General features: G+C 65.7%; 102 protein-coding genes, 1 tRNA gene, 3 pseudogenes and 2 riboswitches (1 of these 108 running past the window's edge). Of the genes and pseudogenes, 51 read left to right on the top strand and 55 right to left on the bottom strand.

Features of this window, described 5'->3' with window-relative positions; translation table 11 throughout:
* Positions 1 to 94 precede the first annotated feature (94 nt).
* From NNX34_RS11520 to NNX34_RS11570, 11 genes are all read right to left on the bottom strand, one after another.
* Positions 95 to 385 (bottom strand): WXG100 family type VII secretion target, encoded by a 291-nt coding sequence (locus NNX34_RS11520; RefSeq protein ID WP_227922954.1) that lies wholly within the window; start codon positions 383 to 385, stop codon positions 95 to 97.
* A gap of 181 nt (positions 386 to 566) precedes the next feature.
* Positions 567 to 2,033 carry a cell wall metabolism sensor histidine kinase WalK gene (locus NNX34_RS11525; RefSeq protein WP_255766671.1) on the bottom strand — a complete coding sequence of 489 codons (1,467 nt, stop codon included), beginning with the start codon at positions 2,031 to 2,033 and terminating at the stop codon, positions 567 to 569.
* A 4-nt stretch (positions 2,034 to 2,037) separates the two neighbouring features.
* Positions 2,038 to 2,751, bottom strand: a complete 714-nt coding sequence (locus NNX34_RS11530) for a response regulator transcription factor (RefSeq protein ID WP_227913521.1) — start codon at positions 2,749 to 2,751, stop codon at positions 2,038 to 2,040.
* Between the two features lie 78 nt (positions 2,752 to 2,829).
* The gene (locus NNX34_RS11535) at positions 2,830 to 3,681 is read right to left on the bottom strand and encodes a hypothetical protein (RefSeq protein WP_255766672.1); all 852 of its coding nucleotides are present in this window, start codon (positions 3,679 to 3,681) and stop codon (positions 2,830 to 2,832) included.
* The gene (locus tag NNX34_RS11540) at positions 3,678 to 4,133 is read right to left on the bottom strand and encodes a hypothetical protein (protein WP_255766675.1); all 456 of its coding nucleotides are present in this window, start codon (positions 4,131 to 4,133) and stop codon (positions 3,678 to 3,680) included. Before NNX34_RS11540 ends, NNX34_RS11535 begins: the two co-directional genes overlap by 4 nt.
* 4 nt (positions 4,134 to 4,137) lie before the next feature.
* Positions 4,138 to 4,560, bottom strand: a complete 423-nt coding sequence (locus NNX34_RS11545; protein ID WP_255766676.1) for a hypothetical protein — start codon at positions 4,558 to 4,560, stop codon at positions 4,138 to 4,140.
* Positions 4,554 to 5,702, bottom strand: coding sequence for a hypothetical protein (locus tag NNX34_RS11550; RefSeq protein WP_255766677.1), 1,149 nt, complete (start codon positions 5,700 to 5,702; stop codon positions 4,554 to 4,556). Before NNX34_RS11550 ends, NNX34_RS11545 begins: the two co-directional genes overlap by 7 nt.
* Positions 5,699 to 6,046 (bottom strand): DUF6507 family protein, encoded by a 348-nt coding sequence (locus NNX34_RS11555; RefSeq protein WP_255766678.1) that lies wholly within the window; start codon positions 6,044 to 6,046, stop codon positions 5,699 to 5,701. The genes NNX34_RS11550 and NNX34_RS11555 overlap by 4 nt, the downstream gene beginning before the upstream one ends.
* 267 nt (positions 6,047 to 6,313) lie before the next feature.
* Positions 6,314 to 7,960: a DNA repair helicase XPB gene (locus NNX34_RS11560; RefSeq protein ID WP_255766679.1), complete on the bottom strand. Its 1,647-nt coding sequence runs from the start codon at positions 7,958 to 7,960 to the stop codon at positions 6,314 to 6,316.
* Complete coding sequence (locus NNX34_RS11565; protein ID WP_255766681.1) at positions 7,953 to 10,385, bottom strand: helicase-associated domain-containing protein; 2,433 nt, start codon at positions 10,383 to 10,385, stop codon at positions 7,953 to 7,955. Before NNX34_RS11565 ends, NNX34_RS11560 begins: the two co-directional genes overlap by 8 nt.
* 39 nt (positions 10,386 to 10,424) lie before the next feature.
* Entirely contained in the window at positions 10,425 to 10,736 is a 312-nt protein-coding gene (locus NNX34_RS11570) for a hypothetical protein (RefSeq protein ID WP_255766682.1), read from the bottom strand.
* 211 nt (positions 10,737 to 10,947) lie between these two features.
* Here NNX34_RS11570 and NNX34_RS11575 point away from each other — a divergent pair, with 211 nt between their 5' ends.
* From NNX34_RS11575 to NNX34_RS11585, 3 genes are read left to right on the top strand one after another with little or no spacing between them, the layout of a single operon-like run.
* Complete coding sequence (locus tag NNX34_RS11575; RefSeq protein ID WP_227922981.1) at positions 10,948 to 11,331, top strand: cold-shock protein; 384 nt, start codon at positions 10,948 to 10,950, stop codon at positions 11,329 to 11,331.
* A gap of 21 nt (positions 11,332 to 11,352) precedes the next feature.
* Complete coding sequence (locus NNX34_RS11580) at positions 11,353 to 11,934, top strand: DUF3027 domain-containing protein (RefSeq protein WP_255767238.1); 582 nt, start codon at positions 11,353 to 11,355, stop codon at positions 11,932 to 11,934.
* A 54-nt stretch (positions 11,935 to 11,988) separates the two neighbouring features.
* Positions 11,989 to 13,269, top strand: coding sequence for an MFS transporter (locus NNX34_RS11585; RefSeq protein ID WP_255766683.1), 1,281 nt, complete (start codon positions 11,989 to 11,991; stop codon positions 13,267 to 13,269).
* Between the two features lie 45 nt (positions 13,270 to 13,314).
* Here the strand turns inward: NNX34_RS11585 and serC are convergent, their stop codons facing one another.
* Complete coding sequence (gene serC, locus NNX34_RS11590; protein ID WP_255766684.1) at positions 13,315 to 14,442, bottom strand: phosphoserine transaminase; 1,128 nt, start codon at positions 14,440 to 14,442, stop codon at positions 13,315 to 13,317.
* 216 nt (positions 14,443 to 14,658) lie between these two features.
* Here serC and NNX34_RS11595 point away from each other — a divergent pair, with 216 nt between their 5' ends.
* From NNX34_RS11595 to fdhD, 9 genes are all read left to right on the top strand, one after another.
* On the top strand, positions 14,659 to 15,357 hold the full coding sequence (locus NNX34_RS11595; protein WP_255766685.1) for a metal-dependent transcriptional regulator: 699 nt from the start codon (positions 14,659 to 14,661) through the stop codon (positions 15,355 to 15,357).
* Between the two features lie 90 nt (positions 15,358 to 15,447).
* Positions 15,448 to 15,644: riboswitch (cyclic di-AMP (ydaO/yuaA leader) on the top strand.
* Positions 15,645 to 15,755: 111 nt separating this feature from the next.
* A complete protein-coding gene (locus NNX34_RS11600) occupies positions 15,756 to 16,412 on the top strand; it encodes a M23 family metallopeptidase (RefSeq protein ID WP_255766686.1) in 657 nt (218 codons plus the stop codon).
* Between the two features lie 148 nt (positions 16,413 to 16,560).
* Positions 16,561 to 16,719, top strand: a riboswitch (cyclic di-AMP (ydaO/yuaA leader).
* 3 nt (positions 16,720 to 16,722) lie between these two features.
* Positions 16,723 to 17,523: an NlpC/P60 family protein gene (locus NNX34_RS16160; protein WP_255766687.1), complete on the top strand. Its 801-nt coding sequence runs from the start codon at positions 16,723 to 16,725 to the stop codon at positions 17,521 to 17,523.
* Between the two features lie 27 nt (positions 17,524 to 17,550).
* Positions 17,551 to 18,342, top strand: coding sequence for an NlpC/P60 family protein (locus NNX34_RS11610; protein WP_255766688.1), 792 nt, complete (start codon positions 17,551 to 17,553; stop codon positions 18,340 to 18,342).
* Between the two features lie 243 nt (positions 18,343 to 18,585).
* Positions 18,586 to 19,086, top strand: coding sequence for an HNH endonuclease (locus tag NNX34_RS11615; protein WP_255766689.1), 501 nt, complete (start codon positions 18,586 to 18,588; stop codon positions 19,084 to 19,086).
* Positions 19,086 to 19,763 (top strand): molybdenum cofactor guanylyltransferase, encoded by a 678-nt coding sequence (locus tag NNX34_RS11620; RefSeq protein ID WP_255766691.1) that lies wholly within the window; start codon positions 19,086 to 19,088, stop codon positions 19,761 to 19,763. The genes NNX34_RS11615 and NNX34_RS11620 overlap by 1 nt, the downstream gene beginning before the upstream one ends.
* A 36-nt stretch (positions 19,764 to 19,799) precedes the next feature.
* Complete coding sequence (locus tag NNX34_RS11625) at positions 19,800 to 20,084, top strand: DUF6457 domain-containing protein (protein ID WP_255766692.1); 285 nt, start codon at positions 19,800 to 19,802, stop codon at positions 20,082 to 20,084.
* Entirely contained in the window at positions 20,081 to 21,376 is a 1,296-nt protein-coding gene (locus tag NNX34_RS11630; RefSeq protein WP_255766693.1) for a molybdopterin molybdotransferase MoeA, read from the top strand. Before NNX34_RS11625 ends, NNX34_RS11630 begins: the two co-directional genes overlap by 4 nt.
* A 90-nt stretch (positions 21,377 to 21,466) precedes the next feature.
* A complete protein-coding gene (gene fdhD, locus NNX34_RS11635) occupies positions 21,467 to 22,312 on the top strand; it encodes a formate dehydrogenase accessory sulfurtransferase FdhD (protein ID WP_255766695.1) in 846 nt (281 codons plus the stop codon).
* Between the two features lie 17 nt (positions 22,313 to 22,329).
* Here fdhD and NNX34_RS11640 read toward each other — a convergent pair whose 3' ends face one another.
* Positions 22,330 to 24,042, bottom strand: a complete 1,713-nt coding sequence (locus NNX34_RS11640; protein WP_255766696.1) for an ATP-binding protein — start codon at positions 24,040 to 24,042, stop codon at positions 22,330 to 22,332.
* 195 nt (positions 24,043 to 24,237) lie between these two features.
* Here NNX34_RS11640 and NNX34_RS11645 point away from each other — a divergent pair, with 195 nt between their 5' ends.
* Entirely contained in the window at positions 24,238 to 26,133 is a 1,896-nt protein-coding gene (locus tag NNX34_RS11645) for an ABC transporter ATP-binding protein (RefSeq protein ID WP_255766697.1), read from the top strand.
* 3 nt (positions 26,134 to 26,136) lie between these two features.
* Here the strand turns inward: NNX34_RS11645 and NNX34_RS11650 are convergent, their stop codons facing one another.
* Positions 26,137 to 26,940, bottom strand: coding sequence for a DeoR/GlpR family DNA-binding transcription regulator (locus NNX34_RS11650; protein WP_255766698.1), 804 nt, complete (start codon positions 26,938 to 26,940; stop codon positions 26,137 to 26,139).
* Positions 26,941 to 26,945: 5 nt separating this feature from the next.
* On the bottom strand, positions 26,946 to 27,116 hold the full coding sequence (locus NNX34_RS11655; protein WP_255766699.1) for a hypothetical protein: 171 nt from the start codon (positions 27,114 to 27,116) through the stop codon (positions 26,946 to 26,948).
* 287 nt (positions 27,117 to 27,403) lie between these two features.
* On the opposite strand from NNX34_RS11655, the gene NNX34_RS11660 reads away from it, so the two are divergent.
* The 4 genes from NNX34_RS11660 to NNX34_RS11675 all read left to right on the top strand — a co-directional run bounded on the left by NNX34_RS11660 (position 27,404) and on the right by NNX34_RS11675 (position 31,055).
* Positions 27,404 to 28,642, top strand: a complete 1,239-nt coding sequence (locus NNX34_RS11660; protein ID WP_255766700.1) for an extracellular solute-binding protein — start codon at positions 27,404 to 27,406, stop codon at positions 28,640 to 28,642.
* A gap of 63 nt (positions 28,643 to 28,705) precedes the next feature.
* Positions 28,706 to 29,623, top strand: a complete 918-nt coding sequence (locus tag NNX34_RS11665) for a carbohydrate ABC transporter permease (protein WP_255766702.1) — start codon at positions 28,706 to 28,708, stop codon at positions 29,621 to 29,623.
* A gap of 1 nt (position 29,624) precedes the next feature.
* Positions 29,625 to 30,530, top strand: a complete 906-nt coding sequence (locus NNX34_RS11670; RefSeq protein WP_255766703.1) for a carbohydrate ABC transporter permease — start codon at positions 29,625 to 29,627, stop codon at positions 30,528 to 30,530.
* Positions 30,531 to 30,677: 147 nt separating this feature from the next.
* Positions 30,678 to 31,055, top strand: coding sequence for a VOC family protein (locus NNX34_RS11675; RefSeq protein WP_255766704.1), 378 nt, complete (start codon positions 30,678 to 30,680; stop codon positions 31,053 to 31,055).
* Between the two features lie 147 nt (positions 31,056 to 31,202).
* On the opposite strand, the gene NNX34_RS11680 is transcribed toward NNX34_RS11675, so the two are convergent.
* Positions 31,203 to 31,276: transfer RNA gene (locus tag NNX34_RS11680), tRNA-Arg, on the bottom strand.
* A 33-nt stretch (positions 31,277 to 31,309) separates the two neighbouring features.
* Entirely contained in the window at positions 31,310 to 31,843 is a 534-nt protein-coding gene (locus tag NNX34_RS11685; RefSeq protein ID WP_255766705.1) for a MarR family transcriptional regulator, read from the bottom strand.
* 84 nt (positions 31,844 to 31,927) lie between these two features.
* On the opposite strand from NNX34_RS11685, the pseudogene NNX34_RS11690 reads away from it, so the two are divergent.
* Positions 31,928 to 33,889, top strand: a pseudogene (locus tag NNX34_RS11690) (MMPL family transporter); the annotation flags it as partial.
* Positions 33,890 to 33,910: 21 nt separating this feature from the next.
* On the opposite strand, the gene NNX34_RS11695 reads toward NNX34_RS11690, so the two are convergent.
* Positions 33,911 to 34,549: a hypothetical protein gene (locus NNX34_RS11695; RefSeq protein WP_255766706.1), complete on the bottom strand. Its 639-nt coding sequence runs from the start codon at positions 34,547 to 34,549 to the stop codon at positions 33,911 to 33,913.
* A 91-nt stretch (positions 34,550 to 34,640) separates the two neighbouring features.
* Between NNX34_RS11695 and NNX34_RS11700 the strand changes: the two genes are divergently transcribed.
* From NNX34_RS11700 to NNX34_RS11720, 5 genes are all read left to right on the top strand, one after another.
* Complete coding sequence (locus tag NNX34_RS11700) at positions 34,641 to 35,444, top strand: inositol monophosphatase family protein (RefSeq protein ID WP_255766707.1); 804 nt, start codon at positions 34,641 to 34,643, stop codon at positions 35,442 to 35,444.
* An 87-nt stretch (positions 35,445 to 35,531) separates the two neighbouring features.
* On the top strand, positions 35,532 to 37,982 hold the full coding sequence (gene pcrA, locus NNX34_RS11705; RefSeq protein WP_255766708.1) for a DNA helicase PcrA: 2,451 nt from the start codon (positions 35,532 to 35,534) through the stop codon (positions 37,980 to 37,982).
* A gap of 202 nt (positions 37,983 to 38,184) precedes the next feature.
* Positions 38,185 to 39,354 carry an ADP-forming succinate--CoA ligase subunit beta gene (gene sucC / locus NNX34_RS11710; RefSeq protein ID WP_255766709.1) on the top strand — a complete coding sequence of 390 codons (1,170 nt, stop codon included), beginning with the start codon at positions 38,185 to 38,187 and terminating at the stop codon, positions 39,352 to 39,354.
* 36 nt (positions 39,355 to 39,390) lie between these two features.
* Positions 39,391 to 40,293 (top strand): succinate--CoA ligase subunit alpha, encoded by a 903-nt coding sequence (gene sucD, locus NNX34_RS11715; RefSeq protein ID WP_227923050.1) that lies wholly within the window; start codon positions 39,391 to 39,393, stop codon positions 40,291 to 40,293.
* 79 nt (positions 40,294 to 40,372) lie between these two features.
* On the top strand, positions 40,373 to 41,782 hold the full coding sequence (locus NNX34_RS11720) for a sugar porter family MFS transporter (protein WP_255766710.1): 1,410 nt from the start codon (positions 40,373 to 40,375) through the stop codon (positions 41,780 to 41,782).
* Positions 41,783 to 41,846: 64 nt separating this feature from the next.
* Here the strand turns inward: NNX34_RS11720 and NNX34_RS11725 are convergent, their stop codons facing one another.
* From NNX34_RS11725 to NNX34_RS11750, 7 genes and pseudogenes are all read right to left on the bottom strand, one after another.
* Entirely contained in the window at positions 41,847 to 43,409 is a 1,563-nt protein-coding gene (locus tag NNX34_RS11725; RefSeq protein ID WP_255766711.1) for a S9 family peptidase, read from the bottom strand.
* A 266-nt stretch (positions 43,410 to 43,675) separates the two neighbouring features.
* Positions 43,676 to 45,583 (bottom strand): BCCT family transporter, encoded by a 1,908-nt coding sequence (locus NNX34_RS11730; RefSeq protein ID WP_255766713.1) that lies wholly within the window; start codon positions 45,581 to 45,583, stop codon positions 43,676 to 43,678.
* Between the two features lie 344 nt (positions 45,584 to 45,927).
* Entirely contained in the window at positions 45,928 to 46,512 is a 585-nt protein-coding gene (locus NNX34_RS11735; RefSeq protein WP_255766714.1) for a hypothetical protein, read from the bottom strand.
* On the bottom strand, positions 46,509 to 48,374 hold the full coding sequence (locus NNX34_RS16165; protein ID WP_255766715.1) for an alpha/beta hydrolase: 1,866 nt from the start codon (positions 48,372 to 48,374) through the stop codon (positions 46,509 to 46,511). The genes NNX34_RS11735 and NNX34_RS16165 overlap by 4 nt, the downstream gene beginning before the upstream one ends.
* Complete coding sequence (locus NNX34_RS11745) at positions 48,371 to 49,129, bottom strand: hypothetical protein (protein ID WP_255766716.1); 759 nt, start codon at positions 49,127 to 49,129, stop codon at positions 48,371 to 48,373. Before NNX34_RS11745 ends, NNX34_RS16165 begins: the two co-directional genes overlap by 4 nt.
* Positions 49,130 to 49,480: 351 nt before the next feature.
* Positions 49,481 to 49,885: pseudogene (locus NNX34_RS16170) on the bottom strand (DUF6507 family protein); the annotation flags it as partial.
* A 51-nt stretch (positions 49,886 to 49,936) separates the two neighbouring features.
* Positions 49,937 to 51,067 carry a VIT1/CCC1 family protein gene (locus NNX34_RS11750; protein ID WP_255766717.1) on the bottom strand — a complete coding sequence of 377 codons (1,131 nt, stop codon included), beginning with the start codon at positions 51,065 to 51,067 and terminating at the stop codon, positions 49,937 to 49,939.
* 332 nt (positions 51,068 to 51,399) lie between these two features.
* On the opposite strand from NNX34_RS11750, the gene NNX34_RS11755 reads away from it, so the two are divergent.
* Entirely contained in the window at positions 51,400 to 53,217 is a 1,818-nt protein-coding gene (locus tag NNX34_RS11755; RefSeq protein ID WP_255766718.1) for a long-chain-fatty-acid--CoA ligase, read from the top strand.
* Positions 53,218 to 53,233: 16 nt separating this feature from the next.
* Positions 53,234 to 54,400 carry an AI-2E family transporter gene (locus NNX34_RS11760; protein WP_255766719.1) on the top strand — a complete coding sequence of 389 codons (1,167 nt, stop codon included), beginning with the start codon at positions 53,234 to 53,236 and terminating at the stop codon, positions 54,398 to 54,400.
* Between the two features lie 7 nt (positions 54,401 to 54,407).
* On the opposite strand, the gene NNX34_RS11765 is transcribed toward NNX34_RS11760, so the two are convergent.
* Positions 54,408 to 55,940: a sodium:solute symporter gene (locus NNX34_RS11765; RefSeq protein ID WP_255766720.1), complete on the bottom strand. Its 1,533-nt coding sequence runs from the start codon at positions 55,938 to 55,940 to the stop codon at positions 54,408 to 54,410.
* A gap of 150 nt (positions 55,941 to 56,090) precedes the next feature.
* Between NNX34_RS11765 and NNX34_RS11770 the strand changes: the two genes are divergently transcribed.
* Positions 56,091 to 56,666 (top strand): helix-turn-helix domain-containing protein, encoded by a 576-nt coding sequence (locus NNX34_RS11770; protein WP_255766721.1) that lies wholly within the window; start codon positions 56,091 to 56,093, stop codon positions 56,664 to 56,666.
* Here NNX34_RS11770 and NNX34_RS11775 read toward each other — a convergent pair.
* Positions 56,663 to 58,360 carry an FAD-dependent monooxygenase gene (locus NNX34_RS11775; RefSeq protein ID WP_255766722.1) on the bottom strand — a complete coding sequence of 566 codons (1,698 nt, stop codon included), beginning with the start codon at positions 58,358 to 58,360 and terminating at the stop codon, positions 56,663 to 56,665. The two genes, NNX34_RS11770 and NNX34_RS11775, sit on opposite strands and share 4 nt — an antisense overlap.
* Before the next feature lie 122 nt (positions 58,361 to 58,482).
* Between NNX34_RS11775 and speB the strand changes: the two genes are divergently transcribed.
* The 4 genes from speB to NNX34_RS11795 all read left to right on the top strand — a co-directional run bounded on the left by speB (position 58,483) and on the right by NNX34_RS11795 (position 63,466).
* Complete coding sequence (gene speB / locus NNX34_RS11780; RefSeq protein ID WP_255766723.1) at positions 58,483 to 59,451, top strand: agmatinase; 969 nt, start codon at positions 58,483 to 58,485, stop codon at positions 59,449 to 59,451.
* Positions 59,448 to 61,130 (top strand): thiamine pyrophosphate-binding protein, encoded by a 1,683-nt coding sequence (locus NNX34_RS11785; RefSeq protein ID WP_255766724.1) that lies wholly within the window; start codon positions 59,448 to 59,450, stop codon positions 61,128 to 61,130. Before speB ends, NNX34_RS11785 begins: the two co-directional genes overlap by 4 nt.
* 117 nt (positions 61,131 to 61,247) lie before the next feature.
* On the top strand, positions 61,248 to 61,760 hold the full coding sequence (locus NNX34_RS11790) for a MarR family winged helix-turn-helix transcriptional regulator (protein ID WP_255766725.1): 513 nt from the start codon (positions 61,248 to 61,250) through the stop codon (positions 61,758 to 61,760).
* 41 nt (positions 61,761 to 61,801) lie between these two features.
* Positions 61,802 to 63,466 carry an MDR family MFS transporter gene (locus NNX34_RS11795; protein ID WP_255767239.1) on the top strand — a complete coding sequence of 555 codons (1,665 nt, stop codon included), beginning with the start codon at positions 61,802 to 61,804 and terminating at the stop codon, positions 63,464 to 63,466.
* A 4-nt stretch (positions 63,467 to 63,470) separates the two neighbouring features.
* Here the strand turns inward: NNX34_RS11795 and NNX34_RS11800 are convergent, their stop codons facing one another.
* From NNX34_RS11800 to NNX34_RS11820, 5 genes are all read right to left on the bottom strand, one after another.
* On the bottom strand, positions 63,471 to 64,679 hold the full coding sequence (locus tag NNX34_RS11800; protein WP_255766726.1) for an NAD(P)/FAD-dependent oxidoreductase: 1,209 nt from the start codon (positions 64,677 to 64,679) through the stop codon (positions 63,471 to 63,473).
* Positions 64,654 to 65,385, bottom strand: coding sequence for a class I SAM-dependent methyltransferase (locus NNX34_RS11805; RefSeq protein WP_255766727.1), 732 nt, complete (start codon positions 65,383 to 65,385; stop codon positions 64,654 to 64,656). The genes NNX34_RS11800 and NNX34_RS11805 overlap by 26 nt, the downstream gene beginning before the upstream one ends.
* Complete coding sequence (locus NNX34_RS11810; protein ID WP_255766728.1) at positions 65,382 to 66,596, bottom strand: type III polyketide synthase; 1,215 nt, start codon at positions 66,594 to 66,596, stop codon at positions 65,382 to 65,384. Before NNX34_RS11810 ends, NNX34_RS11805 begins: the two co-directional genes overlap by 4 nt.
* Before the next feature lie 95 nt (positions 66,597 to 66,691).
* On the bottom strand, positions 66,692 to 67,471 hold the full coding sequence (locus tag NNX34_RS11815; protein ID WP_255766729.1) for a cytochrome c oxidase assembly protein: 780 nt from the start codon (positions 67,469 to 67,471) through the stop codon (positions 66,692 to 66,694).
* Complete coding sequence (locus NNX34_RS11820) at positions 67,464 to 67,952, bottom strand: DUF2243 domain-containing protein (protein ID WP_255766730.1); 489 nt, start codon at positions 67,950 to 67,952, stop codon at positions 67,464 to 67,466. Before NNX34_RS11820 ends, NNX34_RS11815 begins: the two co-directional genes overlap by 8 nt.
* Positions 67,953 to 68,030: 78 nt before the next feature.
* On the opposite strand from NNX34_RS11820, the gene NNX34_RS11825 reads away from it, so the two are divergent.
* Together NNX34_RS11825 and NNX34_RS11830 are read left to right on the top strand one after the other, a co-directional pair.
* Positions 68,031 to 68,324: a DUF503 domain-containing protein gene (locus tag NNX34_RS11825; protein WP_255766731.1), complete on the top strand. Its 294-nt coding sequence runs from the start codon at positions 68,031 to 68,033 to the stop codon at positions 68,322 to 68,324.
* A gap of 54 nt (positions 68,325 to 68,378) precedes the next feature.
* On the top strand, positions 68,379 to 70,889 hold the full coding sequence (locus tag NNX34_RS11830; RefSeq protein WP_255766732.1) for a Tex family protein: 2,511 nt from the start codon (positions 68,379 to 68,381) through the stop codon (positions 70,887 to 70,889).
* Positions 70,890 to 70,918: 29 nt separating this feature from the next.
* On the opposite strand, the gene NNX34_RS11835 is transcribed toward NNX34_RS11830, so the two are convergent.
* The 3 genes and pseudogenes from NNX34_RS11835 to NNX34_RS11845 form a co-directional block, all read right to left on the bottom strand.
* Entirely contained in the window at positions 70,919 to 71,137 is a 219-nt protein-coding gene (locus tag NNX34_RS11835) for a hypothetical protein (protein WP_255766733.1), read from the bottom strand.
* Positions 71,138 to 71,150: 13 nt separating this feature from the next.
* A complete protein-coding gene (locus NNX34_RS11840) occupies positions 71,151 to 71,843 on the bottom strand; it encodes an HAD family hydrolase (protein WP_255766734.1) in 693 nt (230 codons plus the stop codon).
* A 145-nt stretch (positions 71,844 to 71,988) separates the two neighbouring features.
* Positions 71,989 to 72,402: pseudogene (locus tag NNX34_RS11845) on the bottom strand (very short patch repair endonuclease); the annotation flags it as partial.
* A gap of 127 nt (positions 72,403 to 72,529) precedes the next feature.
* On the opposite strand from NNX34_RS11845, the gene NNX34_RS11850 reads away from it, so the two are divergent.
* Positions 72,530 to 72,766: a DUF1508 domain-containing protein gene (locus NNX34_RS11850; protein ID WP_255766735.1), complete on the top strand. Its 237-nt coding sequence runs from the start codon at positions 72,530 to 72,532 to the stop codon at positions 72,764 to 72,766.
* Between the two features lie 122 nt (positions 72,767 to 72,888).
* Here the strand turns inward: NNX34_RS11850 and NNX34_RS11855 are convergent, their stop codons facing one another.
* Entirely contained in the window at positions 72,889 to 73,032 is a 144-nt protein-coding gene (locus NNX34_RS11855) for a hypothetical protein (RefSeq protein WP_255766736.1), read from the bottom strand.
* A 187-nt stretch (positions 73,033 to 73,219) separates the two neighbouring features.
* On the opposite strand from NNX34_RS11855, the gene NNX34_RS11860 reads away from it, so the two are divergent.
* Entirely contained in the window at positions 73,220 to 74,890 is a 1,671-nt protein-coding gene (locus tag NNX34_RS11860; RefSeq protein WP_255766737.1) for an FAD-binding dehydrogenase, read from the top strand.
* Between the two features lie 83 nt (positions 74,891 to 74,973).
* Here the strand turns inward: NNX34_RS11860 and NNX34_RS11865 are convergent, their stop codons facing one another.
* Positions 74,974 to 75,507: a hypothetical protein gene (locus NNX34_RS11865; protein ID WP_255766738.1), complete on the bottom strand. Its 534-nt coding sequence runs from the start codon at positions 75,505 to 75,507 to the stop codon at positions 74,974 to 74,976.
* Between the two features lie 270 nt (positions 75,508 to 75,777).
* Between NNX34_RS11865 and NNX34_RS11870 the strand changes: the two genes are divergently transcribed.
* On the top strand, positions 75,778 to 76,401 hold the full coding sequence (locus NNX34_RS11870) for an FMN reductase (RefSeq protein ID WP_255766739.1): 624 nt from the start codon (positions 75,778 to 75,780) through the stop codon (positions 76,399 to 76,401).
* A 16-nt stretch (positions 76,402 to 76,417) separates the two neighbouring features.
* Here NNX34_RS11870 and NNX34_RS11875 read toward each other — a convergent pair whose 3' ends face one another.
* The 3 genes from NNX34_RS11875 to NNX34_RS11885 all read right to left on the bottom strand — a co-directional run bounded on the left by NNX34_RS11875 (position 76,418) and on the right by NNX34_RS11885 (position 80,797).
* Positions 76,418 to 76,870, bottom strand: a complete 453-nt coding sequence (locus NNX34_RS11875) for a MarR family winged helix-turn-helix transcriptional regulator (protein WP_255766740.1) — start codon at positions 76,868 to 76,870, stop codon at positions 76,418 to 76,420.
* Between the two features lie 110 nt (positions 76,871 to 76,980).
* Positions 76,981 to 77,241 carry a hypothetical protein gene (locus NNX34_RS11880; protein ID WP_227923117.1) on the bottom strand — a complete coding sequence of 87 codons (261 nt, stop codon included), beginning with the start codon at positions 77,239 to 77,241 and terminating at the stop codon, positions 76,981 to 76,983.
* Positions 77,242 to 77,458: 217 nt separating this feature from the next.
* Positions 77,459 to 80,797, bottom strand: coding sequence for a DEAD/DEAH box helicase (locus NNX34_RS11885; RefSeq protein WP_255766741.1), 3,339 nt, complete (start codon positions 80,795 to 80,797; stop codon positions 77,459 to 77,461).
* Positions 80,798 to 81,060: 263 nt separating this feature from the next.
* On the opposite strand from NNX34_RS11885, the gene NNX34_RS11890 reads away from it, so the two are divergent.
* Positions 81,061 to 81,633, top strand: a complete 573-nt coding sequence (locus NNX34_RS11890; protein WP_255766742.1) for a GNAT family N-acetyltransferase — start codon at positions 81,061 to 81,063, stop codon at positions 81,631 to 81,633.
* Here the strand turns inward: NNX34_RS11890 and NNX34_RS11895 are convergent.
* Positions 81,630 to 82,445, bottom strand: coding sequence for an alpha/beta fold hydrolase (locus NNX34_RS11895; protein WP_255766743.1), 816 nt, complete (start codon positions 82,443 to 82,445; stop codon positions 81,630 to 81,632). The genes NNX34_RS11890 and NNX34_RS11895 overlap by 4 nt on opposite strands.
* A gap of 84 nt (positions 82,446 to 82,529) precedes the next feature.
* Entirely contained in the window at positions 82,530 to 83,567 is a 1,038-nt protein-coding gene (ppk2, locus tag NNX34_RS11900) for a polyphosphate kinase 2 (protein WP_255766744.1), read from the bottom strand.
* Positions 83,568 to 83,718: 151 nt separating this feature from the next.
* Here ppk2 and NNX34_RS11905 point away from each other — a divergent pair, with 151 nt between their 5' ends.
* Positions 83,719 to 84,735 (top strand): DUF1524 domain-containing protein, encoded by a 1,017-nt coding sequence (locus tag NNX34_RS11905; RefSeq protein ID WP_255766745.1) that lies wholly within the window; start codon positions 83,719 to 83,721, stop codon positions 84,733 to 84,735.
* Here NNX34_RS11905 and gluQRS read toward each other — a convergent pair.
* A complete protein-coding gene (gene gluQRS / locus NNX34_RS11910) occupies positions 84,732 to 85,631 on the bottom strand; it encodes a tRNA glutamyl-Q(34) synthetase GluQRS (protein WP_255766746.1) in 900 nt (299 codons plus the stop codon). The two genes, NNX34_RS11905 and gluQRS, sit on opposite strands and share 4 nt — an antisense overlap.
* Positions 85,632 to 85,789: 158 nt before the next feature.
* Between gluQRS and NNX34_RS11915 the strand changes: the two genes are divergently transcribed.
* Complete coding sequence (locus tag NNX34_RS11915) at positions 85,790 to 86,041, top strand: hypothetical protein (RefSeq protein ID WP_255766747.1); 252 nt, start codon at positions 85,790 to 85,792, stop codon at positions 86,039 to 86,041.
* Positions 86,042 to 86,118: 77 nt separating this feature from the next.
* The gene (locus tag NNX34_RS11920) at positions 86,119 to 86,427 is read left to right on the top strand and encodes a hypothetical protein (protein WP_255766748.1); all 309 of its coding nucleotides are present in this window, start codon (positions 86,119 to 86,121) and stop codon (positions 86,425 to 86,427) included.
* Positions 86,428 to 86,440: 13 nt separating this feature from the next.
* On the opposite strand, the gene NNX34_RS11925 is transcribed toward NNX34_RS11920, so the two are convergent.
* Positions 86,441 to 87,814, bottom strand: a complete 1,374-nt coding sequence (locus NNX34_RS11925; protein ID WP_255767240.1) for an amino acid permease — start codon at positions 87,812 to 87,814, stop codon at positions 86,441 to 86,443.
* 497 nt (positions 87,815 to 88,311) lie between these two features.
* Here NNX34_RS11925 and NNX34_RS11930 point away from each other — a divergent pair, with 497 nt between their 5' ends.
* Entirely contained in the window at positions 88,312 to 89,181 is an 870-nt protein-coding gene (locus NNX34_RS11930; RefSeq protein ID WP_255766749.1) for a DUF4352 domain-containing protein, read from the top strand.
* Between the two features lie 87 nt (positions 89,182 to 89,268).
* Here NNX34_RS11930 and NNX34_RS11935 read toward each other — a convergent pair whose 3' ends face one another.
* The 5 genes from NNX34_RS11935 to NNX34_RS11955 all read right to left on the bottom strand — a co-directional run bounded on the left by NNX34_RS11935 (position 89,269) and on the right by NNX34_RS11955 (position 92,919).
* On the bottom strand, positions 89,269 to 89,709 hold the full coding sequence (locus NNX34_RS11935) for a VOC family protein (protein WP_255766750.1): 441 nt from the start codon (positions 89,707 to 89,709) through the stop codon (positions 89,269 to 89,271).
* A gap of 9 nt (positions 89,710 to 89,718) precedes the next feature.
* A complete protein-coding gene (locus NNX34_RS11940) occupies positions 89,719 to 90,210 on the bottom strand; it encodes an SRPBCC family protein (RefSeq protein WP_255766751.1) in 492 nt (163 codons plus the stop codon).
* Positions 90,210 to 90,716 carry an SRPBCC family protein gene (locus NNX34_RS11945; RefSeq protein WP_255766752.1) on the bottom strand — a complete coding sequence of 169 codons (507 nt, stop codon included), beginning with the start codon at positions 90,714 to 90,716 and terminating at the stop codon, positions 90,210 to 90,212. The genes NNX34_RS11940 and NNX34_RS11945 overlap by 1 nt, the downstream gene beginning before the upstream one ends.
* Before the next feature lie 14 nt (positions 90,717 to 90,730).
* Positions 90,731 to 91,081, bottom strand: a complete 351-nt coding sequence (locus NNX34_RS11950; RefSeq protein WP_255767241.1) for a helix-turn-helix transcriptional regulator — start codon at positions 91,079 to 91,081, stop codon at positions 90,731 to 90,733.
* Positions 91,082 to 91,524: 443 nt separating this feature from the next.
* Positions 91,525 to 92,919: an FAD-binding oxidoreductase gene (locus NNX34_RS11955; RefSeq protein WP_255766753.1), complete on the bottom strand. Its 1,395-nt coding sequence runs from the start codon at positions 92,917 to 92,919 to the stop codon at positions 91,525 to 91,527.
* Between the two features lie 381 nt (positions 92,920 to 93,300).
* Here NNX34_RS11955 and NNX34_RS11960 point away from each other — a divergent pair, with 381 nt between their 5' ends.
* Entirely contained in the window at positions 93,301 to 96,069 is a 2,769-nt protein-coding gene (locus tag NNX34_RS11960) for a glycoside hydrolase family 3 protein (protein ID WP_255766754.1), read from the top strand.
* Positions 96,070 to 96,166: 97 nt separating this feature from the next.
* On the opposite strand, the gene NNX34_RS11965 is transcribed toward NNX34_RS11960, so the two are convergent.
* Positions 96,167 to 97,207, bottom strand: coding sequence for a thermonuclease family protein (locus tag NNX34_RS11965; RefSeq protein WP_255766755.1), 1,041 nt, complete (start codon positions 97,205 to 97,207; stop codon positions 96,167 to 96,169).
* A gap of 271 nt (positions 97,208 to 97,478) precedes the next feature.
* Between NNX34_RS11965 and NNX34_RS11970 the strand changes: the two genes are divergently transcribed.
* Together NNX34_RS11970 and NNX34_RS11975 are read left to right on the top strand one after the other, a co-directional pair.
* Entirely contained in the window at positions 97,479 to 97,868 is a 390-nt protein-coding gene (locus tag NNX34_RS11970; RefSeq protein WP_255766756.1) for a hypothetical protein, read from the top strand.
* A 128-nt stretch (positions 97,869 to 97,996) separates the two neighbouring features.
* On the top strand, positions 97,997 to 98,419 hold the full coding sequence (locus tag NNX34_RS11975; RefSeq protein WP_255766757.1) for a VOC family protein: 423 nt from the start codon (positions 97,997 to 97,999) through the stop codon (positions 98,417 to 98,419).
* Between the two features lie 76 nt (positions 98,420 to 98,495).
* On the opposite strand, the gene NNX34_RS11980 is transcribed toward NNX34_RS11975, so the two are convergent.
* The gene (locus NNX34_RS11980) at positions 98,496 to 99,032 is read right to left on the bottom strand and encodes a glyoxalase/bleomycin resistance/extradiol dioxygenase family protein (RefSeq protein ID WP_255766758.1); all 537 of its coding nucleotides are present in this window, start codon (positions 99,030 to 99,032) and stop codon (positions 98,496 to 98,498) included.
* A gap of 103 nt (positions 99,033 to 99,135) precedes the next feature.
* Between NNX34_RS11980 and NNX34_RS11985 the strand changes: the two genes are divergently transcribed.
* From NNX34_RS11985 to mmsB, 4 genes are all read left to right on the top strand, one after another.
* Positions 99,136 to 99,942 (top strand): helix-turn-helix domain-containing protein, encoded by an 807-nt coding sequence (locus NNX34_RS11985; RefSeq protein ID WP_255766759.1) that lies wholly within the window; start codon positions 99,136 to 99,138, stop codon positions 99,940 to 99,942.
* Positions 99,943 to 100,365: 423 nt separating this feature from the next.
* A complete protein-coding gene (gene chvE, locus NNX34_RS11990; RefSeq protein ID WP_255766760.1) occupies positions 100,366 to 101,481 on the top strand; it encodes a multiple monosaccharide ABC transporter substrate-binding protein in 1,116 nt (371 codons plus the stop codon).
* A 102-nt stretch (positions 101,482 to 101,583) separates the two neighbouring features.
* Complete coding sequence (gene mmsA, locus NNX34_RS11995) at positions 101,584 to 103,131, top strand: multiple monosaccharide ABC transporter ATP-binding protein (RefSeq protein ID WP_255766761.1); 1,548 nt, start codon at positions 101,584 to 101,586, stop codon at positions 103,129 to 103,131.
* Complete coding sequence (mmsB, locus tag NNX34_RS12000; protein ID WP_370647042.1) at positions 103,128 to 104,330, top strand: multiple monosaccharide ABC transporter permease; 1,203 nt, start codon at positions 103,128 to 103,130, stop codon at positions 104,328 to 104,330. Before mmsA ends, mmsB begins: the two co-directional genes overlap by 4 nt.
* Positions 104,331 to 104,408: 78 nt before the next feature.
* On the opposite strand, the gene NNX34_RS12005 is transcribed toward mmsB, so the two are convergent.
* The 3 genes from NNX34_RS12005 to NNX34_RS12015 all read right to left on the bottom strand — a co-directional run bounded on the left by NNX34_RS12005 (position 104,409) and on the right by NNX34_RS12015 (position 107,777).
* Entirely contained in the window at positions 104,409 to 105,410 is a 1,002-nt protein-coding gene (locus NNX34_RS12005; protein ID WP_255766762.1) for a sugar phosphate isomerase/epimerase, read from the bottom strand.
* 53 nt (positions 105,411 to 105,463) lie between these two features.
* Positions 105,464 to 106,663, bottom strand: a complete 1,200-nt coding sequence (locus NNX34_RS12010; RefSeq protein ID WP_255766763.1) for a Gfo/Idh/MocA family protein — start codon at positions 106,661 to 106,663, stop codon at positions 105,464 to 105,466.
* A gap of 73 nt (positions 106,664 to 106,736) precedes the next feature.
* Positions 106,737 to 107,777 (bottom strand): substrate-binding domain-containing protein, encoded by a 1,041-nt coding sequence (locus NNX34_RS12015; protein WP_255766764.1) that lies wholly within the window; start codon positions 107,775 to 107,777, stop codon positions 106,737 to 106,739.
* A 230-nt stretch (positions 107,778 to 108,007) separates the two neighbouring features.
* On the opposite strand from NNX34_RS12015, the gene NNX34_RS12020 reads away from it, so the two are divergent.
* The 3 genes from NNX34_RS12020 (at position 108,008) to NNX34_RS12030 (ending at position 111,799) form a co-directional block, all read left to right on the top strand.
* Entirely contained in the window at positions 108,008 to 109,483 is a 1,476-nt protein-coding gene (locus tag NNX34_RS12020; RefSeq protein WP_255767243.1) for a sugar ABC transporter ATP-binding protein, read from the top strand.
* Complete coding sequence (locus NNX34_RS12025; RefSeq protein WP_370647269.1) at positions 109,480 to 110,535, top strand: ABC transporter permease; 1,056 nt, start codon at positions 109,480 to 109,482, stop codon at positions 110,533 to 110,535. The genes NNX34_RS12020 and NNX34_RS12025 overlap by 4 nt, the downstream gene beginning before the upstream one ends.
* Before the next feature lie 79 nt (positions 110,536 to 110,614).
* A complete protein-coding gene (locus tag NNX34_RS12030) occupies positions 110,615 to 111,799 on the top strand; it encodes an ROK family protein (RefSeq protein ID WP_255767245.1) in 1,185 nt (394 codons plus the stop codon).
* Here the strand turns inward: NNX34_RS12030 and NNX34_RS12035 are convergent.
* Positions 111,796 to 112,707: a LysR family transcriptional regulator gene (locus NNX34_RS12035; protein ID WP_255766765.1), complete on the bottom strand. Its 912-nt coding sequence runs from the start codon at positions 112,705 to 112,707 to the stop codon at positions 111,796 to 111,798. The two genes, NNX34_RS12030 and NNX34_RS12035, sit on opposite strands and share 4 nt — an antisense overlap.
* A gap of 149 nt (positions 112,708 to 112,856) precedes the next feature.
* Between NNX34_RS12035 and NNX34_RS12040 the strand changes: the two genes are divergently transcribed.
* A protein-coding gene (locus tag NNX34_RS12040) for an FAD-dependent oxidoreductase (protein WP_255766766.1) crosses the window boundary here: on the top strand, positions 112,857 to 113,993 show its 5' portion. 123 nt of this gene lie beyond the right edge of the window; only the first 1,137 of its 1,260 coding nucleotides appear in the window; it begins with the start codon at positions 112,857 to 112,859; the stop codon falls past the right edge of the window.

The raw sequence follows: 113,993 nt of genomic DNA on the forward strand, positions 1-113,993 counted from the left end.
TGCTCTTCCGATCGGACCGGGTGCCGCGCTTCTTGCATTTAAGGGCGTACCGCCCTGCCAAGCGCCGGTGCAGCCCCCGGCATCGGCGGCGCGGTCAGTGCATAAAGAGCGAAGTGTTCGCCGCCTCCGTCTCGGCGTACTGCGCCGATGCGAAGGCCAGCGCCTGGTTGATGCTGTCCAGCGATTCCTCCACCCGGGCCTGCGTAGCCCGCCAGTCGGTAACCAGCAGCTGGAAATTGGACGACGCCGATCCCCGCCAGATCTCACTCAGCGAGGCCAGCCCGGCCTGCATTCCGTTCACGTCTGCCCGCAGGCGTTCGATGGTTCCCTGCACTTCGGCACTCTTGGCAGCCAGCGCCTCGCTGTCCACGGCAAATAAAGGCATGATTTCCTCCTGGTAGCGGCTTGGATCGGATACCGGAAGGGTAGGTCGGCAGACGGCCGTCAAGGTGTGGACTACCAAGGGGTGTGGAGTTGCCGCGGCGGGTCTGCGTCGGGGAACCACGTTGTGGAGGGCAGCACGGTCCCTCCGGCCCCTCTGGAGCCCCGCGTACGCCCGGGGAGGGTCAGTTGTCGACAGCCTCGTCCGGACGCTCGGGGAACTGCTCCGGAGCGCGGTAGGGCAGGCGGATGGAGAGGGTGGCGCCTCCGCCTTCCGTTTCGGCCAGCCGCACCGTCCCGTCGTGCTGGGCCACCAGGGCCGCCACGATAGCCAGCCCGAGGCCGGTGCCGCCGGTCTCCCGGTAGCGGGAGGAATCGGCGCGGTAGAAGCGTTCGAACACCCGCGCGGCGTCGTCCTCGGAAATCCCGGGCCCGTGGTCCCGTACCTCCAGCACCGCATCCATCCGGTCATGGATAACGGGGGCAACTCCGACTGCCACTTCGATGGGGGAACCCGCCGGTGTGTAGCGCAGGGCGTTGGTCATGAGGTTCGCCACGACCTGCCGCAGCCGGGCCTCGTCTCCCATGGTGGGTGCGCTCTGCGGCGCGTGGCCGTCCAGCCCCACCACCCGAATGTTCCGATCGGGTGCGCTGGCCCGCGCGTCCAGTGCGGCGTCGTTGCCCAGGATCATCAGGTCCACCGGCTCGTATTCGAGCGGGCGCTGCTCGTCCACCCGGGCCAGGGTCAGGAGGTCCTCGACCAGTTGTCCCATACGCTTGGCTTCGCTCTCGATCCGGCCCATGGCGGCGGAGATCTCTTCGGGTTCCTGGAGGGCACCGTGACGGTACAGCTCCGAGAATCCGCGGATGGTCACCAGCGGGGTCCGGAGCTCGTGGGAGGCATCCTGGACGAAGCGGCGCATCTTGCGTTCAGACTGGGTGCGGGCGGCGAACGCCGTTTCGATATGGGCCAGCATGGCGTTGAGTGAGCGGGACAGGCGGCCGATTTCCGTGGCCGGGTTGCCCACCTCCACTCGGCGGGACAAGTCACCTGCGGCAATGGCGGCAGCGGTTTTTTCCACCTGGCTCAGCGGACGGAACTGCCGGGTGACTGCCCAGTAGGCGATCCCCGTGGCGCCGAGGGTTCCGAGCAGCCCGACCGAAAACACCAGCGACGCCGCCTCGTCCACGGTCGCGGCGACCGAGTCCAGCGGGATGGCAACGGCGACGGAACCGGGCAGGTTCTCGAAATCGTAGATGCGTACCCGCCAGCCCTTGGACGTCGGCTCGGTGCCGCGGACATCGAAGCCCTCGGTACCCATCGCCTCCACCTGATCGGAGGTGTAGTTACCGAGGTTCGGGATGTCCGTTGCCGACTCCGAGTGCGTGGCCGGACCATGGCTGCCGTCTTCGTTCAGGTACAGCCCGTAGTACCGGAACAGGGAGGCATCAGTACTCGGCTCGTTCACCAGCAGGTAGCGCGACACCTTGGACGCATTCGCGTCGATGTCTGCGTCCAGCCGGTCCACGAGTATCTGGCGCAGCAGGGTAATGGTGGCGAAGCCGGTGATAGTCACCGTAACCACCATGAGCACCGCCATGATGGCGAGCAGCTGCGACCGAAGTGAAGCGGATTTCCAGCGCCTTATCAAGGTCCTAGCGCTTCTCCGAGGACCGCAGCAGGTAGCCGACGCCGCGCTTGGTCTGGATCAGCGCCGGCGCGTCCGGGCTGCGGTCGATCTTGCGGCGCAGGTAGGAGATGTAGGACTCCACGATGGAGGCATCTCCGTTGAAGTCGTATTCCCAGACGTGGTCCAGGATCTGCGCCTTGGACAGGACACGGTTCGGGTTCAGCATCAGGTAGCGCAGCAGCTTAAACTCGGTGGGGGAGAGATCGATGGTGACGCCGCCGCGGCGTACCTCGTGGGCGTCGTCGTCGAGTTCCAGATCATCCACGCGGATGACGGCGTCGTCGTCCTCGAGCGGCTGGGTGCGGCGCAGTACGGCACGGATGCGTGCCACCACCTCGTCGAGGCTGAAGGGCTTGGTGACGTAGTCGTCGCCCCCCACAGTGAGGCCGGTGACCTTGTCCTCGGTGTCGTCACGGGCGGTCAGGAAGACCACGGGGAAGTGCTGTCCGGCGGCGCGCAGGCGGCGCGTGAGCGTGAAGCCGTCCATGTCCGGGAGCATCACGTCCAGGACCGCGAGGTCCGGATTGTGGGAGTCGACGGCGGCGAGGGCCTCACGGCCGTTGGCGGCGGCGACGACGTCGAACCCGGCAAAGCGCAGCGAGGTGGACAACAGCTCGCGGATGTTGGGTTCATCATCGACAACAAGGAGGCGTGCTTCGGGTGCAGACGATTTGTTCACCTGCCCAGTTTCTTACATTTAGCTGGACGTTGTCTGTAGGCGGGCAGGATGATTTCTGGAAATGTCCGGTGAAGCGCGCTACGCAAACCGAGGAGGACGCTGGAAACGAACGGACTCGACGAGGTCAACTAAATGGCGGTAGACATTGGCTGAGGGGATGGAAGCCAGGGTTGCCTGGTCCTCGTCGGCCACCACGCGATAGTGGCCGGCGCCGCCGGCATTCAGATACCCCACACCCTCGTCGGTGGCCGGGTCCATCACGAGATGCCAGAGGAACCACGGCTGGGACCAGGCATACGCCAAGGCTTCGTCCGCCCCCTCAGGCAGCGGGGCCCCGGAGTCCCGGTGCCTCTCGTTGAGGATCTCCACAGGAAAGGCAGCGGGAGAGACAGGCAGGTTCCATGCCGGCGAAATCCCCAGCCATGCCGCGAGAACAGGGAAGAGCTCATGGAGGCTCACGAACTTCAACTGCAGCTTTCCGGCGGTGTCCGCGGGTTTTTCGGACGGGCTTGCCAACACGCCCGCCGAGGGTCCGGCGAGCATGAGTGCGTTGGTTCCGTCCAACCAGACCTGCAGCTCGGTCGCTTGTCCCAGGGAGGAAGCCCTGAAGTGAAGGACCGCCGCTGGCTGGTCGAGCGGCCTCGTAATGACCTTGCCACCGGGGGTAAGCCGTCCGGCGCTGTCCAGAAGCCCCGCGTCGGCCAGGACCTTGATAGACGGTCCGTTGCCCGATCGCTCCAACCGTCCTATCCGGCCGTTCTGGGCGACCCGGTGCAGCATGGACGCCGCCGCCGGATCGAGCCATGGTCCGTCGGAGGCAAACGGTTGCTTCGCGCGAAGGCCGCTTAAACGCTCGAGAGGGACACCTGCCAGGCGGCTTGCAACCTCTTCGAGGGAAGGTTCGCGGGTGGGAACGTACATCTCGGTCACGCCGGCTCCTTAATCTGCGCAGACGAGCACATCAGCTCAAGGACGTCATCGTAGGCACCTAGCTCCGCGGACGCGCACGAGGTGGTAACCAGGACTCCGTGGCCGGCGGTCTGATGCACATCCACCCGGCAGTGCACGGCGAGTCCGCCGCTGGAATACGTGTACTCGATGATGCGGCCCTCTCCGCGGGCGGGAGGGAACCTGTCCACGGAAATAAAGTAGACGTCCTGCAGCATGGCGTGGGCGTAGGAGAGGACCAGCGTGCTCAGTTTCTCCATGCTGCCGGTGTACGGAAAGCTGTTGACGACAACGCTCGGACGGAAGGACCCTTCAGCAACCACGGGTGCGGCCAGGACCAGATCGGCGGAATCCGTTAGACCGCCGATTTCCCAGTCATGCGGCCTGCCGATGGAACAAAACCGGGATTCTTCACGCAATAGTGGTTCCAGCATTCCCTTACCTTCCGGCACGCTTACGCACCCACGTGGTGACCGGGTCGCCGCCGGTATGCAATATGTCTTCCTTCACGGCGCCGTTATCGATCCACCGGCGGTACCAAGCCGGAAGAAGGGGCCTGGGCAACCGGGTCACGGCGGCGATGCACAGGAGGACTGACAGTCCGGCCAGCGCCTGAAAGCCAATACCCAGGAAATCAGGCGCACGTAGGCTTCCCGCCACTCCTGCTGATGCTCCGAAAACCACGGCAAGCCCGGCATAAAGCATCAAGAAACCGAACTGCGGATGTTTCCCCATTTCATATGCCATCATGTGGCGGACCCACCGCCGCCACTTACCGCGGTAAGCAGCAATTCCGGATATGAGCATTGCTGCGCCAACCGTATATATACCGATCCAGACCAAGTATTCCTGCATTACCATAGTGAACCCCAGAACTCCTTGACTGCGCCATTCCATGAGTCCTCATGGCTTTTACCTTCGGTCTTGTCCTGGGCGTAACTGCCCGCAGCCTCACCGGCTGCTCCGCCGAAGAATCCGCCGACAAAGCCGCCGACGATGCCGCCGATCAGGGTTCCCGGGCCCGGGAAAATGGACCCGATGGCGGCTCCCGCTGCCGCACCAGCCCAAGCGCCGCCTGCTCCGCCCAAGGCAGATCCCGTGGTTTCGAAAGCCACGTTTTTGGCCGCACTCGCTACCCGCTCGCCCGTGTCATATTCGGGATGGTCTATCAGGTCCTGGTTCCACTCTTCGGTCACGTTGTCATAAATGGAGAGGCCGATGTCCAGTGCGCCCAGCGCATTACCCGCCCGTTTCGCCCACGGAGGCATATTGGCCAGTTCATCATTGGCCACCAGAACGGTGCGCTCGTATTCGTGCTGTTGTATGCGCAGTTCCACGGTGGTGGTTAGCGTGGCCCGAGTGGCCGGAACCACGGTGCCGTCTGCATAGGTAATAAACACCCGGCTGATGTCGAGGGTCTGGACGTGGACGGTGCTGGAAACAGTGACCCGGACCCTTTCCTGATGGATCCTGGTCAGAACATTGTCGGCCGCATCATTGGCTATGTCCCAAGCGGGGGTGTCCGTAAAGCCGGGAGAATCGGGGAGCTTGGCCGGGTCGGCCTGCCGGATGGCTGCGGCGCAGGCTTCCTCCGCTGCAGCGTACTCCTGCGCCAGGGCGGAGATGCCGGCGGCAACTTCAGCTTCCTTGTTCTTGCCGTAATCAGGATCGTCATCAGTTGATTCGGGATAGGAGGTGCCGGCCGCCGAAACGAGCTCCCTGTGCCGGGCCTGCATGCCGCGGACCGCCTCCGCGAAGGTGTTCAACGCAGATTCGATCAGGAGGGTCACAATCTGCGCTTCGTCAGTGAAGACGGTTACCGGCTTCATCGCTTCGTACACCAGCGCCTGTTCCGGGGCCTGATAATGCGGCTGAACGCCGTTCCAGATAGTAACAAGCTCGTTTCCGGACTGGGCGGCACGGGTACCGGAGGCCGCGATCAGCGCGGCATCGGAAATAATCAGGTCCGGGTCCGGAAGGACCGGCAGCGCATCCGCACTCATTTGTCCGCCTCCGGATCTACGCTGGGAGCAGCGATGGATGCCTGCTGATTGGCGGTCTCCGCCATAACCTGGTCGCCGTCGATGTACGCATGGATGGCATTTGCGGTTTCATCAAGAACTTTATCGGCGCGCTGAACTGCACTCGCTACCAGCGGGCCCAGGTAGCCCTCATAGACTTCCATCAATGCGCCGGTGATAAGTCCGCTGTTGACACTTTCCGCAGCGCCCGTCAGGGCATTCCGAAGAACGTTTCCTTCTGTGCCAAGTTCTCGGTGTTCTGTTCTGGCTTGAACTATCACGCCCCGGGTTCCCGCGACGTCGATATCCCACCCATTAAGTGACATCCCCCATTATCCTTCCCCCTGCAAAAAAGCTCCGCCAGCGACACCGGTTTACCGTATGTCCTTGGACAAGCGCATGTCCATGGGGAGAACTACCCATGGACATCAACGCAATTGCCAAAGCGCCCAATATGCGTTCCAGGCCTTTTGCCATAAGCAGTTTGCCAGATAGGCGGATATGCCGCTCGGAGGGAAAGCGGCATCGGTCTTTTGGCGATACGGCGTTATGGGCGCAGAGGGGAAGGTCCCTCGCCGAAGCCGTGCCCGGGGCTACACCGGCTTTTCGATGTCCGTGGCGTCCAGGATGGAATAGGCATAGCCCTGCTCCGCGAGGAACCGCTGCCGCTTGGCCGCGAAGTCCTGGTCCAGGGTGTCACGGGCAACAACGGTGTAGAAGTGGGCTGCCTTGCCGTCCGCCTTGGGTCGCAGCAGCCGGCCCAGCCGCTGGGCCTCTTCCTGCCGGGAGCCGAAGGAACCGGAGACCTGGATGGCCACGGAGGCCTCGGGCAGGTCGATGGAGAAATTGGCAACCTTGGACACCACGAGGGTGCTCAGTGCACCTTCCCGGAATTCGTTGAAGAGCCGCTGGCGTTCCTTCACCGGGGTGTCACCCTTGATCACCGGCGCTTCCAGGCGCTCGGAAAGTTCGTCCAGCTGGTCCAGGTACTGCCCGATCACCAGGGTCTGCTCGCCGGCATGGCGCTTCACCAGCTGTTCGACGACGCCGGTCTTGGTTTCCGACGTCGAGCACAGCCGGTACTTGTCCCCGTCTTCGGCCATGGCATAGGCCACCCGCTCATCCCGCGGCAGGTCCACCCGGACCTCGACGCACTCGGCGGGCGCAATGTAGCCCTGCGCCTCGATGTCCTTCCACGGGGCGTCGTAACGCTTGGGGCCGATCAGGGAGAAGACCTCGCCCTCGCGGCCGTCCTCGCGGACCAGGGTGGCGGTCAGGCCCAGCCGGCGCCGGGCCTGCAGGTCCGCGGTCATCCGGAAAATGGGGGCGGGCAGCAGATGCACCTCGTCGTAGATGATCAGGCCCCAGTCGTTGGCGTCCAGCAGTTCCAGGTGCGGATACAGCCCGCCCCGCTTGAGCGTCAGGACCTGGTAGGTGGCGATGGTGACCGGGCGGACTTCCTTCACCGCGCCGGAGTATTCGCCGATTTCATCCTCGGTCAGCGACGTGCGCTTCAGCAGCTCATCCTTCCACTGCCGGGCGGAGACGGTGTTGGTCACCAGGATGAGGGTGGTGGTGGAGCTGGTGGCCATGGCCGCCGCCCCGACCAGGGTTTTGCCCGCACCGCAGGGCAGCACCACCACGCCGGAACCGCCGGCCCAGAAGTTCTCGGTGGCGAGCTTCTGGTAGGGGCGCAGCGCCCAGCCGTCCTCATTGAGCAGGATCGGATGCGGCGTGCCGTCCACGTAACCGGCCAGGTCTTCGGCAGGCCAGCCCAGTTTCAGCAGCAGCTGCTTGAGCTGGCCGCGCATGGCGGACTGCACCACGACGGTTTCGCCGTCGATCCGCGGGCCGAGCAGCGGCTGGATCTTCTTGGCATGCATTACTTCTTCGAGCACCGGATAGTCGTTGGTGCGAAGCACCAGCCCGTGCTGGAGATCCTTCTCCAGCCGCAGCCGCCCGTACCGGGACATGGTTTCTTCAATGTCGATCAGCAGCGAGTGCGGTACGGGGAAGCGGGAGTACATAAGCAGCGTGTTGAGGACCTGTTCGGCGTCGAGTCCCGCGGCCCGCGCATTCCACAGTCCCAGCGGCGTCAGCCGGTAACTGTGGATGTGCTCGGGGGCACGCTCGAGTTCGGCGAAAGCCGCGATGGCGTGCCGGGCCTCGGTTGCCTGTTCATGATCGACCTCCAGAAGAATCGTCTTATCGCTCTGGACAATCAACGGTCCGTCAACCATGTGCCGGGCTACCCTCCACTATTTCCACGTCCATAATCCGGTGTACTGACACTGTGCGTTCGACGTCGCTGCGCGGGTCATAGACCCGGACCCTGCCGTCGCTCACTGACAGGGGAACGAAAATCTCCTGCCGCTGATTCCCCTGGGCATCCACCACGCCCATCCGCACCGAACTCTTGGTCCGGATGGCCTTGCGCAGGGTTTCCAGGCTGACCAGGGACTGGCTCTCGCCCGCGTGCGGGACGGGTCCTGCGCCGCGCAGTGCGGCCAGCTGCCGATCCAGGTCCTCATCCGTAAGTTCCCACGGATTCAGCCGGGCCCGGGAGGAGGACGGCGCCGGCACAGGGATCATCCGATGGGAGCCGACCGGCTTGCGTGCCGGGCCTTCCAGCGCCGGGGGATAGCCGAGTTCCCGAAGGGAAAAGGTGAGTTCCTTGGCCGGCACATTGGCTGCGACCACCGTCGGGGCCAACCGCACCAGGCCCAGCGAAGCGGTCCGCGGGTCCGCCAGCAGGGCGTTCAACCCGGCCTCGTCATCACTGCGCAGATAAGATCCCGCCGCACCCACCCGCAGCCGGCCGTACCGGGCTGCCGTGTCCTCCACCAAGTAGCGCAGCGGCTGGGGGACATCCGTTGCGGAATGCTGGTGCAGGAAGGCGAGGATGCCGTCGGCGTCGAGCCCTTCATCGAGTGCCCGCCGGATGGACTCGGCCGAGAACCGGTAGATCGTTGCCGGGCCCTGGCCTTCCGCCGTGGAAATCAGGGCCAGCTCCCGGGCGACGCCGGGCTCCAGGTACCCGGGCGCCACCGCCGTGAGGTCAGCCTGCAGCAGGAAGGAGTTCAATGGCGCAGGCAGGGCGTCACGCAGTACGGAGGTGGCACGGGCATAGTCGCTGCCGGCAACGGCCGACCCCAGCACGGTCAACGCCCCTGAACCGAGCAGCCCCAGCTGGGCTGCCTCCTTCAGGATGCCCGGAACCAGCCGGGCAAAACGCCGCTGCAGCCGCGGCTGGTGCCAGGTCAGGGCACTGATGAGGTCCTCGGTGTCGAAGGCACCGACAGTTTCGTTTTCGCCCGCGCCCTCGACGTCGGATAGCAGGGCAAGCATTTCCAGTGCCCGACGGCGGACGACGGGGGCGTCCGGGCGGGAAACTTCTGCGGCCAGCGCGTTCACTGCTCCGCCTGCCGGCAGGGGTGCGCCCACCAGGGACGGTGCGCGGTCCGCATCCAGCCAGGCTTCCACCAATCGGCGCCACTGATCCTCACGGTTCTGGGTAAGCCAGGTTCCCTCGGTGGTGCCCCAGCGTGAGGTTGCAGCATCCAGGGTGATCAGCCCGGCCAGGGCCGCCAGCTCAAGCAGCCAGGACGTAGCGGCACCGTCGAGCCGCAGCGATTCCGAGAGACGGCGCACTTCGCGCACGCCAACGCCTCCGGAGCGGAGCGTCCCGATCGGGTTCTCGGCCGCAAGCGCCAGCAGTTCCGTAACCAGCCGCAGGGTTTCCGCCACCGCTCCAAACGCGGCGTTGTCCCGCAGGTTGCGGGCGACGTTGCGGGGAACCGGCCGGGGCGCTTCCAACTGGAAGTCCGCGACGATTACATGGCCCCGGGAGGCCTGGCCCACCGGCCGCGGAAGTTCCACGTGAAGCGCGTCCAAGGGGACCAGGAGGCCACGGGCCACGAGCCACTCCACCGGGGTGGGGGAGGGGTTGTCCAGGACGGCCCGTCCCATGGCGGCTTTCTTGGGGATGGTGCCCACCGGTGAATACTTGAACCGGCGAAGCAGGTCTGCTGTCTGCGGCGGAGCGCCCTCCATGAGCGTCGCCCAGCCCGCAGGATCAGAGACCAGATGATGCAGGGAATGGGCGGCGGTGGCGGGGGTGTCTGCCTTCTCTATGGGCAGTCCGCTGCTGCGCAGCCCCTCGACGATGCCTACCAGGCGTTGCCCGAACTCCGGATGCTGGGCCGCCAAGGTGGAATACGGCCTTCCCAGCCCGGCTGGGTAGGCGCCCAGCGCCTCGCCGAGGACCGAGACGGGTAGATAGAACCGGCGGGAGGCATCAGCTTTCGGTGCTCCGGGGTGCGGCTTGGCCCGCCGCAGCAGGGCCAGGGAATGCAGGTGGCCCAGGATCGCATCGAGGGATTTGATGGTTGAGCCCGAGATTGTTGTTTTCAACCATGAAGCGGTGGTGCTGAGCTGGGAATCTTCGTTGGTGGTCAGGTCCACCGCTTCCAGGACCTGCAGCTGCGGTGCCGTCAGTTTTTCGAGGATCCGCTGGACGCTGACGCGTGTCGAAGCACGCGCTGCGAGAGCCTGGAAGTCCGGCACGGCGGGGAGCGCCAGGTCGGGCCGGGCCGCGAGCAATTCACGCAGTTGGTCATCACTGCGTGCTGCTAAATCTTCGGCCAAGGCTCGAATCGCGGACATCAAAACCACGTTACCTGAGTGGGGAGAAAAACGGACCGATCAGCCCCGGCGCCGCCGCCTGATTCCGTCGATCACCAGGCCCGCCATAAGCAGGAACGCGAGGGGGAGTGCGTAGAGGGATGCGGCAATGAGCCAAGGCGCCACTGCCTGGCTCCCGAGGTAGAGGATCAGCACCGCAGCGAGCGTACCCAGTCCGAACAGTCCCAGCGCGGCCGCAAGGACGGCAGTAAACCGGCGGAGCGGCGACTTGCGGGGAGGAACTCGGGGATCCGGTGATGTGTGGGGTGCCGGAAACTGCTTCTCTGCGCGTGCCGCGGGGACCCGGACCTTCTCCGGTGGGGTGTTGCTCATGGTAATTAACGCTAACAGCGGAAAACCGCGGGACAAAGGGGAGGCCTTGGTGCCCCATTCCCGTGTCGGGATATTCTAAAGGGAACAGACTTCCCCGTAGTATCACCAAAGGTACTCCGGTGCCGCTTCGGGCCTGGCGGGCCAACGCGGGTCACGACCATTCCTGCAGCAGGTGTCCTGCTGCGATTAAACTAAGAACGAGGTAACCGAAGTGCCCATCGGCAAGGTCAAATGGTTCGACACTGGTAAGGGTTTTGGGTTTCTGGCCACGGACGATGGGCAGGAAGTTTTCCTGCACGCTTCGGCCCTGCCGGCGGGAGTCAGCGAGGTCAAGCCCGGCACCCGCATGGAATTCGGTGTTGCGGACGGCCGCCGCGGACCGCAGGCCCTTTCCGCCCGCATTCTCGAGGCCCCGCCGTCGGTAGCCAGGGCAACCCGCAAGGATGCCGAAGACATGGCCGTGATCACCGAGGACCTGATCAAGCTGCTGGACGGTATTTCCAACGGACTGCGGCGCGGCCGCTACCCGGATAAGAAGCACGCATCCAAGGTAGCTGCCGTCCTGCGGGCCGTTGCCGATGATCTGGATATATAAGGTAAGTGCACTGAAGTGAATATGCGACCGGAAATTCCCTCTCCCGACCCGTCCCCTGAACCCGGCACCGACGCCGCTGCTGCTCCCGCGGTTCGCAAGCGCGCCCCGCGGCGGCCGGGAAAGCCCGACGCCGTGCTCGCGGCCGCCGTGGCCGAAGCCCGCGCCGGACTGCTGGAAGTGGTGTCTGAAGGCGAAGTAGGCAACTATCTGGGTGCAGCCGCCGACGCCGAACGGGTGGTGACCCACCGGTTCTCTTCCCTGCGTCCCGGCTACCGCGGGTGGTACTGGTACTCCACGGTTGCCCGTATGCCCCGGAGCAAGAAGGTAACGGTGTCCGAAGTGGGCCTGCTTCCCTCGGACGACGCGCTGCTGGCTCCCGAGTGGGTGCCCTGGTCCGACCGGCTCCGTCCGGAAGACATTGCTGCCGAACAGGAACAGCAGGCCCAGGAACAGCGCGCGCAGGAACAGGCTGATCAGGAACAGGCTGACCAGGAACAGGCCGAACTTGCCGGCCCGGACGACGACGGGCAGCAGGACGAGGCTGATCAGGAACAAGCCGGCGAACAGCACGCCGAAGCGACAGGTGCTCAGGAGGACGAATAATCCCGTGGCGGTTGCGGCAACAGGGTTCACTATCCCCAAGGGGGCGCTGGACTGATGTTCCGTTCCCTTCGCATTTTCAACTACCGCATCTGGTTTATCGGTGCCCTGGTGTCGAACATCGGCACCTGGATGCAGCGTACGGCGCAGGACTGGCTTGTCTATGACATCCTGACCGACCAGGACGCGGCGGCCATGGGAATCGTTATGGCGCTGCAGCTGGGACCGCAGCTGCTCCTGGCCCCTTGGTCAGGCCTGATCGCCGACACGTACAACCGGCGCAAGGTCCTCCTGCTCACGCAGGTCAGCATGGGCGGCCTGGGTCTGGCGCTGGGGCTCCTGGTGCTCTCCGGACATGCCGAGCTGTGGCACGTCTACGCGTTCGCGCTGGCGCTGGGCGTAGTGTCCGCCGTCGACGGGCCGGCACGCCAGGCCTTTGTCTCGGAGGTGGTTTCCGAGCGGGACCTGCCCAACGCCGTCGCCCTTAACAGTGCCTCCTTTAACGGGGCACGGATGATTGGCCCCGCCGTCGCCGGTCTCCTGACCGTGGCCGTGGGTCCGGGCCTGGTCTTCGTCCTCAACGCCGTGACGTTCGGTGCAATGGTGATTGCGCTGCTGAAAATGCGTGCCGGCGAGCTGCGCGTGTTGCCCAAGGCGCCGCCGGGGAAGGGCCGCATCCGGGCCGGACTTGCGTACGTGCGGCACCGGCCGGACCTGATCATGGTGATGCTCGCGATCTTCATCGTGGGGACCTTCGGCATGAATTTCGCTATTTACATAGCAGCCATGGCACGCACCGAGTTCGGCCGGGACGCCGGTATTTTCGGTGTCCTGAATTCGGTGATGGCCATTGGATCCGTCGCCGGCGCCCTGCTGTCCGCGCGGCGGGACCGGCCCCGCCTGCGCTTTGTCTTCGGTGCGGCCGGAGCCTTTGGCCTGGCCTGCATCCTGTCCGCCATGGCACCCAGCCTGATCCTGTTCGCCGTCTCGCTGATCCCCGTGGGCCTGTTTGCCCTGACCCTGATGACCAGCGCCAACGCGTATGTCCAGACCACCACGGCCCAGATCATGCGCGGGCGGGTCATGGCCTTGTACTTCGCCATCTTTATGGGCGGCACGCCGTTGGGTGCCCCCGTGGTGGGTTGGGTCTCGAACTCCTTCGGTCCACGCTGGAGCCTGGGCGTTGCCGCAGCTTCCGGTCTGCTGGCCGCCGCGATCGGATTCGTCTGGGCCTGGCGCACCTACGGCATGCGGTTCCACTATGACCGGAGCCTGCCGCGCCGGCTGAGCATGACCACGGACACTCCGGAAAAGCAGCAGGACCCGGACAACGCCTAGCGTCCGGGTCCTGCCACGACCCCTGTTGCGGGGCGGCCTTGCGGGTCAGGAATTCGCGATCACAAAGTCGATGCACTCCAGCAGGGCGCTGACGTCGTCGGGCTCGATGGCCACGAAGGTGGCAATCCGCAGCTGGTTGCGGCCGAGCTTGCGGTAGGGCTCCACGTCCACCACGCCGTTGGCACGCAGGGTCTTGGCGATTGCCGCGGCGTCGATGCCGGCCTCGAAATCGATTGTGGCAATAACATTTGAACGGTCCTCGGCGCGGGTGACGAACGGAGTGGCCACCGAGGACTTCTCGGCCCACGAATAGATCCGCCCCGCCGACTCAGCGGTCCGGCCCGCGGCGAAGGCAAGTCCGCCGCTGGCGTTGAGCCATTCAATCTGCGCGTTAAGGGTCACCAGCGTGGACAACGACGGCGTGTTGTAGGTCTGGTTCAGCCTCGAGTTGTCGACGGCGGTCTGCAGGTTCAGGAAATCCGGGATCCAGCGGTCCCCGGCATTGATCCGGGCCGCCCGTTCCAGCGCAGCCGGAGAGAACATGCCCAGCCACAGTCCGCCGTCGGAAGCGAAGTTCTTCTGCGGTGCAAAGTAATAGACATCGGCCTGGGCCAGGTCCACATCCAGGCCGCCCGCGGCAGAGGTGGCATCGATCAGGACCAGGGAGCCGGGGTCGGCGCCTTCCACCCGCCGGACGGGGGCAGCCACACCGGTCGAGGTCTCATTCTGGGGCCAGGCATAAACGTCGACGCCGGCCTCCGCTGCAGGCTCGGGGCGCGTGCCGGGATCGGAGGTGATGATGCTGGATGCCGCGAGGAACGGAGCCTTGTTGGTGGCCGCCGCAAACTTTGAGCCGAATTCACCGAAGGAAAGGTGCTGGGCCTTCTCCTGGACCAGGCCGAAGGCCGCGATGTCCCAGAACGCGGTGGAACCGCCCACGCCCAGGACAACCTCGTAACCCTCGGGCGCCGAGAACAACTCCATGAGGCCTTCACGGACGCTGCCCACGAGGTTCCGTACCGGAGCCTGCCGGTGGGAGGTGCCGAGCAGGTTGGCTCCCGCTGCTGCGAGTGCGGACATCTGTTCCGGGCGTACCTTGGAAGGACCGGCACCAAATCGGCCGTCCTTCGGGAGGAGCCCAGCGGGAATTTTCAGTGCGGCGGTATCGCCCATGGTGTGACGCTCCAAGCGGGTTTCGACAGTGGCGGATATGCACTTCCATTCTGCCGTACAGGCTCGGGAGCCCGCGATGTATGACGCCCGCCACCAGGGACTGTGCCCGGTGCCGCGCAATTATCGGGCGGTCCGGCGGATAGGCTAACGTGTTGGCGTACACCCCCGGGCAGCGGTGCGCTGCCTTTCTTCCTCCCTTGCTAGGAGCGGCCCGTCATGACGGATCTCATTGACACCACTGAGATGTATCTCAGGACCATCCTGGAACTGGAAGAAGAGAACATCGTTGCCCTCCGTGCACGCATTGCCGAACGGCTGCGCCACTCCGGGCCCACGGTTTCCCAGACCATCGGGCGAATGGAACGTGACGGGCTCGTGGTGGTTGCCGGGACGCGTCGGCTGGAACTGACGGAACTGGGCCGGCGCCGGGCCACCGAGGTCATGCGCAAGCACCGCCTGGCCGAACGGCTCCTTGCGGACGTCATCGGACTTGACTGGGCCTACGTCCATGACGAAGCCTGCCGCTGGGAACACGTGATGAGCGAGCGTGTGGAACGGCGCCTGTATGAGCTGCTGGGCCGCCCCACGGAATCGCCCTACGGCAATCCCATTCCCGGCCTCGAGGGGATCGGCGGGGTGGCGGCGGAAGTGTTCATCGCCGGCGTCGTCGACCTGGTGTCCACCGTCGCGACGGCCGAGCCGGGGACCAAGCTTCGGCTGGTCCGGCTGGCGGAACCCATCCAGGTGGAACCAGAACTGCTGACCCAGCTGGACGAAGCGGGATTGCGGCCCGGAGCGCAGATAACGGCAGAAGTTGTCGGCGGTTATATCTCCGTTCGTGTTCCCGGCATCGAGGGTGCCTTGGAACTGCCTACGGAAGTGGCCTCCCACGTCTTTGTTTCTCCCGTTGGGTAACGGAATGGTCACTTTTGTGACATTTACCCTATAGTGAGTTCCGACGCTGAAACACCATCGTTATCCGGTCCGTCCGCCGAGCCCTGCCAGCGGACCGGAGCACTAAACTCGTCCAGGCAGGGGCGGAGGACCCACTTTCCGGCAGCATTGCTGCCTTGGGGTGAAGCCTTTCGGAAGCCGGCGGCATTTCCTGCATAGTTGCAGGTGAGGCCCGCCTTTTCCGGAAAGGCCGAGTTTCTCTACTCGAATCCGACAGCTAACTTCGCAGGCGATCCATGAGAGGGAAAAACTTGTCGAAGCATGCTGCTTCGGGCCGACGCCGCGCGTCAGCTCCTAATGCACCTGTGCGCCCGCGCAACGCCTCACCGTCAGGCCGCCGGCGCGCCGAAACAAAGTCCGTGTCCGTGGGCGGTGCCGCCCAGAAGGTGGCTATTACCGCTGCCACGTCGGGCCTGATCCTCACGGCTGCCATGCCCACGCATGCGGCAGCGGACGATCCGGTCCAGCTCGAGCCGGTGGCGGTCGACGCACCCGTCTCGGCCGACCCGAATGCCGACATCGGATTCGCCCGGGCCGGGCTGAGCAGCAAATACGACCCGGACGCCAAGCTGGCCTCCATTACGGTTGCCGCCGGCTCGCATGCGGTCCCTGCCGCGGCCAAGGGCACGCTGTCCACGCCGCTGGACGCCTCTTTGGTGCAGACCTCCGGGTTCGGCCACCGGGTCAGCCCCATTACCGGGGAGCACGGCGAGATGCATAACGGACAGGACTTCGCCGCCGCCTGCGGTACAGCGGTCAACGCTGCGGCATCCGGCACCGTGGTCTTCGCCGGCTGGCATCCCTACGGCGGTGGCAACCGCGTGGTGGTAGATCACGGCAACGGAGTCCAGACCACGTACAACCACCTTTCCAATATTGCCGTCACCGTGGGCACTGAAGTCGAGCGCGGATTCCTGGTCGGTGCGAGCGGCACAACCGGTTCCTCAACGGGTTGCCACCTGCATTTCGAGGTCATGGTTAACGGCGAAGTAGTGGACCCGCTGAATTGGTTGTAAGCACTTAAATCAATTGGTTGTAACCAGTTGAATATCGTTTCGTGATCGGAACGTGACATACCTCAAATGTTGCTGTACGCTCATCCTCGTGCCCGATTCGCCAAAGGTGGGGCACCTTCGAACAGATCGCCTAGCTCTGCCACTGTTTGAAGTCCGTTCGCAGAATCGCATGGCAGAGGCGGGGGAACCAATTTCGGGTTTCGAAAGAAACCCTTGGGGTTAAGTTGCAAAAGGCCATTGGCCGGGCAACCGGGTGACTCCCATCCGAATCCGACAGCTCACCTCGTAGGCAATTGGGAGAGGCAAACTTGTGTCATCAAACGCTCATGGCCGCCGTCGCGCTGCCACCGTACAGACCAACCCGATCACTGCACTTTCCAAGGCAGTCAGCAGCAACGCCGGAAACGTAGGCCGCCAGGCCGCCGTCGTAGTTGCAGCATCCGGCCTCGTGCTGGCTGCCGGACTTCCTGCACAGGCTTCCGTAAGCACGGACCGCCAGGCACTCGCAGCAACCCCCCTGAACATCGTGGCCGGCAGCGTTACCGCTCCCGCCAACGCACCGTTCGAGCTTCCCCTGGTTGCCCCCAGCTCCACCTCCGGCGCCGAATACCGCGCACAGGTTGCAGCAGAAGAGGCAGCAGCCCAGGCAGCAGAAGAGCTCGCAGCCTCGCAGGCCGCAGCAGCAACCCAGGCAGCAGCCACCAAGAATGCCGCAGCTGCCCGCACCGCCGCCCCGGCAGCCTCCGGCCCCGCCGTAATGGCAGCTTCCTCCATGTCGGCTCCGGTCGAAGCTCCGGTTTCCGGCAACGTCGCAGCCGGCCTGGTTGCTTCCGCCTACGGCCAGATCGGTGTGGCACAGGATTGCACCGCCATGGTCGAGAAGGCACTGCGCTCCGTCGGCAAGTCCGTCGGCGACCTGGCCCCCGGCCAGTTCTTCCAGTTCGGTTCCGTAGTTTCCAGCCCGGCTCCCGGCGACCTTGTGATCAACGGCGGCCACGTCGCGATCTACGTAGGCAACGGCCAGGTCATCAGCGGCGGACTCAACGGCATGAACACCGGCCTGCACAGCCTCTCGGACCTGGGCGGCGTCAGCTTCGTCCGCGTCAGCTAACCCGGAATTCGAGACGCGGAGATAATCATGACCTCGACAATTGAGCGCGCCCGCCACCGGGCGCCGGTGGAACGCACCACTACGCTGAACGCGCTTGCCGGCGCCGTCAGTGCCAACGCCGGAACGGTGGGCCGCCAGGCCGCCGTGATTGCGGCAGCCTCCGGGCTGGTACTGACCACCGGCGTCGCGGCCAATGCGTCCGGGGCAGACACCATGCGTGACGTCCAGACGAGCACCCTGGATCTTTCCTCGGTCAAGATCCTCCAGGTCTCCGAAAACGCGACGGTTTCGTTCGAACGCGACAGCATTGCGGGCACCACTCCGGCACCCGTGGCGGAACCGGCAGCCCCGGTTGCCGAGGCGCCTGCTGCCGTTGCGGCTGCGAAACCGGCAGCCGTTGCTGCCGGCACGCGTGCTCCTGCCAACACGGTGCCTGCTGTCCAGGCCACAACCCTCAGCACACCGGCACCGGCGCAGAGCGCCCCTTCCGGCGTGGCATCCACCATCGCAGCCGCTGCCTACGCGCAGCTGGGCATCGGCCAGGACTGCACCCGGTTGGTTACCAATGCACTGGCCGCGGCCGGAATCAATCACCACGGCTGGCCTGCAAGCTACCTCACCCTTGGACGGACGGTGAGTGCAGCTGAGGCCATCCCCGGTGACCTTATCTACTACGCAGACGGCGGGATGGGCATGGCCCACATCGCCGTGTATGTGGGCGGCGGACAGGCAGTGCACGGCGGTTTCAACGGTGGATCCACCGTTGTAGCTCCGGCCGAGCTTGGCTCCGGCGGCGTCTACATCCGCGTAGGCGGCTAGGCAGCTCCCGGTACAGCATCTTGGCAAGGCCCCTCCTTCGGGAGGGGCCTTGCCTTGTTAAGCCGCAGTCCGGGCGCGGAGGCAGGCGGGGTGCCGTGGGCAGGGAGCGGACCCCTGTACCACCGGCATAAATGGCCAAGAACGCGATCGCGTTCTACTCTTGCATAGACAATCCGATGTGCCGTTGGCGGAGCGGTGTCTTGTACTCACCGGTTCGCGGGCGGCAGGCGAAGAGGTATGTGCATGCGCACTCTCGTTCTGAATGCTGGATATGAACCGTTGGCCGTGATCACCTTCCGCCGCGCCTTGGTGCTGGTCCTGAATGGAAAGGCGAGTGTGGTGGCGGAAAGCGGCGAGCCGGTGGTCGGCCCCAACGAAATCCTCCCCAGACCTTCGGTGATCCTGCTCCACCGGTACGTGAAGATTCCCTACCGGGAGGGCACCGTAGCCACCCGGCGGGGCGTCCTGCGCCGGGATAACCATGAATGCGCCTATTGCGGGAAGGCGGCGGCTACCGTGGACCACGTGGTCCCGCGGTCCCGCGGCGGCGATGACAGCTGGGAGAACCTGGTTGCCTGCTGCCTGCGCTGCAATAACACCAAAGGGGACAGGACACTGGCGCAACTTGGCTGGGAGCTGCGGGTTTCTCCCAAGGCGCCCCGGGGTGCGCGCTGGCAGATCCGTGAACTTGAACGTCCCTCACCGCAGTGGGACCCGTTCCTGCAGAATGACACGGCTGCCTGATGTCCGCTACCGCTCCGTATGATGCAGTCGTCCTGGCCGGCGGCCGTTCCACGCGCCTTGGAGGCACACCCAAGGCGCTGCTCCTGGCCGGGGACAGCACCCTGTTGGAAACCACCCTTGCCGCAGTGCCGGATGCACGCAACATCGCCGTCGCGGGGCCGCCGGAACTGTCGAACCTGCTGAGCTCAATAGAGCTGGCCGGGTCCGCGGGGACGCCCCTGCTGGTCCGGGAGGAGCCGGCCTACGCCGGCCCCGCAGCAGCGGTCGGAGCCGCCGTCGCCGCCCTCGCCGCCCTCGAGAGCAGCGGCAGCCTCAATGAGGGCGGCCTCAAGGACCGGGGCCGAAGCCCCTGGACGATGGTCCTGGCCTGCGATATGCCGCAGATCGCCTCCGCCGTCCGGGCCCTGCTGGATGCAGCCGCTGTGCCGCCCGCCGAGAGCCTGCTGGCAGTGGACTCCAGCGGCAACCGCCAGCCGTTGGCAGCGCTGTACCGCACCGCTGACCTGCGCGCCGCTGTGGCTTCCCTGGCCGCGGAGGGTCTAGCGAACAAGTCGATGAAGGCGTTGCTTGCTAGGGTGCAATGGAGGGGTGTTGATGTTCCCCCGACGAGTACAGCCGATGTTGACACCTGGAACGATGCACAAACCCTGGGTGTGAGCGCCGGGGACCTGCCGTAGCACCGGGCGGTCCCCAAGCGAAACGAAGGAGCACGAATGGCAAGCCAGCAGGAACAACTCGAGGCGTGGAGCGGCAGGCTGCTGCAGGCACTGGAACTCGAGGGCACACCGGTGGATGTCTCCGCTGTCCTCGATCTGGCTGCAGCCGCTGCGCACAGCGTGGTGCGGCCTGCCGCCCCGCTGACCACCTTCATTGTCGGGTACGCGGCTGGCCTCGCCGCCGGCAGCGGCCAGGCCGACGACGTCGTCGCCATGCGTTCGGCCATGGCCGTAGCCACGGAACAGTGCCGGAACGCCGCAACGGAAGGAGACGCCCAATGAGCGAACATCCCGCACCCGTTATCCTGCCGGCCCAGCCCAATGCGTCCTGGGCGCAGGCCCGCCACGCCGCCTACGCAGCGGCCCGTCCGCTGCCGTATGAGACGGTGCCTTTGGACGAGGCACTCGGCCGGATCCTGGCCCTCGAAACCACTGCCCTGCAACCGGTGCCGCATTACGCCTCCGCCGCGATGGACGGATGGGTTGTTGCCGGGCCGCCGCCGTGGACTGTCATGACCCATGAGGAACCCGAGGTGGAACGCTGGCAGATCCACCGCGAATCGGGACGCCGCGCGCTCCAGCCGGGCGAGGCCGTGGAAATCCTCACCGGCGGGCTTATCCCCGAAGGCGCCGAAGCCGTCTTGCGCTCCGAAAGCGGCAGGGTGTCGGCCACAACGCCGCCGCAGCTGACGCTCAGCGACCGCGCCAAGGAATCCGAACCGCGCGCCGGCGAACATATCCGCCCGGCCGGAGAAGAGGCGGCAGCGGGGGAGACCACCATCCCTGCGGGCAAGATGCTTAACCCGGCCCATATTGCACTGGCTGCCGTGTGCGGACATGACACCCTGCCGGTGCTGCGTTCCCCGCGCGTGTCCCTGCTGCTGACCGGGGACGAAGTCATCGAAGCCGGCCTGCCCGAGCCCGGACAGGTCCGGGACACCTTCGGACCCCAGCTGCCGCAGCTGATCACGATGCTGGGCGGACGCATCGACGTCGTCCGCCGCCTGCCGGACCGGCTGGAGGACGTGGTGGCGGCGCTGAGCAGCGAAGCCACGGACGAACTCTCCATCGCAATGTCTTCCGGCGACGTCCTTGTCACTACCGGCGGCACCGGACGTTCCGACGCGGATCACCTGCGCCGGGCCTTGGAAGAGGTCGAGGCTGAACTCCTCATTGACGGAATCGCGATGCGTCCGGGCCATCCCACCATGCTGGCCCGGTTGCAGGACGGCCGCCTGCTGGTAGCGCTGCCCGGCAACCCGCTGGCCGCGATGATGGCGGTCTTCACCATCGTCCAACCGCTGCTGGACGGACTCCGCGGGGCACCGATTTCCCGTGAACGGCATGTCCTGGCCGGCGTGGATCTGGAACCATTGCCCGGACGGACCCGGCTGGTTCCCTGCAGCATCCAGGAAGACCGGGCCATGCCGTCGCCGTATTTCCGCTCCGGAATGCTCCGCGGACTGGCCGAGGCGGACGCCGTTATGGTGGTGCCGCCGGAGGGCTGCATCAGGGACCAGGCTGTGATGGCGCTGCCCCTGCCGTGGCAGGTCAACCGCGCACCGTCCGGATAAGCCCGCACACCGGTAAAGCCGGAGCGGGACGACCCGGGGACCCCCGGCCACCCGGAGCCAGAGTCAATGCACTAAAGACAGGGAGACACCATGGGACGGGTTACCCAGCGAGGGCGGGTCACACGCTTCCGGTTGGACGGGAACGTCAGCCGGCGGGATGACGTATTGGCGGGGGAAGAACCGCTGGAAATCCGGGTGATGGGTAAGTCCTTCACCGTCACCATGCGGACCCCCGGCGATGACTTTGACCTGGTGGCCGGATTCCTGGTCTCGGAAGGGGTGATCTGGGATCCGGCCCAGCTCATCAGCCTGCGGTACTGCGCCGGAGTGGATGACGAAGGCAAGCAGACCTTCAATGTGGTGGATGTCCAGCTCCGGCCCGGTACCCCGCTCCCTGACACCGGGATGGAACGGCACGTCTATACGTCCAGCTCCTGCGGCATCTGCGGAACGGCTTCCATCGAGGCGGTCCGTAAGTCCTCGCACTTCGATCCGTCCTCCGACGGCGTGCGTCTCCCGCTGGACATGCTGGCTGCCCTGCCGGATCGGCTGCGCGAAGGCCAGAAAGTCTTCGACCGGACCGGGGGCGTCCATGCGGCGGGTCTTTTCAACGCCGACGGCGAGCTGTTGTGCCTGCGCGAGGACGTTGGCCGGCACAATGCGGTGGACAAGGTGGTGGGGTGGGCACTGCGTGCCGGGATGCTTCCGCTGCGCGGCATGGTGCTGCAGGTATCCGGACGGGCGTCCTTCGAGCTGGTCCAAAAGGCCCAGCTGGCGGGTATTCCGGTACTTGCCGCCGTCAGCGCACCGTCCGCGCTTTCCGTGGATCTGGCCAAGGACGCCGGCCTGACGCTGATCGGATTCAGCCGCGGTACGTCCCTGAACTGCTATTCCGCGCCGGAACGGATCCTGGCTGCGGCCCCCGCGCCGGTCTAGCCGGGGCTGTCCCGACCCTAGCGGGCGGCTGGAAGCTGGACCGTTGCCGTGGTGCCCTCGCCCACCTTGGAAGCAATCCCCAGTTCGCCGCCGTGCTGAAGCACGATGTCCTGGACGATGGCCAGCCCCAGGCCGGTACCGGGGATGGCAGCGGAGGTGGCGTTGGAGGCACGGAAGAAACGCCGGAACAGGTTGGGCAGGTCCCCTTCCGGGATGCCGATTCCGGTGTCGCGGATCTGTACCCGCACGCCGGGGCCGGCGCCGTCCGGCTGGACCAGGGCGGCACTGATCTGCACGGTTCCGCCGGCCGGCGTGAACTTCACGGCGTTGGAGCAGAGATTGGTGAAGACCTGCTCCAGCTGGGCGCGGTCTCCGTCAACCAGCAAGGGGTCGGTACCCAGATCCAACCGCAGGTCCAGGCTGCTGGCCCCGGCGGCCGGTGCCAGTGAGGCGGCAACGGCGCGCAGGAGTTCTTCCAGGTCCACTTCCTCCACCTCGAGGTTGATCTCGTCCGCATCCTGCCGGGAGATGGTCAGCAGATCGCTGATCAGCTGGTTGAGCCGAACGGCGTTGCGGCCAACGATTTTGAGCATCTGCGCGACGTCGTCCGGGATGTCTCCGCCAGAGCCGTCCAGGATGAGGTCCAGGTAGCCCGTGATCGAGGTCAGCGGTGTCCGCAGCTCGTGGTTGACCGTGGCCACGAAATCAGTCTTCGCCTGGTCCAGGTCCCGTTGGCGTTTGAGTACCATCCGCTGAGCGGTAATGAGGTTGCCCTGCACGAGGCCGTGCGCCAGGTTGCCGCTGACATGCTGGATCAGGGAGATCTCCGTGCTCGTCCAGTCCCGCGGGGCACCCTCGCCGGCAAGCCAGAGCAGCCCGAAAGCCTTGTCCCCGTGGCCGAGCGGCACAATCACGGAGGTGCGCAGCCCGGCAGCCCGGGATTCCGCGCTTATCGGTACCGGCTCATCGGCGGGCTGGCCATGGTCTTCCACGGCCATTCCCCGGCCCCGCTCCCAGAGCATTTCGGCCAGCTCGCCCGCGGTATGTGCGTTCAGCGAGGGAATGCCTCCGGAGGTTTCCTCGCGGCTCCACGCCAGTGCCAGTTCCGGAACGCGCTCATCCGGGAAAGTCACCAGCAGTACATGGTCCGCTTCGAAGGTGGCTCCGAGTCCGTGAACCACTACCTCGGCCATTTGCTGCGGATCATTAGTGGCCCGGATGGCGGCGGAAATACGGCGTGTGTCCTCCCGCAGCCGCGACGTGGCCGCCCGCCGGTCCCTGCGCGCCCGGGCGGTGGCCAGGATGAGGTTGATCCGGCGTGCCAGGTCCTCGGGGTCCACCGGGCTGGCCACGAAGTCGGCGATGCCCAGGTCGACCATCAATTCCATGTCCAGCCCGGCTTCGCCTGCCACGAGGATGACCGGCAGCTTGGTCATGGCCGGTTCGTGCCGGAGGCGCTTGAGCATGTCCATTCCGACGACTTGGCGGATCGTGGAATCCACCACCGCCAACACCGGGGAGCCGGCGCGTGCAGCTTCCATGGCCTCGTCCAGGTCCACCACGGGGACTGTATCCAAGCCCGCAGCGGCGAGGATTCCGGCCACGACGGAGAAGACCTCGGGTTGTTCAACGGCAACCAGCGCCGTGGGGCGCGGCTGTGCGCCGTGAGTGTTGCCCTCCGAAGAGGCGTCGCCCGTGGGGGCGGCGAAGGGTTTGAGTGCCGGGGGCATTACGGCCTTTCGTCTGTGCCCGGTTCAGCTCCAGGGGCAGCGATTCGAAGTGTACCAGCGCCCGGAGCCAAACTTGTGACTTGATTCACTGCGTCCCCGGAACGGATTCCGCTGCGGTTTCAGCCACTAGCGATCGGCAGGGATCGGACTCCGGACGGGTTTAAGCTGGAACGTGCGGATATCGGAGGAACAGACATGAGCATGGAAGGCGCAGCGTGGGGTTCGCTGATGCAGATCTCCCGCGCCAAGGGCGTTGACGGCAAGATTTCACGGGAAACCCTGAAGCGGATTGTCCGCTTTGCCGCTCCCTATCGGACGCGGCTCCTGGGCTTCGTTCTGCTGTCCGTGGTGGGCGCGTTCCTGGCCGTGGCGACCCCGGTCCTGGCCGGGCAGGTGGTCAACTCCATTGTGGCCGGCACGGCACCGGCCGTGGTGATCCGGCTTGCCCTGCTGATTGCCGCCGTCGCGGTGGCGGACGCGGCAGTTTCCCTTGCCACGCGCTGGTTTTCCTCGCGCATCGGGGAAAGCGTCATCCTGGACCTGCGCACCGCGGTGTTCGACCACGTCCAGAAGATGCCCATTGCCTTCTTTACGCGCACGCGCACGGGTGCGCTGGTCAGCCGGCTCAACAATGACGTCATCGGCGCCCAGCAGGCCTTCAGCGGGACCCTTTCCGGTGTGGTGAGCAACGTCGTCGCCCTGGTGCTGACCCTCATCGTGATGCTCGGAACCTCTTGGCAGGTGACCGTACTGGCCATGTTGCTGCTGCCGGTATTCTTGCTGCCGGCACGGCGGATGGGCGGCCGGCTCGCCGCGCTCCGCCGGGAGGCTGCCAACCACAACGCGTCCATGGGTACGCAGATGACCGAGCGGTTCTCCGCACCCGGTGCCACCCTGGTCAAACTGTTCGGACGGCCCGACGCCGAGTCGAGCGAATTCGCGCTTCGTGCCTCCCGGGTGCGGGACATCGGCGTGAAGATGGCAATGATGCAGGCCGTCTTCGTGACGGCCCTGACCCTGGTATCCGCACTGGCCCTGGCCCTGGTCTACGGGCTGGGCGGTTACCTGGCGCTGCAGGGCAACCTGAACACGGGCGACGTCGTGACCCTGGCGCTGCTGCTGACCCGGCTGTATGCGCCGCTGACCTCCCTGGCCAACGCCCGCGTGGAGATCATGAGCGCGGTAGTGAGCTTCGAGCGGGTCTTCGAAATCCTGGACCTTCGTCCCTTGATCCGTGAGAAGGAATCCCCGGCGCCGGTGCCGGCCGGACCGCTGAGCGTGGAGTTCGACGACGTCCGGTTTGCCTATCCCACCGCGGAGAAAGTATCCCTCGCGTCGCTGGAAGAGGTGGCGGTCCTGGACACCCGCGGCGGAGAGGAAGTCCTGCACGGAGTGTCCTTCCGCGTTGAACCGGGGCAGACGGTCGCCCTGGTTGGAACCTCGGGAGCGGGCAAATCGACCATTGCGCAGCTGTTGGCTCGGCTGTACGACGTCGATTCGGGTGCCGTGCGCTTCTCCGGTACGGATGTGCGGGACGTGAGTTTCGCCGGCATCCGGCAGGCGCTGGGCATGGTAACTCAGGACGGGCACCTGTTCCACGAGACCATCCGGGCCAACCTGCTGCTGGCCAACCCCGAAGCCAGTGAAGAGGAAGTCTGGGATGCGCTGCGCCGGGCGCGGCTGGAGGACATGGTGCGGTCCCTGCCGGACGGGCTGGAAACGATGGTGGGGGAGCGCGGCTACCGGCTTTCCGGCGGGGAGCGCCAGCGGATGACCATCGCGCGGCTGCTGCTGGCCCAGCCGCGGATCGTGATCCTGGACGAGGCCACCGCCGCTTTGGATTCCACGTCCGAGGCCGCTGTGCAGGCCGCCCTGGGCGAAGCGCTGCAGGGGCGGACCGCCGTCGTGATTGCGCACCGGCTCTCCACCATCCGCAATGCCGACCGGATCCTGGTTATCGAGGGCGGCCGGATTGCGGAACAGGGAACGCACGCGGAACTGCTGGCGCGGGACGGACGCTACGCGGAGCTGTACAACACCCAGTTCGCCGTGGCCCGGGACGAGGAACGGAACTCCGCGGACCTGTCCTGATAGCTAGCTGATGTTGCTTTCCACTGGTGCTACGAGGACCCGGGTGCCGCGGCTCTCGAAGGCAGCCTTGTCGCTGTCGGAGATACCGCTGTCCGTGATCAGGTTGCTAAAGACGTATCCGCTGAGCGTGGCAAAGCTCCGGTTTCCGATTTTCGAGGAATCGGCGACGACGTAGGTTTCCGAGGCCCTCCGGGACATCAGCGAGTTCACGGCTGCTTCCCCTTCGTCGCTGACCGTCGGACCCACCTCGGCATCCAGGCCGTTGACCCCGACAAACGCGAGATCCAGCGCCACACGCTGCAGGATGACGTCGGTGTAGGGCCCAACCAGTTCATAAGAGCGCGGATTCACGACCCCGCCGGTCACCATGACCCGGATATTGGGGCGGACGACCAGCTGGACAGCGATGTTGATGGCGTTCGTGACCACGGTAAGGGTTGGCCGGTTTGACGGTTCCATGAGATCCCGCCGCATGCCCAGCGCCTGGGCGATGGCGGTGCTGGTGGTTCCCCCGCACAAGCCGATCACGGCGCCCTTGGGCACCAAGGCGGACGCAGCCCGGGCTATGGCCTGCTTTTCAGCGGTATGCTCGTCGCGCGAGTAGCGCGTGGGCAGGTCATAGGCCACTGCTTCCATGGTTGCCCCGCCACGGGTCCGGCTCAAGAGCCGCTGGGCAGCGAGGCTGTCCAAGTCCCGCCGGGCAGTAGCCGGGGACACTTTGAGCGACACTACTATCTCCTCAACCTGCACGTGCCCGCGGGCGGCAAGGAGGTCGAGGATCGCGTTGAGCCGCTCGGTCTTCTCCATCGGTTTCAGCCTAGGTCCGTAGGCTCGGCCCGGTAGAAGAGGGATGACAGCCGGACCGCTTCGCAGACCAGCTCTTCATCATCGGCATGGTCCGGATGCAGCACGTTTAAGCTCCCGAGGCCCGTTCCAGCCGCAGCAGCACGGTCCATTAGCGCACGTGTGGAGGTGAGGGTCATCGGAGTTCCTCCCCGTTGGACGAAAGTTGGTCAATGATGGGCTCTGATTGAAGTTGCTGTCTATAGATCAGAACCAATCAGGCCAAGATCCGAGCACGTGCTGCGGCTAACCCCTTGACGGGCGGGGGTAGGAAGGCCAGTATCTTCCCTCAACTGATGTTCGCTGATCGAATAACGCGTTTTGCTATCAAGTTCCATCATCAGCCAAGGGTGCTCAGGCCGTCTGACGGCCCCGGCGTCGTGGCTCGGATTCGCGGCCCGGCCGTGACTGTCTGAAAGAGGATCCAATGAAGAGCAACTTTCGAACCGGCATGATGGCCCTAGCCGCGGCGGGAGCGCTCACGGTGTCTTCCTGCGGTTTCGGGGGCAGCGGGGACTCGGGCGAGGAAGGCGGGGCTACTACCCTGGACCTGCTTGTTCCCAGCTATTCCGACGGCACCAAGGCCCTTTGGGAAGGGGTCATCGAAGATTTCGAAGCAGCCAACGAGGACATCAGCGTGAACCTGCAGGTGGAGTCCTGGGAAAACCTGGAATCGGTGCTGCAGACGAAAATCCAGGCCGGAGAGGCACCCGACATTTACAACGGCGGCGCATTTTCTGCTTTTGCGGATGAGGGGCTGCTCTATCCGGCGAACGAGGTGGCCTCGGAGGAGACCATCGCCGACTTCCAGGAGTCGTTCGCAGAAAACGAGATGCTCGACGGTACCCAGTACGGCTTGCCGCTGATCGCTTCGGTGCGTGCCCTGTTCTACAACCAGGATCTGTTCGATGCTGCAGGCATCCAGGCCCCTCCCACCACCTGGGACGAGCTCCATGCAGCAGCCCAGGAGATTTCGGCCACCGGTGTTCCCGGGTACGGAATGCCGCTCGGCTCGGAAGAGGCGCAGGGCGAAAGCCTCATCTGGTTCGCCGGCAACGGCGGCGGTTTCGGGGACGAGTCGGAGATCGCGGTGAACACGCCCGAGAACCTCGAGGCAGCAGAGTTCATGAAGAAAATGATCTCCGACGGCGTCACCCAGCCGGATCCGGGCGCCACCCAGCGCACTCCGATGATCAACGTCTTCGCACAGGGGCAGATCGGGATGGTCTACGCCTTGCCGCAGACCGTTGGCCAGATTGAGGAAGAGAACCCGGACCTGAACTACGGGATTGCCAGCGTCCCCACCAACAGCGGCGAACCTTCCACCCTCGGGGTCGCGGACCGCTTGATGGCTTTCAAGAACGATGAAGACAAGCAGGAGGCCATCAAGGCGTTTATGGACTTCTTCTACACCGAAGACAACTACGTGGACTGGGTGGAGACTGAAGGTTTCCTGCCCACCACTAAGAGCGGATCCGAGGCGATGGGCTCGGACGAAAGCTTGAAGCCGTTCCTGGACATGCTGCCGACCGCCGAGTTCTATCCGACCACCAACCCCGCCTGGAACGCGACCGACGGAGCGTTCAAGTCCCTTATGGGCCAGCTGGAGGACCAGGACGCACAGACAGTACTGGAGCAGATCCAGTCCAAGGCCGACGCAGCCTGACACCCGTCCCGAGGGGCCGTGTCCACCGATGCGGCCCCTCCCGGTCCAGAACGGTTTGAGCCTATGAGTACAGTCCGCCACCCGGGGGTGCGCCGGCAGAAGCTTCGGAACAGTGAAAGTGGATGGGCGGCCCTGCCATGGATCGGGCCGGTGCTGGTCCTCGTGTTCGGCGTGGTGATCTTTCCCGCCGGCTACATGATCTACAGCTCCACCCGCCGCATCAGCCAGGCCGGTACGAACGTGGAAGGCGTAGGGCTGGCAAATTTCCGGACGGTGTTCGAGGATCCCAACCTGCCCCGGGTCCTCCTCAACACTGTCGTGTGGGTAACGGTTGTGGTTGCCCTGACCGTGGTCATTTCACTGGCCCTGGCGAACTTCCTCAACAAGCCGTTCCCGGGCCGAACGCTCGTCCGGATGGCGGTTGTGGTCCCTTGGGCAGCCAGCGTAGTCATGACCACGACGGTGTTTTACTACGGGCTGGACCGGGACTACGGGATCATCAACAAGTTCATGGTCGACGTCGGGCTGCTGGACGCCTCCTACGGTTTCACCAAGAATGTTGCCACCGCCCTCGGCGCGGCCATCGCGGTGGGGGTGTTCGTGTCCCTTCCGTTCACCACCTACACCTTGCTCGCCGGGATGCAGGCCATTCCCGGGGATGCCCTTGAAGCAGCGAAAATGGACGGCGCCGGACCGGTACGCACTTACTTCAGCGTGGTGCTGCCCCAGCTGCGCGGCGCGCTCGCAGTCGCCGTGCTGATCAACATCATCAATGTCTTCAATAACCTCCCGATCCTGCGGATCGTGACGGGATCCATTCCCGGCTACAGCGCGGACACCCTGATGACGTACATCTTCAAAGTGCTTCAGTTTGACCGGCGCCTGGACGTGGCGAGCGCGCTCAGCGTGGTGAACTTCGCCGTCGTGCTGGTGATCGTGGCCGCGTACGTGAAGATCGTCAAACCGATGAAGGAGGCATGAATTGGCCATCGCTGCCCCGGCCCCTATCCGCACTGCTGTTCCGGCATCCGCACGCCCCCGCCGGTATGCGGATAATGTCAGTGCCCGGCGGATGTGGGGACGTACCGCTGCCGGTGCCGTTATCGCCCTGCTGTTCCTGGCGCCCTATCTGGTGATGCTCGTCGGCTCGTTGAAGACCCGCCCGGAAATCCTGTCTGTTCCGCCTGAGTATCTTCCGCAGGAGGGCCTGCAGTTCGGCAACTACCAGTCCATGTGGGACACGCCGGAAACGCCCCTGGGCTACAACTTGGTTTCGACCATCATCATTGCCGTGTTTGCCACCCTTTTGGTGCTGCTGGTGGCCACGCCGGCGGCCTATTACACGGCCCGGTTCCGCTTCCCCGGCCGGATGGTCTTCCTGTTCCTGGTGATCGTGACCCAGATGCTGCAGCCGGCGGTGCTGACCGCGGGGCTTTTCCGCCAGATGCTGTGGCTGGACCTCAACGACACTTGGCTCGCCATGATCCTGATCAATGCGGCTTTCAATCTTTCCTTCGCGTTGTGGATCATGCACAGTTTCTTTGCCGCAGTTCCCCGCGAGATTGACGAGGCGGCGCAGATCGACGGCGCGGGGCGGCTCAAGGTGCTTTTCCGGATCAATCTGCCGCTGGTCTGGCCGGGGATCGTTACGGCAGTGATCTTCACCTTCGTTTCGTCCTGGAATGAGTTCGCGGCGAGTCTGGTCATCATGTCCACGGCGGAGAACCAGCCGCTGTCCGTGGCGCTGACGAAATTCATCGGCCAGTACGCCACCAGCTGGCAATACGTGTTTGGCGTTTCGATCGTGGCGATTGTGCCGGTGATTATCCTGTTCGCGGTTATCGAGAAGCGCCTGATCGGCGGGCTCACGGCCGGCGCCGTTAAATAGGCGCGAACGGCAGCCGGTCGGTCATAGTCCTCGTCTGGACCGGGAAGCGCGGGCTGAGCACCGTGAGCCCACTCGGTCCAGTACGCGGGGTGCGGGCTGAAGCGGGCCTCGGCACCAAGGCCGCTGGCCGTCCGCTAGCATGCCCTTATGAACGTCGTCTGGTGGGAAGTCGAGACCGAAGCCCCCGAGAAGTTCATGTCGTTCCATTGCGATCTCCAAGGTTGGACGTTCGCCCCCGCCTTCGAGGATTCAGAGCTCGATGCGAGCTGCTGGATCATCAGAAGTGGCGGGTCGGGAATTGGCGGTCTTCAGCGTGCAACCGAAGGGACAGCGCCTACGGCCGGAACCCGGGTCTATTTCGAAACTGATGACCTCGAAGGCTTCCTCTCACGAGTCAGAGAGCTTGGCGGCCAAGTCGAACGAAGCAGAACCGACCTCGGCGGCGATGACCGCTGGTTCGCAACGTTCCAAGATTCATGTGGGGTGTCCTTCGGCATATGGACTGATAGGGCGCCCAACGAGTAACAGCACCTCTCGACGGATACGATCCCTTCCACCAGGAGTGTGGTGCCAGGGCCGGAGCGGCCCGCACCGGCCTGCTGTTCCCGCTGCTGGAACAGCTCCGCGTGACCCGCCACCGTCGGCCGCCTCCGCGGCCGTTAAAGAAAAATGTGCCCCCGGCCGGAATCGAACCGACGACCTGCCCTTTAGGAGAGGGCCGCTCTATCCTACTGAGCTACGAGGGCGGACCGCCGGGCTTCCCGGCGGGCGGTTCCAGCTTACCCGTTTCTCACGCTGGGTGGTTGCAGCCCGTTCGGAGCGCCGCCGGTGACGGGGGCGGCGGCGCCGTCGGACTGCCGGTCGTTAATGTGTCGGTCATAGGCGTCGCGGATGGCCTGCATAAAGCCCAGGATGGTGCGCAGCTCAGTGTCCGTGTACCGTGACATGACCTCGTCGGTGAGGGCGCCCAGGGGGCCGAAGTAGGCGCCGGCAAGCTGCATTGCCAGGGGTTCGAAGTGCAGGGTGACCTTCCGCCTGTCCGCATGGCTGCGGTTGCGGTGAATGTGCCCGATGCGCTCCAGCCGGTCGATCACCGCTGTGGTGGCTCCGGAGGAGGTGCCCAGCCGGGCGCTGAGCTGCCCGGCGGTTAGGGCCTCATGCCGCATCTCGGCCTCCATGATGAGCACCAAGGCACGCATGTCGGTGGCATTCAGGCCGTTCGAGTGCGCGAAAGCGTCCGCGACACGCTGTCCATCCAGGCTCATGCCGCGGAGCGCGTCGACGATATCCCGCCGTAGCTCTTTGTCCTCCACAAACTAATAGTAACTGGGAATTGAAGTATCTCTATATCTAAGATACTTTCGAACAGAGATACTTTAGACGGCTTGGAGAAGCGCATGTATGCAGGGATAGTGAAGAACGCCAAGACGGCGTGGGTCACGCTGCTGATCGGGGTGGCCGTCATCATCGGCCTGTTCGCCCTGCCGGCACAGGAAAACGACGCCACCGACGTGGGCGGACTGAATGACAAGTACCAGTCCGCACAGGTCGCCGATCTGCTCCAGGAGTTCCCTGACGCGCAGGAATCCTCCGCCATTGTGGTGGTTTCCCGCGAGGACGGCGGTCCGCTGACGGACGCGGATACTGCCGGCATCGCCGGGATCAACGCAGCCGCCACGGAGGTCGGGGCCTCGGGCCCGCCGCCGCAGGTTCCGCCGGTGGTTTCCGAGAACCGGCTGGTCGCAATTGTTCCGCTGACGCTGCAGGCAGCCGCCGACGACGGCGACGCCGTCTCTGCCGAGGTCGAAGAGCTCCGGACGGCCGTTTCCGATGCCGCCCCGGAGGGCGTTAAGGCAGAGCTGACCGGCGGGGCGGCGTTCAGCGCCGATCTGGCCGGAGTGTTCTCCGGCGCCAACTTTGTGCTCCTGACCGTCACCGCCGGCGTCGTCGCCGTGCTGCTTTTGATCACCTACCGTTCCCCGTGGCTCTGGATCGTGCCGCTGGCGATTGTCGGCGCCATCGAACAGCTGGCAGCCAAGGTAGTGGACCTGCTGGCCCCGGCCACGGGAATCACCGTGGATCCGTCCGCCGTAGGCATTACCAGCGTCCTGGTCTTCGGTGCCGCCACGAACTATGCCCTGCTGCTCATTGCCCGGTACCGGGAGGAGCTGCGCGTCCACGACTCGGTGTACGAGGCCATGCGCAAAGCCCTGACCCGTACCCGCGAAGCGATCATTGCCAGCGGCGGCACCGTCATCCTGGCCCTGCTCACCCTGCTGTTCGCCGATACCCAGAGCTACCGCGGCCTCGGGTTCTCGGCAGCCATCGGCATTGTCCTGGCCATCTTCAGCGCATTGTTCCTGCTGCCGGTGGCCCTGGTGCTGCTGGGGCGCAAACTGTTCTGGCCCTTTGTGCCCAAGGTCGGGGACCCGGCCAAGGAAGGCAAGTTCTGGGGCCGCCTCGGTGAAGCCACCGCACGCCGGCCCAAGACCATTGCCGGCACTGCCGTCCTGGTACTGCTGGCCCTGGGCAGCGCCCTGTTCACCCTGCAGATCGGCCTGAGCGAAAACGAGCAGTTCCGGGACAAGCCTCAGGCGGTCACCGCCGCGGAGACGCTTTCCGAAGGTTTCCCGGCCGGCTCATCCTCACCGGTCACCGTCCTGGTGGATACCGATTCAGCGGATGACGCCGTCGCGCAGCTCTCGGGCATCGAAGGCGTCACCGCAGCCACCCCCGGCACCGAGCATGACGGACGTACCCGGGTGGAACTGGTCACCGGATACGAGGCCGGCACCGACGAAGCCAACACCTTCATCACCGACCTGCGGAACGACCTGGCCGGTGAGGACTATGAGGCACTGGTAGGCGGCGAGGCGGCCGAACGGGTGGACCAGCTGGCAGCGAACCAGCACGACACCGTCCTGGTGGGCACCTCCGTGATCGCCCTGGTGTTCCTTGTGCTGATGATCCTGCTGCGTTCCCTGGTGGCGCCGGTGCTGCTGGTTGCCTCCGTGCTGCTGACGTTCCTGGCCGCAACCGGTCTCAGCTGGTTGCTGTTCGAGAACGTGCTGGATTTCCCGGCCATGGACGTGCAGACACTGCTCTACTCGTTCCTGTTCCTGGTGGCCCTGGGTGTGGACTACAACATCTTCCTGACCACCCGCGCCCGGGAGAACGCAGCGACCATGGGCACCAAGCAGGGGATGCTGGCGGCACTGCGCTCCACCGGCGGCGTGATCACCAGCGCCGGCATCCTGCTGGCGGCCGTCTTTGCGGTCCTCGGCGTCCTGCCGCTGGTGACCCTGACCCAGGTGGGCATCATCGTGGCCATCGGCGTCCTGTTCGACACGCTGCTGGTGCGGACCGTCGTGGTCCCGGCCCTAACCTTTGTCCTCGGCGACAAGTTCTGGTGGCCGTCCAACCCCGCGGGTAAAGACGGACACCACGGACGCCACGAGGCTGAGCCCCAGCAGGATCCAGCGGGCGACGGTCAGCGTGCCGGCCAGGGCGGCATCTCCGCTCGATAGTTCGACCGCACCGAGGGCATTGTCAATGGCAATGTTCTCCCATAGGTCGGCCACCACAAAGAGGATCGGCGCACTGAAGAGCACCCAGCGCAACGCCCGGCGCTGGGTGTTCAGTCCGATGATCAATAGCCAGGTCAGGCCGAAGATCAGCGGAAAGAGCGTCCCGGCCGTCTTGTGCACGTAACTGAGCCGGCCCAGCGCCTCCTCGTCCATGGCGCTGCGCAGGGCGGCCAGATGGTCTTCGCCGTAGCCGAACACCATGGAATCGGGCATGGACAGGCCGTCCGCCAGCTGGGACAACTGGCCCGGCACCATGAGGTGCAGGTACCAGAACAGGAACAGCGTTGCCACCACGCCCGCAATGACAAGCAGCCCCGGACTGCTCTTGCCCTGCGGCCCGGCGGGCATACCTGCTGGTCCCGGGCCGCCCGGGCGGGGCTGTCCGGCTTGGAGTCCGTGTTTGGCGGCGCGCTGCGCGGCGGTTTTTCCCATAGATACAGTATGGCCGCACCGGCCCCGCACCAGGATGAGCCGCCCCGTGTGCGCCTGTCCGGAGCGGCGGCGGACGGCTACGCTGGGGGCTATGAGTGCCGTTGCATCCCCCGAAGACTTCGACCTCGCCGCCGAGCTGGTGCAGGAGGCCGCGCAGCTTGCCCTGCGCATGCGCTCGGAAGGGCTGACCGCCAGCGAGAAGACCTCGGTGTCCGACGTCGTAACCGCCGCGGACCGCGAGGCCGAAGCCCTGGTGGTAAACCGGCTGCGGCAGCTGCGTCCGGACGACGGGATTGTGGGGGAGGAGGGCGCCAGCCACCAGGGCACCTCCGGCCGGTCCTGGGTCATCGACCCGGTGGACGGAACCTACAACTTCTTCGCCGGGTCCACGTACTGGTGCTCGGCCATCGCCCTCCGGTCCGAACCCGGTCCGCACGACTCTCCCGGAGATCCGGATGTCCTGCTCGGCGCCATCTACCAGCCGCAGGAAGACCGGCTGTGGATCGGCGGGAAGGGGTTCCCGGCCATGCTCAACGGATCCGTTATTGTTCCACCCGACGACGAACCGCTGGACCGCCTGTCCGCGGGAACCTATATCCACCCCACCTGGCTGCTGCGCCCCGAGGTGACCGGTCCCTGGACTGCGGCGGCCTCTCGGGCCGCAACCATCCGGATGATGGGGTCCGGCTCCTGCGACCTGGCCCGCGTAGCCACCGGCCAGTCCGGCGCCTGGTTCCAGCACAGCTGCCCGGAATGGGACTGGCTGCCGGGCAAGGCCATAGTCCGAGCCGCCGGCGGCAGCACCGCCGTCGTCGAAGTCCACGGCTTCCGCTGGCACATTGCCGGCACCGCCACCGCCGTCCGCGAGATCCACGCAGCCCTCACCTCCGGCTGACCGGTTCGGCCCGGGACGCTCCCGCCGGAGCGGACGGTTTGGACGCTCACCGGAATGTCGGCCGCAGCGCCTAGACTTAAAGCCATCATGGACTATCTCTTTGATCCACTCTTTCCCGCACCCCGCAAAGCTGAACCGGCGCCTGCCGCAAAGGCGCCGCATTCCGGCACCGAGCGAAGGGGCTCCTCCTACGCGGATGAAAGCCGGGCCGCGGACCTGCTGCAGGGGTTGAATCCCCAGCAGGAGGAAGCGGTGAAGCATGCCGGTTCCCCGCTGCTGATCGTGGCCGGCGCCGGCTCGGGCAAGACCCGTGTGCTCAGCCACCGGATCGCCTACCTGCTCGCCACCGGGCGGTCCAACCCGGGCCAGATCCTCGCCATCACCTTCACCAACAAGGCCGCCGCTGAAATGCGCGAGCGGATCGAAAACCTGGTGGGCGGCGTCGCGAAGACCATGTGGATCTCCACCTTCCATTCCTCGTGCGTGCGGATCCTGCGCCGGGAAGCCAAGACCGTGGGGATGAACTCGAACTTCTCCATCTACGACTCGGCGGATTCGCTGCGCCTGATCACGCTGGTGGCCAAGGGGCTGGACCTGGACCCGAAGCGCTTCACGCCCAAGTCGATCATGAACAAGATCTCCGCCCTGAAGAACGAACTCATTGACGAAGAGTCCTATGCGGAATCGGCCAACTACTCCGATCCCTTCGAGCAGGCCGTCGCAGACGTCTACAAGGGTTACGCGCAGCGGATGCGCCAGGCCAACGCCATGGACTTCGACGACCTGATCGCGCAGACCGTGTTTATGTTCCGCGCGTTCCCCGGTGTCGCCGAGTACTACCGGCGGCGCTTCCGGCACATCCTGGTGGACGAGTACCAGGACACCAACCACGCGCAGTACGCCCTGGTCCGCGAACTGGTGGGCAGCGACGACGAGACGCTGGACGTACCGCCGGCCGAACTCACCGTGGTGGGCGACTCCGACCAGTCCATTTACGCCTTCCGCGGCGCCGATGTCCGCAACATCAATGACTTCGAAAAGGACTACCCGAGCGCGCGGACCATCCTGCTCGAGCAGAACTACCGCTCCACGCAGACCATCCTCAACGCCGCCAACGCAGTCATCTCCCGGAACCCCAACCGCCCCGAAAAACGGCTGTGGACCGCGGAGGGCGACGGCGAAAAGATCATCGGCTACGTGGGCGAAAACGAGCACGAGGAAGCCCGCTTCATCGCGGAGGAGATCGACCGCCTGCAGGACGAGGAAAACCTGCGCCCCGGCGACGTCGCCGTCTTCTACCGCACCAATGCCCAGTCCCGCTCCTTGGAAGACGTCCTGGTGCGGGTGGGCCTGCCTTACAAGGTGGTCGGCGGCACCCGGTTCTACGAACGCAAGGAAATCAAGGACGCGCTGGCCTACCTGCGCGTGCTGGTGAACTCGGACGACGTCGTAAACCTGCGCAGGATCCTCAACGAACCCAAGCGGGGCATCGGCGACCGTGCCGAGTACTCCGTGGCCGCGCTGGCCGAACGCGAGCGGATCTCCTTCATGGCAGCCCTGCGGCGTGCCGAGGAGGCTCCGGGCCTGGCCACCCGGTCACTCAATTCCATTAACGGCTTCGTCAAGCTGATCGACGACCTCGCCGAGGTGGCGAGCGGATCCGGCGCGTCCGCCGCCCTGGAAGCCGTGCTCGAACAGACCGGCTACCTCGCCCAGCTGCGCTCCAGCAACGACCCGCAGGACGAATCCCGGGTGGAGAACCTGGCCGAACTGGTGGCAGTGGTCCGTGAATATGAGCGGGACAATCCAGAGGGTTCGCTCGGCGAGTTCCTGGAGCAGGTCTCCCTGGTGGCAGACGCCGATTCCATCCCCGATGCCCCCGGGGGCTCGGCGGAGGAAGTCGCGGCCGCCGTCGAGGAATCCCGCCGCCAGGGTGTGGTGACCCTGATGACCCTGCACACCGCCAAGGGGCTGGAATTCCCGGTGGTCTTCCTCACCGGCATGGAGCAGGGCCTGTTCCCGCACCAGCGTTCGGCCACTGACCCGGCCGAACTGGCCGAGGAACGGCGGCTGGCCTACGTGGGACTGACCCGGGCACGGCAGCGCCTGTACCTGACCCGGTCCGAGGTCCGCAGCATGTGGGGCCAGAGCCAGTACAACCCGGCCAGCCAGTTTGTGGGTGAAGTGCCGCCCGAGCTGATTGAGTGGAAGCGCGAGGGCATGGACCGTCCCACCTGGGGCGGCGGCGGCAGCATCACCTCGAGCCGCTACGGCGGATCCTCCTGGGGCGCCGGAGCGGCGAGCGGCACCGGCGGCAGCACCGCCAACTCGCCCGTAGCCAAGGCCATCGGGCGCGTGCAGCCGCAGAAGGAAGTGGTGTCCGTGTCGGCAGGCGACAGGGTCAACCACACCTCCTTCGGCTCCGGCACTGTGCTGGCGGTGGAAGGCGCAGGGGACAAGACGGTGGCGAAGGTGAAATTCGACGTCGGCGAAAAACGCCTGCTGCTGCGTTACGCGCCGCTCACCAAAGAGAGCTGAGCGGGGACGTTTTCATAACTCAGGCCGGGCATTTTCTACAAACGATAGAACTGTGTGCTTTATCACTAAAGGGGTAGTCTGGGATCGGCGTTCTGCCCCAAGGGACTAAAGTTCCTCGTGGGGCAGACCGGCCGGATGCATCTGCTCTGCGATCGCCAGATCGCATGTAAACCCCTACTTCGACGTAGAAGGACACTAGCCCGTGGACCTGTTTGAATATCAGGCGCGCGATATGTTTGAGGCGCACGGAGTACCCGTGCTCGCCGGAATCGTGGCGCACACCCCTGAAGAAGCCAAAGCTGCTGCTGAGAAGATCGGCGGCGTTGTAGTCGTCAAGGCGCAGGTCAAGGTTGGTGGCCGAGGCAAGGCCGGCGGCGTGAAGGTTGCCAAGACCGCCGATGAAGCTTTCGAGCACGCATCCAACATCCTCGGCATGGACATCAAGGGCCACACCGTTAACACGGTGATGATCGCCCAGGGTGCCGACATCGCCGAGGAATACTACTTCTCGGTCCTGCTGGACCGCGCAAACCGCAACTACCTGGCCATGTGCTCGGTTGAGGGCGGCATGGAGATCGAGCAGCTGGCCGTGGAGCGTCCCGACGCACTCGCCCGCATTGCCGTCGATCCCGCCGTCGGCATCGACTCCGCCAAGGCCGCCGAGATCGTCGACGCCGCCGGGTTCGCCCCCGAGCTGCGCGAGGGCGTTATGAACGCCATCATCAAGCTGTGGGATGTCTTCACCAAGGAAGACGCCACCCTCGTCGAGGTCAACCCGCTGGTGAAGACCGGCAGCGGTGAGATCCTGGCCCTCGACGGCAAGGTCACCCTGGACGAAAACGCCGACTTCCGCCAGCCCGGCCACGCCGCGCTGGAAGACAAGGACGCTGCGGATCCGCTCGAGGCCAAGGCCAAGGAAAACGACCTTAACTACGTCAAGCTCGACGGCGCAGTGGGCATCATCGGCAACGGTGCAGGCCTGGTTATGTCCACGCTCGACGTCGTTGCCTACGCCGGCGAAAAGCACGGCAACGTGAAGCCCGCGAACTTCCTGGACATCGGCGGCGGCGCCTCCGCCTCCGTCATGGCCGCCGGCCTGGACGTCATCCTGAATGACTCCCAGGTCAAGTCCGTGTTCGTGAATGTCTTCGGCGGAATCACCGCCTGTGACGCCGTGGCCAACGGCATCGTCAAGGCCCTGGAAATCCTGGGCGACGAAGCCAACAAGCCGCTGGTTGTCCGTCTCGACGGCAACAACGTCGAGGAAGGCCGCCGCATCCTTGCCGAGGCCAACCACCCGCTGGTCACCCTGGCCACCACCATGGACGAAGGCGCCGACAAGGCCGCCGAGCTCGCTTACGCTGCTCGCTAACTGAGCCTGTCGAAACCTAGAAGAGAGAACCCACCTATGTCTATCTACTTGAACAAGGACTCCAAGGTCATCGTTCAGGGCATCACCGGCGGCGAAGGCACCAAGCACACCGCCCTGATGCTCAAGGCCGGCACCCAGGTTGTCGGCGGCGTGAACGCCCGCAAGGCAGGCACCACCGTCACCCACGGCGACGTTGAACTGCCCGTCTTCGGCACCGTTGCCGAGGCCATCGACAAGACCGACGCCGACGTCTCCATCGTCTTCGTGCCGCCGGCCTTCACCAAGGACGCCGTGATGGAAGCGATCGACGCCGGCATCAGCCTCGTCGTCGTCATCACCGAAGGCGTCCCGGTGCAGGATTCCGCCGAGTTCTGGGCCCACGCCCAGTCCAAGGTGGACGCTGACGGCAACCAGGTCACCCGCATCATCGGCCCGAACTGCCCCGGCATCATCACCCCCGGCGAAGCGCTGGTAGGCATCACGCCCGCCAACATCACCGGCAAGGGTCCCATCGGCCTGGTCTCCAAGTCCGGCACCCTGACCTACCAGATGATGTACGAGCTGCGTGACCTTGGCTTCTCCACCGCCATCGGCATCGGCGGCGACCCGGTCATCGGCACCACCCACATCGATGCACTGGCTGCCTTCGAAGCGGATCCCGAAACCAAGGCCATCGTGATGATCGGCGAAATCGGCGGCGATGCCGAAGAGCGTGCCGCAGAGTTCATCAAGGCCAACGTCACGAAGCCGGTTGTCGGCTACGTGGCCGGCTTCACGGCTCCCGAAGGCAAGACCATGGGCCACGCCGGCGCCATCGTCTCCGGCTCCGCCGGAACGGCACAGGCCAAGAAGGAAGCCCTCGAGGCCGCGGGCGTGAAGGTCGGCAAGACGCCGTCCGAGACCGCTACGCTGCTGCGCGAAGTTTACGCAGCCCTCTAGTTCAGTAACTGCACGCCCCCGTCCAACGGATTTTTCCGCGGGACGGGGGTTTTGTGCGTCGCAGCCAAGAAAGTCGCAAATGTCCACCACAGTAACAGCCGGCCCCGACCGGGCTTCCAAGGCTTCCCCGCATAGACGGGCGCTTCGCCGTGCGTCCTGGATCGTCACCCTTGGCGGTTTCCTGTTCGGCTACGATACCGGCGTCATCAACGGCGCCCTGCCCTACATGGAAGACGATCTGGGCCTGACCCCCTTCACCGAAGGCCTGATCACCTCCAGCCTGCTCTTTGGCGCGGCATTTGGCGGGGCTATTTCCGGGAAGCTGACCGATCGGTTCGGCCGGCGCCGGATCCTGATGGGTCTCGCCGTCGTCTTCCTGATTGGAACCCTTGGCACCTCCCTGGCGCCAACGATCGCCGTGATGGTGCTGTCCCGGATTGTGCTCGGCCTGGCCGTGGGCGGCGCCTCGGCGCTGGTGCCCGTTTTCCTGGCCGAACTGGCACCGGCTGAACGCCGCGGCCAGATGGTCACCCGCGACCAGCTGATGATCGTCACCGGACAGCTGGTCGCATTTGTTGCCAACGCGGTGATCGGCAACATCTGGGGCGAAGACCAGGGGGTCTGGCGCTGGATGCTCGTGGTGGCCACGCTGCCGGCCATCGCCTTGTGGATCGGAATGAGCTTTGTTCCGGAAAGCCCGCGCTGGCTCGCCTCCAAGGGGCGTTTCGCCGAAACACTCGCGGCCCTCCGCCGCATCCGCAGCGAGGAGGACGCGCAGGCCGAACATGACGAGGTGCGTGGCCTGGCCGAGAAGGAATCGGCACAGGCAGGCACGTTGCGGGACTTCGCGGAACCCTGGCTGCTGCGGGTGCTGCTGATCGGCATGGGACTGTCCATCGTTCAGCAGATCACCGGCGTGAACGCGATTATGTACTACGGCACGCAGATCCTGGCCGACGCCGGTTTCGGTACCGAGGCGGCGCTCACCGCCAACATTGCCAACGGCGTGGTGTCCGTGGCAGCGGCTATCTTCGGTATCTGGCTGCTGGGCCGGGTCCGCCGTCGGCAAATGCTGATGACCGGACTGATCGGTACCGGGTCCTCGCTGCTGCTGATCGGGCTGGTATCCATCTTCGTTACCGAAGGCAGCGTACGCGGTTACATCATCTTGGCCCTGACGGTCACGTTCCTGGCCTTCCAGCAGGGCGCCGTTTCGCCGGTGACGTGGCTGATGCTCTCGGAAATCTTCCCGTTGAAGGTCCGCGGGCTGGGGATCGGCCTGTCGGTCTTCGTGCAGTGGATGACCAACTTCGCCGTTGGCTTCTCCTTCCCGATCCTGATGGACGCCATCGGCATCTCTAAGACCTTCTTCATCTTCGTGGTGCTGGGCCTGCTGGCGCTGGTATTTGTCCGCCGCTTCGTCCCGGAGACCCGGGGACAGAGCCTGGAGCAGGTGGAAGAACAGCTCCGGGTTGCCGGTACCAAATAGGAACCCGCGCACAAAGAAGGGAACCTGCCGCCGGCAGGTTCCCTTCTTTGTGCGCTAATCGACCCTAGGGGATCGCCGGGTAGGCGGCCACGGTGGGCACGGTGACAGACGCCGTGAAGCTGGTCAGCGCCGTCGCCTTCGGCAGCGCGTAGACGGAGGTGGCGGGCGTGACCTGCAGGACCAGCCGGGTGCTTGGATCGGCAGTGTAGGAAACCTCTTCCAAGGGGATGGTCAGGGTGTGTTCCTTCCCGTCCAGGATCAGCGGAACCGGTGTGACCTGGTTGCCCAGCACGAGGGAGGACCTGGACCGGTCAATGATCTGGGCATAGACATGGGTGTTGACCTGCCGGGCAGAGCCGCGGTAGGTCAGCGTCAGCTGCGGTGCGCCGAAGACCGACGTCGTCACCGTGGGGGCGCTGATGGGGACGTTGACTGCCACCGGAGCGACGGCGGCCGCCACGACTGCCCCGCTGATGGCAGCGGGGGAGAGGATGATCGACCCCTTCCCGGTACCGGTCAGGGCGCCGGTGGCCTGCGGGTACCCGGGCGCTCCGCGGGTCACGCCGGCCTGGTCGATGAACTGGAAGGCCGCGCCGGTATCCACCGGTTCGTTCCGCAGATAGCGGGCAAACCAGTTCAACACTGCGGGAGTGATCCGGTCCGGTCCGGCAGTGGAATTGCACAACCCGTGGCCGCCGCAGAACTGCAGCATCTTGGTAGGCGTGCCGGTGCTGCGGATGAGGTCATAGTTGCGTCGGGCCTCATCCAGCGTGAAGAGCGTATCCGCCGTGCCCTGGATGATCAGGGTGGGAGCCGTGATCGAGGTGAACAGGGTGTCCGGGGTCAACGATTCGAAGTATGCGATGGACTCGGCGCTGAGCTGGTTGGGGTAGGTCAGCCCTTCCTGGCAGGCCTTGCGGACCGGGGCCGAGAGGGCGCCCTGGTTGCCCACGAGCGAGCCCAGCTGTCCCAGCGCCGTTCCTTCGGCGCAGAGCAGGGCGCCCCAGCCGGTCTTGAAGGAACCGGCCTTGTACAGGCTGGTGGTCAGGTCATTCCAGGCGATGGTGGGGGTGATGGCGTCCACGCGCTGGTCCTGGGAGGCGAGGACAAACTGGATACCGCCGCCGTAGGACGCCCCGGCCATGCCGAGGACGGGGTCTCCCGGGGACTCCAGTTGTGCTTCGGGCTGGGCGGCAATGTAGTCGATGATCGCGGACCCGTCCCTGCCCTCATAGGCAGGATTGTTGACGTAGGCCTCACCGCCGCTGAGCCCGAAACCGCGGGGGTCCCAGGTCACCACGTTGTAGCCGGCGTCCCGCAGGGGAGCAATACCGATGGAGCCGATCAGCGTACTGGTGGTACTCAGCGGGATACGCCCGCCGGGCAGCCCGAACCCGGGTCCCACCATCACGGTGGGTGCCTGTTGGCCGGAGGCAAGGCCGGTGGCGGGGAAGAAGTTCGTGTGGATCGGGGTGCCGTCAAAGCTGGTGATAACGACGTCGGTGCGGATGGCAGGCGCGGGTGCAGCGACAGCCGGTGCCGCCGGCGCTGCGATGGCGGGCGCGGCGGCCAGGGACGAACCCAGAAGCGCGGCGGACACCGCCAAAATGCCCAGATGTTTCCTCATGGTGACCTCATTGTCTGCGGGAAAGTGCGAGTGGTTACCGGTTGGTAACTTTCTGCAGGGTATGAGGAGGAGGAAGAGGGCACAAGGCCAGCAGGCAAATCCACCCGTTGGGGGTCCGGTTTCGACGGCGTCTATTGTGCGGTGCCGTGTTGTGGTTTAGCACCCTGTGGACCCGGGATGAGGTTGGACTGATGGGAAATATACGCGAAGGTCCCCGCACTGATTATGTGCGGGGACCTTCGCGTATTGCTTAGCGACCGGGGCAGCTACTTGCGTTCCGGGGCGGTGGTTGCCGACACTGCCGCGTCCGGGCCGTCGTCGTGCTCGGTGGTGTGCAGGTCGAAGGAGGAGCCGTGTTCGTCCACGCCGGCCTGGATGGCCCGGTCCACCACGGAAACGGCAAGCCGGCGCCGCAGTGAGAGCGGGTCCTTGGCCAGGTCCTTGGCCAGGGCGATGGTCATCAGCAGCATAACCACGGCGAAGGGCAGCGCGGCCACAATGGTGATCCGTTGCAGGCCGTCCAGCGCCGCGGCAGGGTCGTCGCCGCCTGCCAGCAGCATCACTGCCCCCACGGCGCCGGTAAGGACGCCCCAGAAGATAACGACACCGCGGGACGGGTGCTCGGCCCCGTTGGAGCTCAACGACGCCATGATGATGGAAGCCGAATCCGCTCCGGTGACGAAGAAGATGGCCACCAGGACCATGGCGAGGATACCCACCGCAGTGGCCAGGAGGTTCGGCATGGGGAGGGCTGCAATCAGGTCGAACAGCGAGCCGTCGAAATCAATGGTGGGTTCACCGTCCACCATTGTGGTGAGTCCCGGTGTGCCGTTGGCTGCCGCTTCCTGCTGCGTTCCGATCGCGGCGCCGCCGAAGATGGAGAACCAGGCCACGCTGACAACGAAGGGAACCACCAGCACGCCGGTGACGAACTGGCGGATGGTGCGGCCGCGGCTGATGCGGGCAATGAACATACCGACGAACGGCGTCCAGGACAGCCACCAGGCCCAGTAGAAGATGGTCCAGCTGGAGAGCCAGGCGCGCATGGATTCATCGCCGGACACCTCGGTGCGGGAGGCCATCTGCGCCAGGTTGGTGGCGTAGTCACCGATCGCTGCCGGAATGACGTTGAGGATGAACAGGGTCGGCCCCACAACAAAAACGATGGCGGCCAGCACCAGCGCGAGGACCATGTTGATGTTGGACAGCCACTGGATGCCGCGGGAAATGCCGGAAACCGCGGACGCCACGAAGCAACCGGTGAGGATCGCGACGATCGCGACCAGGACGGTTGTTCCGGCGGTCCCGAGGAACCCGACCGACTGCAGGCCGCTGCCGATCTGCAGGGCGCCGAGGCCCAGCGAAGCCGCGGTGCCGAAGAGGGTAGCGAAGATGGCGAAGATGTTCAGCACCTTGCCCAGCGGGCCTTCTACCCGCTTCACGCCGAAGAGTGAGGTGAAGGCCGACGAAATCAGCTGACGGCGGCCGAGACGGTAGGTGCCGTATGCCATGGCAATGCCGACGACGGCGTACATGGCCCAGGGGTGCAGGCCCCAGTGGAACAGGGACGTGCCCATGGCCGTCTGCAGGGCCTCGGGGGTCTGGCCGTCAACGGTGCCGGGGGGAGGGGAGATGTAGTAGAACAGGGGCTCGGCCGCGCCGTAGAACATCAGGCCGATGCCCATGCCGGCGGCGAACATCATGGAGATCCAGGAGATCGTCTTGAACTGCGGTTCCTCGCCGTCCTGGCCAAGGGGGATCTTGCCGTAGCGTCCCACAGCCAGCCAGATCACGTAGACCACGAGGAACGAGGCGAGGAGCACAAAGAACCAGCCTGCGTTAGTGATGACCCAGTCCAGTGCCGTCGAGGAGACAGCGGACAGGCTGTCTGTCCCGAAGAAGCCCCACGCGATGAACGCCAGCGCAAGGGCACCGGTGATGGCGAAGATCACCTTGTCGAGCTTCGCAGGCACGCCGCGGCTGAGCGCCGCTTCCTGCTCGCGCTGTCCCTCGATCAACTGCTGGACGAGTTCGTGTTCCTGCTCCACGATGGGCATCGACGAAGTGGAGGGATCCTCCGGGGCAACGGAGGAGTGGGTGGTGGCGGGTACCGGGGCGACGGGATTCGCCGCGTGCCTCCCGGCGTCGCGCGGTGGACCTTCTGTGGTAGCCATAGGCCTTCCTTATGTCAGCATGTCAGCGCAAAAGGGCCCGAGCCCCTCGTTGGGGGACCCGGGCAGGCAGAATGGCAGCCACTCTTTATTTGAGCGTGTGACGGACGGTACGCCGTCCCTCCGGAATCGATAAAGTAACGCTGCCTAGCCTCTGCGTCCCTTTACATAATTCGCAAGTGTTAGTTCCAGACTCGCGGCCTGCGGCGCACCAAGTCAAATTGGACAGCACCCTATAAGGAGCCGTACGGCACGGCTGTGCCTTAGGCCACGGGCGCCTGGTAAACCAGGATGTTTCCGTCTGGGGCACCATGGACCCACCGGCCGCCGTGGAGCTGGTCGTCTTCCTAGGTGGTCCGGAATTCCATCTCGGGATCGTAGGAACATGGTCCTTCATAAGTCAGGCTGCTGAGATGATTCCCGGCTTGGTAAACCAATTTGCTTCCCTCCTCATCCTGAAGGGTAACCATGATGTAGTACCCCGATCCCACGGACTTAGGCACTGGGGAATCGTAGCGGTTGGTTTCGGTGAATCCCTGCTGTTCGAAGTGCGAGACGTACTTCTCCATGGCGGCTTCCGGGTCTTCCACTGCGGGGCCCATGATCATCGTTCTGTAACGGTAGGAGCGCTTCTCGCCGCTTCCGGGCTTCAGCCTCGTGCAGGTGTATGCAACATACCCGCTTGTTTTCGTACCGTCCCAGGCGGACCGTGCATCATTGGAATAGGTCCACTGTCCACCGTGGACCTTGGTGGTTTCGTCGCTCAGCTCCAGCATCCTGGCGAGCAGCTCCGAGGCAGGCCTGGACTGATCCACGGCTTCGCTGTTTTCACTTTTCATGGTGTCCTCTGAATCGAACGGGGTGGCGCAGCCGGCCACCGTTAGGGCTAGGGCAAGGGCGATCGAGCCAACCGCCAGGGTCAGCCGGTTCATCGTCTGCCAAAACTGTGCGGGTAATAAGGCATCTCAGACCGTCTCTCTTCAAAGGCTCTCGAAGTATCCGCTAATTCTTCCTCGCGCTGTAGGACCTCATCACCGTTTCCGGTTGTAATCTTGGCGACGGAATCCAGGCTCTGTGTTCCATTGTCCAGATACCCATGTTCATCGTAGGTGTGCAGGGGATTCCATTTGTCACCGTCCTCCCCGATGGCGGAGTGCCCGAGGGTCTGCTTGAGCTCCCGCTCTGCGTCCCCTTCCGAACTGAATTCATGTGACCCGAAACCGTCCCCCAATGGGTTGGTGCGCCGCGAGAGGACGTTGCCGGTCCAGGCAACCTGGTCCTGGGATGCTTGGGTGGCGAAGAGTGCCGGTTGTCCCTCGGGCCCGTCTTTAATGCGCATGTCCGCCAGGGCCGTGTTGTCCAGGCCAGCGGAGCCATAAAACGCCACGGAGTCCACGTCAAAATCGATCCCGGTCAGGCCGTGGGCGGTGGTCGTGGTGCCGTAGGAGTGCGCTGCCACCGAAACGTAGGTGTCGCGGCCGTCGCTGGCAGCGTTGAAGCCGTTCAGTGATGAGGCGAGGCGCTCACCTCCGTCCAGGGCATGTTCGTTGCCCAAGACTTCGGTGGAGGGAGGCATGCCTGGTGTGTGGTAACCGATCCAGGCAACTACCGCCGGCTCGCCGCCGCCGAGCTTCAGTTGGGCATCGTAGATGTTCTGTGATCCCTCGGCCCAATTGTCCATGGACCCGGCGGTCGTTCCCATCCCTGGGACATTCCATGTGACGTTGTCAGCAGTATCCATATTTCCGATAGCCAGGGCGGCCAGCGGCGGGTGCGTGGGATCAAAGGAAATGAGTCCGCGGACGGTTGTGTCGTCACGACCCGCATCGACGGCCGCTTTTATTTCCTTGAGGACATCCCGCTGTGCATCCGGAAGCGGCTTCTGGGCCAGCGCCAGGTCCAGCGCCACGTTGTTCGCAGCGGTTCGGTCTGAGTAAGGAATGCCCTCCAGATTGCCTACGAGGGACGGCACCTTCTGGCTGATGACAGCGCGTTGCTCCGGGGTGAGCTTTTCCCAGGCTTCCTTGTTTTTCCGGGGATCCGATCCGAGAGCCGGCGGCGAGAGCGCAGCCTCCGGGTTACGGGCCAGGAACTGTTCCATCTGGTCGGGCCTGAGCCCGGCCAAGAGCGCAAGATACTGCTGCATGGCTACACTCGGGTCACCGATGGAGTTCTGCACCCGGTTGTAGGCCTGGGTGGCATCCTGGATAGCCCATTCGTTCAGGGCTTCCTTGCTGATTGGCGGAACATCAGCAGTAGGGCGGACCAAGGCCCTATGTGCCCGGTTACACTCCTCCTCCGCCTTTTGCAGTTCGGCCGCCAGCTGGTCCGCTTCCCTCTGGAGCATGAACTGATCCATGAAAGCGTCCGCGGAGTCCATGACGGACCCGATTTTGCTGACAGCCTCTCCGAGGAAGCCGAATTCTCCGATTCCATCGATGATTTCGGCTTCGCGCTTGTCTTGCGCTTGGGCAGTTGCGATTTTGGCCTTGAGTTCAGCGCGTTTTGCCTTGATTGCGGTGATTTCTTCTGCGAAGACCTCCAAAGCCTGTTTTGAGGAGCGCACCGCAAGCAGGATCTCCTCGCCGTTGTCACGCGGTTTGTCCATCGCCGTGTGCACGAGGCTCGCCTCCGGGGCGCGGTAGAAGGAATCGACGGTCTGCCACTTGGCCTGGGCGTCGTCCAAGGTGTCAGCCATGCGTTCAACGCGTCTGTCCAGCCTGGCGGCAGCAGCCAGCAGCGCCGCCTCGTTGGGCAGATTATCGGTACCACTCAGATCAACATTGATGCTCACGTCAAACCCCACCTTCCGCGGGTCTTGTTGGGCTCCGCGTCGGACGGTGCCTGGTCAGCCAGGAGGATCGCGTCGACTACTGGAATGCCGTTGATTTCCCGCGGCACGGGGGTGGGTTCGGGTGTGACGCCGGCGCCCCCAAAGTCGCCGGGTGCTGTATCCGGCATCGGCTCGAAGTGGATGACTTCCGGCAGCGGCATCGGCTTGATATCGATGATCTCGGGCATCGGCATTGGTTCGAAGTGGATGACTTCCGGCATCCACGGCTCGGCATGGATGACGTCGGGCCTTGGCTCGAAAGGGATGACTTCCGGCATCCACGGCTCGGCATGGATGACGTCGGGCCTTGGCTCGAAAGGGATGACTTCCGGCATCCACGGCTCGGCATGGATGACGTCGGGCATCTTCGTGATCTCCTGCGGCAGTTCGACGGGAAGGCGCTCGAAGCCCGGACGCGAAGGGTCGGCCCAGAATCCGGGGTCTATTCCGGGCCACATAGCGCCGCGGCCCGGGTCGCCCGGGTAGTAGGGCGCCGGCTCGGCGATGTGTCCACCGGGGATGGCCTCCGGGAGGGGCGCCGGCAGCGGGTGGAGTATGTTTCCACCCGGGTTGCCCGGGTAGTAGGGGGCAGGGTCGGCGATGTGTCCACCGGGGTTGGCCTCCGGGAGGGGCGCCGGCAGCGGATGGAGTACGTTTCCTGGACCCGGCAGCCATGGCAGGTCTCGGACGGGACCGGGCAGGGGATGCTCTGGCATGCGGGGTGGGTTGCCGATGTAGTCGGGCGGGGTGGGGTGTTCATCTCCCGGGGATTTCGGTCCGCAGCAGTCACACCCGGGTTCACAGCAGTCAGCCGGCGCATCCGCTGCCGGGCCCGGCGTGGGTGCCGGTTCCGGGGCTGGCGCCGGGGCAATCGGAGCGGGCGCAACGGGGGCAGGAGCTACCGGCATGCGCACACTCGGTGACGGGGCCGGCGCTGGTGCTGGCACGGGAGCGGGTGCAGGAGCGGGAGCAGGTGCCGGTGCCGGTGCGGGAGTCACGTTGGGTGCCAACTTGCCGCGGGAGATTGCAGCGGCTCCTGCGCCGATGGCCAGCGGCGCGATGCTCGCTGCCGCTTGCTGCGCATTCGCCACCATCTCCTCGTCGCCCTGAACGTATGCGTTCAGTGCCCGCCGGGTTGCCAGGACGGCATTATCGCTCCGGGTGATTACCGTCTTGGCGCCCGGCATCACCGTCTCTGCAGCGAACGTCGAGAACCCAGCGAGTGCCCCACTCTTGCCGAGCGCGGTTTCAACGCCGTCGATCCGGTCTTGAAGGTCGAGGAAAAGACTCTCGTTCTGCAACAGGATGGACTCGGTGTCCGTGATTATCCTGCCTACTGCTGCAGCGTCTATGTCATAGGCGCCCATTTTCTCCCCCTTGTACAGGCCCCGGACCGCAGTATGAATGCTGCAGTCGCGAGGCGGCGGGAGAGCCGCACTATGACAGTTCCCCCTGAATGTCAGGAAGAACATAACCCGCCGGAGGGAATCCGTACATGGGGAGAACTGCCCATGTTGCGTGTCCTAGAGGGCGGTCGTCCCGAAAACCAGGCCCAGCAGATAGGTGGCGCCTGCGGCACCCAGCCCGATCGCCAGCTGCCGCAGCGCCCGCTTTAGGGGCGAGGCGCCGGAGAGCAGGCCGACGACCGCCCCGGTCATCAGCAGCGCCAGGCCCACCAGGACGCAGGAGAGGACGACGGCGGTCATCCCGGTGAGACCAAACAGGTAGGGGAGCACCGGAATCACCGCGCCGGATGCGAAGAAGCAGAAGCTTGAGGCGGCAGCGCCCAAGCCCGTCCCTACGGACTCGTGCTCATCGTGTTTTTCAGCGTCGTCCGCTTCGGGGTTGAGGGAGAAACTCGGATCGCAGTCGCAGCTGTAGAGGCCCATCCGTTCTGCCGCACGGTGCTCGGCTGCGTCCTTGGTCATCCCGCGTGCGCGGTACACCAGCACCAGCTCGTTGGCATCGATGTCCAGTGACTTCGCAGCCGAAAGCGTGATCTGGGTGGGCCGGGAGGCATCCAGGAGTTCACGCTGGGACCGGACCGAGACATACTCTCCCGCGCCCATGGACAACGCCCCCGCAAGCAGGCCGGCCAGACCGCTGATGAGGATGAACGTACTGGACACCCCGGTGGCGCCGATTCCCATGATGAGGGCAAGATTGCTGACCAGGCCGTCATTGGCGCCGAAAACTGCCGCCCGGAAGTTCCCCGACAACCGGGTCCGTCCCCGAGTGGCCAGCCCGCGGATCACTTCCTCATGAATCTGTTCATCCGCGGCCATGGCGCTGGTGGCGTTGGGATCCTTGGCATAGGGGGAGCGGCCCTCGGCGCGCTGTGCCAGGGCCAGCACGAACACCGAGCCGAAACGGCGGGCCAGCAGGCCGAGGGCCCGGTTGCGGAAGGAAGCACGGGCCCTGCGCCCGGCGTCGTCGCCCAGCAGCGTGCGCCAGTGTTCTTCATGGCGGCCCTCAGCCTCGGCCAGTGCCAGGAGGATGTCGCGTTCCTCACCGTCGCGGCGTTCAGCCAGATACCGGTAGGTCGCTGCTTCGGCCTGCTCATCGGCCAGGTACTGCCGCCATCGCTTTTTGTCGGCGTTGGAAGGAACGCTGGATTCGCTGAATGCGGGCTCCGGCGAGGAATGGGAATTCACGGTGCTCCTGACAGGGACCGGAACGGGGGGATCCGGTCAGTTTAAAGTAAAAGGCAACTCTTCTGACCGAAGGTCTCGCTCGCCCGCGGCCGGATGCCGGCGGGTGGACTGCCGGGACGCCGCGGCGTCCAGTATGTCGACAGGCCTCGGCGGAAAATGAACCAGCTGGAATGAACCAGAAGGCCCCCACCGGAGCTACTCCCCTTCGCGTGTCCAAGTGTAGTCGAATCCACCGGCTGTACCGGTCGGAACTCCGCGATACGCCCGACCCCGGTTTTGTCCCTAAGCACCCTGACTTTTTGTCCGTGACGGGCAGGCGCTAGAGTCAGATTGTGAGCAAAAACTTCCCTCTTACGGATCCTGCCCGCCCCTGGACCCGCCACTACAGCGAGGGAGTCCTGGAAGGCTTCAGCCTCCCGGATGAGTCCCTCGTTGACGTGATGGAGAGCTCGGTCCGCAAATACCGATCCAAGACCGCCCTGCAGTTCTTCGGTGCCACCACTTCCTACGAGGAACTGGGGGACCAGATCCGTCGTGCGGCGACGGGCTTGATGAAACTCGGCGTGCGCAAGGGCGACCGGGTGGCGCTTGTGCTGCCCAACTCGCCGCAGCACGTGGTGGCGTTCTACGCGGTCCTCCGCTTGGGAGCCGTGGTGGTGGAACACAACCCCCTCTATACGGACCGGGAGCTGCGGCACCAGTTCGAGGATCACGGCGCCACCGTGGCCGTGGTGTGGGACAAGGTTGTGGAGAACGTCCAGAAGCTGCCGGCGGATATTCCGGTGCGCAGCATTGTTTCGGTCGACCTGATCCCGGCCATGCCGCTGATCAACCGGCTGGCGTTGAAGCTCCCCGTTCCCGCCCTGCGCGAGGCACGGGCCGCCCTTTCCCCGTCCAAGCGTCCGCCCCGTGGGCCGCGGCGAGTGGTGAGGTGGAATGAGCTGCTGGACAACCGCCCGCTGCGCAAACGCCATCCGCGTCCGGAGCCGTCGGACCTGGCAGCGATCCAGTACACCAGCGGAACCACCGCAGATCCCAAGGGTGCGATGCTGACGCACGCCAACCTCGTGGCCAACGCGGCACAGGGACGCGCCTGGGTTCCCGGGTTGAAGCCCGGCAATGAAACCTTCTACGCCGTCCTGCCCATGTTCCATGCCTACGGGCTGACCCTGTGCCTCACCACCGCCATGAGCCTGGGGGCCCGGGTGGTGCTGTTCCCCAAGTTCGACGTCGACATGACGCTCAAGGCCATGAAAAAGACCCCGGCCACCTTCCTCCCGGCCGTACCGCCGATTTACGAGCGGCTGGCCGCGGGAGCCAAGGAACAGAACATTTCGCTCAAGGGCGTCCGGTCCGCCATTTCCGGTGCCATGAACCTCCCGCCTCGAACGGTAGAAATCTGGGAAGAAGCCACCGGCGGACTCCTGATCGAAGGCTACGGCCTGACCGAAACGTCTCCCATCGCGCTGGGCAACCCCTTCGCCAAGTCGCGGAAACCGGGAACGGTCGGTGTCCCGTTCCCCCTGACCGACATCCGGGTTGTGGATCCCGAGCATCCTACTGTCGACGTTCCCCAGGGCCAGCGGGGTGAACTGCTGATCAAGGGCCCCCAGGTCTTTGCCGGCTACTGGAACAAGCCGCGGGAAACCGAAGCGGTACTGCTCGACGGCGGCTGGTTCCGTACCGGGGACATTGTCACCGTGGACGAGGACCACTTTGTGACCATCGTGGACCGGATCAAGGAGCTGATCATTACCGGCGGCTTCAACGTCTCACCCTCGGAAGTGGAAGACGCCCTGAAGCGCCATGAATCCGTCGACGACGTCGCCGTCGTCGGCCTGCTCCGCTCCGGCGGCGGGGAGGACGTTGTGGCGGCCGTGGTGCGGAAGGCAGGCGCCCGGTTTAGTGCCGAGGAGCTGCGGACCTTCGTGCGCAAGGAGCTGGCCGCCTACAAGGTGCCGCGACGGATCGTTGAGATCCAGGAGCTTCCGAAGTCCATGATCGGCAAAGTCCTTCGCAGGCACGTCCGCGACAGCCTGCAGGACGGCAGCGTCGTTTCCGCCAGCGCAGATTCCGCCACCGCAGATTCCGCCACCGCCAACGGCACCGCAGAAACGAATTCCCCCACCGATCTCCAGAACAAGCCCTGACCAGGAAGTAGCGAACATGAGCGCATCAAGCCCCAACAGGGTTGAACGGGATACCCAGCCGGATCACACCAGGCCCGGACGGTACTGGAGCGGCCCCCTCGGCCACGCCGGGCAGCGCTCCGCCCAGATCCTGTTGATCCTGCTTTTGGTTTCGGTGACGGTTTACGGGTTGCTGCAGGTCACGCTGGTGGTGATTCCGGTGCTGCTGGCGCTGATTCTGGGCGCGGCGATCGCTCCGTTCGTGAACTGGCTCCGCCGCAAGGGATGGCCCAGCGCGCTGGCGACAGGCCTGTCGTTCCTCTTGCTGCTCGGCATTTTCGGCGGGCTGGTGACCGGGATTGTGTTCGCTATCCGCAGCGAATGGAGCGACCTGGTGGACCAGGCTGTTGCAGGCTTCGACCAGCTCTACGACTTTGTCCTTAACGGCCCGCTTCCGATCGACCAGGAGATGCTCGCCAACGGGCGGGACGCGGTGATCGATTTTGCTACCAGCAGCACGGTAAGCAGCGGCGCCATTGCGGGTATCTCCGCGGCCACGACTTTTGCCACCGGGTTCCTGCTGATGGCCGTGGTGCTGTTCTACTTCCTCAAGGACGGTGACCGCATCTGGGCATTCTTCCTGCGGATGTTCCCGGAGGGTGACCGCCGGGACAAGGCCCGGCTCTCCGGCTTCCGGGTGATGGAGGTCCTCGGCGGGTACATCCGCGGCACCGCCATTGTGGCCCTGGTCGATTCGGTGTGCATTGGCGCGGCGCTGTTCATCCTGCAGGTTCCGCTGGCCCTGCCCCTGACCGTGATTGTCTTTGTCGGCTCGTTCATCCCGCTGGTCGGCGCCACCGCAGCCGGTGTCTTCGCAGCCCTGATCGCGCTGGTGGCCAATGGACCGGTTGTTGCCCTGATCGTCGTCGTGGTGATCATTGCGGTGAACCAGCTGGAGGGCAACTTCCTGCAACCGGTGGTGATGGGCAAGTCATTGAGCATCCACGCCCTGGTGATCCTGCTCGCCCTGACCGCAGGAACCATCCTGGCGGGCATTATCGGCGCCATCCTGGCCGTCCCGATCGCGGCAGTGGGCTGGGCCGTGATCAAGGTCTGGACCGGCGAAGACGACGGCGAGGATCTCGACGCGAAGGAGATCCCGGATCCGGAGGAGCAGCCGGAAATGGAATCCATGGAAAAGTAGCCGCGGCTTAGACGGCTGGCACTTCTTCCGCCTCGGCGGTGGAGGTGCCGGCCACCCGCTTGTCCCAGGCGGCACGGACCTCGGGGTCCGTGGGCCGGGAGAGCAGCGAAACCACGCAGTAGGCAACGGCCGACGCAGCGAGCCCGAAGTAGATCGGTTCATTGGCGTACACGCCGTCGTACGGGGCAGCCCCCCGGATCTCAAGATAGATCATGGTTCCCAGGGTCACCACGGTTCCGACAGCCATGGACACGGCGGCACCCAGTCCGGTGCCGCGCTTCCACACCAGTCCGCCCAGGATGCTGACCAGCAGTCCACCCACCAGAATGTCGTACGCAATCGTCAGTGCAGCGACCACGTCCTGGACCACTATGGCCACGATGATCGCGACGACGCCCAGCCCGAGTACCCAGTAGCGGTTGGAGGCGATGTCTTCGCCGGCGTCGTCCCCGGTCTCCGGGTTGGTGGCGGTGCTCCGGGCGGTGGAACTGTCGGAACCCCGGCGGAACCATCCGCGGACGAAGGGGACGACGTCGGTCCGCGCGACGGTGGCCGCAGCAATCAGCGCCCCCGAGGCCGTGGACATCATGGCGGCAACCGCAGCGGCCAGGACGAGTCCGCCGAGGCCGACGGGCAGCAGGTTCATGGCGACATCGGCGTAGACGTCATCCTGGGACTCCACCGCGGAAAGAGCGACGCTGGCGCCCATGCCGATCAGTGCCCCTGCCACGCCGTAGAGGATGCAGTAGATCCCGGCCGCGGTGCCGCCCCAGCGGGCCACAAGCGGGGTGCGTGCCGTGAAGACCCGCTGCCAGATATCCTGGCCGATCAGGAGGCCCAGCGTGTAGACCACGAAATAGGTAATAATGCTCTGAGCGCCGATACCGGTGATGCTGAAGAATTCCGCTCCCGCCCGCTCCCGGATGCCGTCAAGGCCCCCGGCGGCGGAGAGCGTAAAGGGCAGCATCAGGGCGAAGACGCCGATGGTCTTGATGACGAACTGCGCCATGTCGGCGAGCGTGATGGACCACATTCCGCCGATGGTGGAGTAGACGAGGACGACGGCGCCGCCCACCGCAATGGCGAGCCACCGCTCAAAGCCGAAGAGGACCACGAAAATGGTGGCATAGGCGCCGGTGGAGGTGGCGCAGAGCATCAGCGTGTAGGCCAGCATCACGATCGAGGAGACCTTCGTGGATTCGGTCCCGTAACGCAGGGACAGCATCTGCGACACCGTGTAGATCCGCAGCTTCTGCAAGGTGGAGGCGAAGAGCAGGCTGAGGAGCAGGACTCCGGTGCCGATGGCGACCACCAGCCACATGCCGGAGATGCCGTACTTGTAACCAAGCCCCACCCCGCCGACCGTGGAGGCGCCGCCGAGGACGACGGCGGCCATGGTGCCGGTGTAAAAGAGCGGCCCCAGCCGGCGGCCGGCCACCAGATAGTCGCTCACGTTCTTCGTGCGGGACTTGCCCCACCATCCGAAACCCAACATTGCCAGCAGGTAAAGGACCACGATGGTCCCGTTGATGTATTCCATTGCAGTCCTCGAGCTAGGAAACCGGCGTCGAATTGCCTGGCAGGCAACAAGTGTTTACTGAAGTTAGTGTGCTTTCAGTCACGCCGTCAATTTAGCCGCCCCGCAATACCATCGCATTACGTGTATGTTTCCCTCGGTATGCTCATAAGCATGAAGGCCTTGCCCGTAGAACCGACCAACGCTCCGGTGGCGATTGGGGTGCGGATCCGCTCCGCACGCCAGGCCCGGCATTTGACCATTGAGCAGGTGGCTGAAGCCACCGGCCTCACCAAGGGTTTCCTCAGCCGGGTGGAGCGGGACCTGACTTCTCCGTCAGTGGCGTCCCTGCTGACCCTGTGCCAGGTGCTTTCCATTTCCATCGGCGACCTCTTTGCCGCACCGGAAACCAATGTGACGCGCCTGGCGGATGCCCCACGTATCAGCCTGGGCGGCGAGGGAATCGTGGAACGGCTGGTCACAGCCCGGACGGAACGGCGCGTCCAAATGGTCCGCTCCGTGATTGCCCCCGGCGGGTCCGGAGAAGCGGATCTTTATTCGGTGGACTGCGAAGTGGAGGTGCTGCACGTTGCCAAGGGCAGCTTCGAACTCATCCTGGGCAACGAGCGGATCGAACTTATGACCGGTGACACGGTCACCTTCCCCGGCCGGGAGCCGCACTCATGGCACAACCCGTCCGACGAGGAAACGATTGTGCTCTGGACCCTCGTCAGCCCGGGCGGCGCCTAGGCTGACAGGGTTTCGCCGGACGCAGGCTCGGCCGCCGATTCACCGGTCAGGCGCTGCAGGTACTCCACCGCGCCGGTGATGTCCCGGCCGGAGGACCGGTAGCCGACATAGCCGTCGGGGCGGATGACCAGCAGTTCAGGCCGGCGCGAGCTCAGGCCCAGGCGGTGGAAGGCCAGGCCGCTGACGTCCTTGATGATGCCGGGAGAATTCGCAATGAGGCTGCTGCCGACGGTCAGCTGCTGGATATTCAGCAGTCCGGCCAGTTGGGGCAGTGCCGCCCGGAGCTGGTGCGGTGCGTCCTGCGGCCAGCCGGGTCCGCTGAGGAGGATGGAGAAGCCGGGCGTGGCCACGAGATCCTGCAGGCGCCGTTCCCGGTCCTGGTGGATGACGTCGGCGTCGGGCAGGCGGTCGCCGGGGCGGACGCCGCGGGCCAGGAGTGCCGGCCGGCGGGAATCTCCGGCGTCGACCATGCTGCTGCCGCGGTAGTTGATGTTCAACTGGGCCATCGTCCGGAAGAGCCGCGAGCGGAGCCCGTCCCAGCCCATGGCCTTCGGGGCCAGCGCGGGCAGGAGCTTGGTGCGGGGCAGCTTCTTGAGGCCGTTGCGGCTGGTGGCGAGCTTGAAGATCCGGTCCGTCGTGGACATGACTTCCTGGCCCACGGGCCGGCGCTCGGCGTGATAGCTGTCAATCAGCTCATCGCTGGCGAGCCCGCGGGCACCGAGGGCGAGTTTCCAGCCAAGGTTCAGTGCATCCTGGATGCCGGTATTCATACCCTGGGCGGCAACGGGGGAGTGGACGTGGGCGGCGTCACCGGCCAGGAACACCGAACCCCGCTGGAAGTACTCGGCCATCTGGTGCGAAAGGCGGAAGGTGCTGATCCACTTCGGATCCCGCACATGCAGGGCGCCATGCGTAAAGGTATCGGCCAGCTCCTGCATTGTTTCAAGGGTGGCAGGGCGATGCGGCGGCTTGATTGCGATCATCCGCCATGTGGCGGATCCGCCGAGCGGGAACAGGAAGAGGAACCCGTCCTCGGTGGGGTAGGAATGCACGGCATCCGGTTCCGCGCCGTCAATTTCGACGTCGGCCAGGATGAAGGTGTCCGGGTAGGCTCCGCCGCGCCAGTCCATGCCTGCCTTGGCGCGGACCGTGCTCCCGGCACCGTCGGCACCAACCACGTAACGGGCACGGATGCGCTCGATGCCGCGGTCCATCCGCTGGATCTTGGCTTCCATGCCGGCAAACGGGTCCTCGGGGTCCAGGCGTTCCAGGTCCTGGAGCTCCGCGCCGCGCTCAATGCGTACCCGGCGGGACAGCAGGTGCTGGGTCAGGATGCGCTCGGTTTCCGTCTGGGGCAGGAACAGCAACTGCTGGAACGCCGAATCCTCCAGCCCCGTGTCGAACAGGTCCACTTCCAGCGTTTCCTCCGGCAGGTGGAGGTGCAGTTCGCGGGCGGGACGTCCGGCGGCAACCAGCTCGCCGCTGACACCGAAGGGCCGCAGTGCTTCCAAGGTGCGCGGCTGGATGGCAATGGCCCGCGATTCGGTTCCCGGGGCCTGGCGCCGGTCAATGATGCGGAAACTGGCGCCGAAAGCGGCCAGCTGGGCGGCCAGTGCAAGGCCCGTAGGCCCGGCGCCCACAATCAGGACATCGACGTCGTAGTTAGGGTCTTCGCTGTTATCGTGAGCCGCCATGTCCTCAGCCTAGTCTTGACCCCAACCGCAGTTCCACTTTAGCTTTTGGGTAAACTTTTGGTTACCCTCAGGTAACCCAGCACACCGGGCGACGACGCCCATCCCGGAACCGGAGACTACCTATGGACAACCTTCCCCGTGTGAACGCGAACGGCCGCATCGGACCCGTGGACGCGGCGCAGGTCCCGCGCTATGCAGGGGCTGCCACCTTCGCCCGGCTGCCCCGCCTGGACCAGGTGGAGCAGGCCGAGGTCGCGGTGGTGGGAGTGCCCTTCGACAGCGGGGTTTCCTACCGGCCCGGCGCCCGGTTCGGCGGCAACCATGTCCGCGAGGCCAGCCGGCTGCTGCGTCCGTATAACCCGGCCCTGGATGCCTCCCCGTTCGAAAACCTGCAGGTGGCCGATGCCGGCGATATGGCCGTGAACCCCTTCAATATCAATGAAGCCATCGAGACGGTCCAGCAGAACGCCCTGGACCTCACGGAGCATGGCACCAAGCTCTTGACCCTGGGCGGAGACCACACCATCGCCCTGCCGCTGCTGCGCGCCGCCGCTGAGCGTGCCGGTTCTCCGGTGGCCATGCTGCACTTCGACGCACACCTGGACACCTGGGACACCTATTTCGGCGCCGAGTACACGCACGGCACCCCGTTCCGCCGCGCCGTCGAGGAAGGCATCCTGGACACCGAGGCCATTTCCCATGTGGGCACCCGAGGGCCGCTGTACGGCAAGAAGGACCTTGAGGATGACCGCCGCTTCGGCTTCGGCATCCTGACCTCCTCCGATGTCTACCGCCAGGGCGTGGATGAGGTTGTGGCAAAGCTGCGGGACCGGATCGGCAACCGTCCGTTGTATGTATCAGTGGACATCGACGTCCTGGACCCGGCCCACGCCCCGGGGACCGGCACCCCCGAGGCCGGCGGCATCACCAGCCGCGAACTGCTGGAGATCCTTCGCGGGCTGCGCGGACTGAACCTGGTGGGCGCCGACGTCGTCGAAGTCGCCCCTGCCTACGACCATGCGGACATCACCGCCGTGGCCGCCTCACACGTGGCCTACGACCTGATCACCTTGATGGGACTGTCCGCATGAGCGCCGATTCCACTGTCCCGGGTCCAGGCGAGGCCGTCCCCGGAGCCGGACCCGTCCGCAACGGCGGCGACCTGGTGGTGGAAACCCTCGAAGCCCTCGGTGCCAGCAAGGTGTTCGGCATCCCCGGCCAGCATGCCCTGGGACTGTTCGACGCCCTCTCCCGCTCGCGGCTGGAATTCATCTCCTCGCGGGTGGAAAACAACTCCGCATTTGCGGCCGACGGTTTCTCCCGGGCCACCGGGCAGGTGGGGGTGCTGTTCCTGTCCACCGGTCCCGGCGCCCTGACCTCGCTGGCCGGGCTGCAGGAGGCCTATGCCACGGGAGTGCCGATGATCGTGGTGGCCAGCCAGATCCCCATTGACGGGCTCGGGGCTCGGCGCCGGGGAATGCTGCACCAGCTCGATGACCAGAAGGCCTCCGCAGCCAACGTCACCAAGAGCCAGCGGCTGATCCAGCATGCCTCCGGCATCCCGTCCGCCATCCAGGACGCCTGGACGGAAGCCATCTCCTCCCCGGCAGGGCCGGTATGGATAGAGATCCCGCAGAACGTGCTGCTCAACCCGGTCATGGTGCCTGCCGTGGAAGACGCGTTGGCGGAACCGTTTGACAACCCCCCGCGCAGCGAACTGGTCAAGGAAGCCGTGCGCTGGCTCTCCGACGCCCGCCGGCCCGCCGTCATCGCCGGCGGCGGCGTGCGCCGCAGCGGTGCCGAGGCCGCGCTGCTTTCCATTGCCCAGAAGCTGCATGCCCCGGTGATCTGCACCCCCGGCGGCAACGGAGCCTTCCCCTGGAACCATCCGCTCTCCCTGCAGTCCTGGATGGAGGACCGGCACATGACGGAGGTGCTCGAGGACGCCGACGTACTGGTGGTCATCGGCTCCTCGCTCGGCGAAGTGACGTCCAATTACTTCACCATGGCACCCCGCGGCCGGATCATCCAGATCGACGCCGAACCCCGGGTCCTGGAGTCCAACCGGCCGGCGCTGGGTATCCGCGCCGACGCCCGGCAGGCCCTGGACTCGCTGGATGCCGCCCTTCCGGCCACGGAACACGTTCCCGACTGGCACGGACAAAGCGCCGAGGAGCTGGTGGCCGGCGCCCTGGCCCGGGTGCAGGCCCGGCTGGATACCCAGGGCCTCGACCTGGAACGCCGTTTCATGGCGGACATCCGCGCCGCCGTTCCCGATGACATGCAGACCTACTGGGACATGACCATTTCCGCCTACTGGGCCTGGAGCTGCTGGGATGCGAAGTCCGGCCAGTTCCACTCCGCCCAGGGCGCCGGCGGATTGGGCTACGGCTACCCGGGCGCAATCGGCGGTGCTGTGGGCCTGGGGGAGCGGGTGCTTGCCGTGTCCGGCGACGGTTCGGCCATGTACTCCATTTCCGAACTGGCCACGGCCCGGCAGCATAACCTTCCCGTCACCTGGCTGATTGTCGACGACGGCGGCTACGGCATCCTGCGCGAATACATGGAGGATGCGTTCGGCAAGGCCACGGCTACGGAACTGGCACGCCCGGATTTTGTGAAGCTCGCGGAATCCTTCGGCGTTCCGGCCCGCCGCTGCGCTCCCGCCGACATCCGCACGGCATTGGAAGAGGCCTTTGCCGGAGAAGGCCCCAACGTAGTTGTGGTTGAAGCGCGGATTGGACTCTTTGCTCCCACCCACCTGGCCTAGTCCTGCAGGCAGCCGGATCCGGGGAGCGGGGCCCGGTTAGTTAGTTGACCTAGGCAAATTTCCGCGTATAGTTGCCTAGGTCAACTATCAGTACCAACCTCCCGGAGACCCATCCCCATGCCCATGCAACAGGAAACGGCGGATGACCTGATCCGGAAGATCTTCGCCCTGCAACGTACGTTGCGGTGCGTGACCCAGCACAGCGCCGACATCGGCGGACCCGGCGTGGCGCTGCAGGGCGTCATGCGGATGATCGGCGAAGACGGCGAGCTGCGGGCGACCGAGCTTGCCGCCAAACTCGGTGTCGGCCCTGCCGGACTCAGCCGCCACGTCGCAGAACTGGAAGAACTCGGTTACGTCCGGCGTCGCCCGCATCCGCAGGACCGCCGCGCCTACCTGATCAGCCTGACCGAGCTGGGGGAGTCAGTCCTCCGCGAAGCACTCAAGGCCCGGGCCGTCCTGCTGCAGGAAGCCCTTGCCGCCTGGTCCGAGGACCAGGCGCAGCTCGCGTCCGACACCCTTGGAGCGCTCTCAGAAGCGCTCTTCACCTCCATCCGCCGAGCGCCCGGAGCCGCCGAGCCGACGCTGGAAACCCCCGTATCCGATCCGCAGGAGCTAACAACTAAGTGACCGATTCCAAGACCGCCCGGAAGAAACACGTCCCCGGTGACATGAGCCACCGACAGATCCTGCAGGCCCTTACCGGCCTGCTGGCCGCGCTGTTCACGGCAATGCTGAGCACCACCATCGTGGCCAACGCGCTGCCCACCATCATGGCCGACCTGCACGGAACGCAGACCGACTTCGCCTGGGTGGTCACGGCCGCCCTGCTGGCCAACGCCGTAAGCACCCCGATCTGGGGCAAGCTTGCGGACCTGTTCAACAAGAAGCTGCTGGTGCAGCTGAGCATCGTCATCTTCGTTGCCGGGTCCGTCCTCGCAGGCTTCTCCCATTCCATGGACCTGCTGTTGACCGCACGCGTCATCCAGGGCCTGGGCATGGGCGGCCTGACGGCACTGGCCCAGGCAATCATCGGTTCCATCATTCCGCCGCGGGAACGCGGCAGGTACTCCGGTTACATGGGCGCCGTGATGGCAGTGGCCACCGCCGGCGGCCCGCTGCTGGGCGGCTTCATCGTGGACAGCCCGCTCGGCTGGCGCTGGACCTTCTTCCTCTGCGTTCCGCTCGCCGTCGTCGCCCTCTTCCTGCTGCAGGTCACGCTGCACCTGCAGCATGTACGCCGTCCCGCCAAGATCGACTGGCTCGGCTCGATCCTGCTTACCGCAGGCGTCTCCCTGCTTCTGATCTGGGTCTCTTTCGCCGGCAAGCCCGACTACTACGAATGGTGGTCATGGGAAACGGCCGCCATGGTGGGCGGATCCGTCATCCTGCTGGCCCTGCTGGTGCTGGTGGAGTCCAAGGTCGCCGAGCCGATCATTCCGCTGAAGATCATCAGCCAGCGGACCACCGCCCTCGCGATCATCGCCTCGGTTGCGGTAGGTATCGCCATGTTCGGTTCCACCACGTTCCTGGGCCAGTACTTCCAGCTGGCACGCGGCTTCACGCCCACCGAGGCCGGATTGCTGATGCTGCCGATGATTGCCGGCAACCTCCTCGGGTCCGTAGGGTCCGGCATGCTGATCACCCGCTTCGGCAAGTGGAAGCGGTTCCTGATCATCGGCACGGTCCTGGTGATCCTCGGGACGGCGCTGGCCGGCTTCATCAACCATGAAACCGACATGATCCTCGTCAGCCTGTTCATCTTCGTCCTCGGTGTGGGCATGGGCCTGCTGATGCAGAACCTGGTGCTGGCCGTGCAGAACACGGTCAAGGTCAGCGACGTCGGCTCCGCCAGCGCGTCCGTTGCCTTCTTCCGCACCGTGGGCGGCGCCATCGGCGTCTCGGTACTGGGCGCGGTCCTTTCCAGCTCCGTCAGCCGGCGAGTCACAGAGGAACTGGACAAGGCCGGCATGCCGACCAACGGCGGCGGCACCACCGCCACGCTGGACCTGGGTGGGCTCCCGCCAGAGGTCCAGATGTTCTTCCGGATCGCGTATGCGGAGGGCACGGCGGATATCTTCAAGATCGCCGCCGCGGTGGCTATCATCGCGCTGGTTGCGGTGCTGTTCATCAAGGAGAAGGCCCTGCGCCGGACCCTCGACATCAGGCCCACCTCCTCCAACCCGGTCGAACCGGGCCTGGCCGGCGGTGCGGAGATGCTGCACACCGGTGCCATGTCCGCCGTCGAACCGGCTACCGTGCCGGATGCCGGCAGCCGGGAGTCCGCACCGCGGACCGCCGACGGCACGGAAAAGGCCGGCACCACCGCGCCGTAAGCACCTACTGCATGGTGAAACGCCGTGCAACGGCCCCGCCCAGCGCCGGGACCTGGAACATCCGTTCCAGCCCGGCGTTGCGCAGGGCCATCACCCCCGCAGGCAGCGGCCGGCCCAGCACCATGTTCATCTGTGCCTGGGCGGAGGCGACGACGGCGTCCCGGCGGCGCCGTCGTTCGAACTCCCGCAGTTCCCTGCCCACCGGTTTACCCTGCAGGGATGCCGCGATGATCGGCGCAACGGCAGCGGCGTCCAGCCAGCCCAGATTCATCCCCTGTCCGCCGATCGGGCTGATCTGGTGTGCCGCGTCCCCGATCAGGACCGTGCGTCCGGAAACCAACCGGTGCGCCCGGCCGATCTGTACGCCGAAAGCACTCAGCATGGAGTTTCCGGCCACCTCCAGGCGGTGCCCGGTCCGCTGCCGCACCAGCTCCGCGAGACCGGAGGCGGTGGGATCCTGCTGCAGTGCGTCGGTATGGACCACCCAGCGGCGCAGGCCGCCGGGCAGTGGAAAAGACTCCACGATCCCGTCCGGCTCGAGATACAGCACGGCCAGCGTCCCGTCACCGGTGCCGTCCGGGAAGTCGCCCATCAGATAGGTGTCCGGCAGTTCACGAGAAGCCCAGCCGCTGCCCAGTGCGGACCGGACCGGTGACCGGGCGCCGTCGGCCGCCACGAGGAGGCACGCCTGGGTGGTGAAGGGTTCTTCACCGTGGATCCCGTGCACCCGGACGGCGGCGCCGTTGTCACTGAAGGCCTCAACCCGGGCGCCGCGGACCAGTGCTCCCGGGTCGAGGGCTCTGAGGCGTTCCTCCAGCAGCTGCTCGGTTCTCACCTGCGGCAGGGTCAGCACAAAGGGGTACCGGGCCGACGCCGCGGCGAAGTCCAGCCGGGCCACGGTCCGCCCGGCGCTGCGGGCTTCCCCCTGCGTGATCCGGATCCCTTCCCGCGTCATGGTGCCGGCGATGCCTGCCTGTGCCAGTGACGCCAGGGCCGGAGGATGCACCCCGATGGCCCGCGAATGCCTGCTGCGGTTCAGCCGTTGTTCCAATACCTGGACGGACACCCCCTCCTGGAGCAGCAGGACGGCCAGATACATCCCCACCGGCCCGCCGCCCACCACAACCACTTCGGAAGAGCGGCGGGGAGCGGACGAGGCGGCTTCTTCCGCGGCGACGGCCGGCAGGTCAACCCGCACGGTGGTCAGCTCCACGGGAGTGCGGTGAATGAAGCAGCAGGTTCTGCCACGGCCGCTGCTGCAGGCTCTGCCAGCCCAGGGGCGTCACCTCGGCGATCTCCGCCGCGGTGAAACTGCGGCGGATGGAGGTCAGCCCGTCGGCCCGGATGAATGAGCCGGGGAAAAACGGCAAGGTTCCGACGGAGAACAGGGCGTAGGCCCAGCGGCTGCGCTCAATGTCGCTGTGCAGGCAGAGCCTGCGGCCCAGCCGCCTCGAGTCCGCCAGCAGCGCCTGCAGTTCCGCCGGTGCCAGATGGTGGAGCATGTGGTTGGAAATCACGACGTCGTAGGAACGCCCCTCCGCAACCAGCTCACTGCTGTACGCCTGGCGGAAGGACAATCCCGGCAGCGGCGGCAGCGCGGAGGCGAACGCGTGCGCCCTCGGATCCGGGTCGATGGCGGTGATTTCCACGGCCAACCCGTCCCTGCGCGCCCAGCGCGCAATACAGCGGGGAACGTCTCCTCCGCCGGAGCCGATGTCCAGCAGCGTGCCACCGCCGCTTGCCGCGAAGATCGGACGAAGGTACCGGACATAGTTGCGCCGCCACCCCGAGACCACCGCGTTGACCAGCCAGAACTGGGCGTAGGTACGCTCGAGGCGCTGCAGGTCGGCGTCGGGCCGGTCCATTTCCTCCACCGCGTCTACTGCCCGGGTGGCCAGGGAGGGAAAAACGGCGATCATACTGCGGCGGGGACCTCCGCCGGCACTGCCCCCGCCGGCTCTGCCAGTTCCGCAGACACCGCTGCAGAAGGCTGCACCGGTCCGCCCACCCGGGTGAACAATCCGGTCTCCACGGTGAGGCCCGGGCCGAAGGCCATGGAGCAGATCCGTTCGTTGCCGCCGCTGAAGGGCTGTTCGAGGATGTACTTGAGCACGAAGAGTACGGTGGCGCTGCTCATGTTGCCCACGGTGCGCAGGGTCTCCCGGGCCGGCACCAGCTGCTGTTCGCTCAGTTCGAGTTTCGCCTCGACTTTATCCAGGATGCTGCGGCCGCCGGGATGGATGGCCCAGTGCTCGATCTCCCGGTAGGGCCGGGCGCTGACCGATGCGTCGTGCGCCAGCAGGGGTTCCAGTGCGCCGACAATGTGGTCGTCGATGATGTGCGGGACGTAGGTGCCCAGCACCATCTCGAAGCCTTCGTCGCCGATGTTCCAGGCCATGGCCTCCTCACCCACCGGGGTCAGGATGGTTTCGAAGTGGTCCAGCTGGATGGCCGGTCCCGAGTCCGGAAGGTCTTCGCGGGCGGTGATGATGGCCGCTGCTGCACCGTCGGCGAAGAGTGAGGACCCCATGATGGCGTCCGGGTCATTCGACGTGCGGACGTGCAGGGAGCACAGCTCCGCACTGACCACCAGCACCACGGCGTCGGGATCCGACTCGCAGAAGGATTTGGCGGCGCGCATGGCCGGGAAGGCTCCGTAGCAGCCCATAAAGCCCAGGTGGTAGCGCTGCACGGACGGATTCAACCCCAGCGCCCGGGTCACCTTGTAATCCGGGCCGGGGTTGAAGAAGCCCGTGCAGGACACGGTGACGACGTGGGTGATATCCGACGGGGCGATACCGGCACAGGCGTCCAGTGCCTTGGAGGCGGCTTCGATGAAGAGTTTCGTGGCTTCCACCGCGAAGATGTCATTCCTGGTCTTGGTGCTGGGCCGCAGCAGCAGGCCGCTGCGGGCATCGTAGAACTTGGGATTTTCCGAGGTGTCGGTGAGCGAGAGTTCCGCCAGTGCCGTACGGCGGGTGTCGATGGCCGCCGAATCGAAGCAGGTACGCACCAGCCGCTCGCCCAGCCGGGTCAGGCCGGGCTGGGCTGCGAATGCGTCGCGGACTTCGGACTGCACCAGGACAGTGGGCGGGATCGCAGTTTCCAGGGACCTGAGGGTAACCGTCATAGTCCATTGTTAAGGGATGGTGATGCTCTGCACAATGGTTGGGGTTACTGAACGATCAGCCCCGGCTACTGGTTTCGCGGCTTGAGGAGTTCACGCTACTGAGGGTGGACGGCGGACGCGACCTTGCCGCGTGGCCGCGCTGACGCGTACCACTGGCGGCACAACAGCACGATCAGCACCAGTTCGAGGATTCCACCGCCGTAGTACATCACCAGCGCCCCGTGTTCCGCGGCCGTGGCAGGGATCCCGGGAGGCGGGTCGGCGTAGATGCCCTTGGCGAGGATATTGTGCGCAGCGATGGAAAGCACCAGGACGATTGCCCGCAGCCGATAACCGGCCCGGTGCGGGGAGGGATCCCGTCCCACGATGGAAGCCGTGAACAGGTAGCCGGCAGCCAGCAGGTGGAAGGTCACCAGCCAGTGCACCGGCATCGACTCCTGCATTGCCTGCAGCAGCCCGGTGCGGAACATCAGGATCATGCCGCCGGTGTTGAGCAGCGCGGCGGTGACCGGGAAGGACAGGAACCGGGCGAACCGGCTGCGCAGCACCCGGGAGAGCCGGCGGGCCGGAAAAACATCGAGGGTGCGTAGTGCCAGGGTGAACGGCCGGGAGAGCACCAGCAGCAGGGGCGAGAGCATCCCGGCCAGGAGATGCGAAAAGCTCAGTACAGCGAAATCCCGATGCGCCAGTTCGGCCAACGGGTTCAGGACCGTAACCAGCACGGCGGCCACACCCAGCGTGAAGAAAACCGTCCGGTACCAGGGCCAGCGGCCGGAGCGCGGCGAACGCGCGCCCGCCCAGTAGACAACCAGGGCAACTACGGCGGGAATGAAGAACAGCGACTCTACGGGAAAGCCGCTGCCGTGGTTATGCATCGGCTGAGGCTGTCGATTCCGGCGGGACGGCAGCGCGGGTGCGGTAGGTAAGGAACGCGCCGGCAATGATCAACAGCACCGCGATGACGTTCCAAACCGTGTCGTACACAAGCAGATCTACCTCGTAGCGAATCTGGTGAAGCCCCATGAGCTTGTGCTGCACCGTGCCGTCATAGAGCTGGAACATGCCGGCACCCAGCAGGACGCCGCCGGTCCACCGCTGCAGGAGAGTCTCATGCCACCGGCGCAGATCGGCGAACAGGAAGAGGCCGGCTACAACTGCGAACCAGCCGAAGGCATGGAACAGCCCGTCCGAAAACAGCCCCGCAGCCGTAGTGGAGCGGTCGTAGAAATGATGCCACTGCAGGAGCTGGTGGAAGATCACTTCGTCGACGAAGGCAGCCAGCCCGATCCCGAAAAGCAAGCCGGAAACCAGGTTGCGCCGCCGCGGAGAGCGGCGCTCGCGGAGGGGAGAACTCATGATTCGAACATAACACCGGCACGGCGCCGGCCGCAGGGGTGCGTGACATGCACGGCGTCTGCGGCAAGGATGGGAGCCATGTGGATAGGGGCGCTGGAGCTGGACCTGTTGCTGGGGGACGTGCATTCCCTCAAGGGGAAACGGTCGGTCGTCCGGCCCATCCTTGCGGAACTGCGGCGCAAATTCGATGTCTCCGCCGCAGAGGTCAGCTCCCTGGACCTGCACCGCCGGTCAGGGATAGGCGTGGGCATTGTGGCGGCGGACCGTGCCCACGTGGTGGATGTGATGGATGCCGCGGAACGGCTGGTGGCGGGCCGGCCGGAAGTGGAGTTGCTGAGCGCCCGGCGTCAATTGTTCACCGAGCAGGACTAGCCACCGCGCTCCGCATCCGCCCATCCGCCGGATAAATGGGGAACAATTGGCCGGGTGAGTCTTAGCACCGTAGAACCAGTCAATGTTTCCGGATCCACCGATGAGCAGGTGATTGCCCAACTGGCCGCCGAGCTGGGGGTAGCGCCCTGGCAGGTCCGGGCGGCGGTGGGCCTGCTCGACGGCGGCGCCACGGTTCCGTTCATCGCCCGGTACCGCAAGGAGGCCACCGGCACGCTGGATGACGCCCAGCTGCGGGACCTGGACGAGCGGCTGCGGTACCTGCGCGAACTGGAGGACCGGCGGCGGGCCATCCTCGAGGCCATCGCTGCCCAGGGGAAGCTGACGGACGAACTGCGGGAGGCCGTCGTCGGCGCCGAGACCAAGTCCCGCCTGGAAGACATCTACCTTCCTTACCGCAGCAAGCGGCGGACCAAGGCCCAGATAGCCAGGGAAGCGGGACTGGAACCGCTGGCGGATGCGCTGCTGGCCGATCCCCGGCGTTCCCCGGACGCTGAGGCCGCGCGGTACGTGCGCGAGGGGATCCCGGATGCGGCCGAGGCGCTCGCCGGGGCACGCGCCATCCTGATCGAACGGGTTTCCCAGGACGCGGACCTGTTGACCGAACAGCGCGAGAAGCTCTGGCGCCAGGGCCGGATGCGCTCGCAGGTGCGTCCCGGCAAGGAAGCCGAAGGGCGGAAATTCACCGACTACTACGACTTTTCCCAGTCTCCCTCCGGGATGCCGTCACACCGCGTCCTCGCCCTGTTCCGCGGCGAGAAGGAAGGCATGCTGGAACTGGCCCTGACGGAGGGGGATCCGGCCGATGCCGAAGTCCTGGCTGCGGCCCGCGCCCGATACGAACGCTCCGTGGCGGCCCGTCTGGGGGTGGCGGACCGCGGGCGTCCCGCTGACCCGTGGCTGATGACCACCGTGCAGCTGGCCTGGCGGCGGATCCTCGCCAAGCTCTCGGTGGATCTGCGTGTCCGCCTCTTTACGGAGGCGGAAACCGAGGCGGTGCGGGTATTTGCGGCCAACCTGCGGGATGTGCTGCTGGCCGCACCCGCCGGAAACCGGACCACTCTGGGACTCGATCCCGGGCTGCGTACCGGCGTGAAGGTTGCCGTGGTGGACGGCACCGGCAAGGTGGTTGCCACCGATACGGTGTATCCCCATGCGCCTGTGCGCCGCTGGGATGACGCCCTGGCCACGCTGGCCGGTCTGGTGAAGCAGCACGGGGTGGAACTGATTGCCATCGGCAACGGCACCGCTTCCAGGGAAACGGATAAGCTCGCTGCCGAGTTGATGAAGCTGGTCCCGGGCGGGTCGCTGGGCAAGCTGGTGGTGTCCGAGGCCGGTGCGTCCGTGTACTCAGCGTCCGCCCTTGCCTCGGCCGAGCTGCCCGGCATGGATGTGTCCCTGCGCGGCGCCGTCTCGATTGCCCGGCGGCTGCAGGATCCGTTGGCGGAACTGGTGAAGATCGATCCGAAGTCCATCGGGGTGGGCCAGTACCAGCACGACGTGACGCCGGCGAAGCTGGAGCGTTCGCTGGATGCGGTGATTGAGGACTGCGTGAACGCCGTGGGGGTGGACGTGAACACAGCCTCCCCGTCGCTGCTGACCCGGGTGGCCGGCGTCGGTCCGCTGCTCAGCGAAAACATCGTGGCTTACCGCAATGCGAACGGGCCGTTTGCCCGCCGGCAGGACCTGATGAAGGTGCCTCGGCTCGGGGCGAAGGCCTTTGAACAGTGTGCCGGGTTCCTGCGCGTCAGCGGCGGAAAGGAACCGCTGGACGGGACCAGCGTCCACCCGGAGTCCTACCCGATTGCCCGGAAGGTCCTGGCTGCGGCCGGGGCGACCATGAGCGCGTCGGGAGCGGCCCTGGAGGGTGTGGACCCCGCAGCGTTCGTGGATGACCAGGTAGGCCTTCCGACCGTTTTGGACATCATCGCCGAGCTGCGGAAGCCGGGGCGGGACCCGCGGCCCGCTTTTGAAACAGCCAGCTTCTCGGAGGGAATCGAGAAGATCTCGGACCTGCGTCCGGGAATGGTCCTCGACGGCGTGGTCACCAACGTGGCTGCCTTCGGCGCCTTCGTGGACGTGGGAGTCCACCAGGACGGGCTGGTCCACATCTCCGCGATGTCGCACACCTTCATTTCGGACCCACGGGAGGTGGTCCGGTCCGGACAGGTGGTGAAGGTCAAGGTGATGGAGGCGGACCCGGAGCGGAAACGGATTTCGCTGACGCTGCGGCTTGACGACGACGCCGCGGAGCCCGGCGGGCGGTCCGGACGCCCTCCGCAGGGAAGCCGCAAAGCCGAGGGCACCAAGCCGAGCAGCACCAAGCCGGGCAGCGCGAAGCCCGGCATTACCCAGTCGGGCACCGCCAGGTCCAGGGCCGAGAAACCCGGCACGGGCAGGACCAATCCGGGCAGGTCCAACCAGGCCAAGGCTCAAGGTGCCGCCGGCATCCCGAAGGCCAGCGCCCCGAAAACCAGCTCACCGAAGGCCAGCGCGCCCACCGGGGCCATGGCGGATGCGCTTCGGGCGGCCGGGCTGCTGAAATAGCCCGACCGTCGCCTCTTGCAGCCTGCTGCTTACTCTGCGGGACCCTCGGCCTCGGCTGCTTCGTCGGCCTTGTCCTGTGCGGCAGGGACCGCGCCGGCAGGTGAGGTTCCCTGATCGTCGCGGATGTTGCCGGCCGAATGCGAGGCGCTGCCTGGTCTCCGGGGTTCGCCGGTGGGGCCGGGCTGCGGGGCGCTGGGACCGAGCGGGTCCTCGGCGTCGTTTGCGGGGCCGGTGGGTTCAGTAGTCACAATGTCCTCTCGGTTAGCCCTGGGCGAGGAGTTCGCCCAGCAGGCTGGTGTCCAGGGCAGCAAGAAGTGCCCGCGGATTTTCGTAGACTTCGCGGGCGCCTGCCTCGCGCAGTTCGGCTTCGCTCGTGCCGCCGCAGGTCAGGCCGATGGTGGGAATGGAGAGCTTCCCGGCTGCCTTGACGTCCCACACCGAATCGCCCACGAACACGGTGTTCGCGGCTTCCAGGCCACCGGCCTCCAGGGCAGCTTCGAGGATGTCCGGGGAGGGTTTGCTGGCTTCGGCGTCTGCGGAGCTGGTGGCATCGGTGATCGCGGAGTCGGCGTCGATGACGGTGCGCAGGTACTCGAGTTCGGCTCCGGAAGCGGAGGATGCCAGGACCACGGTGAGGTCTTTCTTCGAGCAGGCCTTCAGGAGTTCGCTGGCGCCGTCGAAAGACCGAAGCGAGGGCCACCAGGTGGAGAAGATGGCACCGTGTGTGGCATCGAGCTGCTCATCCTCGTCCTTGTTGCGGTCTTCACCCAGCAGGTGCTCCACGAGCTTGTCGCCGCCCATGCCGATGGCGCGGTGGATGGCGGACATCGGAACGTCATGTTCCATCCGGCGGAAGGCCTGCCACCACGCGACGGCGTGCAGATAGTTTGAATCCACCAGGGTTCCGTCTACGTCGAAAAGAACGCCGCGCTTGCCGTTGTCCGAATTACTCATGGTGTGTGCCTCAGTTTCCTTGGAGCCTGTCTGGTTCGTCTGGTTCGAAGTCTAGTGGCCGTGCCGCCGACGACGACGCCTCCGCCGACGTCGATCCGTTGGCACCGGTGGCTGCCGGCGTCGCGCGAACCTGTCCGGGCGGGCCCAGGAAGGTACGCAGTTGTTCTTCGAGGATGCTGCGGTCCCGAAGTTCACATTCCCAGACCACCAGGACGTCCCAACCTCCGGCTGCCAGCCGTTCCTGGGCCGCCGCATCCCGCTCGACCGTGCGTTTGCGTTTCGCGGCCCAGAACTCGCTATTGGTCTTTGGGGCGTGCTGCCCGGCCCGGCAGGAGTGGAAGTGCCAGAAGCAACCGTTGACGAAGAGGACTTTCCTGCGCCCGGCGAAAACCAGGTCAGGCTTGCCCGGAAGGCTGGTCTTACCGAAGGAGCCGTGCAACCGGAACCGGTAACCCGCGGCGTGGAGGATACCGCGGATCAGGAGTTCAGGCTTGGTGTTCTTGCCCCGGATGCGCGACATGTTGCGGCTGCGCTGCTCCGGACTGACGGTATCGGCCATGGGTCCAGTCTAGGAACAGATCACAATTGCATTTCGCACTACTCGATTCTTGCGGCGGGGGATCCGCAAACTCATAAGGTGACTTAGCATTGAAGGCACTGATACACCCCTTACAAGGAGGTAAGCGATGTCGGGCTACTTCAAGCTGGTGGACGCCCACGAGGGAAGTTTCCGCATTAAGCTCATTGCCGGCGACGGAACGCTGATGGCAGTGTCCACGACTTTTGAAACCAAGCGGGAAGCAGCGGCCGGGATCGCGCAGCTGCGGGAGATTGCAGGAACAGGCCCTGTAGTCGACCAGAGCCGGGATTCGGATGTGCTGGGCGAAGCCAAGAACTCGGCCCCCAAGGCGGCAGCCAGCTGACGAGACGACGAACATACAAACCAGGCCTTCGGCTCCCTAACCGGGAACCGGAGGCCTGTTCCGTTGTTGCAGCGCTTCCTTACTGCCGGGCGCATGCTCCAAGCCCGGGCGGATCTGCCCTACTAGCTCTGGTCTTCGCCACCTTCGGCCGGCTCCTGGGTGTGCTCGCGCTGCTCATTTTCCTGCTCGTTGGTCTCACCTTCGGACGGCTCCTGCGAATGCGTCCGGTTGGAGTCCTTTTCCTTGTTGGCGCTCTGTTCGCTCATGCGGTTTCTCCGATTCATGTCCAGCCGACACCGGCATCCGCCGGCTCTAGCGGCCCTACCTCCAGTCTAGAAACCTCTGCCCTAACCTAGAACCCCTTAGGGACACACTCGGCCTCGAGGAGCGGCTGCGGACACGCCTGCACCACGCTGCTGGCCAGTACCCGTCGTCGCCGGTAGCGTGAGCCGGATGCAGCCAAAAGACGCGGACGTCATTGTTGTTGGAGCCGGGCTCGCCGGCCTGGTAGCCACAGCCGAACTCGTGGACGCCGGACGCTCGGTGATCCTGCTAGAGCAGGAGGGATCCCAGGGGCTGGGCGGCCAGGCGTGGTGGTCCTTTGGCGGGCTTTTCCTGGTGGATTCGCCTGAACAGCGCAGGCTCCGGGTGAAGGACTCCGTGGAGCTTGCCTGGCAGGACTGGCTGGGCACCGCGGGTTTCGACCGCGAGGAGGACTATTGGCCGCGGAAGTGGGCCGAAGCGTACGTGCATTTCGCGGCAGGGGAGAAGCGGGCCTGGCTGCAGCAGATGGGGCACCGGATCTTCCCGGTGGTGGGCTGGGCCGAGCGTGGCGGATACGGCGCCAACGGACCAGGGAACTCCGTTCCGCGCTTCCACATCACCTGGGGCACGGGGCCGGGGATCACCGCGCCTTTCGAGGCCAAGGTGCGCGACGGCGTCGAACGCGGGCTGGTGCGTTTCGCCTTCCGCCATCGCCTCGATGACCTGGTCCTGACCGGAGGCGCCGTGACCGGCGTGCGCGGCAGCGTCCTGGAGCCGACGACGGCGCCTCGCGGCACCGCTTCCAGCCGTACCGTAGTAGGGGACTTCGAATTCAGTGCCTCCGCCGTGGTGATAACCACCGGAGGCATCGGCGGGGACCATGACGCCGTCCGGGCAGCATGGCCCCGGAGATTGGGACCTGCGCCCGCGAACATGCTCAGCGGGGTGCCCGAGCATGTGGATGGGCGGGGCATCGGAATTGCCCAGGCTGCCGGCGGGCGGGTGATCAACCCGGACCGCATGTGGCATTACGTGGAAGGAATCCGGAACTGGGACCCGGTCTGGAAGAACCACGGAATCCGCATCCTGCCCGGTCCGTCCTCGCTGTGGCTGGATGCGGCCGGAAACCGCCTGCCGGTGCCGTTGTTTCCGGGTTTCGACACCCTTGGGACCCTGGAGCACCTGCGCCGCAGCGGCTCCGACTACAGCTGGTTCATTCTGAACAAGGCGATCATCCGCAAGGAATTTGCGCTTTCCGGGTCCGAACAGAATCCGGACCTCACCGGAAAATCAGTCCGCGACGTCCTGAAACGGGCCACGGCCGGAGTGCCTGCCCCCGTCCAGGCGTTCCTGGACCACGGCGAGGATTTCATTACCGCCAATTCGGTCGAGGAGCTCGTCGCCGGCATGAACCTGCTGGCCAAAGGCTCGTCCCTGCATGGCGACGCGCCGGAACTGTCGGCGGAATCGGTGCGGCATGAACTGGAATCCAGGGACCGGGAAATCCGCAACCCGTTCACGAAGGATTCGCAGGTGACCGCCATCCGCGGGGCACGCACCTATCTGGGGGACAGGCTGATCCGCACCGCCGCACCGCACCGCATCCTGGATCCGAAGGCCGGACCGCTGATCGCAGTGCGCTTGTCCGTACTGACCCGCAAGACCCTCGGTGGGCTGGAAACGGACCTGCAGTCCCGGGTCCTGGCCGACGACGGCACACCGGTTCCCGGTCTCTTCGCAGCCGGGGAGGCCGCCGGGTTCGGCGGCGGCGGAATGCACGGGTACCGCTCGCTGGAAGGGACGTTCCTCGGCGGATGCCTGTTCAGCGGACGAGCTGCCGGCCGGGCTGCGGCCGGCTAGGCAACGGGTCCGCCAAAGGCCGCTGGCCGGGACACCTTGTAGGTGGCCCGGCCAGCGGAGAAACGGTTTTGCGGTGTAGCGGCCTAGCCGGCGTAGCCCAGGGACTTCGCCTGGCGGTACTGCTTCATCTGGTTGAAGTAGGCACTGGCCGGGGCGGTAAAGAGCATCACCACGCCGGCAACGACCAGCAGGATGGAAACAAGGCTGAGGATACCTTCGAGGGAGCCGTTGATTCCGATCAGGCCGAAGAGGGAAAGCCCGGCGAACACGGTGATGACGATGCGTGCCCAGTTGTGGCCCTTCCGTGCAAACACGGCGAACAGGACGCTGACCGCAACACTGATAACGCCGATCACGACGCCGGTAACAATCCCGATGGTTACTGCCGTGTCCGCTTCAGCGGCGCTGAGCCCGCTGACCCGGGCAAGTTCGCTGCGGCCCTCATCCGACATCAAGGTGACAATGGAAAGGATTCCGGCAATGAGGCTGACAACGGCAGAAGCGATCAGGAGCCAAAAGCCACGCTCCACTGCAGCCGGACGCTGCGGCGCGGCAGGAGTGGCAGCAGGTTGTCCCCCGCTGAAGGCGTTGTAGTTGTAGTTCGAAGGCGTACTCATTTTTCCCCTTAGGTGCTTTGGGCTACGGTTTGCGGAAATGACAAACGGTCGTTTCGGCCCAGCGTAGCCAAGATCTCCCCATCTGCGCCTCCCCACTCCGGGGGAGATTCATCGTGTTTTCATCCGGATGCACCCATGCCCGGGTCCGCCGGAAGGATTACCCGGGAACCGCCGGCTCCAGCGCTGCATCCGATTCGGTTTCCGAACCGGAATAATGCCGTCCCCGCCGCAGTTGAGATGAACATGCAAACGCATGAAGAGGAGTCGAACATGGTGGATCGCAGGATTGTCGTGGTGTCGGGCGGACTGGGTGTCCCGTCGTCGTCCCGGATGCTTGCCGACGCCCTGGCAGCGGCGACCAAGACTGAAATCGAGGGACTTGGGCTGAGCGCCGGCGTCAGCACCTTCGAACTGCGCGAATACGCCGTGGACATTGCCAACAACATGGTGACGGGTTACGCGGCGCCGCGGCTGGACGCGGCGATTAATGAACTGATTGCCGCTGATGCCCTGGTGGCGGTCACGCCGGTCTTCACCGCGTCTATGAGCGGACTGTTTAAGTCCTTCTTCGATGTCATCGACAACACCGCACTGGACGGGAAACCGGTACTGCTTGGTGCCACCGGCGGCAGTGCCCGGCACTCCATGGTCCTGGACTACTCCCTGCGGCCGATGTTCAGCTACCTCCGTGCGCGGGTGGCCCCCACCGCTGTCTACGCCGCACCGGGGGACTGGGGGACGGGTGAAACGGGTACGGGCACTTTGGATCAGCGGGTTCGCCGTGCTGCCGGAGAACTGGTGGCGCTGTTGGGGGATGCCCCGGTGCAGAAGCGCCGGGATCCGGCGCAGTCGCTGCCCTTCGAGGAACTGCTCGCCCAGACACAGCGCAAGTAGTTACGGACCGCTAAACCTACGTGTCCACGCGGGGGCCGGACCCGACGTCGCCGTCCCACCCCAGATTGCCGGCCATCCGCTGCAGGACGGCAAGCAGGGCGGTGTATTCCTCTTCGGTGATGTTGTCTGTCATCAGCTGCCGAATCCGGTCCACCGCACCGCGGAGGTTCTCCAGGCTTCGGCTGCCAAGGTCGGTGAGCTGGTACTGGCCGTCTTCCAGCAGCACCCAACCGGATTCCCGCAGCTCCTCGATCAGCTCCGCGGAGGTGCCGGTCTCCACTGCGGGAAAGTAGGGGCGCAGGCCGTCCGACAACTCTTTTTGGGTAGCGGGGCCCTCAACCAGCAGGTTCATCATTTGCCACTGCCGGCGGGTCACGCCATGTTCTTCGAAGCTGGCACCAAATTGGTCGTCGACCAGCTGGTCGACGAGCTTGAGCCAGAATCCGATGGGACGCTCCTGATTCGCCATCACTCCACTGTACAAATCAAACCCCGTGCAGGGAATGGCAGTGGTGCAGGCAGTAGGCCGCCGTCGAAGCGGGCTTGGACGCCACGCCGGACCAAGCACCAGGGTTCGGCTCAGTCGAAGCGGGCTTGGGTGCCGCACCGGGGACAGGGGGCGGACCGGGCCAGGTCCAGGCACACCGCGCACACGGGAAGGTCGCCGGTATCGTCCTGCAGCGGACGGTTGGGCATCTGTTTGCCGCAGTAGGGGACCGGGCGGCGTGCACGGCTGCGTGCCCGCCGCTTGCAGGGGGTGCAGAAAATGTGCACCAGATCGTCTTCATCCTTGGGGCGAGTCTCGACCGGCCGGACCAGCGTTGATTCCTGGACGCTCATTGCCTTTCCTTGGTACGCATGTTGCTCGGCCCGACGCCGTCCGACGGCGGAAGCGGGCCCTGTTTCCAAGGTAATCGGTTCCACGCGCCGTAGAATCCGGCCGATCCGGCGCCGGCGCGGGATTGAGCGGCTGTCCCCAGATGCAGGGTGGCCGAATTCACGTCGGGATCCGCTGCTGATACAGGCCCGTTACTGCAGCAGTCCCAACGCAGTTCCGCTACTGGAGCAGCGACCGGATGTCGTCGGCGGTGAGCGCGGAACTGAAGACGGCGTCGTCGTCCATTACGGAGGAGAACAGCTTCGCCTTTTGCTCCTTCAGCGCCATGACCTTTTCCTCGATCGTGTCGCGGGCCACCATGCGGTACACCATGACGTTGTTTTTCTGCCCGATCCGGTGCGTACGGTCCACCGCCTGGGATTCCGCTGCCGGGTTCCACCACGGATCCAGCAGGAAGACGTAATCCGCCTCCGTCAGGTTCAACCCGAATCCGCCGGCCTTGAGGCTGATCAGGAACACCGGAACAACGCCGTCCTTGAACGAGGCAATGACCTCGGCCCGGTTGCGGGTGGAGCCGTCGAGGTAGGCGTACTTGATGCCCTGCTCGTCGAGGCGCTGGGCGGCCTTTTTCAGGAAGGACGTGAACTGGCTGAAGATCAGTGCCCGGTGGCCTTCGGCGGTAATGTCTTCGAGCTGCTCAAAGAGCACGTCCAGCTTCGCCGAGGGCACGCCGTCGTACTCCTCCGGCTCAACGAGTGAAGCGTCCAGGCTGAGCATGCGCAGCAGGGTCAGGGAACGGAAGACGATCATGCGGTTCCGGTCCATGTCCTGGATCAGGCCCATGAGTTTCTGCCGTTCGCGCTGCAGATGCGTCTCGTAAATCTTGCGGTGCTTGGGATGCAGTTCCACCTCCAGGATCTGCTCCTGCTTCTCCGGCAGGTCCTTGGCCACGGCTTCCTTGGTCCGGCGCATCAGCAGCGGCCGGATGCGCCGGCGCAGCCGTGCCAGCAGCTCCGGGCTGTCGCCGCGTTCAATGGGCCGCTGGTATTCGTCGGCGAACTTCCGGGCGGAAGGGAACAGGCCGGGAGCCACAATGGCGAACAACCCCCAGAGCTCCATCAGGTTGTTTTCCATCGGGGTGCCCGTGATGGCCAGTTTGAACGGCGCGGGTAGGTCCCGGGCGCACTGATGCACCCGGGTCACCCGGTTCTTGACGAACTGCGCCTCATCGAGAATCAGGCCGTCCCACTCCTGCTTCCGGTAGGAGGCGAAGTCCAGTCGGAACACCGCGTAGGAGGTGAGGACGACGTCGGCCCCTGCCACCACCTCGGCCAGCGGTACGCGGGACTTGCCGCTGGTGTCGGAGACCGTCACCACCTTCAGCCCCGGTGTGAAGCGTGCGGCTTCGGACGCCCAGTTGGGAACCACCGAGGTGGGGGCAACCACCAGGAAGGGCCGGCGGGGTTGAGCTACCGCGGAAGATTCTTCCTGTGCCTGCCGTTCCCGGGCGTGGGCAAGCAGGGCGAGGGTCTGCAGGGTCTTGCCGAGCCCCATATCGTCGGCCAGGATCCCGCCCAGGCCGTGGTCCCAGAGGAACGCCAGCCAGTTGAAGCCGTCCTGCTGATACGGCCGCAGGCTGGCCTGGAGCCCGGCGGGAAGCGGCACCGGGTCCACGGACTCCAGATCCAGCAGGGCCGAGACGGACTCCCGCCAGGCGACGGCTTCCTCGGTTTCCTCCGCCAGTTCCTCCAGTTCGGACCACAGTCCGGCCTGGTAACGGCTGATGGACAGTTCTCCGGTGTCCCATTCCTGCAGGCCCTGTGCCTCATTGATCAGGGCGTGGAGATGTTCAAACTCGGGACGGTCCAGGGAAAGGTAGGTCCGGTCCACGAGCAGCAGCTTGGTTTTGCCCTGCGCTATGGCCTTGAAGATGTCCGCGAACGGCACCAGCCGGCCCTCCACCGTGACCATCACGGCGAGGTCGAACCAGTCGCGGCGTTCGGTTTCCACCGTGGTGATCTTCAGCTTCGGCGCCTCGAGCAGCTCCCGGTAATCGGGCCGGGTTCCCTCGATCTCCACCCGCACCCCGTCGAGCTTCTCCAGCTCCGGCAGGACATGCTCGGTGAATTCGGCGGCCTCTATTTCGCGCAGGATCCGGTTGCGGGGTACCGCGTGCAGGGTTTTCCCCGCGGCGGCCAGTAGCGCAGCTTCGGCGGGGATGTCGCGGTAGGAGGTATCGCCGTCGTCCGCTGCCCCTGCCTTGCCGCTCTGGGGTGTGCGGGTGAGCGGCAGCCGGGTCTGGGAACTGCCGTGCTGATAGACCCAGCTCCAGGTCAGGGTCAACTGGTCCTCAGGGCCGAAGGCGGCGGTGAGGAGCAGTGCGGGCGGCTCGATCTCGGGGAACTCCACGGAGTCGTCGCTGCTGGTGACCGGCAGGACCTGCCGCAGCCGCGGGTAGAACTTCTCGAGGAATACCGCGGCGTCTGCCTTCGGCACCATTACCGGGGCGCCTTGGAGCAGCAGGCCCTTGTCCTGTTCCGTCAGGGTCTTGGCCGTGGGTGCCAGCGTGATGGTGTTCTGCGGAGACCGGAGGTAAATACCGTGGCTGCCGATAATCCCGGCATCTTCCAGCGGGACCGGCGAGCCGTCCACTTCGAGCGTCGGCAGCAGCTGCAGCGGCGCCGGAGTGTCCCCGCCGGCGGCCCGGACATCCAGGGACAGGGTGGCGAGTTTCCCGACGCGGACGGCGGCGTCCTTCTTGGTGCCGACAAACGGGATGCCCAGCCGCACCGCTTCATCCAGCAGTTGCCAGAGCAGGGGATTGGCGAAGTCGTCGAGGTACAGCCAGGAGTCGTTCTGCCCGAAGTAGCTCACCCCGTTGGAGCGGTGCAGGGCAGGGAACTGGGAGAACCAGCGGTGCTGGTCCGGATCCAGCCGCAGCCCGTAGGTCTGGTAGCTGATGTTGCTCCACGCCAGGTTGTTCTTGACCCAGTTGCCCTTGGAGTTTCGCACCACGGGACGCACCCCCAGGCGGAAGGGGGTGGCCCGGTGCCGGCTGCGCGGGGCGGGAGCGCCCCAGCGGGGCGCAGCTGCCGCGGCAAAGTTCCGCAGTTCGAACTGCAGTGCCAGGGGAGTGGTTTCCGTGGGCTTGGTGCTGTCTGCCAGATCCGCATCGATCAGGGTCTGCAGCGACTGCTGCCAGGCCGGCACGGATGGCCGTAGGGCGGGGGCGGAGAGTTCCTGCCGGGAAATCAAATGCTCGGTGTTGCTCTGCAGCGCTGCCGCGGCAACATGCTTGCAGTCGAAGCCGAGGGGGCAGCTGCAGTGGTTATCCAGCAGACGGTAATCACCCTGGCGTTTAGCGCCGAGCTGCAGCATGGTCCGGTAGGGGACCGACGCGCTGCCGCGAACAGACGCGCGCAGCACCTCGCCTTGCGCATCCCACTCCAGGGTCTCCACGGCGCCGCCCTTGGCGTAGGTCTGGCCCCGCTGAAACGCCGATCCGCCGACCACGCGGATGACGTCGGTAACGTCTACGAGCGGAGGGGTTTCGAGCATGGTTTTATCGTCTCACGCAGTACTGACGGTTTCCGCCGCCGGCTTCCTTCGGGGAATTTGGCAGGGTCCGGGGTGCCCTGTTTAGGATGTTAGTAGCGCGGATCACAATGGCGTGATCTGCGTTTCACTTCTTTCTGGTCGGGTACCGGCATGGAACCGCCGTTTCACGCGTCGGGGTGGCCCCGTCGTCGTCGTCCGCCCTCCTCCGCCTGAACCTCCGGTGCAGTCCCGGCTCCCAAATACCCGTGCGCTATTATCGCCGCATGAATGATTCTGCGGGTCTTCAGGAATGGTCATCTTCAATGCTCACCGGCGAGCGGGTCCGCTTCCGCGAGCTTCGTGAACCTGACCTCGCACACCTGGCCGAGTGGTGGAATGACCCGTCCCAGGCGATCCTGCAGCAGGACCGGGTCACCGTCCGCCCGCAGGAGGCCGCGGCGGCACTGTTTCGGACCTGGAGCAAGAACGAGTCACCGTCCGGTTTCGGCTACAGCATTGTCAATCCGGCCGAAAAGCTGATCGGACATATCAGCGTCTGGGGTATATCCGTTCCGGAACGGATTGCCACCATGGCAATTATCATCAGCCCGGAATTCCAGGACCAGGGCCTGGGGAGGGAATCCCTGCAGCTCGGACTGCGGATTGTCTTTGAGGAAATGGGTGCGCATAAGGCCGAACTGCAGACGTGGTCCTATAACCAGCGGGCCATTCATCTGTATCGGTCGCTGGGGTTCCGTGAGGAAGGACGCCGCCGCGCCGCTGTGTTCCACCGCGGAGAGTTCCACGACCAGATGCTGCTCGGAATGCTGGAGGAGGAATACCGGGCCGAGGGCTAGGGCAGTCCGGCGGACGCCGGTGACCCGGAGCCGACATGGATTTCGACGCGTTCGATCCAATCCCGCATCAAAGCTGAGACCAGCGCGGGACGTTCGAGGTGGAGGTTGTGCCCGGCGGCGTCCAGCACGGTGAAGGTGCCACGCGGGTAATTCTCCCGCACTGCCCAGCCGTCTTCGTATCCGGTGACATGGTCCTGACGGCCGAAAATGTGCAGGGACGGCGCTTCGAACGGCTGCGCGTGGGCGAGCTCGGGCTCCGTGTCCAGCGCGTAGTCAGCGGCAATCTGTTCCATAAGTGCCTGATCCGCGCCCCGGAGGCCCGGGAGCACGTACTCGGAGAAGCCCGCAAAAGCGTCGGCTGTCTGCAGGACCGCCTCGTCCTCGAAGTCGGCCGAGCCATCTGCCCCGGCCTCAATCAGGGCCGGGTCCCGGTGAATGATTTGCCGGGGCGGCAGGACCCGGTCTTCGTGGATCGCCGTGAACACCGACGCCAGGGTTGCCAACCCGAGCACCTGGTCCTTCAGGGTATGGGCCACGTGCCGGGCCACCATGCCGCCGAAGGAATTCCCGATCAGGGCAAACGGCTCGTCGCCCAGCCGGTTCCTGATCTCCTCGACGACGCCGTCTGCCACCTCTTGGGCGCCGGCAGCCGGCGTCCGCGAACCGTGCTCGGCCCAGGGAAGGTCAAGATAGATGCGCCGCCAGGCAAGGTCGCCAAGGGCGCCTTCCAGGGGCAGCATGATCCGGTGGTCCACGCCAAACCCGTGTATGAGCACCAGGGGTTGGCCGTTTCCTATTTCGCGGGCAATCACCCCGCGATCCTATGCGCGCCCCTGCCCGCACGGGCGGAACGACTGGCCGGAGTCTGAACCGTGAGCGGCACGGCTCCGCTGCAGCTACCCCGCGGCCTGCGTCGTAGCGTTTCCCTGCGGCTTCACCACCGGGAAACTGCCGTGCGGTTCATCGTCCTCTTCAAAATGGTTGTAGGCCCTTCCGACAATCAGCGGATCCGGTGCATGCGCAATGGAGCTGTCCTTGTTCGGATATTCCACTGTGCTGAGCACATGGCGCATCGCTTCGAGCCGGGCGCGTTTCTTGTCATTGGACTTCACTGCGGTCCAGGGCGCATCTCCGGTGTCCGTGTAAAAGAACATGGCTTCCTTCGCCTCGGTGTACGCGTCCCACTTATCCAGGCTGGCCAAGTCGGTGGGGGAGAGCTTCCACTGCTTCACGGGATCCGTTTCCCGGGCAGCGAACCGGGCCAGCTGCTCCGCCCGGCCTACCGAGAACCACAGCTTGTGCAGCAGGGTGCCGGAATTGACGAGCATCCGTTCGAGCTCCGGAACCTCCCGCATAAACTCCAGGTACTGCGCCGGGGTGCAATACCCCATCACGCGTTCGACGCCGGCCCGGTTGTACCAGGAGCGGTCCATCATCACGATCTCTCCGCCGCTGGGCAGGGTGCGGATATACCGTTGGAAGTACCACTGGGTCTGCTCCTCGGAGGTGGGCTTCTCCAATGCCACCACCCGTGCACCGCGGGGATTCAGGTGCTCGTCGAACCGCTTGATCGCCCCGCCTTTTCCGGCGGCATCGCGGCCTTCGAAGATGATGAGCATTTTCTGCCCGGTTTCCTTGACCCAGAGCTGCATCTTCAGCAGTTCAATCTGGAGCCGGCGTTTCTGCCGGTCATAGGTGCGCCGGCTGAGCTTGGTGTCGTAGGGGTAGTTCTGGCGCCAGGCGTCGTCGTCGACCTTGATCTTGAGCTTTTTGCCCTTCGTTTTCAGTTCCTGCAGCTCGTCGAGTTCCTGCGCATAGTCCTCCGCGACCGCCACGCGCTGACCGTCCAGGCTTTGTTCATCCGCCGCGAGTCCGTTGGCTGCTGACGGTTGCCGGGCCGAAACTTCCTTGGTGCCGTTCTTACTGGTTGCCATGACATCTCCACTGCCGGTTGGGTTATCCGAACTTACGCGGCACTGCCTACTGATTGGAAGAGGGAACGGGTCTCTGTGTACGACGGCGGCGGGCAGCATGGTCGGCGCGCCTGAGCGGCAGGCGGTGCCATGCCGCAGATAATGGTTGGCGATGACTTCACTACGCACCAAAGCTCTGTCGCTCGTTGCCCTGCTCGCCCTCGGCGTAGTCGGCTGCACCCCCGCCACCGACACCGGCTCCGAACCAGCCCCGTCCTCCGCGACCCAACCCGCGACGGGGTCCACCGAACCCGCGGGCCCGTCCGCTCCTGCCGAGCCCGCCGCCCCTGCCGAGCCCGCCGCAGCAGGCACCGCGCTGGACCAGTTGGCCGGCATCCCGATCAAGGGCCGCGCACCGAAGACCGGGTACGACCGCGAGCAGTTCGGTCCGGCCTGGGCCGATACGGATCACAACGGCTGCGACACCCGCAACGACATCCTCGCCCGCGACCTCGTGGACATTGTGTACAAGGATGGAACCCGGGAATGCGTGGTTGCCTCGGGCACCTTCCTGGATCCCTACACGGGAACCACCATTGCGTTTGTCCGCGGCAACACCACCAGCACCGCCGTCCAGATCGACCATGTGGTGGCCCTTTCCGATGCCTGGCAGAAGGGGGCGCAGCAGCTGTCCGCCGAGGAACGCCGGCAGCTGGCCAATGATCCGTTGAACCTCATGGCCGCCGACGGGCCCGCCAACGGCTCCAAGTCCGACGGCGACGCCGCCACCTGGCTGCCCGCCAACAAGGACTTCCGCTGCGAATATGTAGCCCGCCAGACTGCAGTCAAAGCCGAATACCGGCTGTGGATGACGCAGGCAGAGCATGACGCGATCGCTGCCGTCCTGTCCGGCTGCCCGGACGAGCCGGTTCCCGCGCGGGACGGCACCGTGCCTGCCGCAGCGGTTGCTGCAGCCGACGCCGCGCAGCCTGCACCTGCCGCTCCTGCACCCGCCGCACCCGCACCTGCCGCACCCGCGGTGGAACCTGCACCCGCCGCACCCGCCGGAACCGTCTATGCCAACTGCACGGCAGTGAAGGCCGCGGGTGTGGCGCCGATCCGACCGGGCGACGCCGGCTGGGATCCCAAGTTTGACCGGGACGGCGACGGCGTGGGCTGCACGTCCTAGGGCACGTAGGCCTTGGCCTCAAAGATCCACGGCTCCAGCGGGATCCGCGCGGGAGAGAATTCGGCCAGTGCTTCGCTGAGGTTCCCGGGCAGGCCCAGGGACCCGAGGATCAGGGCCCGGACGGCATCCGCATCCAGCCCCGCTGCGGCAAGGTCGGTGAGGGTGACGGCGCCGTCGCGCTTGGCCAGCCGCTGGCCAGAAGTGTTCAGCGCCAGCGGAACATGGGCGTAGCTGACCGGAGGCAGCCCGAGGAGGGAACCGAGGTACGCCTGGCGGGGCGCCGAACTCAGCAGGTCATCCCCGCGCACTACCTGGTCAATGCCCTGCAGTGCATCGTCGAGGACCACCGCAAGGTTGTAGGAGGGGACGCCGTCGTTGCGCAGCAGCACCAGGTCGTCCACCGCGGAGGTGTAGCTGCCGTGCAGCTCATCGGTCACGGTGAACTCGTTTACCTCCGTCCGCAGGCGCAGGGCGGCGGGACGTTCGCGCCGTCGTCGGGCACGCTGCTCTTCGGTGAGGTTCCGGCAGGTACCGGGGTAGGCCCCGGGCGGCGCATGCGGGGCGGACGCCGCTTCCGCCACCTCGCGCCGGGTGCAGAAGCATTCATACACGAGTCCGGCACTGCGCAGCCGGTCGATGGCGTCCAGATAGATTTCAGTGCGTTCGGTCTGCCGGATGATCTCGCCGTCCCAGTCCAGTCCGACGGCGGTTAGGTCGCGCAGCTGGGCCGCTTCGGCGCCGGAGCGCACCCGGTCAAGGTCCTCCATCCGCAGCAGGAACCGGCGGCCGGTGCTGCGGGCGAAGAGCCAGGCCAGCAGGGCGGTGCGCAGGTTTCCTACGTGGAGCTCACCGGTGGGACTGGGAGCGAAGCGGCCGGCGGCGGAGGAATGAGGCACAAGACCAGTCTATTCGGGTGAGGTGTTGTCCGCGGTGGCCTTCGTTCTCCGGGCGTTGGGAGTTTTATTGCCCGGGCTGCAGAAGGGTTTTCGGCTGCGGACCGAGGGTGTCCGCAAGGCTGTGGCCCCACCCCGGGAAGGTGCCTAGCGTTGCACGCATGGGACTCATGGAGATCGAGGTTGCCCAGATGGAACACCGCCTGCGGGCAGCCGAGATGGAACAGCGGCACCGCCTCCGGCGAATCCTGCAGGAGCGGGAACAAGCGGACGGACCGGGGCGTGTCCAGACCGACTGGCCGCTGATCACACTGCGCTTCGGGCGTTTCCAGGTGGCTCTGCTCCGTACCGTCTGGCTGCCGTCCGGACGGGTCCACCATTCACACGGGGCGTCCAGACTTCTTCCGGGGTAGCGGGAGTAGCGTTTTGAGCGAAGAGGCTACCGCCGCATTCCGTGCTGGGCGGAACGGCGGCCCCGGCTGGAGATCACATGACTGGTGGTTACGCGGGACACAGCGCAAACTCGGGCAGGAAGCGCACGACGACGGTGGGCGGGTCCCGGTGGACCATCCTGGTTGTTGGGCTGGTGATGCTGCTGCTCATCATTGCCCAAGGGGTGGCCACCGGGTTCACCGGCCTGTTGGGGTCGGCCGGCCTGATCGCTCTGTGCACCGGGCTGTACACGGTCCTGACCAACCGGCCGTCCTGGCTGGACCTGCCGAACCGGGTGCTCGGAGGCATCCTCGCTGTTGCAGGGCTGCTCGCCTCGGTGATCGCGACGGCGATCCACTGGGGATAGGGCAGCGGGCAGATCAGACCCGGCTTTCCGCTGCTCCCTGCGTTCCGTCGTCGTACGTTTCATCCGCCAGTTCCGCACGGACCAGGCCGTCGCCGCGGACCCACAGGCGGTAGGCGCCGAACAGGAGCGCGATCCATACTGCGCCCACAATCAAGGCCACCCGCGTGTCCGGCATGATGCCGAGCAGCACCACGATGAACACCATGAAAGCCAGTGCCGCATAGGACGCGGCCGGCCAGAACGGCACACCGAATTCCGAGGCCGGCAGGTTCCGGCGCTTGATTTCCCGCTTCATGGCGATGTGCGAGAGCAGGATCATCAGCCATACCCACACGGTCGCGAAGGTGGCGATGGACGCGATGATCGTGAACAGCGATTCGGGCAGCAGGGCGTTCAGCACGACGCCGACGAGCAGCACCACCGCCATGGTCGCTACGGTCATCCACGGCACCCCGTTCCGGGAAATCCGGGCGAACGACGCCGGCGCCTGGCCTTCCTGTGCGAGGCCGTAAAGGACGCGGCCGGCACCGAAGATGTCGGAATTGATGGCCGAGATCGCTGCGGTGATGACCACGGCGTTGAGGATGTGCGCCGCGGCCGGGATGCCCAGGGTGTCGAAGATCTGCACAAACGGACTGGTTTCGCCGTTGATGTCCTGCCACGGGAAGATCATCATCAGGATGCCCAGGGCGCATACGTAGAAGAGCAGGATGCGGACCGGAACGGTGTTCACTGCCGCGGGGATGGCCTTCTTGGGGTTGTCCGCTTCGCCTGCGGTGATGCCGATGGTTTCAATGCCGCCGAAGGCGAACATCACAATCGAGAAGGACGCCAGCAGGCCCCAGAATCCGTTGGCGAAGAACCCTCCGGAACCCAGCATCGTATCCAGGCCGGGGTTCGCGGCGTCGGGCAGTCCGAACCCGAAGACTACGATGGCCGCACCGCCGACGATCATCGCGATGATCGCCGAGACCTTGATCAGTGAGAGCCAGAACTCGGTCTCGCCAAAGACCTTCACCCGCATCAGGTTCAGTGCGGCAATCAGCAGGATGACGGCGAGGATCCAGATCCAGCGCGGCACGTCTTCAAACCAGAAGCCCATATAGATGCCGAAGGCGGTGACGTCGGCAATCGCGACGATGGCCATCTCGAAAGCGAACGTCCAGCCCGTGATGAACCCGGCGAACGGGCCCAGATAGCGGCTGGCGTAGTGGCCGAACGAACCCGTTACCGGATGCCGGACTGCCATCTCGCCGAGGGCCCGCATAACCAGGAAGACAGCGGCGCCACCGATCATGTAGGCCAGCAGGACGGACGGTCCGGCGGACTGGATGGCCGATGCGGACCCGTAGAACAGGCCGGTGCCGATGGCCGAGCCGAGCGCCATGAAGCGGATGTGCCGGACATTCAGCCCGCGGGCCAATGCCTGGGTAAAGGAGGACTTCAAGAAAACGCACCTTGGAATGTGGGGGTAGGCCCAGTTCAGGGGCCAATCCATATTACGCCTGCTGGCGCCACCCGGATTTTGCGTTACGTCCCACGCCCCGGGCACTAAAGGGCAGGGTGAGCCATCTCATAGCTCCGTGGCGGGTCTGCGTGATCGATCTCATGGAGCCTCAATTGTTGAAGAATTAATCTTTAACTGTGCAAGCGGAAATGCACACACATGGGTACGTTGGGTGTATTCGGCGCTGATGAACGGTATTCGACGGTTATCCGTCATGAAGCTGTCCAGCGTCGCTGAACCGTGAAGATACCCCAACCTCCACCCCTGTTTGAAACAAGAAAGTTCAACGCCACTGGGTCCTTCCCGGAGTCGAAGCGCGGGACCCCTGCAGACGTGGCGCATTCATGGGACTGTTTTCACGACACGGGGAGATTCAAATGGACAACAACACCACGTTCAAGCAATCCGCTCCCGACCGGCAACAGGACGAAGGGCCTGTTCCTGATGCTCCCCTCTCCGGTGGACCTGAACAGCCCGGCAAAGCTGTCGGCAACCCGGATGCCGGACGGGGCCTGGCCATCACGGCGCTGGTCATCGGGCTTGTGTCCCTGCTGCTGTGTTGGGTTCCCATCGTCAATAACCTCGTATTCCTCCTTGGCCTAATCGGACTGGGATTCGCTATCCCCGCGGTGGTGATTGCCGTCAGGAACAAGTCACGGTCCAAAGGGATGTCGATTGCGGGCCTCATCCTCGTGGTCCTGTCCCTGGTCGGGGTGGTGGCAACACAGGCCTATTACGGGCACGTCATCGATGAGGTCACGGAATCCGTTGGGGGCAGCGAGCAGCCCGCTGCAGACGACACCGCTGAGGCGGCCGATTCCAGCCACGCCGGGCAGACTGAGGCATTGGGAGAAACAGCACGGGTCGGGGAGTACAACGTCACCGTGACCGGTGTGGACACCAACGCCACCCAGGAGGTCTTGGCCGTCAACCCGCTCAACGATGATCCAGCGGGACAATATGTGCTGGTTGACCTGACGGTTGAGTACGTGGGCAATGAGGAAGGAGATCCCTGGCTGGATCTGGAAACCAAGTTCGTGGGAACCGATGCCAAGCAGTACGACTCGGCGACCGGGGTAGTGGTAGCGCTGCGTGACTACGACGTACCGACTCTGGAAAAGGGCGGCACTGCCCAATACCAGGTCTGCATGGACGTCCCGGCTGACGCGGTGTCCGGTGGAAAGGTCTTGGTCGAGCCGACCTTCTCGATGCAGGGCAACGACGGCGTGTACTGGGCCGTGCAGTAAACCTTCCCTTCCCTGCGCCAGCGGCGCGTACTAGTCGCCGGGGCTTCCATGATGGAGGCCCCGGCGACATAGGTTAAAAGACCCGGCTTAGGCCTGCTGCTCCGCCGGATAGCTGATCCGCGCCTCATGCGGAATCAGTGGCTTGTCCGCCCGGACCTTCATCTCCTGCACGGTCCAGGCGTTGCCGTCCGGATCCGCGAAGCTGAAGAAGGTTCCGCCGTCGCGCTCGTCAAAGACGGTGACGTCGCCAACCTCCACGCCGCGGTCCAGCAGTTCCTGCCGGGCCGCCTGCGCATTCGGCACCACCAGCTGCAGTCCGCGCAGGGAACCGGGCACCATGCCCTGCTGGGAGCTCGGATCCCCGAGCACAATCGAGCAGCCGGAGCCGGGCGGTGTCAGCTGCGCGAAGTCCATCTGCTCGGTGGACGTGCGGTGATCCAGGCGAAAACCCACCTGGTCGCGGTAGAAAGCGATCGCCCGGTCCTGGTCACTGACCGGGACGATCATCACCTCAAGGGTCCAGTCCATGCTCAGCACCTACCTTCCTATCCGGACGGAGGCGAGCAGATCATCCAGCTGGTTGTAGCCGTCAGACATGCCCTCTTCGATGCCGTTGCCCAGGAACTCGTCCCGGGATTCAACCGAGGGGTACAGGGAACGGCCGCTCACCCGGCTCCTGCCGCCGGGCAGTTCGGTGAAGGTGCTGTATTCGAGCGTCACCACGTCCGGATAGCCCTCGAATTCGAAGGTCTGCAGCAGAAACTCGTTCTCGCGCACCGTGTGGAACATGCCGTGGAAGGCATATTCCTCGCCGTCGCCTGTGGACTGGACTACTCGGTAGGCACCGCCGGACCGGGGCTCGAACACGTCCATCCGAGTGGTCAGCTCCTCCGGGCCGATCCATTGGAGATACAGGTCCGGATCCGTGTGTCCCTGGAACACAGCGCTGACCGGGAAATCGAAGTCGCGTTGATACTCCAGGAAGGGTTCCCCCGCGGGGGCACTCAAGGTCAGGGGATTTTTGCTCATCACGCGCCCCTTCCCTGCAGGGCCTCCGGCTGGAGCTGGGCGAGGAGCTCATCCATCCGGTCAAAGCCCTCGGAGACGCCGGACTCCATGCCGGAGGCCGCCATGCCGTCCCGTGCCTCCATCGAGGGGTAGACCGCGTGGGCGGTGATCCGGGTACGGCCGCCGTCGAGCGCCTCGAGCGTCATGAACTCCAAGCTGGTGACGTCGGGATAGCCGGAGAACTCGAAGGTCTGGATCGCGGATTCATTTTCCCGCACGGTGTGGAAAATGCCGCGGAATTCGTAGGGCACGCCCTCCGGCCCGGTATGGATATAGCTGTAGGAGCCTCCCGTGCGGAAATCGTAGTGGTTGATGTCCATCTTCATTCCCCGGGGCCCCAGCCACTGGACCAGCAGGTCCGGTTCGGCGTACGCCCGGAAGACCTGCTCCACGGGATAGTCCACCTCGCGGCTGAAATCGATGAAGGGGACACCCTCCGGGACGGTGAGCTGCAGTGCGTTGGTCATGATGAATCCTTTGCCTACGGGCCGCCTTTCGCTGCGGCCTGTGCGTTGAGCACGGCGTCAAGGCTGCGGAACTGCTCCTCGCGGACCAGCCGGTACTGGCCGATCCATGCGGTGAGTGCCTCCAACCGTGCGGGATTCAGGTGAACGGGCCGGCGCTGGGCGTCACGGCTGCGCGTGACCAGCTGCGCCTGTTCGAGGACCTGGATGTGCTTCGAGATGGCCTGTTTGGAGATCTCGAAGGGTTCCGCCAGTTCGTTGACCGTGGCAGGGCCCCGGGAAAGCCGGGCGATGATCTGGCGGCGGGCCGGATCGGCCAGGGCCAGGAAGGCCTTGTCCAGAAGGGGTTCGTCGCTGTGGGAGTCCATGCGGTCGGTCAGCTTCTGTAGACGTGTAATCAAGGTACTGGTTGTTCAACCTTGCGGTTGATTACGAACGTACGACGGCGCCGGGGCCGGGTCAAGGGGTTTTCGGTAATTTCGGTCGGTTAGGGTGGGCGGAAAGACCGCTAGGAGGGGCGTCCGGAGAGCCCGGAGGCGAGGAGTCCGGTGCCGCAGGCGCCTCAGCGGCATCCGGGCGCAGGCCTCCTCTATGGTTTGTTGCTGATGTCGGCAGGCCGCGGTAGTCAGCGGTGTCCTCGGAGATCCTTCGTATCCGGACGGCGCGGCGTGGAACGCCTTCGGACGAGGGGAGGACGGGCTGATGGTCGACTATGCCGTCAGCACGGGCCACCGGGCAATAACCCTGCACGGGGAGTGCTCCAGCCATCCGTCCATGCAGAACGACGTCTCCCGGAACGCACCCTAAGTCGTTACCCGGTCGGCACGATGTTGTGGTTCCGCCGGAAGAGGTTCTGCGGGTCGTAGGCGGTCTTCAGCGCGGTGAGCCGGGCCAGCTTGTCCGGGCCGTAGACGGACGGGACGGTGCCCTGCGCCACCGGATCCTCGGCGCCCATGAAGTTCACGTACTGCGCGCCGGAGGAGAACGGCTCCACTGCCTTCGCCACCCCTCGGACAAAAGCCGTACGGGCGGCGTCGTCCGCCGGGTCCTGCCAGAAGCCGTAAATGTTCAGCCAATAGGGGGCATCCCTGGTGGGAAAGGCGGTGGCGTCGTCCGCGACCCGGCCGTAGGCGCCGCCCAGATGGTGGATGTCAAAGCCGGTCCCGTGCCAGGTCTGCTCGCAGCCGGCGCGGACCAGGGCGTCGATGGCGGCGTCATCCAGCCGGTCGATGGAGGCGTTTTTCCAGTAGGCGCGTGAGCCTGGCGGGAAGGTTGAGTCCATGGCCGTCTGCCAGTCGGACCAGGGCACCGCTTCCACCGCTTCGATGTCAGGGGGAGCTGCCGCGGTAAGCTGCCGGATCAACGCGGCGCCGGCCTCCTGATCCGGGTCAGCCCACGCGAGTCCGATCACCATCAGCGGCTGGTCTCCCATGTCCCATTCCTCGATCGGTACCAGGCAGCTGATGATGGTGGTCATTTCATCGGGCAGGCCGGCCGCCCACGCGTCATAGGCGCGCAGCGCAGAGCGCCAGTGCATATTGCCGTACGCCAGGTTCCCGGTGAGGACCTGCGGGGGCAGCGGATGCGCCTGGAAGGTAAAAGACGACACGACACCGAAGTTCCCGCCGCCGCCGCGAAGCCCCCAGAACAGTTCCGAATGATCATCGGCGGACGCGTGGACCTCTTCGCCGCCGGGGGTGACGACGTCGGCAGCCTCCAGGTTGTCGATGCTCAGTCCATGCACGCGGGTCAGCCAGCCGACACCACCGCCGAGGGTCAGCCCGGCCACCCCCGTGCCGGAGACGACGCCCATGGGAACGGCCAGGCCGTAGGGTTCGGTGGCGGCGTCGACATCGCCCATGGTGGCTCCCGCCTGCACCGTAACGGTGCCGCTGTCCGCGTCTACGCTGACGTCCCGCAGGCCACCCATATCCAGCACGACGCCGTCGGCGACCGTGCCGTTGCCGGCCACATTGTGCCCTCCGCCGCGGACCGCCAGCGGCAGGTCCCACTGCTGCGCAAAGGCGAGGACCGCGGCAATATCCTCGACGGAAGCAACGCGCACCACCATCGCCGGCAGGACGTCGATCATGCCGTTCCAGACGCGGCGGGCGTCGTCGTAAGTCTCGTCCTGGGGCAGGACAACGGAACCGGACAGGGACGTCCGCAGGGCTGCGACGGCGCCAGGGGAGAGTTCGGGGACCATTCGGCCCACCACCTTTGGGCGGCACACCGCCGGACGCCGGGATGGTGTCCGGTCCTTTGGTTTTCCTGCCGCGCTTGGGAAGAATTCTTCGCCTGGTACGGCGGGGAATCAAGGGCGGCCCGCAACCTTAGGGTCGCCGGGCTAATTCGCGCCTCCCGCAATCGATACCGCGAACCTTGGTTGTCCCTTCCCCTCCCGCCCCATAGCGTCCTTCCTGCACTCGCACCGCCGTCCCGCCACCCGGAACGGCACGTCAGCTACACGGGCCGCCCGTCGGGGAGGGGCCAACCCGTTCTGCGAACTCTCGCATCTTTGCCGGATGCGGCAACTGACACCGCTGCGCCCCTGGGGGTGAACGCGGCCCAGTATGAGGGAACCGCCATGCATCAACGAAAGAAATCAGTACGACTCGGGCTGGCGTCGCTTGCGGCGATGCTGGTTGCCGGAAGCCTTTATCCAGCCGGTGCCGCTGCGGCACCTTTAACACCCGAAGCCCGGGTGGCGCTCCCGTCCCAGGCGCCGCCGGGCATGCCGTGGATGGACCCGGAACTGACGCCGGATGAGCGGGCGGACCTGGTGGTCGCCGTGATGACCTTGGAACAAAAGGTGACCTACCTGATCCAAAGCGGCGGGCCGGGACTGCCGGAACTGGGCCTGCCGCCCATCCGCAGCAAGGACGGCTGCTGCGGACTCGCCCTGGAAACCCAGGACACCACGGCGCTGCCGGCCGGAGTGGGACTTGCGTCCTCCTTCAGTCCGGAACTCGCCCAGGCCTACGGTGCCGTGGGCGGGGAAGAAGCCCGGGCGACCGGCTACAACGCCATCGCCGGCCCCACCATGGACCTGGTCCGGACGCCCTTCAACGGGCGGATGTGGGAAGACCTCGGCGAGGACCCGATGCTGAGCGGCGACATTGCCGCGGGGCAGGTCCAAGGGGAGCAGAGCGCGGACATCTCGGCGCTTCCCAAGCACTACAACCTGAACAATTTCGAGACCCGCCGCGGGCACGTGAATGTCCTGGTGGACGAGCGGACCCTGCAGGAGACCTACACCAGACCGTGGGAAACCATGGTGAGCGAGGGTGATCCCGGCGCCATTATGTGCTCTTTCAACCGGGTGAACGGGCCGTTCGCCTGCGGCAATGACACGCTGCTCAACCAGATCCTCAAGGGCCAGCTTGGCTTCCCGGGATTCGTCTCCTCGGACTTCAACGCCGCCCACAGTTTCGAGGATTACGCGGCGGGGCTCGACGTCGCCGGGCCGGGCCTCGAATTCTCCGGGCCCGCGCTCCTGGCGGCGGTGCAGAACGGCCAGGTCTCCGAGGAACGGGTGACCGACGCCGCCCGCCGGGTGGCCCGCACCATGTTCGCCAAGGGCATCGTGGATGACCCGCCGGCCGGCTCCTTCATCAACCCGCAGCCGGCCGACCCGCCGGTGCCCGCGGAAATGCTCGACGAGCACGCCGCGGTGGCGGAACAGGCCGCCCTGGAAGCGGCGGTGCTTTTGAAGAACGAGGACAGGACGCTGCCGCTGGACGACGACGCCGGCTCCGTGGCGGTCATCGGTTCCGACGCCGATTGGTACATCGACGGCGGCGGCAGCGGTGCGATTCCCAACCCCGCCCGGCTGACCACCATCCTGGACGGGATCACCGCGCGGGCTGCCGGATCAGCCGTCGAGTGGGCGTCCGGTACGGATCCGGTGTCCCTGGGCGACACGATTCCCGGCCCGCCGCCGGTTCCCAGCGGAGTGCTGACGGACGTGTCCGCGAGCTACTGGACCGGGATCAATACCTTCGAAGGCGAACCGGCGCTGGCCCGGGATGAGCTGCAGGTGAATCTGCGGACCGGCATCTCGGCCGATACCATCAACACCTCCCAGGTACCGGGGATCGGGGCGCAGCTGGCATCCCAGCCGATTTCCGTCCGTTGGACCGGCACCCTGGCGGCTCCGACCACGGGAAGCTACACCTTGTCCCTGACCCATCTGGGCACCGCCCGGCTGTTCCTGGATGACCAGGAAGTCATCACCGGACCGGCGGCGCCCTTCGGCACCCAGGAAGCGACCGTGGACCTGACCGCCGGACAGAACGTGGCCGTGCGGATCGACTACACCACGGACGCGCCGAACCAGTTCAACGGCGGACTCAATGACCAGCCCGGAGCCATGATGCGTTTCGGCTGGACGCCGCCGGAGGACGTCCTGCCGCCGGCCATGGCCGAAGCGGTGGCTCTTGCCGCCGAGTCCGAAGTGGCCGTGATCGTGGCGCGGGACTACACCGGGGAGGCCGCTGACCGCGGGTCGCTGGTGCTTCCGCAGGACCAGGACCGGCTCATTTCGGCGGTCTCGGCAGTGAACCCGAATACCGTCGTCGTACTGGCGACGAGCGGTCCGGTGACTATGCCGTGGATCGAGGAGGTCCCGTCGGTGATGGAAATCTGGTACCCCGGGCAGGCACAGGGAACGTCGACGGCAGCGCTGCTGTTCGGCGACGCGAACCCGTCCGGCAAGCTGCCGGTCACCTTCCCGGCCAGCGATGAGCAGGCCGTCCAAGTGGCACCGCCTAACCCGTTCTCGCTCATTGAGATCGTGGACCCCGAGGCGCCCTACGTTGAGGGTGTGTTTGTGGGCTACAAGGGCTACCTCGAGCAGGGGCTGACACCACTGTTCCCCTTCGGCCACGGCCTGTCCTACACCAAGTTCGACTACGGGAAACTGCGGACCACGCACAAGGTGGACGCCTCCGATCCGGAGGCAGCGGTTTCGGTGCGGGTATGGAACACGGGACACTACACCGGTGAAGAAACACTGCAGGTGTACGTGGGCAACCTGCCCACCGATGTTCCGACGCCGGACCTGCAGCTCGCCGGGTACGGCAGCGTGACGCTCGCACCGGGGCAGTCGGACCGAGTGGAGATCGAACTGGATCCGCGGTCGCTGCAGTACTGGGACGAGACGGAGAGTGCGTGGGTGACCCCCACCGGGGAGGTCCCTATCTATGTGGGCCGCTCGGTGGAGGATCTCCGGCTGGCCGGAAGTCTCTACGTCAGTGACAGGCACGGCGGCCATCACGGCCACCACGGACACCACGGCCATCCGAGCCACCACGCTGGCTGGGGCGGCGGAGGGCACGGGGGAGGCCGCGGCTAGGAGCGGCTACCGCTGAACCCGAACTGGAAAGTAAAGGGCCTCCCGGAACGACTATTCGTCGTCCGGGAGGCCCTTTACTTTTTGATGCGGTGCGCCTCTAGCAGGGCTTCCAGGATTTGCCGCCGGGCGCGTAGCAACGCGGTCCGGTGTAGCCCGGGTACGGGTTGGTCTGCGCAGGGGGCGCCACATACTGCGGCGCAGGAGCCGGTACCGCAGCCCGCCGGTTTGCTTCGGCCTGGGCCGCAGCCTGCCGGTCCGCTTCGGCCTGGGCGATCCGGTTTGCCTCAGCCTGTTCCGCCGCGATTCGTTCTTCTTCAGCAGCGGCCTGGCGCTGAGCTTCCTCCGCGGCTAGGCGCTCCTCATCCAGGGCAACCAGCGTTTCATGCTGCGAATGGATTTTGGTTTTCGCCGCTGCAGCACGGCCCATAAGTGAAGCCCGCTCCGTCTCGGAAAGCGCAGCCCAGACCAGCGATTCGCCGGCCTTGGACGCGGCTTCAAGGGCGTCGAAGCCCTCGTCTACGGTTTTCGCGACAGCGTAGGCAGCGGTTACGGCCGCAGCGACCCCTCCCGAGGTGCCATTGGAGACGGCCTCCTCGGCGGCGTCTTCAAGCGCGCTGACCTGGGCAGGCACAGTGCACTCAACCTCCGGGCTGAACAGCCCGGCCTGGTTATCCCGCGCTTCTTCGTAGGCTGCGTCCACGGGAGGGCGGAACTTGGCGTTCGGCTCGTAGGTCACGGGAATACCGAAACCGTGGCGGGCCACCTCTGCGTTCATAAGGCGGTCATCGGCGTCATACACCCCGGCGAGGGTGCGTCCGTAGCGGTCCTCACGCTCGACGTCGAACTCCAAAGTCACCGTGCTGCCGGGAGGCAGGGCCTCCTCCAGGAAGGTTGTTGCTTCCGGACCCAGGCACTCGACAGCCTTGTCGGGATCCTTGGTTTCCGGAGTGTCCACGTTGAGCAGACGGACGGTGAGTTCCTCGTTCTCGAAGTCGACCACGAGGGTGTCGCCGTCAATGACGCGGACGACTTCCGCTGTGTTCGACTTATCCGCGGTCGATGCAGAGGAGCATCCCACCGCCGAAGCTGCAACGACGACGGCTGCGGCTGCGGCCAGCGCTGCTTTGCTGCTGATCATTAATTTTTCCCCAACTGTTGAAACTATCCCTCAGTACCTATCGGCCGGGGGCTGTTCACCCGGTAGGGGAGTCGAGGTGTTTTGGGTCACGTGAACGACGAGTGCCAGGCGTTTCGGAAGGTGGCGTCGTTACAGTTTCGGTGCTTCCGAATCGCCGAAACCGGGGCAATCCGGGGGCTGTAACTGAAACAATAGGGAAGGCGGCTTACTGGTTACTTGTTCGATGCCGCCCGTACCACCAGAGTCTCGTGCCCAGGAATGGAGCCCCCAAGTGTCACCCGAATCAGCCCAGCCGTTTGAAGTTTCCGAAACGGACCGCGTCACCGTCTACGGTGCGAAGAACTTTCCCGAGGTGGCCGGGCTGCTGCCGGACTCCGCGTTCCTCGCCGAGGATGACGGGCGCTTCCCGGCCGACGTCGTGCTGCTGTTCGTAGCATCCGCGGCCGATCTGGCACATGAACTGGCCAAGGCGGCCGCCGCCGTTGAGCCCGGCGGATCCCTCTGGGTCTGCTATCCGACGGCGGAGGTCGACGGCGGCGCGCCGGACCTGAACCGGGACACCGTGGCTTCCCTCGTGGAAACGAATGACTGGGAGCCGGTGGGCGACGCCGTGCTCAGCAGCGAGTGGTCTGCCGTGCGCGGGCGGCCCGCGGGGAACTAAACGGGGCAGCCGGACCGCGCAGCCTCGCTGCGGAATATCGCTGCGGAATTAGGTCCGGCGGGTTCCGCAGGGATGGAGGTCGGCGCATACTCGGGAGCATCCGATCCGTCACCCGTAAGGAGACAACCATGTCCACCCTGATGAACCCCTACCTCAGCTTCCGGGACAACGCCGCCGAAGCGATGGCGTTCTACCAGGACGTTTTCGGAGGAACGCTGGAAAGCTCCACCTTCGGTGACATGAACATGGCCGAGGATCCGTCCGAGGCAAACAAGATCATGCACTCCTCCCTGACCACTGACAACGGCCTGGTGTTAATGGCTTCGGACACGCCGAACAGCATGAATATGGACCAGGGCAGCAGCTACTCCATCTCCCTCAGCGGGGATAACGGGGAGGAGCTGCGCGGGTACTGGGACAAACTGCTCGACGGCGGCCAGATGACCATGCCGCTGGAAAAGGCGCCGTGGGGAGACATGTTCGGCATGCTGACCGACCGGTTCGGAACCAGCTGGATGATCAGCATTGAGACTGAGGACTCTAGCCGCTGAACCGCCTCTAGCCGCTGGACCGCCTCTAGCCGCTCGACCGCCCGGCGCTTTGAGCCGCCGCCTTCACGGCGGCGGCTCAGCTGCTGTCTCCGCCGGACTGCGTCGCCGCCCACTCCGCGACCCGGCGGGCGCTCTCCTCTTCGGAAAGGTCCTCCACCCGGGACATCACCGACCAGCGGACCCCGAACGGGTCACGGATACTGGCGAAGCGGTCTCCCGAGACAAAGGTCGTCAGTGGTTCGCGGATAACGGCGCCGGCCGCCACCGCCCGGGAGACGGTCTGGTCCGCATCGGCACAGTAGAGCCCGAGCGAGTAGCAGTCGTTGTCCCCTTCCGGCGGAAGCACCAACCCGAAAGCGGGATTGGGCTCGCCCAGCTGCAGTCGGCCTCTGCCGAAGTCCAGATCGACGTGCACCACCACGCCGTCCATCTCGGTCACGTCCATTACCCGGGCCCCGAACACGTCGCGGTAAAACGCAATGGCGTTTCGGGCATCCGGTACAGCCAGGAACGGGGTCAGGCTGGTGACACCGTGCGGAATCCCGCCGGTGGTGTGTTGTCCGGTGAGGCCGGTGATGGTTTCGTCTGAAGCAGTGTTGTCTATGAATGTCATGCTGCAAAGCTAAGCAGCAGCAGTAGGGCGGCGCTTGAAGATTCGCGACAATACGATTCACGACCGCCGGCAGCAGCCGAATAACCGGAGAAATGAGCAGGCTATGGAGGACCAGTGGCGCGGGCTGCTTTATCCCGCCCGGCTGCCGACCTTTCACCGGCTGCTCCCGCCGGACCCGCTCCGGGACCGCTTGCGGTGGGTCTGGATTCCGGAATGGGACCTGGCACCCGGCAAGGTCTCCCGGCAGGAGGTCCTGCCGTTCCCGGCGTTGAACCTGGTGGTGCAGCCGGAGGGTGTCAGCCTGTCCGGTCCCGCCACGCGGCGCACCTTCCGCGACTTGGCGGGGCGGGGCTGGGCCGTCGGAATGCTGCTGCGTCCCGCCGCCGTACCGGTCTTCACTGATGACCCGGGCAGCCTCCGCGACGCGGAAATTCCGTTCCATGCGCCGGACCTGCACGCCGCGGTGACCGCGGCCATGAGCTGCGGCACCGCGAATAATGACGCCGACGGCGCCTGCTGCCGGGAGCGCGCTGCGGCGGCGGTAGCCGAGTGGCTGGCGGCCCGGGTCCCGCTACCTACAGCCGAAGCCGAAGCGGCCAACCGGTTGGAGGACCTGATCCAATCCGACCGGGAGCTGACCCGGGTTGACCAGGCCGCCGACCAGCTCGGCGTCTCCGTCCGGACCCTGCAGCGCCTGGCGCGCCGGTTTGTGGGTCTGCCGCCCCTGGCAATGATCCGCCGCTACCGGCTGCAGGAGGCTGCGGAACGGCTGCGCGACAACACCGAACTCTCCATTGCCGATGTTGCCGCCGATCTCGGTTACGCCGACCAGGCACATCTGGCCAACGCGTTCCGGGAAGTCCTGGGCTTCACGCCCAGCGGGTACCGGCACTCCGCGTCCCAGGAATAAGGGAGCGCCCCGGCGTGCGGCGGCGCGGACGACGCCGGCCGGCCACCTTCGACCGGCCGGCGGCGCCCGCGGTGGGCCGCACCCAGTGACGGTGCGGCGGTGCGAGTGTATGGGGGACGGTATGGGTGCGGGGCACGGGGCGTCAATACGGGATGGCCGGGGTGCTGCCTGCGGGGAACGTTTCGGTCGCAGCCGGGGTCCCGATCCCGCGGAATTCGATGCGGTAACTTTTCGAGTTTCTATTGTGATGTATGCCACTTCGGGATATGTTGTCTTCGCCTACAAATTGTTGATGCCATGCGTCGACAGGGCGCTACAGCGTTGTATCCGCTCGATCCAGCCTGCAGCGGACCCGTGGCCGTTCCGCCGACAGCGGGCGGAACGGCTCCGCACCGGCAGGATCCTTTTCGAAGGTTTTGCAGCATGACCAGAATCAAAAATGTCTCGGCCGTCTTCCTGGCCGTTGGCCTGGCGGCAGGCATGTCGGCCTGTGCGCCCGCGGGCTCCAATACAGACGGTGACGGGGAAGCCAGCTCCTGCAACGTCGGGATCTCCATGCCCACGCGCAGCCTCGAACGCTGGATCAATGACGGCGAGGGGCTCAAGGAAAAACTTGAAGCCCAGGACTGCACCGTTGACCTCCAGTACGCGGATGACAAGACCGACCAGCAGATCAGCCAGATCCAGAACCAGGTCGCCGGCGGCGCCAAGATCCTTGTGGTCGCGGCCATCGACGGCGAAACCCTCGGCCCGGCGCTCGAGGACGCGAAGGACCAGGACGTACAGGTCATTGCCTATGACCGCCTGATCAACGGCACCGACGCCGTGGACTATTACGCCACGTTCGACAACTACAAGGTGGGCCAGCTCCAGGGCGAGTTCATCGAAGAGCAGCTCGGCCTGGCCGAGGGCAAGGGCCCGTTCAACCTCGAGCCCTTCGCCGGCAGCCCCGACGACAACAACGCCTCGTTCTTCTTCTCCGGAGCATGGGACGTCCTGCTTCCCTACGTGGAAAGCGGCCAGCTGGTGGTTCCCTCCGGCAAGTCCCCGGCGAGCAATGACGAGTGGACGTCCATCGGCATCCTCGGCTGGCAGTCCGCCGATGCACAGGCGGAAATGGACAACCGGCTTCAGTCCTTCTACACCGGAGGCGAGAAAGTCGACGTCGTACTCTCCCCGAACGACAGCCTGGCGCTGGGCATCGAGGCCTCGCTGAATTCCGCCGGATATGAGCCCGGCTCGGACTGGCCGCTCATCACCGGCCAGGACGCCGACGTCGCAAACGTCAAGGCCATGCTGGCAGACCAGCAGTCCATGACCGTCTGGAAGGACACCCGCGAGCTCGGCACCCAGGTGGAGAGCATGATCATGGCCCTCGTTGACGGCGAGGACGTGGAGGTCAACGACACCGAGACCTACAACAACGAGGTCAAGGTGGTCCCCACCTACATCCTCGATCCGCAGGTGGTCACCAAGGACACCGTCCAGTCCGCCCTGGTGGACTCCGGGTTCATGGAAGCCGGCGACGTCGGTCTCTGATCCCGGGCGTTACTTTCGACGGGCGAAAGCAGCGGCGTGCGACGGCGGGAAACCGCCGCACGCCGCTGCCGCCTGTATTGAAGCTACTGAAGCGAGAACCACATGACTGACGTCATCCTGTCCATGGACGGCATAGTGAAGGAGTTCAACGGCATCCGGGCCCTCGACGAGGTCTCGGTCAGTGTTGAACGCGGCGAAGTGCACGCGATCTGCGGCGAAAACGGCGCCGGCAAATCCACCCTGATGAAGGTGCTCAGCGGGGTCTATCCGCACAACAGCTTTGCCGGGACCATCACCCTCGACGGCAAGCCCGTCAACTACAGCTCGATCAACGACAGCGAGCGCGACGGCATCGTGATCATCCACCAGGAGCTGGCCCTGAGCCCGTTCCTGTCCATTGCCGAGAACATTTTCCTCGGCAACGAGGTGGCCCGCGGCGGGGTGATCGACTGGAACCAGACCAACCTGCAGGCCGCGGCACTGCTGCAACGCGTGGGGCTGGATGAAAATCCGGCCACGAAGATCCTTGAACTCGGTGTGGGCAAACAGCAGTTGGTGGAGATTGCCAAGGCACTGTCCAAAGAGGTGAAGATCCTGATCCTCGATGAGCCCACCGCAGCGCTGAACGACGACGACTCCGCCCACCTGCTGGGCCTGATCGACCAGCTGCGCGGCCAGGGGATCACCTCGATCATCATTTCCCACAAGCTCAAGGAAATCCGCTCGATCGCCGATACCGTCACGGTGATCCGCGACGGGCGCACCATCGAAGATTTCCCAGTGGAGGACACCGACGAGATTGAAACCCGGATCATCCGTGCCATGGTCGGCCGCCCGCTGGACCACCAGTTCCCGCCCCGCGAAACGGACATCGGCGGGGAGAAGTTCCGGGTGGAAGGCTGGACGGTGCACCACCCTGTGGATCCGGACCGCGTGGTGGTGAGGGACGCGTCCTTCACCGTCCGGGCCGGGGAGATTATCGGGTTCGCCGGCCTGATGGGTGCCGGCCGCACGGAGTTGGCCATGAGCATCTTCGGCCGCTCCTACGGCACCGGGATTTCCGGGCGGGTCTTCAAGGACGGCGTCGAAATCGGCACCCGTACCGTGGGTGAGGCAATCCGCAACGGCCTTGCCTACGTCAGCGAGGACCGCAAGCGCTACGGCTTGAACCTGATCGGCAACGTGGCTGTCAACGTCTCCGCCGCCGCACTGGGCAAGCTGGCCCGGCTGGGCGTGATTGACCGGCACCGGGAATACGCCGTGGCGGACGAGTACCGGCAGCGGATGAACATCCGCACGCCCAGCGTCACGTCCACCGTCGGCAACCTCTCTGGCGGAAACCAGCAGAAAGTAGTCCTCAGCAAGTGGATCTACTCCGGCCCGGACGTGCTGATCCTTGACGAACCCACCCGCGGGATCGACGTCGGCGCCAAGTACGAAATTTACGGAATCATCAACGAGATGGCGGCCCAGGGCAAAGCCGTAATCGTCATCTCCAGCGAACTGCCCGAACTGATCGGGCTCTGCGACCGCATCTACACCATCGCCGAGGGTCGGCTCACTGCGGAAGTGGACCGCGCCGACGCCACGCAGGAAGAACTGATGCGCCACATGACCGCTGCCAGGACCCAAGGAGTACAAGTCCAGTGACCACCACGACCCCAGAACAGGCGAAGGCACCGCTGCCGCCGCAAGCCGCAGCTGCGAAGACGCGCCGCCGGATAGACCTGCGCCAATACGGCATCCTGGCCGCACTTGTTGTGATCATCCTGCTGTTCCAGGTGCTCACCGGCGGCCGGCTGCTCTACCCGGGCAACGTCAGCAACCTCATCCAGCAAAACGCGTATGTGCTGATCCTGGCCATCGGCATGGTCATGGTGATCATTGCCGGACACATTGACCTCTCCGTCGGCTCCGTGGTGGCCGCGGTGGGCGCCATTGCCGCCCTGGCCATGAACGACTGGGGGATGCCCTGGTGGGCGGCCGTAGTGCTTTCCCTGGTGGCCGGTGCGTTGATCGGAGCCTGGCAGGGCTTCTGGGTGGCGTTTGTGGGGATCCCCGCCTTCATCGTTACCCTCGCCGGGATGCTCGTCTTCCGCGGCGTGGCCCTGGTCCTGCTGACCGGCGGCACGGTCAGCGGCCTGCCGCGGCCGTTCAACGCCATCGGCTCCGGAGCCCTGCCCTCCACCGGCACTCCGGACCTGCTGACCCTGGGCATCGGTGCGCTGGCGTCGATTGCCCTGGTGGTGCAGCAGCTGAAGGGCCGCGCGGACCTGCGCCGGCTCGACCTGCCGCGGGAACGGACGGGCTCGTTCGTGTTCAAGAACGCCGTCGCCGTGTTCGCCATCATGTACCTCTGCTACCTGCTGGCCTACAGCCGCGGCCTGCCGATCATCCTGATCATCCTGGCCGGGTTGGTGCTGGCCTACTCGTTCCTGCTGGGCCGCACGGTGTTCGGCCGGCACATCTACGCGATGGGTGGAAACCTGAACGCCGCCATGATGTCCGGCGTGAAGACCCAGTGGGTGAACTTCCTGGTGTTCGTGAACATGGGCTTCCTGGCCGGGCTTGCTGCCGTGGTCAGCACGGCCCGGGCCGGCGGAGCCGTGGCTTCGGCCGGCGGCGGGTTTGAGCTGGACGCCATTGCCGCGGTGTTCATCGGCGGCGCTTCGGTGCAGGGCGGCGTGGGCACCGTGGTGGGTGCCGTGATCGGCGGCCTGGTGATGGGCGTGCTGAACCAGGGCCTGTCCATCCTGTCCGTCGATGCGGCATGGCAGCAGATCATCAAGGGGCTGGTGCTGCTGGCGGCCGTCGTGTTCGGACTCAGCCGGAAGCGCAACGCACGGTAGGGTTCCCTCGCTTCACGGCAACTAACGACGACGGCGGCCACCTCCCGAAGGAGGAGGCCGCCGTCGTCGCTTCCGGGCCTACCGCGAGGAAAAGGCAGCGTCGAACGCCGCAGCGGGCGGATCCATCGCCAGTGAACGGACGAACGCCAGTGCCTCCGGGGCTCCGACCAACCGGTCCATTCCGGCATCCTCCCATTCCACCGAGATCGGGCCGGCGTAGCCGATGCTGTTGAGCATCCGGAAGGCGTCCTCCCACGGAACGTCTCCGTGGCCGGTGGACACGAAGTCCCAGCCGCGCCGCGGATCGGCCCAAGGCAGGTGCGAGCCGAGCCGGCCGTTGCGGCCGTTGGTCATCCGCTTCTTCGTGTCCTTGCAATCCACATGGTAGATCCGGTCCTGAAAGTCCCAGAGGAACGCCACCGGGTCCAGGTCCTGCCAGACAAAGTGGCTCGGGTCCCAGTTCAGGCCGAACGCCGGCCGGTGCCCGATGGCCTCCATCGCCCGGACAGTGGTCCAGTAGTCGTAGGCGATTTCGCTGGGATGAACTTCGTGGGCAAAGCGGACGCCCACCTCGTCAAAGACGTCCAGGATCGGATTCCACCGGTCGGCAAAGTCCTGGTACCCGGCGTCGATCGCGTCCGCCGAGACCGGCGGGAACATGGCCACGTATTTCCAGATGGACGAACCGGTAAAGCCGATCACGGTGTCCACCCCGAGGGCCGCGGCGAGCCGTGCGGTGTGCTTCATTTCCTCTGCGGCTCGGCGCCGGACGCCCTCCGGATCGCCGTCGCCCCAGACCGCGTCGGACACCATGTCCCGGTGCCGCTGATCAATCGGATCGTCACAGACCGCCTGCCCCTTGAGGTGGTTGGAAATGGCGAACACCTTCAGGCGGTACTTCTCCAGGATGTCGCGGCGGCTCTGCACGTACTCCTCGTCATCCCACCGCCAAGGGTCCAAATGGTCGCCCCAGCAGGCGATTTCCAACCCGTCGTACCCCCAGCCGGAGGCAAGCCGGGCCACTTCTTCAAGGGGCAGGTCGGCCCACTGGCCGGTAAACAGAGTGACTGGTCGGGACATGACGGGCTCCTTTGCCTGCGTGGACGGGGGGATGGTGAGTCGGGACGGGACGGTCAGCGCACGGGCAGCCAGACGCTGGATTTAGCGGCGCTGCGGGACACGGCGTCGAGGACTTCCTGGACCTGCAGGCCGTCGGCGAACGACGGCGCGGGTGCGGTTCCGGCGGCGATGGCCTCCACGAAGTCCTTCGCCTGGTGCACGAAGCCGTGTTCATAGCCGAGCGAATGGCCGGCCGGCCACCACGCGGAGACGTACGGGTGGTCCGGTTCGGTCACCATGATGCGGGTGAAGCCCTGCCGGTCCGGCGGAACCGTGTAATCCATGAAGCCCAGGAAGTTCAGGTCCTCCAGATCGAAGCTGATGGCACCTTTGCTGCCGGAGACTTCCAGCCGGAACGCGTTCTTGCGGCCGGTGGCCATCCGGCTGGCTTCAAAGGACCCGAGCACACCGTCCTCGAAGCGGCCGAGGAACAGCGCGACGTCGTCGACCGTCACCGGTCCGCGGGTGCCGGCGTCGTTGCCCGAACCAGCGCCGCCTCCGCCCAGGCCCGTGCCCCGCTGGTCCGATTCGGGTACCGGGCGGGTGGGGACCAGGGTGGCGAGGGTGCCGCTGACCTCGGCCAGCGGCACCCCGGTGATGTACTGGGCCAGGTCAATGGCGTGCGCGCCCAGGTCCCCGAGGGCACCGGATCCCGCTTCGTCCTGCTGCAGCCGCCAGGTCAGCGGGGAGTCCTCGTCCACCAGCCAGTCCTGCAGGTACACGGCCCGCACCTGCCGCACCGTGCCGATCGCACCGGCGGCCACGAGATTCCGGGCGTGGGTGGTGGCGGGCAGCCGCCGATAGGTGAAGCCCACCATCGCCCGAACGCCCCGGGCCTCGGCGCGGGCGGCGGCGTCGGCCATCGCCTGCGCCTCTTCCACCGTGTTGGCCAGCGGCTTTTCGCAGAGCACGTGCTTGCCGGCGTCGAGCGCTGCGATGGCGATCTCGGCATGGGAAGCACCGGGCGTCACGATGTCCACGACGTCGATGTCCTCCCGGGTGACCGCCTCCCGCCAGTCGGTGGCGGACTCGGCCCAGCCCCATTTCCGGGCTGCGGCGGAGGTCCGGTCCGCGTCCCGGCCCACCAGCAGGTCCATCCGCGGCTGCAGGGGCAGGTCGAAGAACCGGGGCGCCACCCGCCAGGCCTGCGAGTGGGCCGCCCCCATAAAGCCGTGGCCCACCAGTGCCACCCTCAGCGGCTTATCGTCCTGCATGTTGTCTCCTTAGTGCTGTGCTGCTGTTTTGAGCGGGTGCCCGGGCCGCCCGGCCCGCGTTCGGACCGCCCGGTCAGGACTCGAAGGCGGTAGGCAGGTATTCCTCGACGTTTTCGCTGGTGACCACCGGGGCGTTGAGGACCACGCGGTTGGGCACCTCGATCTCGACCAGGTCGCTCATGGCCTTGTCCTGCGCCAGCAGCCGGGCGAGCCGGATGCCGTCCGCGGCCTGGGTATGCGGATAGATGATGGTCGCCTGCAGGACGCTGTCCCCGGACTGGATTTCCCGCATGGCGTTCGCGGAGCCGGCGCCGCCCACCATGATGAACTCGTCCCGCCCGGCGGCGTCGATGGCGGCCAGGACGCCGATGCCCTGATCGTCGTCGTGGTTCCACAGCGCGTCGATTTCCGGTGCGGCCGAGAGCAGCTGGGACGTTGCGGCCTCGCCGCCCTGGACGGTGAAGTCCGCGGACACCCGGTTGTTGACCTCGAGCCCGCAGCCGGCGAGGGCGTCCTTGAAGCCTTCGCTGCGGTCCTGGGTGAGCGGCAGGGCATCGATGCCGGCAATTTCGGCCACCACGGCGTCGGGCTGGTCGCCCACCTGCTCGCAGATGAAGGTACCGGCGCTGACGCCCATGCCGTAGTTGTCGCCGAGGACGGTGGCACGGGCGGCGAAGGGACTGGAGAACTCACGGTCCACGTTGATCACGGGGATGCCCGCCTCCATGGCGCGGATGGCGACGTCGGTGAGGGCAGCGCCGTCGGTGGGCAGCAGGACAATGGCGTCCACCTGGTCATTGATGAACTGCTCCACCTGGCTGATCTGCAGGTTCGCGTCATTGGTTCCTTCGGCCACCCGCAGGTCGATGTCCGGGTATTTCTCGGCTTCGGCGGTGGCGGCGGAGTTGATGGCGCCCAGCCAGCCGTGGTCCGCGGCCGGTCCGGAGAACCCGATGACGACGGTCTCGCCCTCGGACTGGTTGCCTTCCACGGAGTTGTTGGTCGGTTCGGCATTAGTGTCCTCGCCTGCAGTGCAGCCGGTGAGGGCAAGCCCGCCGGCGGCGAAGAAGGCCGCAGCGGTGATGATCTTCCCGCGCATGCGTGGTGCGTGCATGGTTCTCTCCTCTGTAAGTGGGGCGCTGAGGCGAGTCCGCACCCCATCGGAACCAGCCAGCGCACTGCACATCGTCGTGACATGCGTCACAGTAACAGAAGTCCGACGATAAAGCGCCAACATACTACTGATGATCGACATAAGTGTGTAAGCTCCGTGCCATGACAGCATCGGGAGCATCTTCCGCCCCTCCTCAGCCGGTACAGCAGCCGCTGCTTGAGGTGCGCAGCCTGAGCAAGAGTTTCGCCGGCGTCCGGGCGCTTCGCGGCGTCGATCTGGACGTCCTGCCCGGCGAAGTGCACTGCGTCCTGGGCCAGAACGGCGCCGGGAAATCCACCCTGATCAAGGCCCTGTCCGGGGTGTACGTACCGGACGGCGGGGAGATCCGCTGGAACGGGGAACCGGTGGAACTGGCCCGGCCGGCCGACGCCCTGGCACTGGGCGTTGCCACCATGTACCAGGAACTGGATGTGGTGGACGGACTGAGCGTCACCGAGAACATCTTCCTGGGCCACGAAGACGCCCGCGGGGGAGTGCTCCGCGTCCGGGACGCGCGCCGCCGGACCCGGGAGCTGCTGGCGCGGCTGGGACACGAGGACCTGTCACCGTCCGCGGAAGTGGGCAGCCTGTCCGCCGCCGGGAAGCAGATTGTCAGCCTGGCCCGGGCCCTGTCCCGCAACGCCCGGCTGATCATTATGGACGAGCCCAGCGCCATCCTGGATTCCGGCGAGGTGGCGAACCTGTTCCGGGTGATCCGGGAACTCACCGGCCAGGGCATCGCTGTTGTCTATATCTCGCACCGACTGGAGGAGATTCGGCAGGTCGGCAACCGGATCTCGGTGATCAAGGACGGCTACAGCACGGCATCCTCCCGCCCGGTCGCGGATACGTCCCGCGCGGAGCTGGTCCGGCTGATGACCGGCCGGGACGTCGCCAACGTGTTCCCGCCGCGGAGGCCGCCGTCGTCGGACGCCCCGGTCGCGCTGCAGGTGGAGGGACTCGGGCTGGCGGGTTCGTTTCACGACGTGAGCTTCACGGTCCGGGCCGGGGAAATCTTCGGCCTGGCCGGGCTGGTGGGATCCGGCCGTTCGGAGATTCTGGAGACCATTTACGGTGCCCGGCGCGCGACGTCGGGCACCGTCACTGTGGAGGGCAGGACGCTGCGGCCCGGGTCGGTGCGGGTGGCGGTGAACGCCGGGCTCGGCCTGTCCCCGGAGGAACGCAAAAGCCAGGGGCTGCTGCTCGAGGAACCCATCTACCGAAACGTCACGCTGTCCACCTTTGCCCGGTTCGGCCGGCACGGCTGGCTGAACGAACGCGCTGAGAAGAAGGCCGCCCGGCAGCAGGCCGACGCGCTGCAGCTGAGCCCGCCCGACCCGGACCGGGCCGCCCGCACCCTGTCCGGCGGCAACCAGCAGAAGGTGCTGCTGGCCCGCTGGCTGATCCACGGCACCCGGGTGCTGCTGCTGGACGAGCCGACCCGCGGCGTCGACGTCGGCGCCAAGACCGAGATTTACGCGCTGATCCGCAGCCTCGCGGCCCAAGGAGTGGCGATTGTGGTGGTGTCCAGCGAGATCGAGGAAGTGATCGGCCTGGCGGACCGGATCCTGGTGCTCGACGCCGGACGCGTCCTCGCCACCGGCAACGCAGACGAAATGGACGAGCACGCCGTGCTTGACCTGGTGCTGAAAGGAAGTGCGCAGTGAGCGAATCAACGACGGCGGCGCTGCAGCCGCCACCCAGCGGCGGCACGGCTGCGGAGCCCCGCAGCAATCCGCTGGGAAAGTTCCTGGGCGGCTCCGCGGGCCGCAACATCGGCCTGGTCATTGCCCTGGCGCTGCTGTTCATTGTCGGGGCGGTCACCAGCGGCGAGCGCTTCCTGAACCTGGACAACATGCTGACGATCCTGCGGTACGCGTCGATCTTCGGGGTGATCGCCATCGGGGCAACCTTTGTGATTACCGCCGGCGGCATCGACCTCTCGGTCGGTTCGGTGATGGGCCTGACCACGGTGCTGGCCACCCTCACCTCAGTGCAGCTGGCCGCCACGAACAGCAGCTGGCTGCTGATGGTGGCGATGGCGCTCGCGGTCGGCGTGGGGACGGGGCTGATCAACGGGGTGATCATCGCATACGGGAACGTGGTGGCGTTTATTGCCACCCTCGCGATGCTGGTGGCCGCGCGCGGCGTGGCGGAACTGATCTCCGGCCGCAGCACGCAGATTGTCACCAACCGGGATTTCCTCTCCGTGATGCGCTCGAACTTCCTGGGCGTGCCGCTGCTGATCTGGATCTTCCTGCTGGTGGCCGTCGCGGGCTGGTTCCTGCTCAACCGCACCACCTTCGGGCGCCGGACCGTGGCGATCGGCGGGAACCTGGAGGCCGCACGGCTGGCGGGCATCAAGGTGAAGCGGCACATTGTCCTGCTGTACGTCCTCTCCGGCCTCACCGCCGGCATCGCCGGGATCATGATGATGGGCCGCACCACCGCCGGCACCTCCACCCACGGGCTGCTGTACGAGCTGGAAGTGATTGCCGCCGTCGTTGTCGGCGGAACCCTGCTGATCGGCGGGCGCGGCACCATTGTGGGCACCGTGCTGGGCGTGCTGTTGTTCAGCACCCTCATCAACGTCTTCACGCAGAACAACCTGGACACCTCGGTGCAGGCCGTGGCCCGCGGCGCGATCATTGTGGTGGCCGTGCTGCTGCAGCAGCGGTTCGCCGTGCGGGGGACCGGCCGAAGGAAGGGGGCGTTATGAGGGTGTCTGTTGGACCGTTCGCGTCGCCGGGCCGACGCCGTAGCGTCGATCACTATGCTTCAATTGCCCAGTGGTCGATATAAGGAATAACCCCACCGCTCCCGGGGCCAGCGAACTTTTCCAGCTCCTGCGGGACGGACAGCCCCGCACCCGCAGCGAGCTGGCCGATCTGGTGGGGGTGGCCCGCTCCACCATTGCGCTGCGGCTGGAGCTGCTGATGGACCTCGGGCTCGTGGCACCCATTGAAGACGCGGTCTCTACCGGCGGGCGGCCGTCCTCCCGGTTCGCACTGCAGACCGGGGCGCGTGTGGTCCTGGGGGTCGACGTCGGCGCCAGCCACCTGCGCGTGGGCCTCACGGACCTGGCCGGCACGGCCTTGGCCGACGCCTCCCGCGACCTGTTGGTCAGTGACGGTCCGGGTGCCGTGCTGGACACCGTGGTGGAGCTTGGGAATGCGCTGCTGGCCGAGACCGGCCGGTCCGCCGCCGAGCTGCTCGCCGTCGGCGTCGGGCTGCCCGGGCCCGTGGAGCACCGCTCCGGCCGGCCGATCAATCCGCCCATCATGCCTGGCTGGCACGGCTTCGACGTCCCCGGCTACCTGCAGGAGTCCTTCCACGTCCCGGTGCTGGTGGATAACGACGTCAACGTGATGTCGATGGGGGAGCGCGAGGCTGCGTGGCCCGACGTCGAGAACCTCGTCTTCGTGAAGGTCGCCACCGGCATCGGCGCCGGGATCATCTGCAACGGTGCCCTGCTGCGCGGCGCCGACGGGGTCGCCGGGGACATCGGCCACATCCGCGTGCCGTCCGGGGAGGACCTGCTCTGCCGGTGCGGGAACCGCGGCTGCCTGGAGGCACTGGCTTCCGGGCCGGCGGTGGCCTCCCGGTTGCGGGAGGCGGGGTTGGATGCTGAGGACGGGCGCGACGTCGTCGCCCTGGTCCATTCCGGCAACCACGAGGCGGTGCATGCCGTTCGGCAGGCCGGCCGCGAGGTGGGCGAGGTGCTCTCCGCCTGCCTGAGCATGTTGAACCCCGAGGTGATTGTGTTCGGCGGCTCGATGGCGCTGACCGGCGAGCATTTCATTGCCGGGGTGCGCGAAGTGGTCTATTCGCGCACCATGCCGCTGGCCACCCAGCACCTGCGGATTGTGCAGTCCGCGTCCGGGCTCGACGCCGGGATGCTCGGTGCGTCCCAGCTTGCCATCCAGCATGCGCTGTCTGCGGAGAGTGTGGAGCGGATGCTTGCGGGGCGGGTGGGAGTTTAGCTTTCCGGCCCGTCCAGGACCTGCACCGGCGTCGACCGGAACAGGTCGGCGACCTTCCGGACCTCCGGCGACGCCGCAGCGTTCCATGCCGCCCACGTCTCGACCTGCAGTAAATGCCCGGCCGCATCCCGTGCCGTCAGCGGCACCCACTTCCACCCGGGAAAGTTGAGCCCTGCGGACGCCTCGGTGGTGAGCGCCGCATCGGCGTCGGCCAGGTCGGCAATCAGCAGGCTGTGGTGGCTGAACCGCCGGAAGACCCAGTGCGTACGCACGCCTGCGGCCTCGGCGGCGCTGCGCAGCTTGACCTCCTGGATGCGGATTTCCCCGGCAGCGTGTGCCATGACCGTGAGGCCGTCCAAATCAAAGAGGCCCAGGACATCCCGGGTGCTGAGCGGCGACGTCGGCCGGACGGCTGCCCCCAGTGGCTGGGTGAGCAGGTGCTGCCCGTTGATGCCTTCCGCGGGTTCCGTGTGGAGGAGGGCCAGGTCGATCTGGCCGGCCCGCAGCAAGCGGCTTTGCTCATCGCTGCTGGCCTCATAGAGCGAAAAGCGTACCGCCAACCCTGCGGACTCCACCGTCTGGACGGCAGCGCGGAACCAGTCATGCGGCAATCCCGGAGGCGCGCCGAGCCGGATCAGTGAGCGGCTGCCCGCGGCCAACCGGACCAGCTCCGGGGTGCGGTCCACCTGAGCCAGGATGGTGTCCGCGTGGGTTTTGATGACGTGTCCCAGGGTAGTCAGCGTCACGCCGCGCGGGTTCCGCTGCAGCAGGGCACCCCCGAGTTCCTTCTCGAGCTCGACGAGTTGCCGGCTCAGCGCCGGCTGCGTCATATGCAGTTCAACGGCGGCGCCGCTGATGCTGCCGGTCTCCGCCGTGCGGACAAAGTACTTCAACTGCCGGATTTCCATGTTCGCGCCCCCTGCGACCTGAGATACCTAAAAGGCATACCGACAGGCACTTTTAGGCATTTGATTTATGCATACAAGTGGACCATGGTTCTTATGTGCTTGGTGTGACTCAGCTCACTCCGTGATTCACCTGCAATCTAAGGATTTTGATGATTTCCCTTTCCACCACCGCAACCTACGACGTCGTCGTTGTGGGTGGCGGCGCTGCCGGCGTGGCAGCAGCTGTCAGCGCTGCCCGTGCCGGAGCCAGCGTCTGCCTTATTGAGCAATACGGATTCCTCGGGGGAGCCGCAACCAACAGCTCGGTCCTGGCCTACTGCGGCTTCTTTGACCAGACCAGGGAACAGGTGGTGCGCGGCATTGGGCAGGACTTCCTGGACGAGCTGGAACGCCAGGAACTCCTGCACTTCGAGACCTCGCCCGCCACGGGAAACACCATCGTGGTCCTCGATCTGGAAACCACTAAGTCGGTGCTGGACCAGCTGGTCCGCTCGGCCGGCGTCGACGTCCTGTTCCACAGCACCCTCGTAGCCGCGGATACCGACGCCGGCGGAATCAGCGCCGTGCAGGTGGTGCACCGCGGCGGCAACCTGAGTCTTTCCGGCACCGCGTTCGTGGACTGCAGCGGGGATGGCGCGCTGCTGCAGGCCGCCGGCGCCGAGTTCCAGCTGTCACCGACCGAACGCCGCCAGGCCAGCACCCTGGTGATGCGGGTCGGCGGCGTCGGCGAAGACGCGGACCTGTCCACCGCGGCCATGGATGACGCCTTCGCCGCCTACGGCAAAACCACCGGAGAAATCCTCACCCGGAGCAACGGCATCTGCGTACGGATGCCCCGTTCACGCGAGCTGATGCTCCTGCTCGCGGACGAATACGTGGACGTCCTGGACGTGCACGAAATCTCCCGCGCCGAACAGGACGGCCGCGCCAAGGCCCGGCATTACCTCGAGGCGCTGAAAGCGGGCATGCGCGGCTGGTCCGGCGCGTACCTCGCCTCCACCGGTCCGCAGATCGGCATCCGGGAAGCCCGCCGGATGCAGGGCCGCGAAAGCGTAACCGCCGACGACGTCCTGACCGCCCGGCGTCGTCCGGCCGACGGGATTGCCCGGTGCGGCTGGCCGATGGAAGACCATGCGACCCCCGGTGCCACCACCTACAGCGGCATCAAGGACCGCAAGTGGTACGACATCCCTTACGGGGCCGTGACCAGCGCCAATATCCCCAACCTCTGGGGCGCAGGCCGGCTCACCAGCAGTGACAGCCGCTCGTTTGCCTCGCTGCGGGTG

The sequence above is a fragment of the Arthrobacter sp. zg-Y1116 genome (assembly GCF_024385485.1).
Lineage (GTDB): Bacteria > Actinomycetota > Actinomycetes > Actinomycetales > Micrococcaceae > Arthrobacter_B.

Bases quoted from the DNA above. Each gene is read 5' to 3' on its own strand.
- NNX34_RS11520 (WP_227922954.1), bottom strand. From the start codon at position 385: ATGCCTTTATTTGCCGTGGACAGCGAGGCGCTGGCTGCCAAGAGTGCC.
- NNX34_RS11540 (WP_255766675.1), bottom strand. From the start codon at position 4,133: ATGCTGGAACCACTATTGCGTGAAGAATCCCGGTTTTGTTCCATCGGC.
- NNX34_RS11545 (WP_255766676.1), bottom strand. From the start codon at position 4,560: ATGGTAATGCAGGAATACTTGGTCTGGATCGGTATATATACGGTTGGC.
- NNX34_RS11550 (WP_255766677.1), bottom strand. From the start codon at position 5,702: ATGAGTGCGGATGCGCTGCCGGTCCTTCCGGACCCGGACCTGATTATT.
- NNX34_RS11555 (WP_255766678.1), bottom strand. From the start codon at position 6,046: ATGTCACTTAATGGGTGGGATATCGACGTCGCGGGAACCCGGGGCGTG.
- NNX34_RS11560 (WP_255766679.1), bottom strand. From the start codon at position 7,960: ATGGTTGACGGACCGTTGATTGTCCAGAGCGATAAGACGATTCTTCTG.
- NNX34_RS11565 (WP_255766681.1), bottom strand. From the start codon at position 10,385: ATGTCCGCGATTCGAGCCTTGGCCGAAGATTTAGCAGCACGCAGTGAT.
- NNX34_RS11570 (WP_255766682.1), bottom strand. From the start codon at position 10,736: ATGAGCAACACCCCACCGGAGAAGGTCCGGGTCCCCGCGGCACGCGCA.
- NNX34_RS11580 (WP_255767238.1), top strand. From the start codon at position 11,353: ATGCGACCGGAAATTCCCTCTCCCGACCCGTCCCCTGAACCCGGCACC.
- NNX34_RS11585 (WP_255766683.1), top strand. From the start codon at position 11,989: ATGTTCCGTTCCCTTCGCATTTTCAACTACCGCATCTGGTTTATCGGT.
- serC (WP_255766684.1), bottom strand. From the start codon at position 14,442: ATGGGCGATACCGCCGCACTGAAAATTCCCGCTGGGCTCCTCCCGAAG.
- NNX34_RS11595 (WP_255766685.1), top strand. From the start codon at position 14,659: ATGACGGATCTCATTGACACCACTGAGATGTATCTCAGGACCATCCTG.
- NNX34_RS11610 (WP_255766688.1), top strand. From the start codon at position 17,551: ATGACCTCGACAATTGAGCGCGCCCGCCACCGGGCGCCGGTGGAACGC.
- NNX34_RS11615 (WP_255766689.1), top strand. From the start codon at position 18,586: ATGCGCACTCTCGTTCTGAATGCTGGATATGAACCGTTGGCCGTGATC.
- NNX34_RS11620 (WP_255766691.1), top strand. From the start codon at position 19,086: ATGTCCGCTACCGCTCCGTATGATGCAGTCGTCCTGGCCGGCGGCCGT.
- NNX34_RS11625 (WP_255766692.1), top strand. From the start codon at position 19,800: ATGGCAAGCCAGCAGGAACAACTCGAGGCGTGGAGCGGCAGGCTGCTG.
- NNX34_RS11630 (WP_255766693.1), top strand. From the start codon at position 20,081: ATGAGCGAACATCCCGCACCCGTTATCCTGCCGGCCCAGCCCAATGCG.
- fdhD (WP_255766695.1), top strand. From the start codon at position 21,467: ATGGGACGGGTTACCCAGCGAGGGCGGGTCACACGCTTCCGGTTGGAC.
- NNX34_RS11640 (WP_255766696.1), bottom strand. From the start codon at position 24,042: ATGCCCCCGGCACTCAAACCCTTCGCCGCCCCCACGGGCGACGCCTCT.
- NNX34_RS11645 (WP_255766697.1), top strand. From the start codon at position 24,238: ATGAGCATGGAAGGCGCAGCGTGGGGTTCGCTGATGCAGATCTCCCGC.
- NNX34_RS11650 (WP_255766698.1), bottom strand. From the start codon at position 26,940: ATGGAGAAGACCGAGCGGCTCAACGCGATCCTCGACCTCCTTGCCGCC.
- NNX34_RS11655 (WP_255766699.1), bottom strand. From the start codon at position 27,116: ATGACCCTCACCTCCACACGTGCGCTAATGGACCGTGCTGCTGCGGCT.
- NNX34_RS11660 (WP_255766700.1), top strand. From the start codon at position 27,404: ATGAAGAGCAACTTTCGAACCGGCATGATGGCCCTAGCCGCGGCGGGA.
- NNX34_RS11665 (WP_255766702.1), top strand. From the start codon at position 28,706: ATGAGTACAGTCCGCCACCCGGGGGTGCGCCGGCAGAAGCTTCGGAAC.
- NNX34_RS11675 (WP_255766704.1), top strand. From the start codon at position 30,678: ATGAACGTCGTCTGGTGGGAAGTCGAGACCGAAGCCCCCGAGAAGTTC.
- NNX34_RS11695 (WP_255766706.1), bottom strand. From the start codon at position 34,549: ATGGGAAAAACCGCCGCGCAGCGCGCCGCCAAACACGGACTCCAAGCC.
- NNX34_RS11700 (WP_255766707.1), top strand. From the start codon at position 34,641: ATGAGTGCCGTTGCATCCCCCGAAGACTTCGACCTCGCCGCCGAGCTG.
- pcrA (WP_255766708.1), top strand. From the start codon at position 35,532: ATGGACTATCTCTTTGATCCACTCTTTCCCGCACCCCGCAAAGCTGAA.
- sucD (WP_227923050.1), top strand. From the start codon at position 39,391: ATGTCTATCTACTTGAACAAGGACTCCAAGGTCATCGTTCAGGGCATC.
- NNX34_RS11720 (WP_255766710.1), top strand. From the start codon at position 40,373: ATGTCCACCACAGTAACAGCCGGCCCCGACCGGGCTTCCAAGGCTTCC.
- NNX34_RS11725 (WP_255766711.1), bottom strand. From the start codon at position 43,409: ATGAGGAAACATCTGGGCATTTTGGCGGTGTCCGCCGCGCTTCTGGGT.
- NNX34_RS11730 (WP_255766713.1), bottom strand. From the start codon at position 45,583: ATGGCTACCACAGAAGGTCCACCGCGCGACGCCGGGAGGCACGCGGCG.
- NNX34_RS11735 (WP_255766714.1), bottom strand. From the start codon at position 46,512: ATGAACCGGCTGACCCTGGCGGTTGGCTCGATCGCCCTTGCCCTAGCC.
- NNX34_RS11745 (WP_255766716.1), bottom strand. From the start codon at position 49,129: ATGCCAGAGCATCCCCTGCCCGGTCCCGTCCGAGACCTGCCATGGCTG.
- NNX34_RS11760 (WP_255766719.1), top strand. From the start codon at position 53,234: ATGAGCGCATCAAGCCCCAACAGGGTTGAACGGGATACCCAGCCGGAT.
- NNX34_RS11765 (WP_255766720.1), bottom strand. From the start codon at position 55,940: ATGGAATACATCAACGGGACCATCGTGGTCCTTTACCTGCTGGCAATG.
- NNX34_RS11770 (WP_255766721.1), top strand. From the start codon at position 56,091: ATGAAGGCCTTGCCCGTAGAACCGACCAACGCTCCGGTGGCGATTGGG.
- NNX34_RS11775 (WP_255766722.1), bottom strand. From the start codon at position 58,360: ATGGCGGCTCACGATAACAGCGAAGACCCTAACTACGACGTCGATGTC.
- speB (WP_255766723.1), top strand. From the start codon at position 58,483: ATGGACAACCTTCCCCGTGTGAACGCGAACGGCCGCATCGGACCCGTG.
- NNX34_RS11785 (WP_255766724.1), top strand. From the start codon at position 59,448: ATGAGCGCCGATTCCACTGTCCCGGGTCCAGGCGAGGCCGTCCCCGGA.
- NNX34_RS11790 (WP_255766725.1), top strand. From the start codon at position 61,248: ATGCCCATGCAACAGGAAACGGCGGATGACCTGATCCGGAAGATCTTC.
- NNX34_RS11795 (WP_255767239.1), top strand. From the start codon at position 61,802: ATGAGCCACCGACAGATCCTGCAGGCCCTTACCGGCCTGCTGGCCGCG.
- NNX34_RS11805 (WP_255766727.1), bottom strand. From the start codon at position 65,385: ATGATCGCCGTTTTTCCCTCCCTGGCCACCCGGGCAGTAGACGCGGTG.
- NNX34_RS11810 (WP_255766728.1), bottom strand. From the start codon at position 66,596: ATGACGGTTACCCTCAGGTCCCTGGAAACTGCGATCCCGCCCACTGTC.
- NNX34_RS11815 (WP_255766729.1), bottom strand. From the start codon at position 67,471: ATGCATAACCACGGCAGCGGCTTTCCCGTAGAGTCGCTGTTCTTCATT.
- NNX34_RS11820 (WP_255766730.1), bottom strand. From the start codon at position 67,952: ATGAGTTCTCCCCTCCGCGAGCGCCGCTCTCCGCGGCGGCGCAACCTG.
- NNX34_RS11825 (WP_255766731.1), top strand. From the start codon at position 68,031: ATGTGGATAGGGGCGCTGGAGCTGGACCTGTTGCTGGGGGACGTGCAT.
- NNX34_RS11840 (WP_255766734.1), bottom strand. From the start codon at position 71,843: ATGAGTAATTCGGACAACGGCAAGCGCGGCGTTCTTTTCGACGTAGAC.
- NNX34_RS11850 (WP_255766735.1), top strand. From the start codon at position 72,530: ATGTCGGGCTACTTCAAGCTGGTGGACGCCCACGAGGGAAGTTTCCGC.
- NNX34_RS11855 (WP_255766736.1), bottom strand. From the start codon at position 73,032: ATGAGCGAACAGAGCGCCAACAAGGAAAAGGACTCCAACCGGACGCAT.
- NNX34_RS11860 (WP_255766737.1), top strand. From the start codon at position 73,220: ATGCAGCCAAAAGACGCGGACGTCATTGTTGTTGGAGCCGGGCTCGCC.
- NNX34_RS11865 (WP_255766738.1), bottom strand. From the start codon at position 75,507: ATGAGTACGCCTTCGAACTACAACTACAACGCCTTCAGCGGGGGACAA.
- NNX34_RS11870 (WP_255766739.1), top strand. From the start codon at position 75,778: ATGGTGGATCGCAGGATTGTCGTGGTGTCGGGCGGACTGGGTGTCCCG.
- NNX34_RS11875 (WP_255766740.1), bottom strand. From the start codon at position 76,870: ATGGCGAATCAGGAGCGTCCCATCGGATTCTGGCTCAAGCTCGTCGAC.
- NNX34_RS11880 (WP_227923117.1), bottom strand. From the start codon at position 77,241: ATGAGCGTCCAGGAATCAACGCTGGTCCGGCCGGTCGAGACTCGCCCC.
- NNX34_RS11885 (WP_255766741.1), bottom strand. From the start codon at position 80,797: ATGCTCGAAACCCCTCCGCTCGTAGACGTTACCGACGTCATCCGCGTG.
- NNX34_RS11890 (WP_255766742.1), top strand. From the start codon at position 81,061: ATGAATGATTCTGCGGGTCTTCAGGAATGGTCATCTTCAATGCTCACC.
- ppk2 (WP_255766744.1), bottom strand. From the start codon at position 83,567: ATGGCAACCAGTAAGAACGGCACCAAGGAAGTTTCGGCCCGGCAACCG.
- NNX34_RS11905 (WP_255766745.1), top strand. From the start codon at position 83,719: ATGACTTCACTACGCACCAAAGCTCTGTCGCTCGTTGCCCTGCTCGCC.
- NNX34_RS11915 (WP_255766747.1), top strand. From the start codon at position 85,790: ATGGGACTCATGGAGATCGAGGTTGCCCAGATGGAACACCGCCTGCGG.
- NNX34_RS11920 (WP_255766748.1), top strand. From the start codon at position 86,119: ATGACTGGTGGTTACGCGGGACACAGCGCAAACTCGGGCAGGAAGCGC.
- NNX34_RS11925 (WP_255767240.1), bottom strand. From the start codon at position 87,814: ATGGCGCTCGGCTCGGCCATCGGCACCGGCCTGTTCTACGGGTCCGCA.
- NNX34_RS11930 (WP_255766749.1), top strand. From the start codon at position 88,312: ATGGACAACAACACCACGTTCAAGCAATCCGCTCCCGACCGGCAACAG.
- NNX34_RS11935 (WP_255766750.1), bottom strand. From the start codon at position 89,709: ATGGACTGGACCCTTGAGGTGATGATCGTCCCGGTCAGTGACCAGGAC.
- NNX34_RS11940 (WP_255766751.1), bottom strand. From the start codon at position 90,210: ATGAGCAAAAATCCCCTGACCTTGAGTGCCCCCGCGGGGGAACCCTTC.
- NNX34_RS11945 (WP_255766752.1), bottom strand. From the start codon at position 90,716: ATGACCAACGCACTGCAGCTCACCGTCCCGGAGGGTGTCCCCTTCATC.
- NNX34_RS11950 (WP_255767241.1), bottom strand. From the start codon at position 91,081: ATGGACTCCCACAGCGACGAACCCCTTCTGGACAAGGCCTTCCTGGCC.
- NNX34_RS11955 (WP_255766753.1), bottom strand. From the start codon at position 92,919: ATGGTCCCCGAACTCTCCCCTGGCGCCGTCGCAGCCCTGCGGACGTCC.
- NNX34_RS11960 (WP_255766754.1), top strand. From the start codon at position 93,301: ATGCATCAACGAAAGAAATCAGTACGACTCGGGCTGGCGTCGCTTGCG.
- NNX34_RS11965 (WP_255766755.1), bottom strand. From the start codon at position 97,207: ATGATCAGCAGCAAAGCAGCGCTGGCCGCAGCCGCAGCCGTCGTCGTT.
- NNX34_RS11975 (WP_255766757.1), top strand. From the start codon at position 97,997: ATGTCCACCCTGATGAACCCCTACCTCAGCTTCCGGGACAACGCCGCC.
- NNX34_RS11980 (WP_255766758.1), bottom strand. From the start codon at position 99,032: ATGACATTCATAGACAACACTGCTTCAGACGAAACCATCACCGGCCTC.
- NNX34_RS11985 (WP_255766759.1), top strand. From the start codon at position 99,136: ATGGAGGACCAGTGGCGCGGGCTGCTTTATCCCGCCCGGCTGCCGACC.
- chvE (WP_255766760.1), top strand. From the start codon at position 100,366: ATGACCAGAATCAAAAATGTCTCGGCCGTCTTCCTGGCCGTTGGCCTG.
- mmsA (WP_255766761.1), top strand. From the start codon at position 101,584: ATGACTGACGTCATCCTGTCCATGGACGGCATAGTGAAGGAGTTCAAC.
- NNX34_RS12005 (WP_255766762.1), bottom strand. From the start codon at position 105,410: ATGTCCCGACCAGTCACTCTGTTTACCGGCCAGTGGGCCGACCTGCCC.
- NNX34_RS12010 (WP_255766763.1), bottom strand. From the start codon at position 106,663: ATGCAGGACGATAAGCCGCTGAGGGTGGCACTGGTGGGCCACGGCTTT.
- NNX34_RS12015 (WP_255766764.1), bottom strand. From the start codon at position 107,777: ATGCACGCACCACGCATGCGCGGGAAGATCATCACCGCTGCGGCCTTC.
- NNX34_RS12035 (WP_255766765.1), bottom strand. From the start codon at position 112,707: ATGGAAATCCGGCAGTTGAAGTACTTTGTCCGCACGGCGGAGACCGGC.